This is a genomic window from Methanococcus voltae PS (genome assembly GCF_024807035.1).
Classification (GTDB): Archaea; AGJL01; Methanococci; order Methanococcales; family Methanococcaceae; genus Methanococcus; species Methanococcus voltae.
The window spans coordinates 1-115343 of record NZ_JANUCQ010000002.1 but is presented as its reverse complement, the minus strand read 5'-3'; the positions used below and the strand labels follow the sequence as shown (position 1 = coordinate 115343).

At 27.5% G+C, this 115343-nt stretch carries 131 protein-coding genes and 1 tRNA gene (1 of these 132 running past the window's edge); 56 read left to right on the top strand and 76 right to left on the bottom strand.

The window, feature by feature from the left end; translation table 11 throughout:
• Nucleotides 1-860 carry the 5' portion of an aldo/keto reductase gene (locus tag M2325_RS03755; protein WP_259051292.1) on the bottom strand. 385 nt of this gene lie to the left of the window's left edge, so 860 of the gene's 1245 nt are visible here — the first part of the coding sequence; it begins with the start codon at nt 858-860; the stop codon falls past the left edge of the window.
• A gap of 414 nt (nt 861-1274) precedes the next feature.
• On the opposite strand from M2325_RS03755, the gene M2325_RS03750 reads away from it, so the two are divergent.
• Together M2325_RS03750 and M2325_RS03745 are read left to right on the top strand one after the other, a co-directional pair.
• Nucleotides 1275-1655: a carboxymuconolactone decarboxylase family protein gene (locus M2325_RS03750; RefSeq protein WP_209591436.1), complete on the top strand. Its 381-nt coding sequence runs from the start codon at nt 1275-1277 to the stop codon at nt 1653-1655.
• A gap of 79 nt (nt 1656-1734) precedes the next feature.
• Complete coding sequence (locus tag M2325_RS03745; protein WP_209591435.1) at nt 1735-2073, top strand: branched-chain amino acid transport AzlD family protein; 339 nt, start codon at nt 1735-1737, stop codon at nt 2071-2073.
• Nucleotides 2074-2210: 137 nt separating this feature from the next.
• Here M2325_RS03745 and M2325_RS03740 read toward each other — a convergent pair whose 3' ends face one another.
• Nucleotides 2211-2585 carry a 30S ribosomal protein S6e gene (locus tag M2325_RS03740; protein ID WP_209591434.1) on the bottom strand — a complete coding sequence of 125 codons (375 nt, stop codon included), beginning with the start codon at nt 2583-2585 and terminating at the stop codon, nt 2211-2213.
• Nucleotides 2586-3080: 495 nt separating this feature from the next.
• Here M2325_RS03740 and M2325_RS03735 point away from each other — a divergent pair, with 495 nt between their 5' ends.
• The 4 genes from M2325_RS03735 to M2325_RS03720 all read left to right on the top strand — a co-directional run bounded on the left by M2325_RS03735 (nt 3081) and on the right by M2325_RS03720 (nt 7485).
• Entirely contained in the window at nt 3081-4013 is a 933-nt protein-coding gene (locus tag M2325_RS03735) for an EF-Tu/IF-2/RF-3 family GTPase (RefSeq protein ID WP_209591433.1), read from the top strand.
• A 98-nt stretch (nt 4014-4111) separates the two neighbouring features.
• A complete protein-coding gene (sucD, locus tag M2325_RS03730) occupies nt 4112-4975 on the top strand; it encodes a succinate--CoA ligase subunit alpha (RefSeq protein WP_209591432.1) in 864 nt (287 codons plus the stop codon).
• A 265-nt stretch (nt 4976-5240) separates the two neighbouring features.
• Entirely contained in the window at nt 5241-5846 is a 606-nt protein-coding gene (locus M2325_RS03725) for a hypothetical protein (RefSeq protein WP_209591431.1), read from the top strand.
• A gap of 184 nt (nt 5847-6030) precedes the next feature.
• A complete protein-coding gene (locus M2325_RS03720; protein WP_209631910.1) occupies nt 6031-7485 on the top strand; it encodes an MATE family efflux transporter in 1455 nt (484 codons plus the stop codon).
• A 114-nt stretch (nt 7486-7599) separates the two neighbouring features.
• On the opposite strand, the gene M2325_RS03715 is transcribed toward M2325_RS03720, so the two are convergent.
• The gene (locus M2325_RS03715; RefSeq protein WP_374759668.1) at nt 7600-8475 is read right to left on the bottom strand and encodes an RlmE family RNA methyltransferase; all 876 of its coding nucleotides are present in this window, start codon (nt 8473-8475) and stop codon (nt 7600-7602) included.
• Nucleotides 8476-8863: 388 nt separating this feature from the next.
• Between M2325_RS03715 and M2325_RS03710 the strand changes: the two genes are divergently transcribed.
• The 4 genes from M2325_RS03710 to selD all read left to right on the top strand — a co-directional run bounded on the left by M2325_RS03710 (nt 8864) and on the right by selD (nt 12516).
• On the top strand, nt 8864-9427 hold the full coding sequence (locus M2325_RS03710) for an MBL fold metallo-hydrolase (protein WP_259051290.1): 564 nt from the start codon (nt 8864-8866) through the stop codon (nt 9425-9427).
• 134 nt (nt 9428-9561) lie between these two features.
• Nucleotides 9562-10560: a ribonuclease Z gene (gene rnz / locus M2325_RS03705; protein ID WP_209631911.1), complete on the top strand. Its 999-nt coding sequence runs from the start codon at nt 9562-9564 to the stop codon at nt 10558-10560.
• Nucleotides 10561-10635: 75 nt separating this feature from the next.
• Nucleotides 10636-11220, top strand: a complete 585-nt coding sequence (locus tag M2325_RS03700) for a pyruvate kinase alpha/beta domain-containing protein (protein WP_259051288.1) — start codon at nt 10636-10638, stop codon at nt 11218-11220.
• Nucleotides 11221-11421: 201 nt separating this feature from the next.
• Nucleotides 11422-12516 (top strand): selenide, water dikinase SelD, encoded by a 1095-nt coding sequence (gene selD, locus M2325_RS03695; protein ID WP_209591425.1) that lies wholly within the window; start codon nt 11422-11424, stop codon nt 12514-12516.
• A gap of 321 nt (nt 12517-12837) precedes the next feature.
• Here selD and M2325_RS03690 read toward each other — a convergent pair whose 3' ends face one another.
• The 4 genes from M2325_RS03690 to taw2 form a co-directional block, all read right to left on the bottom strand.
• Nucleotides 12838-13245, bottom strand: coding sequence for a hypothetical protein (locus tag M2325_RS03690; protein WP_209591424.1), 408 nt, complete (start codon nt 13243-13245; stop codon nt 12838-12840).
• 93 nt (nt 13246-13338) lie between these two features.
• The gene (locus M2325_RS03685) at nt 13339-14220 is read right to left on the bottom strand and encodes an AzlC family ABC transporter permease (protein WP_259051286.1); all 882 of its coding nucleotides are present in this window, start codon (nt 14218-14220) and stop codon (nt 13339-13341) included.
• Nucleotides 14221-14384: 164 nt separating this feature from the next.
• Nucleotides 14385-15614 carry a hypothetical protein gene (locus M2325_RS03680; RefSeq protein WP_259051277.1) on the bottom strand — a complete coding sequence of 410 codons (1230 nt, stop codon included), beginning with the start codon at nt 15612-15614 and terminating at the stop codon, nt 14385-14387.
• Nucleotides 15615-15748: 134 nt separating this feature from the next.
• Nucleotides 15749-16543 carry a tRNA(Phe) (4-demethylwyosine(37)-C(7)) aminocarboxypropyltransferase Taw2 gene (gene taw2, locus M2325_RS03675; protein ID WP_209591422.1) on the bottom strand — a complete coding sequence of 265 codons (795 nt, stop codon included), beginning with the start codon at nt 16541-16543 and terminating at the stop codon, nt 15749-15751.
• 215 nt (nt 16544-16758) lie between these two features.
• On the opposite strand from taw2, the gene sepS reads away from it, so the two are divergent.
• The gene (gene sepS, locus M2325_RS03670; protein ID WP_209591421.1) at nt 16759-18480 is read left to right on the top strand and encodes an O-phosphoserine--tRNA ligase; all 1722 of its coding nucleotides are present in this window, start codon (nt 16759-16761) and stop codon (nt 18478-18480) included.
• Nucleotides 18481-18582: 102 nt separating this feature from the next.
• Here sepS and M2325_RS03665 read toward each other — a convergent pair whose 3' ends face one another.
• Nucleotides 18583-19428 carry a MerR family transcriptional regulator gene (locus M2325_RS03665; protein ID WP_259051269.1) on the bottom strand — a complete coding sequence of 282 codons (846 nt, stop codon included), beginning with the start codon at nt 19426-19428 and terminating at the stop codon, nt 18583-18585.
• A gap of 218 nt (nt 19429-19646) precedes the next feature.
• Nucleotides 19647-20657: a glycine betaine ABC transporter substrate-binding protein gene (locus M2325_RS03660; RefSeq protein ID WP_259051254.1), complete on the bottom strand. Its 1011-nt coding sequence runs from the start codon at nt 20655-20657 to the stop codon at nt 19647-19649.
• Between the two features lie 320 nt (nt 20658-20977).
• On the opposite strand from M2325_RS03660, the gene M2325_RS03655 reads away from it, so the two are divergent.
• On the top strand, nt 20978-21271 hold the full coding sequence (locus M2325_RS03655; RefSeq protein ID WP_209591417.1) for a putative quinol monooxygenase: 294 nt from the start codon (nt 20978-20980) through the stop codon (nt 21269-21271).
• 108 nt (nt 21272-21379) lie between these two features.
• On the opposite strand, the gene M2325_RS03650 is transcribed toward M2325_RS03655, so the two are convergent.
• A complete protein-coding gene (locus tag M2325_RS03650) occupies nt 21380-22273 on the bottom strand; it encodes a radical SAM protein (RefSeq protein ID WP_209591416.1) in 894 nt (297 codons plus the stop codon).
• 327 nt (nt 22274-22600) lie between these two features.
• On the opposite strand from M2325_RS03650, the gene M2325_RS03645 reads away from it, so the two are divergent.
• On the top strand, nt 22601-23785 hold the full coding sequence (locus tag M2325_RS03645) for a radical SAM protein (RefSeq protein WP_209631914.1): 1185 nt from the start codon (nt 22601-22603) through the stop codon (nt 23783-23785).
• 221 nt (nt 23786-24006) lie between these two features.
• Nucleotides 24007-26952: a leucine--tRNA ligase gene (leuS, locus tag M2325_RS03640; protein ID WP_209631954.1), complete on the top strand. Its 2946-nt coding sequence runs from the start codon at nt 24007-24009 to the stop codon at nt 26950-26952.
• Nucleotides 26953-27142: 190 nt separating this feature from the next.
• On the opposite strand, the gene M2325_RS03635 is transcribed toward leuS, so the two are convergent.
• Nucleotides 27143-27271, bottom strand: a complete 129-nt coding sequence (locus M2325_RS03635; RefSeq protein WP_259051252.1) for a hypothetical protein — start codon at nt 27269-27271, stop codon at nt 27143-27145.
• 191 nt (nt 27272-27462) lie between these two features.
• Here M2325_RS03635 and M2325_RS03630 point away from each other — a divergent pair, with 191 nt between their 5' ends.
• Nucleotides 27463-28335 carry a DUF2334 domain-containing protein gene (locus tag M2325_RS03630; protein ID WP_259051250.1) on the top strand — a complete coding sequence of 291 codons (873 nt, stop codon included), beginning with the start codon at nt 27463-27465 and terminating at the stop codon, nt 28333-28335.
• Nucleotides 28336-28389: 54 nt separating this feature from the next.
• On the opposite strand, the gene M2325_RS03625 is transcribed toward M2325_RS03630, so the two are convergent.
• Nucleotides 28390-28941, bottom strand: a complete 552-nt coding sequence (locus tag M2325_RS03625; protein ID WP_259051248.1) for an HNH endonuclease — start codon at nt 28939-28941, stop codon at nt 28390-28392.
• Between the two features lie 928 nt (nt 28942-29869).
• Here M2325_RS03625 and M2325_RS03620 point away from each other — a divergent pair.
• Nucleotides 29870-29954: transfer RNA gene (locus tag M2325_RS03620), tRNA-Ser, on the top strand.
• A 70-nt stretch (nt 29955-30024) separates the two neighbouring features.
• The gene (locus M2325_RS03615; RefSeq protein WP_259051240.1) at nt 30025-30255 is read left to right on the top strand and encodes a hypothetical protein; all 231 of its coding nucleotides are present in this window, start codon (nt 30025-30027) and stop codon (nt 30253-30255) included.
• Between the two features lie 491 nt (nt 30256-30746).
• On the opposite strand, the gene M2325_RS03610 is transcribed toward M2325_RS03615, so the two are convergent.
• The 9 genes from M2325_RS03610 to M2325_RS03570 all read right to left on the bottom strand — a co-directional run bounded on the left by M2325_RS03610 (nt 30747) and on the right by M2325_RS03570 (nt 36878).
• On the bottom strand, nt 30747-33746 hold the full coding sequence (locus M2325_RS03610; RefSeq protein WP_259051237.1) for a hypothetical protein: 3000 nt from the start codon (nt 33744-33746) through the stop codon (nt 30747-30749).
• A 7-nt stretch (nt 33747-33753) separates the two neighbouring features.
• On the bottom strand, nt 33754-34707 hold the full coding sequence (locus M2325_RS03605) for a tyrosine-type recombinase/integrase (protein WP_013179859.1): 954 nt from the start codon (nt 34705-34707) through the stop codon (nt 33754-33756).
• Between the two features lie 62 nt (nt 34708-34769).
• Nucleotides 34770-35204, bottom strand: coding sequence for a hypothetical protein (locus M2325_RS03600; protein WP_259051235.1), 435 nt, complete (start codon nt 35202-35204; stop codon nt 34770-34772).
• 20 nt (nt 35205-35224) lie between these two features.
• Complete coding sequence (locus M2325_RS03595) at nt 35225-35563, bottom strand: hypothetical protein (RefSeq protein ID WP_209631918.1); 339 nt, start codon at nt 35561-35563, stop codon at nt 35225-35227.
• Nucleotides 35564-35578: 15 nt separating this feature from the next.
• Nucleotides 35579-35821, bottom strand: a complete 243-nt coding sequence (locus M2325_RS03590; protein WP_259051233.1) for a hypothetical protein — start codon at nt 35819-35821, stop codon at nt 35579-35581.
• A 13-nt stretch (nt 35822-35834) separates the two neighbouring features.
• On the bottom strand, nt 35835-36044 hold the full coding sequence (locus M2325_RS03585; protein WP_259051231.1) for a hypothetical protein: 210 nt from the start codon (nt 36042-36044) through the stop codon (nt 35835-35837).
• A 1-nt stretch (nt 36045) separates the two neighbouring features.
• Complete coding sequence (locus tag M2325_RS03580) at nt 36046-36510, bottom strand: hypothetical protein (protein ID WP_259051230.1); 465 nt, start codon at nt 36508-36510, stop codon at nt 36046-36048.
• 1 nt (nt 36511) lies between these two features.
• A complete protein-coding gene (locus M2325_RS03575) occupies nt 36512-36685 on the bottom strand; it encodes a DUF2080 family transposase-associated protein (protein WP_259051228.1) in 174 nt (57 codons plus the stop codon).
• Between the two features lies 1 nt (nt 36686).
• Nucleotides 36687-36878, bottom strand: coding sequence for a DUF2080 family transposase-associated protein (locus tag M2325_RS03570; protein WP_013179865.1), 192 nt, complete (start codon nt 36876-36878; stop codon nt 36687-36689).
• Nucleotides 36879-37087: 209 nt separating this feature from the next.
• On the opposite strand from M2325_RS03570, the gene M2325_RS03565 reads away from it, so the two are divergent.
• The 5 genes from M2325_RS03565 (at nt 37088) to M2325_RS03545 (ending at nt 39557) form a co-directional block, all read left to right on the top strand.
• Nucleotides 37088-37504 carry a helix-turn-helix domain-containing protein gene (locus M2325_RS03565; RefSeq protein ID WP_259051226.1) on the top strand — a complete coding sequence of 139 codons (417 nt, stop codon included), beginning with the start codon at nt 37088-37090 and terminating at the stop codon, nt 37502-37504.
• Between the two features lie 189 nt (nt 37505-37693).
• Nucleotides 37694-37816 carry a hypothetical protein gene (locus M2325_RS03560; RefSeq protein ID WP_259051225.1) on the top strand — a complete coding sequence of 41 codons (123 nt, stop codon included), beginning with the start codon at nt 37694-37696 and terminating at the stop codon, nt 37814-37816.
• Nucleotides 37817-37996: 180 nt separating this feature from the next.
• Nucleotides 37997-38173: a hypothetical protein gene (locus M2325_RS03555; RefSeq protein WP_259051217.1), complete on the top strand. Its 177-nt coding sequence runs from the start codon at nt 37997-37999 to the stop codon at nt 38171-38173.
• Nucleotides 38174-38181: 8 nt separating this feature from the next.
• A complete protein-coding gene (locus M2325_RS03550; RefSeq protein WP_259051215.1) occupies nt 38182-38697 on the top strand; it encodes a hypothetical protein in 516 nt (171 codons plus the stop codon).
• A gap of 44 nt (nt 38698-38741) precedes the next feature.
• Nucleotides 38742-39557, top strand: coding sequence for a DUF8453 domain-containing protein (locus tag M2325_RS03545; protein ID WP_259051213.1), 816 nt, complete (start codon nt 38742-38744; stop codon nt 39555-39557).
• 98 nt (nt 39558-39655) lie between these two features.
• Here M2325_RS03545 and M2325_RS03540 read toward each other — a convergent pair whose 3' ends face one another.
• On the bottom strand, nt 39656-39907 hold the full coding sequence (locus M2325_RS03540; RefSeq protein WP_259051211.1) for a hypothetical protein: 252 nt from the start codon (nt 39905-39907) through the stop codon (nt 39656-39658).
• Between the two features lie 524 nt (nt 39908-40431).
• Between M2325_RS03540 and M2325_RS03535 the strand changes: the two genes are divergently transcribed.
• Entirely contained in the window at nt 40432-40686 is a 255-nt protein-coding gene (locus M2325_RS03535; protein ID WP_259051185.1) for a hypothetical protein, read from the top strand.
• Between the two features lie 22 nt (nt 40687-40708).
• Here the strand turns inward: M2325_RS03535 and M2325_RS03530 are convergent, their stop codons facing one another.
• The 33 genes from M2325_RS03530 to M2325_RS03370 all read right to left on the bottom strand — a co-directional run bounded on the left by M2325_RS03530 (nt 40709) and on the right by M2325_RS03370 (nt 63308).
• Nucleotides 40709-41257, bottom strand: coding sequence for a recombinase family protein (locus M2325_RS03530; protein ID WP_259051183.1), 549 nt, complete (start codon nt 41255-41257; stop codon nt 40709-40711).
• 234 nt (nt 41258-41491) lie between these two features.
• Entirely contained in the window at nt 41492-41629 is a 138-nt protein-coding gene (locus tag M2325_RS03525; RefSeq protein ID WP_013179870.1) for a hypothetical protein, read from the bottom strand.
• Between the two features lie 36 nt (nt 41630-41665).
• Nucleotides 41666-41968, bottom strand: coding sequence for a hypothetical protein (locus M2325_RS03520; RefSeq protein WP_259051181.1), 303 nt, complete (start codon nt 41966-41968; stop codon nt 41666-41668).
• A gap of 30 nt (nt 41969-41998) precedes the next feature.
• Nucleotides 41999-42442, bottom strand: a complete 444-nt coding sequence (locus tag M2325_RS03515; RefSeq protein WP_259051179.1) for a hypothetical protein — start codon at nt 42440-42442, stop codon at nt 41999-42001.
• Nucleotides 42443-42476: 34 nt separating this feature from the next.
• Nucleotides 42477-42779, bottom strand: coding sequence for a hypothetical protein (locus M2325_RS03510; protein ID WP_209631934.1), 303 nt, complete (start codon nt 42777-42779; stop codon nt 42477-42479).
• Nucleotides 42780-42783: 4 nt separating this feature from the next.
• Nucleotides 42784-43599: a hypothetical protein gene (locus M2325_RS03505; protein WP_259051177.1), complete on the bottom strand. Its 816-nt coding sequence runs from the start codon at nt 43597-43599 to the stop codon at nt 42784-42786.
• Between the two features lie 144 nt (nt 43600-43743).
• Nucleotides 43744-47418: a hypothetical protein gene (locus tag M2325_RS03500; protein WP_259051175.1), complete on the bottom strand. Its 3675-nt coding sequence runs from the start codon at nt 47416-47418 to the stop codon at nt 43744-43746.
• A 13-nt stretch (nt 47419-47431) separates the two neighbouring features.
• On the bottom strand, nt 47432-47755 hold the full coding sequence (locus M2325_RS03495; protein WP_013179873.1) for a hypothetical protein: 324 nt from the start codon (nt 47753-47755) through the stop codon (nt 47432-47434).
• Nucleotides 47755-48129 (bottom strand): hypothetical protein, encoded by a 375-nt coding sequence (locus M2325_RS03490; RefSeq protein WP_013179874.1) that lies wholly within the window; start codon nt 48127-48129, stop codon nt 47755-47757. The genes M2325_RS03495 and M2325_RS03490 overlap by 1 nt, the downstream gene beginning before the upstream one ends.
• The gene (locus tag M2325_RS03485) at nt 48122-50296 is read right to left on the bottom strand and encodes a PKD domain-containing protein (RefSeq protein WP_259051166.1); all 2175 of its coding nucleotides are present in this window, start codon (nt 50294-50296) and stop codon (nt 48122-48124) included. Before M2325_RS03485 ends, M2325_RS03490 begins: the two co-directional genes overlap by 8 nt.
• 1 nt (nt 50297) lies before the next feature.
• Nucleotides 50298-50570, bottom strand: coding sequence for a hypothetical protein (locus tag M2325_RS03480; RefSeq protein WP_013179876.1), 273 nt, complete (start codon nt 50568-50570; stop codon nt 50298-50300).
• 497 nt (nt 50571-51067) lie between these two features.
• Nucleotides 51068-51454 carry a hypothetical protein gene (locus M2325_RS03475; protein ID WP_209631938.1) on the bottom strand — a complete coding sequence of 129 codons (387 nt, stop codon included), beginning with the start codon at nt 51452-51454 and terminating at the stop codon, nt 51068-51070.
• 33 nt (nt 51455-51487) lie between these two features.
• Complete coding sequence (locus tag M2325_RS03470; RefSeq protein WP_259051164.1) at nt 51488-51886, bottom strand: hypothetical protein; 399 nt, start codon at nt 51884-51886, stop codon at nt 51488-51490.
• A 33-nt stretch (nt 51887-51919) separates the two neighbouring features.
• The gene (locus M2325_RS03465; RefSeq protein ID WP_259051158.1) at nt 51920-52291 is read right to left on the bottom strand and encodes a hypothetical protein; all 372 of its coding nucleotides are present in this window, start codon (nt 52289-52291) and stop codon (nt 51920-51922) included.
• A gap of 8 nt (nt 52292-52299) precedes the next feature.
• Nucleotides 52300-53148, bottom strand: coding sequence for a hypothetical protein (locus M2325_RS03460; protein ID WP_259051150.1), 849 nt, complete (start codon nt 53146-53148; stop codon nt 52300-52302).
• A gap of 38 nt (nt 53149-53186) precedes the next feature.
• Nucleotides 53187-54440 (bottom strand): hypothetical protein, encoded by a 1254-nt coding sequence (locus M2325_RS03455; RefSeq protein WP_259051148.1) that lies wholly within the window; start codon nt 54438-54440, stop codon nt 53187-53189.
• 10 nt (nt 54441-54450) lie between these two features.
• Nucleotides 54451-55005, bottom strand: coding sequence for a hypothetical protein (locus M2325_RS03450; RefSeq protein ID WP_259051139.1), 555 nt, complete (start codon nt 55003-55005; stop codon nt 54451-54453).
• Nucleotides 55005-55274 (bottom strand): hypothetical protein, encoded by a 270-nt coding sequence (locus tag M2325_RS03445; protein WP_259051137.1) that lies wholly within the window; start codon nt 55272-55274, stop codon nt 55005-55007. Before M2325_RS03445 ends, M2325_RS03450 begins: the two co-directional genes overlap by 1 nt.
• 88 nt (nt 55275-55362) lie before the next feature.
• Nucleotides 55363-55725, bottom strand: coding sequence for a hypothetical protein (locus M2325_RS03440; protein WP_259051135.1), 363 nt, complete (start codon nt 55723-55725; stop codon nt 55363-55365).
• Nucleotides 55726-55846: 121 nt separating this feature from the next.
• Nucleotides 55847-57070, bottom strand: coding sequence for an ATP-binding protein (locus M2325_RS03435; RefSeq protein ID WP_259051133.1), 1224 nt, complete (start codon nt 57068-57070; stop codon nt 55847-55849).
• 157 nt (nt 57071-57227) lie between these two features.
• Complete coding sequence (locus M2325_RS03430) at nt 57228-57650, bottom strand: hypothetical protein (protein ID WP_209631947.1); 423 nt, start codon at nt 57648-57650, stop codon at nt 57228-57230.
• Complete coding sequence (locus M2325_RS03425; RefSeq protein ID WP_259051131.1) at nt 57650-58159, bottom strand: hypothetical protein; 510 nt, start codon at nt 58157-58159, stop codon at nt 57650-57652. Before M2325_RS03425 ends, M2325_RS03430 begins: the two co-directional genes overlap by 1 nt.
• Nucleotides 58131-58481, bottom strand: coding sequence for a hypothetical protein (locus M2325_RS03420; RefSeq protein WP_259051129.1), 351 nt, complete (start codon nt 58479-58481; stop codon nt 58131-58133). Before M2325_RS03420 ends, M2325_RS03425 begins: the two co-directional genes overlap by 29 nt.
• Before the next feature lie 712 nt (nt 58482-59193).
• Nucleotides 59194-59889 (bottom strand): hypothetical protein, encoded by a 696-nt coding sequence (locus M2325_RS03415; RefSeq protein WP_259051121.1) that lies wholly within the window; start codon nt 59887-59889, stop codon nt 59194-59196.
• Between the two features lie 10 nt (nt 59890-59899).
• Nucleotides 59900-60229 (bottom strand): hypothetical protein, encoded by a 330-nt coding sequence (locus M2325_RS03410; RefSeq protein WP_259051119.1) that lies wholly within the window; start codon nt 60227-60229, stop codon nt 59900-59902.
• Nucleotides 60189-60350: a hypothetical protein gene (locus M2325_RS03405; RefSeq protein WP_259051112.1), complete on the bottom strand. Its 162-nt coding sequence runs from the start codon at nt 60348-60350 to the stop codon at nt 60189-60191. The genes M2325_RS03410 and M2325_RS03405 overlap by 41 nt, the downstream gene beginning before the upstream one ends.
• An 89-nt stretch (nt 60351-60439) precedes the next feature.
• Entirely contained in the window at nt 60440-61423 is a 984-nt protein-coding gene (locus M2325_RS03400; protein ID WP_259051108.1) for a tyrosine-type recombinase/integrase, read from the bottom strand.
• Nucleotides 61404-61655 (bottom strand): DUF2540 domain-containing protein, encoded by a 252-nt coding sequence (locus M2325_RS03395; RefSeq protein WP_209732546.1) that lies wholly within the window; start codon nt 61653-61655, stop codon nt 61404-61406. Before M2325_RS03395 ends, M2325_RS03400 begins: the two co-directional genes overlap by 20 nt.
• Nucleotides 61656-61666: 11 nt before the next feature.
• A complete protein-coding gene (locus M2325_RS03390) occupies nt 61667-62116 on the bottom strand; it encodes a hypothetical protein (protein ID WP_259051107.1) in 450 nt (149 codons plus the stop codon).
• A gap of 21 nt (nt 62117-62137) precedes the next feature.
• Nucleotides 62138-62608 carry a hypothetical protein gene (locus M2325_RS03385; protein WP_259051105.1) on the bottom strand — a complete coding sequence of 157 codons (471 nt, stop codon included), beginning with the start codon at nt 62606-62608 and terminating at the stop codon, nt 62138-62140.
• A 19-nt stretch (nt 62609-62627) separates the two neighbouring features.
• Nucleotides 62628-62849 (bottom strand): hypothetical protein, encoded by a 222-nt coding sequence (locus M2325_RS03380; protein ID WP_259051103.1) that lies wholly within the window; start codon nt 62847-62849, stop codon nt 62628-62630.
• Between the two features lie 21 nt (nt 62850-62870).
• Entirely contained in the window at nt 62871-63074 is a 204-nt protein-coding gene (locus M2325_RS03375; RefSeq protein WP_259051101.1) for a hypothetical protein, read from the bottom strand.
• Nucleotides 63075-63101: 27 nt separating this feature from the next.
• Nucleotides 63102-63308, bottom strand: coding sequence for a DUF2080 family transposase-associated protein (locus M2325_RS03370; protein WP_259051099.1), 207 nt, complete (start codon nt 63306-63308; stop codon nt 63102-63104).
• Between the two features lie 188 nt (nt 63309-63496).
• Between M2325_RS03370 and M2325_RS03365 the strand changes: the two genes are divergently transcribed.
• The 26 genes from M2325_RS03365 (at nt 63497) to M2325_RS03240 (ending at nt 82838) form a co-directional block, all read left to right on the top strand.
• The gene (locus M2325_RS03365; RefSeq protein ID WP_259051090.1) at nt 63497-63955 is read left to right on the top strand and encodes a MarR family transcriptional regulator; all 459 of its coding nucleotides are present in this window, start codon (nt 63497-63499) and stop codon (nt 63953-63955) included.
• 512 nt (nt 63956-64467) lie between these two features.
• Complete coding sequence (locus tag M2325_RS03360; protein ID WP_259051080.1) at nt 64468-65925, top strand: hypothetical protein; 1458 nt, start codon at nt 64468-64470, stop codon at nt 65923-65925.
• A 27-nt stretch (nt 65926-65952) separates the two neighbouring features.
• Nucleotides 65953-66201 (top strand): hypothetical protein, encoded by a 249-nt coding sequence (locus M2325_RS03355; protein ID WP_259051077.1) that lies wholly within the window; start codon nt 65953-65955, stop codon nt 66199-66201.
• Nucleotides 66202-66407: 206 nt separating this feature from the next.
• Nucleotides 66408-66659: a DUF2683 family protein gene (locus M2325_RS03350; RefSeq protein WP_259051075.1), complete on the top strand. Its 252-nt coding sequence runs from the start codon at nt 66408-66410 to the stop codon at nt 66657-66659.
• A 23-nt stretch (nt 66660-66682) separates the two neighbouring features.
• Nucleotides 66683-66943: a type II toxin-antitoxin system RelE family toxin gene (locus M2325_RS03345; RefSeq protein WP_259051067.1), complete on the top strand. Its 261-nt coding sequence runs from the start codon at nt 66683-66685 to the stop codon at nt 66941-66943.
• Between the two features lie 173 nt (nt 66944-67116).
• Nucleotides 67117-67461 carry a hypothetical protein gene (locus tag M2325_RS03340; RefSeq protein WP_259051066.1) on the top strand — a complete coding sequence of 115 codons (345 nt, stop codon included), beginning with the start codon at nt 67117-67119 and terminating at the stop codon, nt 67459-67461.
• Between the two features lie 306 nt (nt 67462-67767).
• Nucleotides 67768-68100: a hypothetical protein gene (locus tag M2325_RS03335; protein ID WP_259051064.1), complete on the top strand. Its 333-nt coding sequence runs from the start codon at nt 67768-67770 to the stop codon at nt 68098-68100.
• Nucleotides 68090-68635 carry a hypothetical protein gene (locus M2325_RS03330; protein ID WP_259051063.1) on the top strand — a complete coding sequence of 182 codons (546 nt, stop codon included), beginning with the start codon at nt 68090-68092 and terminating at the stop codon, nt 68633-68635. Before M2325_RS03335 ends, M2325_RS03330 begins: the two co-directional genes overlap by 11 nt.
• Nucleotides 68636-68692: 57 nt before the next feature.
• Nucleotides 68693-69745 carry a hypothetical protein gene (locus M2325_RS03325; protein WP_259051061.1) on the top strand — a complete coding sequence of 351 codons (1053 nt, stop codon included), beginning with the start codon at nt 68693-68695 and terminating at the stop codon, nt 69743-69745.
• Nucleotides 69746-69864: 119 nt separating this feature from the next.
• The gene (locus M2325_RS03320; protein ID WP_259051059.1) at nt 69865-70179 is read left to right on the top strand and encodes a hypothetical protein; all 315 of its coding nucleotides are present in this window, start codon (nt 69865-69867) and stop codon (nt 70177-70179) included.
• 2 nt (nt 70180-70181) lie between these two features.
• A complete protein-coding gene (locus tag M2325_RS03315; RefSeq protein WP_259051050.1) occupies nt 70182-70445 on the top strand; it encodes a hypothetical protein in 264 nt (87 codons plus the stop codon).
• The gene (locus tag M2325_RS03310; protein WP_259051040.1) at nt 70445-70954 is read left to right on the top strand and encodes a hypothetical protein; all 510 of its coding nucleotides are present in this window, start codon (nt 70445-70447) and stop codon (nt 70952-70954) included. The genes M2325_RS03315 and M2325_RS03310 overlap by 1 nt, the downstream gene beginning before the upstream one ends.
• A 1-nt stretch (nt 70955) precedes the next feature.
• Entirely contained in the window at nt 70956-72011 is a 1056-nt protein-coding gene (locus M2325_RS03305; protein ID WP_259051038.1) for a hypothetical protein, read from the top strand.
• Nucleotides 72012-72030: 19 nt separating this feature from the next.
• Nucleotides 72031-72303, top strand: a complete 273-nt coding sequence (locus M2325_RS03300) for a hypothetical protein (RefSeq protein WP_209732527.1) — start codon at nt 72031-72033, stop codon at nt 72301-72303.
• Between the two features lie 12 nt (nt 72304-72315).
• Nucleotides 72316-75024, top strand: a complete 2709-nt coding sequence (locus M2325_RS03295; RefSeq protein ID WP_259051030.1) for a PKD domain-containing protein — start codon at nt 72316-72318, stop codon at nt 75022-75024.
• Between the two features lie 140 nt (nt 75025-75164).
• Complete coding sequence (locus M2325_RS03290) at nt 75165-75392, top strand: hypothetical protein (RefSeq protein ID WP_259051028.1); 228 nt, start codon at nt 75165-75167, stop codon at nt 75390-75392.
• Nucleotides 75393-75513: 121 nt separating this feature from the next.
• The gene (locus M2325_RS03285) at nt 75514-75846 is read left to right on the top strand and encodes a hypothetical protein (RefSeq protein WP_259051011.1); all 333 of its coding nucleotides are present in this window, start codon (nt 75514-75516) and stop codon (nt 75844-75846) included.
• 9 nt (nt 75847-75855) lie between these two features.
• Entirely contained in the window at nt 75856-76119 is a 264-nt protein-coding gene (locus M2325_RS03280) for a hypothetical protein (RefSeq protein ID WP_259051009.1), read from the top strand.
• A gap of 8 nt (nt 76120-76127) precedes the next feature.
• Nucleotides 76128-76328, top strand: a complete 201-nt coding sequence (locus M2325_RS03275; protein WP_259051007.1) for a hypothetical protein — start codon at nt 76128-76130, stop codon at nt 76326-76328.
• A gap of 8 nt (nt 76329-76336) precedes the next feature.
• Entirely contained in the window at nt 76337-76519 is a 183-nt protein-coding gene (locus M2325_RS03270; protein ID WP_259051005.1) for a hypothetical protein, read from the top strand.
• Nucleotides 76500-76787: a hypothetical protein gene (locus tag M2325_RS03265; protein ID WP_259050994.1), complete on the top strand. Its 288-nt coding sequence runs from the start codon at nt 76500-76502 to the stop codon at nt 76785-76787. The genes M2325_RS03270 and M2325_RS03265 overlap by 20 nt, the downstream gene beginning before the upstream one ends.
• Nucleotides 76768-77178 (top strand): hypothetical protein, encoded by a 411-nt coding sequence (locus M2325_RS03260; RefSeq protein WP_259050992.1) that lies wholly within the window; start codon nt 76768-76770, stop codon nt 77176-77178. The genes M2325_RS03265 and M2325_RS03260 overlap by 20 nt, the downstream gene beginning before the upstream one ends.
• A gap of 4 nt (nt 77179-77182) precedes the next feature.
• The gene (locus tag M2325_RS03255; RefSeq protein ID WP_259050990.1) at nt 77183-80632 is read left to right on the top strand and encodes a hypothetical protein; all 3450 of its coding nucleotides are present in this window, start codon (nt 77183-77185) and stop codon (nt 80630-80632) included.
• A 213-nt stretch (nt 80633-80845) separates the two neighbouring features.
• On the top strand, nt 80846-81820 hold the full coding sequence (locus M2325_RS03250; protein ID WP_259050988.1) for a hypothetical protein: 975 nt from the start codon (nt 80846-80848) through the stop codon (nt 81818-81820).
• The gene (locus tag M2325_RS03245) at nt 81820-82107 is read left to right on the top strand and encodes a hypothetical protein (protein ID WP_259050986.1); all 288 of its coding nucleotides are present in this window, start codon (nt 81820-81822) and stop codon (nt 82105-82107) included. Before M2325_RS03250 ends, M2325_RS03245 begins: the two co-directional genes overlap by 1 nt.
• A 182-nt stretch (nt 82108-82289) precedes the next feature.
• Nucleotides 82290-82838, top strand: a complete 549-nt coding sequence (locus M2325_RS03240) for a recombinase family protein (RefSeq protein WP_259050975.1) — start codon at nt 82290-82292, stop codon at nt 82836-82838.
• On the opposite strand, the gene M2325_RS03235 is transcribed toward M2325_RS03240, so the two are convergent.
• The 3 genes from M2325_RS03235 to M2325_RS03225 form a co-directional block, all read right to left on the bottom strand.
• Nucleotides 82839-84812, bottom strand: a complete 1974-nt coding sequence (locus tag M2325_RS03235; RefSeq protein ID WP_259050973.1) for an ATP-dependent nuclease — start codon at nt 84810-84812, stop codon at nt 82839-82841.
• A 48-nt stretch (nt 84813-84860) separates the two neighbouring features.
• Nucleotides 84861-86744 carry a deoxyguanosinetriphosphate triphosphohydrolase family protein gene (locus M2325_RS03230; RefSeq protein ID WP_259050971.1) on the bottom strand — a complete coding sequence of 628 codons (1884 nt, stop codon included), beginning with the start codon at nt 86742-86744 and terminating at the stop codon, nt 84861-84863.
• A 153-nt stretch (nt 86745-86897) separates the two neighbouring features.
• Nucleotides 86898-87194, bottom strand: a complete 297-nt coding sequence (locus M2325_RS03225) for a hypothetical protein (RefSeq protein WP_259050962.1) — start codon at nt 87192-87194, stop codon at nt 86898-86900.
• A 345-nt stretch (nt 87195-87539) separates the two neighbouring features.
• Here M2325_RS03225 and M2325_RS03220 point away from each other — a divergent pair, with 345 nt between their 5' ends.
• Both M2325_RS03220 and M2325_RS03215 read left to right on the top strand, forming a co-directional pair.
• Complete coding sequence (locus M2325_RS03220) at nt 87540-87707, top strand: hypothetical protein (RefSeq protein WP_259050960.1); 168 nt, start codon at nt 87540-87542, stop codon at nt 87705-87707.
• A 356-nt stretch (nt 87708-88063) separates the two neighbouring features.
• Nucleotides 88064-88252: a hypothetical protein gene (locus M2325_RS03215; protein WP_259050958.1), complete on the top strand. Its 189-nt coding sequence runs from the start codon at nt 88064-88066 to the stop codon at nt 88250-88252.
• Nucleotides 88253-88297: 45 nt separating this feature from the next.
• On the opposite strand, the gene M2325_RS03210 is transcribed toward M2325_RS03215, so the two are convergent.
• From M2325_RS03210 to M2325_RS03135, 16 genes are all read right to left on the bottom strand, one after another.
• Nucleotides 88298-88765, bottom strand: coding sequence for a hypothetical protein (locus M2325_RS03210; RefSeq protein ID WP_259050956.1), 468 nt, complete (start codon nt 88763-88765; stop codon nt 88298-88300).
• Nucleotides 88766-88776: 11 nt separating this feature from the next.
• Nucleotides 88777-90603 carry a hypothetical protein gene (locus tag M2325_RS03205; RefSeq protein WP_259050946.1) on the bottom strand — a complete coding sequence of 609 codons (1827 nt, stop codon included), beginning with the start codon at nt 90601-90603 and terminating at the stop codon, nt 88777-88779.
• Nucleotides 90590-91135, bottom strand: a complete 546-nt coding sequence (locus tag M2325_RS03200; protein WP_259050937.1) for a hypothetical protein — start codon at nt 91133-91135, stop codon at nt 90590-90592. The genes M2325_RS03205 and M2325_RS03200 overlap by 14 nt, the downstream gene beginning before the upstream one ends.
• A gap of 158 nt (nt 91136-91293) precedes the next feature.
• Nucleotides 91294-93609 carry a DEAD/DEAH box helicase gene (locus M2325_RS03195; RefSeq protein ID WP_259050929.1) on the bottom strand — a complete coding sequence of 772 codons (2316 nt, stop codon included), beginning with the start codon at nt 93607-93609 and terminating at the stop codon, nt 91294-91296.
• A gap of 1 nt (nt 93610) precedes the next feature.
• Nucleotides 93611-94675, bottom strand: coding sequence for a ribonuclease H-like domain-containing protein (locus M2325_RS03190; RefSeq protein ID WP_259050914.1), 1065 nt, complete (start codon nt 94673-94675; stop codon nt 93611-93613).
• 80 nt (nt 94676-94755) lie between these two features.
• Nucleotides 94756-96576, bottom strand: coding sequence for an ATP-binding protein (locus M2325_RS03185; RefSeq protein ID WP_259050906.1), 1821 nt, complete (start codon nt 96574-96576; stop codon nt 94756-94758).
• A 10-nt stretch (nt 96577-96586) separates the two neighbouring features.
• Entirely contained in the window at nt 96587-97648 is a 1062-nt protein-coding gene (locus M2325_RS03180; protein ID WP_259050898.1) for a hypothetical protein, read from the bottom strand.
• Between the two features lie 433 nt (nt 97649-98081).
• Nucleotides 98082-102584 (bottom strand): sacsin N-terminal ATP-binding-like domain-containing protein, encoded by a 4503-nt coding sequence (locus M2325_RS03175; protein WP_259050896.1) that lies wholly within the window; start codon nt 102582-102584, stop codon nt 98082-98084.
• A gap of 857 nt (nt 102585-103441) precedes the next feature.
• Nucleotides 103442-106390 carry a Gp37-like protein gene (locus M2325_RS03170; protein ID WP_259050894.1) on the bottom strand — a complete coding sequence of 983 codons (2949 nt, stop codon included), beginning with the start codon at nt 106388-106390 and terminating at the stop codon, nt 103442-103444.
• A gap of 65 nt (nt 106391-106455) precedes the next feature.
• Entirely contained in the window at nt 106456-107400 is a 945-nt protein-coding gene (locus M2325_RS03165; protein WP_259050893.1) for a hypothetical protein, read from the bottom strand.
• 197 nt (nt 107401-107597) lie between these two features.
• On the bottom strand, nt 107598-108431 hold the full coding sequence (locus M2325_RS03160) for a phage distal tail protein (RefSeq protein WP_259050891.1): 834 nt from the start codon (nt 108429-108431) through the stop codon (nt 107598-107600).
• Nucleotides 108428-109996 (bottom strand): phage tail protein, encoded by a 1569-nt coding sequence (locus M2325_RS03155; protein ID WP_259050889.1) that lies wholly within the window; start codon nt 109994-109996, stop codon nt 108428-108430. Before M2325_RS03155 ends, M2325_RS03160 begins: the two co-directional genes overlap by 4 nt.
• 120 nt (nt 109997-110116) lie before the next feature.
• Nucleotides 110117-110353: a hypothetical protein gene (locus M2325_RS03150; RefSeq protein WP_209591766.1), complete on the bottom strand. Its 237-nt coding sequence runs from the start codon at nt 110351-110353 to the stop codon at nt 110117-110119.
• Nucleotides 110343-110717: a hypothetical protein gene (locus M2325_RS03145; RefSeq protein WP_209591765.1), complete on the bottom strand. Its 375-nt coding sequence runs from the start codon at nt 110715-110717 to the stop codon at nt 110343-110345. Before M2325_RS03145 ends, M2325_RS03150 begins: the two co-directional genes overlap by 11 nt.
• Before the next feature lie 130 nt (nt 110718-110847).
• Entirely contained in the window at nt 110848-111690 is an 843-nt protein-coding gene (locus tag M2325_RS03140; protein WP_259050881.1) for a hypothetical protein, read from the bottom strand.
• 389 nt (nt 111691-112079) lie between these two features.
• Nucleotides 112080-112337, bottom strand: coding sequence for a hypothetical protein (locus M2325_RS03135; protein ID WP_209591763.1), 258 nt, complete (start codon nt 112335-112337; stop codon nt 112080-112082).
• A gap of 253 nt (nt 112338-112590) precedes the next feature.
• On the opposite strand from M2325_RS03135, the gene M2325_RS03130 reads away from it, so the two are divergent.
• On the top strand, nt 112591-112929 hold the full coding sequence (locus tag M2325_RS03130; RefSeq protein WP_259050879.1) for a hypothetical protein: 339 nt from the start codon (nt 112591-112593) through the stop codon (nt 112927-112929).
• Between the two features lie 297 nt (nt 112930-113226).
• Nucleotides 113227-113559 (top strand): hypothetical protein, encoded by a 333-nt coding sequence (locus M2325_RS03125; RefSeq protein WP_259050877.1) that lies wholly within the window; start codon nt 113227-113229, stop codon nt 113557-113559.
• 35 nt (nt 113560-113594) lie between these two features.
• Here M2325_RS03125 and M2325_RS03120 read toward each other — a convergent pair whose 3' ends face one another.
• Nucleotides 113595-113948: a hypothetical protein gene (locus M2325_RS03120; protein ID WP_209591760.1), complete on the bottom strand. Its 354-nt coding sequence runs from the start codon at nt 113946-113948 to the stop codon at nt 113595-113597.
• A complete protein-coding gene (locus M2325_RS03115) occupies nt 113920-114069 on the bottom strand; it encodes a hypothetical protein (protein WP_209631962.1) in 150 nt (49 codons plus the stop codon). Before M2325_RS03115 ends, M2325_RS03120 begins: the two co-directional genes overlap by 29 nt.
• Before the next feature lie 235 nt (nt 114070-114304).
• Between M2325_RS03115 and M2325_RS03110 the strand changes: the two genes are divergently transcribed.
• From M2325_RS03110 to M2325_RS03100, 3 genes are all read left to right on the top strand, one after another.
• Entirely contained in the window at nt 114305-114679 is a 375-nt protein-coding gene (locus M2325_RS03110; RefSeq protein WP_209591758.1) for a winged helix-turn-helix domain-containing protein, read from the top strand.
• Nucleotides 114680-114762: 83 nt separating this feature from the next.
• Complete coding sequence (locus tag M2325_RS03105) at nt 114763-114927, top strand: hypothetical protein (protein ID WP_259050875.1); 165 nt, start codon at nt 114763-114765, stop codon at nt 114925-114927.
• 14 nt (nt 114928-114941) lie between these two features.
• Nucleotides 114942-115199 carry a hypothetical protein gene (locus M2325_RS03100; RefSeq protein WP_209591756.1) on the top strand — a complete coding sequence of 86 codons (258 nt, stop codon included), beginning with the start codon at nt 114942-114944 and terminating at the stop codon, nt 115197-115199.
• Nucleotides 115200-115343 lie beyond the last annotated feature (144 nt).

Here is a 115343-nt window from a genome sequence, read left to right as displayed (position 1 = left end):
ATAATTTCTAATTCGTCTATATTCAAAAAATTAGGATTTGAAATGCTATTGGCTAACCTTATATTCTCTTTTAGCTGTTCTAGTGAGCCCATACCTGATAAAACACAAGTAACATTTGGATTATTCCATACCCATTTAAATGCCCAATCTGAAGGTTTTTGGAAATATTTGTGTTTTTTAGTGTATTCTTCAAAAATTTCAGTTATTTCTTTTGGGACATTATTTGCTAAATTTCCGCCTCTTAGGGGTTCCATTATAAATATACCCATTCCTTTGCGGGCTGCATATAATATTCCTTCCTCACCAGCCTGTAATTCATCGTCAAGATAGTTATATTGTACCATACACATATCCCAGTCATAATAATCCACTATTCTTTTGAATTCATTTAAATTATCATGAAATGAGAATCCAACGTATTTTACTTTCTTTGATTTTTTTATGTCGTCTAAAAATTTTAATATTCCTAAATCTAAAAGCTTATCCCAAACATCTTTAGTTAAACTATGTATAAAGTAATAATCAATACAATCGGTCTGCAACTTGTTTAATTGAGTATTCAGTATTTTGTACATGTCTTCTGACTTTTTTACGTCCCAAGGGGGTAATTTAGTAGATATACTTACTTTATCTCGATATTCTGGATTTTTTGATAAAAAATTCCCTAAAAATATCTCACTTTCTCCAAAGTGGTATGGAAAAGCTGTATCAATAAAATTAACCCCGTTATCTATTGCATAAGTTAACATTTCTTCAGATTTTGCCTTATCAATTCTACCGTTTTTTAATGGAAATCGCATGGCTCCAAAGCCTAAAATTGATAATTCTTCTCCCGTCTTGTTTAATGTTCTAAAATTCAATATACCACCCGTAGATAACCATTGTACATTAAGGTTATGACAATAACTCGTAATTTATTGTATTATAGCATTATCGTATTTGCCGTATCCGAATAATAAAGATGATAACGAAGTTAACAATAGCATATATAAATTATTATAAATTTAATATACTTATATATGTTATTATTTAAGGTATCTAATTAACCTATTTAATTAACAATATATGCCGTATATGTGTTATTTTTGAACTCTATTTTGTATTAAAAATAATTTAAAGCGATATTGTTATATAATTTGTTAAACTACTAACATATTTATCCTATTTACGTTTAATAAATCTAAAAATGTAAATTTTAGAATATGATATTAATGTATAACTTTATAAGAAATAGGGTATAGTATAATAATTTATAATATTAAAAAGGTGATTTAATGGAATTATTAACTGAAAAAGACATGGATAAAATCGAAGAAGTCGTTAAAAAGAGATATGGTAGAGTCCCTTACATAATAGAAAGAATGGCTGAAAATCCAAAACTTTTGGTTTCAAAAGTTAATTATGACGAAGCTGTAGTAGACGATTACAAACATCTTGATGCAAAAACCGTTGAATTAATTTCAATAGCCGTAGTATCTGCTTTAGGTTGTGAACATTGCATAGATTTCCACATTGACGCAGGTAAAAAAATGGGAATAACAGATGAGCAAATCATGACAGCAGTTATGGTTGCAGGTTCACTTGCAAATTCTGCGGTTTTATCAAAAGCTACACGCTCCATGCAAAAGATAAATCAATTTTATGGAAAAGAATAATTTCAATGTAATAAAATAATAAAAAAATATAAAATAAGTTATACAAATAGGACAGCTAGATTTTAAGTAAGGGATATTTATGATAAATACATTTGACGAACCGACTTTAATAATGATAATAATATTTATGGGCTTAGTAACTTATATTCCTAGAGTTTTGCCTATTGTTTTATTAAAAGAGGTTAAATTGAGTCCTTTTTGGAATTCATTTTTTCAGTATATGCCCTACTGTGCATTGAGTGCATTAATATTCCCTAATGTATTATACTCCACAGATAGTATGACTTCAGCAATATTTGGTGCCATTATAGCCATCATACTGGCATATAAGCGTGTAAATGTTATAATTGTTATATTTGGGGCAATATTGGGGGTTTATATTTTCCAAAATTTCCTATCTTCGATATTAAGTTTATAAAATAAATTATATACTTCAATTTTAATTTTTAATTTTAAAAATGAATACTTTTTTAAATATGGTTTAAAATAGCTTAAAAAAAATAAAGTTATAATGTTGTAAAGTTATTTAATTCTATAAAATAATTATAGAATTAATTATTCAGCATCTGCACCGAATACTTCAGATAATGGTTTAGGACCTTCAACAACTTTCATGTTGATTTGAACAACTTCTAATGAGATTGTGTTTCCTCTGATGCTTTTTCTTCTTCTGATTCCATCGTCTTTTGGGTGGTAAGCAGGTCCTTGTCTTAATAATACTTTTTGTTTTGCGTTACCGTGTACATCGTGTCTCATTGCGAAACCACATTTGTCACTACCGCCTGTAATTACTAATTTGAATCCTTCTAACTCTACGATTGAACCGTCGATTTCGTCACCGATTTTTTTACCGATTAAAGCTCTGCTTTCTATTTCTTTTTGGAATGTTTTACCTTCTTTAGGGTCTGCGATAACAACTTTAAATGCCATGTTTTCACTCTCTTAGTTTTATAATTTTATAATTTTAGATATTTTATTTTAGATATTTTATATTAGATATTTTATATTAGATATTTTATTTATTTTTACGTTTTTTATTTACATATGATTTCAATCATATAATTTTAATTTAATTAGTTACTCCTTTTCCGCAATATGTAACTAATTCACCTTGGCCGTTATTCTACATATATGTGTTTCCGATTTTCTCTTGATAACCCGTCTTGATAATATATTGTACTATTATTTTTATACTTTTGCATTTTTGAAGTATATTGTAGTATAACTTAGTATGTGAGTTATTATGTAAGTTAAATATATAATGAAAACTTTATTATACTTAAATTCGTTATTTATACTTAGATACATTAAATTTAAATATTCATTTTTCAAATATTAATACAATCACTAATACAATCACTATTGATACAAGTATTACAATATTATGTTATTAAATTTAGTTTAATACTTTATAAGAGGTAAATTATGAAAAACGTTTCAATTGGTTTATACGGCAATTTCAAAGATGCAGGAAAAGAAATTGGAAAAAAGGGAACTTCAACAGATATAACTCTTTATAACTACAAAAAAGACGACGATTCCGTAGTTTATATTGAGCCTACAAGATATCCTGAAAGAATTCATCCTTTAATTTATACAATAAATATGACCGAATATGCACTTTTATTTATCGATGAATTAACCCCCGATATTGCAGAAACCTTATTGGCACTCGATATGTGCGGAGTTAAAAGAGGATTCATTGTAGCTGGTGAATACATCGATTTAGAGCAGTTAAAAGCAATACTTAGTGTTACTTCAATGAAAGACTTTGAAATAATTGAGAAAGATTACATTGTTATCCGTGAAAAAATGGCGGCATTGCCTGAAGTAAAACCTGAAGGCGAAGAAATTCAAAAAATACCGATAGACCATTTCTTCTCTGTTAAAAGTGTCGGTACTGTGATATTAGGTAAAGTGGATAAAGGAGAAGTAGCTGTTCACGATAATTTAACCATGTACCCAACAACAAAGAAAGCAATGGTTAAAAGTATGCAAGTTCACGACAAAGATGTTAAAGATGCTCCTAAAGGTTCAAGAGTAGGGCTTGCATTGAAAGGTGTTTCTGTAGACGATTTAGACCGTGGTATGATATTATCTAAAGATGAATTAAACGTTTCAGATGAATTAAACGTTTCAATGAAGTGGAACCCATATATGAATAAGGAAGTAAACGCAGGCGAAGGTTACCAAGTTGTAATTGGTTTACAATCAGTAAGTTGTACTGTAGAAGAGAAAAACGGCGATGATTTAAAATTAAAATTGTTAAAACCTGTAGTTTATGAAACAGGCGATAATTTGGTACTTTTAGACGGAAGTGCAAAAGTTAGAATTATGGGCGTTTCAAAAATTCAGTAAATCTAAAAGAATAATATAAAAATAATATAATGTAAGATAAAAGTAAATTAATAAAAATTAAAATAATAAATACTAATCAAAATAATAAGGGTGTGTCTATGATACTTTTAAACGAAGATACCAGAGTCATTGTTCAAGGGATTACTGGAAATCAAGGTAGATTCCATACAAAAAACATGTTAGAAGCAAATACAAATGTCGTTGCAGGTGTAACACCGGGTAAAAAAGGTCAAAATGTTCAGGGCGTACCAGTTTTTGATTCGGTTTTGGAAACTGTTGAAGAATATGACGCTAACGCTTCAGTAATATTTATTCCAGCACCTTTTGCAAAAGATGCAGCTTTTGAAGCTATTGACGCAGGTTTAAAGTTAGTTACAATTATAACAGAGCACATACCTGTCCAAGATGCCATCGATATTGTAAATTATGGTAAAAAATGCGGTGTTGATATCATAGGGCCTAATACCCCAGGTTTAGCATCTCCAAAAGTTGGAAAAATGGGTATCATACCAATGAGTGTTTTAAAAGAAGGTAACATAGGGATGGTTTCGAGAAGTGGAACTTTAACCTACGAGGTTGCAAACCAATTAACTCAAAATGGGCACGGACAGTCAACTTGTGTTGGAATAGGTGGCGACCCAATCATTGGTTTAAGATACATAGAAATATTGGAAAGATTTGAAAAAGACAACGAAACAGACGCAATTGTTATGATAGGGGAAATTGGAGGCTCTGCTGAAGAAGAAACAGCTGAAAAATTAATCCATAAGATGAAAAAACCTGTAATTTCATACATTGCTGGACAATCTGCACCTGAAGGAAAAAGAATGGGTCATGCTGGTGCAATAATTGAAAAAGGAGCTGGAACTGCACAAAGTAAAATGAAAGCACTCGAGGAAGCTGGTGCATTAGTTGCTAAGAAAATTTCAGAAATCCCTACTTTAATAAATGAAGTAATTTAATATTTTTATTAAATATTAATTTATTAAATATTAATTTATTAATACTGATACTCATCATATAATATTTTTATAACTTTATAACTTTATAACTTTATAATTTTTATAACTTTGAATTATGATTCTTAATTTTAATTTAGTTTTAATCTAGTTTTAATCTAGTTTTAATCTTATCTGAAACAATGAATCATATGTTATATTTAAATAATTAAAGGAATCATATACATCTAACGTATACATTACTCGCTAAGATTGTGAGGGGTAATAAATGGACATATTGGCTATTGAAATAATTATCTTGTACTTAATATTTTTAGACATGATAAGAGAAACACATCGACGTTATATATACTATCAAGCTAAACAAGTTTGTAAAAAATTAGATGCACACGGGTTGCATTATGTATTACTTGCTTTTTTTTATAAGTACTTAGATTATAAAATATACGATTTTTATTATGTTTTATCGTGGGGGTTATATCGATTACATTTAAACAACTATATCTTTAAATTAACGCCTAAAAAATTTAGTAATGCAAGTTTAAGTGCAATTTTGGAAGATGTTATCAACTATATTCAACAGAATGAATCTATTAAAGAATACGGGGGAACTTTAAATTTTAAAATTAAAAAAGGAATCCGAGAAACCCATGGAAAATGTATTCTTAGTATTAATCTCGAGAATTCAAACGAAACTGAAAATCTAAAAAATAATTCTAAAATTTGGAATAACGTCATTGATTCGGACAACGAAAATTTTAGTTATACAATATACGAAGAAATTTCCGAAGAAATTAAGAGCGAGCTCGAAAGTAAATTTAAGTATTTCCAAGATAATGTATTGGTAATAGTATGTAACAGAGAAATTTACTAACGTCCATTTTGTTTACTATTTTTGGTTATTTATCTTTTATTCTTTTTTAAAATAAGTATATTAAACTAATCAATTTCAATTTTTCGATATTTATGTAGTTATATATATCATAATTTACGTATATATCATAATAAATTAAAAATTTAAGTTACGTTACATTATTAGATTATAAATAGTGATTCATATGGAGCATAATAAACTAGAAAATGAAAGTATAAATCGATTAATCCTAAGATATGCAATTCCCGCCACCGTAGGTATGTTAGTTAATGGAATTTACACTGTAGTAGACGGTATTTTTGTAGGGAATTACGTAGGTTCTTACGGATTAGCTAGCATATCTTTTGCTTGGCCATTTTTGATATCTATATACGGTATTGGGATTATGTTTGGTTTGGGGGGCTCAACATTAATTTCAATCAATTTAGGTATGAAAAAGAAAGATGAAGCCGAAAAAATTCTCTCAACCACATTTTTATACATGATAATTGTTTCAGCAATCATAATGTTAACAGGAATGCCCATAACGGAATTTTTATTAAAACTTATTGGGGCTGAAGGTATATATTTCGTAGAAGCTTTAAATTATTCCAGTGTATTTATATACGGAGCCATAATAACCTTAAGCGCAGTAGCATTCGATAGTTTAATTAGAAATGACGGATTCCCTAAGAAAGCAATGTATGCAATGGCTACAGGCGCCATATTAAATATTATATTGGATGGTTTATTCATAGCAATCTTAAATTATGGAATAATGGGCGCAGCAATTGCCACATTATTATCTCAATGTGTGGTGTTTATTATATACCTTGAGCATTTCCTTTGTGGTAAGTCAAATTTAAGATTAAAATTGCTTGAAAAATTTGATAAATTTGATAAAAAGAAAAATGACACAATTAATTCCGTAAATGATAATTATAAAAATAAAAAAGAAGAATTAATGGGTTATCTAAAAAATACACATGCCGTTAAAAAAATAATATTTGCAGGTTTTTCAGGATTTTTAGGCGAATTTGCGTTTGCATTATTGGTATTTATCCACAATATGCAATTTTTAGCCTACGGAAGTTCTTTGGACGTTTCGGCATTTACCACAGTTTCTTACGTATCCGGTTTAGCATTTTTCGTAATATTTGGTCTTTCTATAGGTGTTCAACCACTTATAAGTTACAACTACGGTGCTGATAAAATCGAGAGGGTAAGAGAAATTTTCAAAAAAGCCTCTTTAATAAATTTAGGGCTAGGTTTTATGATATTTGCAATAGTGTATAGTTTTACAGAGCCATTGGTACGTTTATTCAATAGTTCGGATATTTTATTCATAAATACGTCAATATTTGGATTAAAAATACATTCTCTGTACTTTATAGTAGTGGGGATTACATTGGTATGTATAACTTACTTCCAATCGGTTTATAAGTATAAAACATCTGTATTATTAATGTTATCTCGTTCTACAATATTTTTAATACCTTTAATCTTCATATTACCGCAATACTATGGCATAACAGGAATTTGGTATGCTATGCCTATTGCAGAGTACATTGCTTTGATTGTTTCATTGATACTCGTTAAACATCATCTTTTTGATTGTAAGAAGTTTGATAAATCGGAAATTAAACACGTAGACGAATAATACATAAAATATTATGGAAAGTGGCATATTATAAAATCAAAGAATATATTGAATAAAATTAAAAATAGAAATATTTTTTAATTTATTTTTTTAGTTTATTTTTTCAGTATAATATTATTTATTTTTCCTCATCTCACGGATGTGTTTTATTAATAATTCAGGATTTTTTTCATCTTTTTTAATTATTAAATTTTCTTTTTCGTCATTCTGATTATTTTCGGTAGTTAAGGCTGTTTCCACAGTGGTAGTACCTTTTAAACTAGTTATTTTAATTTTTCTTTCTTTTTTGATTTCTGTAATCTTTTCGCCTGATTCTTGGAGGCTATTTTTTAGTAATTTAGCAAGAGGATGCTCTGATTCTAAATCAAATAATTTTCCGTTAAATCTTCTACCGATAACATAAACTTCAGCACTTTCGCCCCTGGAAGCTTTTGGTTTTGTGGTGATAACTTTATCAAAGTATGTACTAACTAAATCAGTATATTTATTGAATAAATCACCTTGGAATACTTTAACTACAAAGTTTCCACCTTTTTTTAATACCCTAGTGGACGTCATAAGTGCCATTGTGGTTAATATCAATGAGCAGGTGTGGTCAACATCCCAAACCCCACTAACGTTTGGTGAAGCATCGCAAATTATTACGTCAGGATTTCTTGGTAAATGAGATATTGCTTCCTTAAGTATCTCTTCTTTGGTCATATCGCCCCTAATAGCGATTACGTTGTCGTAATTAAGAGGTTTAACTTTTTGAAGGTCGATACCTACGACAAAGCCATCTTCACCTACTATTTCACGAGCTGATTGTAGCCAACCGCCAGGTGCACAACCTAAATCAATCACTACGTTGTCTTCCTTAATAAAATTAAATTTTTCATTCAGTTGGAATAATTTGTAGGTGGCTCTTGACCTATATTGATTTTTTTTAGCCAAATTGTAGTAGAAATCTCTTTTTCTTTGAAGTACCCATCTTTTATCCTTTTTTCCCATAATTACACCTTTATCTTTAATTTTTATAGTTAAATCTTATTTTTAATTTTTATTATTAATTTTTATAGAGTTTGGAGCATATCTTAATACTTCATAGAAATATATCGGGAATACTCTTCACCATCTTTTAAAATATAATTTAAAGTATGTTAATTAAAACAGTAACGCATATTAAATTATAAATAAATATTAAATCAACAAAATTGTATGCTTTAATCGTACATTAACCATTAGCTGTTATTATATATAAATATAAATAAAAAATATATAATAAACTATACTAAACTAGGTTAAATTAAATTAAATTAAATATTAAACTATATTAGGTTAAATATTAAATTATATAAGTTATAGTGTTTAATTAAATTTCATAGTTATTTGGTGAAACATGATTAAATTAATTTATACTGGCGATATAACTTATTCTTCTGGTTTAAAACCACTTTCTGCGTCTTCCTCTGTAACATATATAGAAGAAATGACAACAACTGAAAAAAACATTAGGATAGTTATCGATACATCTACAAAAGATAAAAAAGAGTTTTTAATAAATAAATTTAACAATTTGGGCGTAAAACTTGAAAATATTGATTATATAATCAATACTCATCATCATCATGACCATGTTGAAAATAACGACTTATTTGAAAATGCGAAAATTATAAACTACAGTAATTACAAAGATTTTGAAGAGAAGCTCTTAAAATATGGAATAAAGATTATTGAAGTTTTAGGGCATACAATGGATAGTATCGCAGTGATATATGGTGATTATATAATTTCTGGTGACGCCATACCTGTAAAGAACAATATTTTCAAAAATTTACCTCCCAAGGTACATATCAATAAAGAATTAGCGACAGAATCCTTAAATAAAATTAAAAATTTACGTAAGAATATCATAACTGGACACGATGGTTTATTGAATATTGAAGATTACGTTGATTATTAAATAAAAAAATAATAGCTAATAACTACTAATAAAATAAATAAAATAAATAATATAAATAATATAAATAAAATAAAGAAAATAAACTAAATTAAAACAATATACTACGATATAATCGTATTAATTGATGGGATATAATGATATTGACCTTTTTAGGAACTAGTGCTTCAGTACCGACCAAAGAAAGAGCACATACTGGATTAGCTTTAAGATACAATGGTGAATATTTCTTATTTGATTGTGGAGAAAATATCCAACGTCAAATGATGAATACGAATGTATCGCCTATGAAAATAAATAATATATTCATATCTCACTTACATGGGGACCATGTTTTAGGATTAGGCGGTTTATTGCAATCAATGGCGTTATCGAACAGAAAAAAAACATTGAAAATATATGGACCTCCAAAAACGGCAGAAATGATTGAATACATTTTAAAAATAGGTTATCATTCAATTAGTTATGAAATAGAAGTTATCGAATTGGAATTAAAGCCAAATAAGATAATTTCAACCAGTAAGTCAGGTAATGGCTATGAAATATATTGTTATCCTACTAATCATTCGGTACCTTCACTTGCATATGTATTTAAGGAATTAAAAGCTCCCAAAATGGATATGAATAAAGTTAGAGAACTTGGAATTGAAATAGGTTCTAAATTAAAAGATTTAAAAGATGGAAATAGTGTAGAAATAGAAGTTTTTGAAAACGGACAAATCATTACAAAAACCATAGTGCCTGAAGACGTGCTAGTATCAAATACAGAGGGCGTATCTTTTGCGTATTCTGGAGATACAAGACCAGTTTATAATTTTGCAAAATTTTTAAATGATTTAAATTGTAAAGTTTTAGTCCATGAAGCAACTTTTGATAGTTCACTTTTAGAAAATGCGTTAGAAACCATGCACTCTACTTTTGAGGAGGCTTTGAAGATTTCAGAAATTTCAGGAGTTAAACAGTTGATTATAACCCATATATCGGCTCGTTATAGGTCAGTTAAGGCATATGAAACCGAAATTAATACTTATTTGGAAAAATCTACTTTGCACGGCAAAAGCATTAAAATAGAAATTGCAAGAGATTTTATGGAATATGACTTAAAAAAATTGAAAGTTTTAAATTCTGATAAATAATTATAAATTAATATAAAATAATATAGCATATTATAACTTATTATAACTTATTTAAAAAATAGAGGTGTTTGTTAAATGTATTTTGAACAACCCGGTGTAGAAAACACGGAAGAAACTTTAAAATGTACAATAGATAGATTGAAAGAAGATGAGTCCCTTAATGACGTTGTATTGGCATCTACAACAGGTACGACAGCTTTGAAGTTAATAGATATGATAAATAACTCAGGAATTAATAGAAAAATAAATGTAGTTGCAGTAACATATCACCAGGGATTTTCTGATGAAGATGTTAACCCAATGACTGAAGAAACAGAAAACGAGTTAAAAAGTAATGGTGCAAAAGTAGTAAGGGCTACGCACGCTTTGAGTGGTGTTGAAAGGGGCATTTCCAAAAAATTTGGTGGATATGGCCCTGTGGAGATAATAGCAGAAACTTTAAGGACTTTTGGACAAGGTTTGAAAGTAGCATACGAAGTAACGGTTATGGCTGCTGATTCTGGTTACATATCAACTAAAAAGGATATAATTGCATTGGGTGGCTCAAGCAAGGGTTCAGACTGTGCAATAATTATAAAACCTGCAAATATGAATAACTTTTTTGAAATTTCGTTAAAAGAAATAATTTGTAAGCCCAAAAATAAAAAGAAAACTATATAATTAATTTATAATATATTAGAATACCTAGTAGGTATTAGTATTATAAATATTTCTTTAATTACTAATATTTTGGATAAATACGATTATATAGTAAATTTTACAATATATTAATTAGAATCTTTTATAATTGTATTAGATTATATTTAAACTACATATATTTATTTTAAAATTATATTTATTAATTATCGAGGGTATGATACAATGAGCTTTAAAGACGTTAAGTTAACAGAAATGGTAGAATTACACGGTTGAGCTTGTAAATTACCAAATACTGAGCTTGAAGTACTTGTTAAAGGTATAGTAGATGAAAAAGATATTAAGAATGCTAAAGTAGGTTTAGGTGACGATTCTTCCGTTATAATCAGAAACGGAATGGCAATTGCCAAAACAGTTGACGTATTTACGCCTATTGTAGATGACCCTTATACGCAGGGAAAAATAGCAGCTTGTAACTCCACGAGCGACATTTACGCAATGGGGCTACTAGACGTAATTGGGGTACTAGTAATAATGGGAATACCTATGAATCTCCCGATTGAAGCCGCAAGGGAAATGTTAAGAGGTTTCCAAGACTTTTGCAGAGACAATGAAACATCTATTATAGGCGGTCACACTATATTGAACCCTGTACCCATAATTGGCGGTTCTGTAACTGGCATAGGTAAAGAAGAAGACGTTTTGATGAAATCTGGTGCAAAACCCAATAGTACTCTTATCTTAACAAAACCTCTTGGAAATCAAACTGCTATGGCGTTATCTCGTGTTACTGACGAATATTTGGATATGTTAGACTTGGATAAATCCGAAATTACTAGAATTGTTGATTTTGCGGTTGAATTAATGACTTTATCCAACAGAAAGGCACTTTTAGTCTTAAGAGAACTTGAGGATGAATTGGGTATAAAAATAGCTAATTCAATGACTGATGTAACCGGTTTTGGCATATTAGGACATTCTCAAGAAATGGCGGAGCAAAGTGGCGTAAATATTATAATCGACGCATTACCTATCATTAAAGGTACTGACGAATTGGCATCTATGTTTGGACACGCTTTAATGACTGGTAAGGGTGCTGAAACAGCCGGCGGGTTGTTAATTTCAGTAGATTCAAAATATGCAGACGATTTAATTAAAAAACTCCACGATAACGATTCATACGCTTTTAAAGTAGGTAAAGTTGTCGAAATAGGAATTAGTGACGAAAATAGCAATACTGATAATAAAACAAATCAATCAAATGACATAAAACAAGGAAAAGCTCAACTATCCGATGATTTTAATGTAATCAACGTTTAATCGCACATACAACCATTATTTATCCTAACCTTTTGGAGGATTTTTAACTGGTTGTAATACTGATTTTAAATAATATTTTAAATAATATTTTTAGGAGTCTAACTTTTTTAACAATGTATTAAATCTACTAAATTTATTAACTCCATATTATATGTTAAAATTATTAAAAATTATTAAAAAATAATATTTTGGGGGAATTACAACTATTCTAAGTAATGACTAATTTAATACAAGGGGATTTATTGTCCTTACATAATCTATAGATTATTATAGATTATTATAAATTATTATAGATTATTATAGATTATTATAGATTATTACCTATTTTTTAAAGAAATCACTATAATTTTTTGAGACTATAATTTTTTCATCGTTTTTATTTTTAAGATTAATTTCAAATTTAAGCGTTTTGGGGTATGCAATTCCGTTACTTTCAATGTGATTTCTTACATCTTCAATAACTACATTTAATTCGTCGGTTATTGATTCATTTGTATTTTTATTAGTACTGTATGCAATATATAACTCTTCTTTATCGTTATTATAGCTTACAACAGATACTTGAACGTCTGAATTTATCCTTGCTTCTAAATATTTTAAATTTAACTGTTTACCACTCTTTTGAGGTATATTGACGTCATCGTCACCGCCGATACATCCTGAAAACGATACTGTAACACAAAGATAAAATAATATTATGGGGATAGTAACAAGTTTTTTAAAATTCACATACTCACCTCACTAATATATTGTCATTTGGAGTATATAACCTTTACATATAATCATAATACCATCAATAATACTATCCCATTTTATAAAAGACTATTTATCTTTTTTTGGAAAGGCATATGCGCTAATTAGTGCAGATATCAACGTAGAAAAGATAATTATCCAACCAACCGATAGATAATTCGATAAAATCATCGAATTTACCAAATTAATTGAAGAACCAACTATTAAAGCGACTATAACTATTTTTAATACTTTTCGAGAGTCTTTAATTGCGGGAATTAATAAACCAATGAACATCGCATATAATGCAATACCCAAACAAGATTGGACGGAGGAAGGCAACCCTTCTGCCACGTAAACCCCTAAAAATGTTCCGAAAACCCATGCCATAAATCCAATTAGATTTAAAGATAATACGTATTCAGGACATAGCTTTTTAGGGACTATATTACCCAAATCATCTGTATGGTTATTATTTCTGTTATTTTTAGTGTTTTTTAATGAAGCGACTACGAAAGATTCGTCAGTTATACCAAAAGATAGTGCACTTAAAAACTTTCTAGATTTGTGTCGATAATCCATCTGTTGAGATAATGATGAGGATAGCAATAAATGCCTTAAATTTAATATAAAAGTCGTGATTATTATTTCAAAAGATGAAGAACCCAAAGCAATTAGATTTACCCCTATAAATTGACTTGCACCTGCAAATACAATAACGGACATTAATATACATATATAGTCTGGAATACCTATAGATTTCGCCAATATTCCAAAAGCAACTGCTATGGGTATGTAACCAATGGATATTGGTATTGCATCTTCAAATCCTTCAAAATAGCTATGGTATTTACTATATTTTTCATCATTTTTATATTTTTTAAAATATAAATATTTCTTATATCCTTTATAAGTCTTACTTTTACTTTTGTTTCCATCCATATTTTCATTATTTGTAGTTTTATTTCGCATAGAATCCCTATTATCCCTTAATTACTAATTAGTTAATTAGATTATTTAAAAATAATTTAAATAAATTATTCTAAGTTATTTAATCAATTTATTTTTATTATCTTAGTATGGTAGTATAATATTATAGTATTATCTTATTATTTTAATTTATTTGGTTACTAAATTTATTTCAAATATTTCAATATTTCTTCCGAACCTTCGGTAGGCTCCACAACTCCCCCGTACACTTTTTCAACGATTTCGTCGATTTTTTCAAATTTGTAGGTCTCATTGTTTTTACAGGCTTGAATAACCATCGGACATTCCAGGAAATCTGCACTATTAATTAGTGTATTTTTTTTAATAGGGAACAAACTCAGAAAATTCACTATATTTACGTTGTTTATCTTATCGAAATCCGTCATAAAATGATTAAATATTAAATTTTTGTACCCTTCTCTTTTACAATGGTCTAAAAGTGTAAATAAATATCTATTACATAATTTTATGCAAGGATTATCATTTATAGCGCTAATTATTTCCTCAGATTCTATTTTTTCCATTTGTATGTAATTATGATTTAAATTTTTATTATTTGATAAGTTATAGGTCTCAATATACTCATTAATTTTACTTTTACTCTTATGTGGTAATATTACAGTATTTCCAGTATCTATGGTAGCACAATCGATATTAAAATACTTTGAAACGCTATTTAGACCTGCTAAATCGTATTCGCATTGAATTATGTATAAAGATTTATCCGAAAATTTACTTTCAAATTTTGAAAAATCCAAACCTCTTTTTTCCAAAAATATAATAGATTCTTTAGTTTTTTTATGTAATTTTTCTATATCGGATATATCTTCAACTCTAATTATTAAATTTTTAAATAATTCGTAATTTAAAGTATTTTTAGCCCTATTTTTACTTTTACCCTTACTAATAATTTTAGATTCCATATTTCTAATTTTTATTTCGTCTAATTTCCTTAATTTTCTAGAATTATTTATTTTTTTAATAATAATTTCTTTATTGTAGTTTTTTCTAAATTTATCAATATTTTTATTATCATTTATTGAATAATTGTACGTATCAATTAGATAATTAAGTAATTCATTACTATTAACTATTTTTTCCCTTAACTTGCCGATTACCCAACCACCAGGTCCAATAATCCCCGATTTATCGGTTCTAGTAGATGTGTACAAATATAAAATAATTTTCCCATTATTGTTTACATTATCCACTTTTTTAAATTCGTAGTCCAATATGCTAAAATTTAATATTTCAAGACCAATTTCGTCCCTGATTTGAAATATATTTTTTGTTAAAAATGAGATAAAATTTTCCTTGTAATCTTCTCTTTTAGCACATTTTGAATCGCATTCGTGGTAAGCTCTTTCGTATTCCACAAATTCACCCTTATTGTCTATATATATTGATATTTTAATTAGCTAGTTTATTAATTAGCTAGTTTATTTAATTTTTTGTTGCTTGCTTTTGGTTGTTTTACTTGCAATCAAGTTATTTAATCAATTTATTTAACTTAAACTATATCAATTTTTTTGAATTTTGCATCGACGACAATATGCCAAACTCCAGGCGAGTATTTTTTTATGCGCACAATTTCGTATTTTTGAAGTTCAAACCCGTAAATGCTTCCAATAGATTTCAGCTGTTCAATAGGGCGACTTTCTATAAGTTTTTCTGGTACTGTGTCGTGATAGTGTATAGTTCCATTATTCCCTAATAATTGGAATGCTTTTTCCAAAAATTCATTTGTTTTAACAACATAGCCCATTAAAATCCTGTCTGCTTTTATATTATTGTTATTGTTATTTTTATGAAAATGAAAATTTCGATTATCGAGGTTAATAGGTACGACAATATCTTCAACTTTGTTTAATTTGACATTTTTGCACAAATAATGATATGAATTAGGATTTAACTCCAAAGCATAAATTTTTTTGGGTTTTGAATATTTTGCAAGTGGTATTGTAAAGTAACCAATACCTGCGAACATATCAACGATTATTTCATCGCTATTTGATTTATTTGCAATCCTTTTTCTTTCTTCGAGATTTCCCATACTCCACATAATTTTTGAAGCATCAATACTAAATAAACAGCCGTGTTCTTTGTTTATCGTCTCTGTTTCGGTGCCATATAATATTTTGGTTGTAGGAACTCTCAAATCACCGGTTATATGCGTTTCATATTTTAAAATTGTTTTACAATTAGTTCTTTTTACTAGTTCTTTTATTTCTGATTCGTTTAAATCATTTTTTACAATTAATATGTCTCCTATTTTTTGATATTTTAATTTTTTAATGTCAGTCATAATTTTAGCTTCCGATTAATATATACTAGTTAATATTTACACTATTTTATCTATAAACTTTAATATACATTATTGTATAATAAATTATTTGATTAATTATTTGATTAATTAACTTTAAATACTAATTTTCAGTACTATTTATAATATAATAATGGTATCGTACTATCAATTATGCGGTAATACTAATCAGAATTTAAAGAAAAGGATTGATTATAATGGCTAATGAAAGAAATAATAAAAATAATAAAAATAATAAAAATGCCCCTAGTAATGGGCGATTTGATAAAGCAGAAGTTTTAAAAATGGCAGAGCAAGACTTTGAGAAAGCTTGGAAAGAAACAAAAGACTTGATAAAGCCTAAAAGGATTTCAAATAGATATCCTAGGTTAAAACCAACTTATGGAAAAACTCACCCTATTAACGATACTATAGAGAGTTTAAGACAGGCTTATTTAAGAATGGGTTTTGAAGAGTATATGAACCCAGTAATTGTTGATGAAAAAGATATTTACAAACAGTTCGGACCTGAAGCAATGGCTGTTTTAGATAGATGCTTTTATCTAGCGGGTTTACCACGACCTGACGTAGGTTTAAGTGACGAAAAAATAAAAGCCATCAAAAACTTAGGCATAGACCTTGATAAAGCGGTTAAAACTGCAGATACTAAAAGTACTAAAAATAAAACGTTAACTGGTAAGGAAGCATTACAAAATATATTGCACGGATATAAAAAAGGAACACTTGATGGGGATGATTTAGTTCTCGAAATATCAAGCGCACTCGAAATATCAAGCGAAATGGGTTTAAAAATCTTGGATGACGTTTTCCCAGAGTTTAAAGAACTTAAAGCGGTAGCTTCAAGTTTAACTTTGAGAAGTCACATGACATCAGGATGGTTTTTAACAGTATCTGATTTAGTTAAAAAAAGAAATACACCTTTTAAATTGTTTTCTATCGATAGATGCTTTAGGAGAGAGCAGAAAGAAGATAAAAGTCACCTTATGACTTACCATTCCGCTTCATGTGCAATTGTTGGTGAAGATATAGATATTAATGACGGTAAATTAATTGCAGAAAGTCTTTTATCACAATTTGGATTTACAAACTTCAAATTCATACCCGATGATAAAAAATCAAAATACTATACTCCAGAAACCCAGACAGAGGTTTATGCTTACCACGAAGAGCTAGGAGAATGGATAGAAGTTGCGACATTTGGTATTTATTCACCTATTGCATTAAGTAAATATGGAATAGACGTTCCAGTAATGAACCTTGGTTTAGGTGTCGAAAGGCTCGCAATGATTAAAGGTAAATTTACAGATGTTAGGGAAATGGTTTACCCTCAATTCTACGAGTATAAATTAAGCGATAGAGATATGGCTACAATGGTAAATATCGATAAAATGCCAGTTATTGATGAAATATATAATTTATCTAAAGAATTGGCAAACACTTGCATCGAAAATAAAGACGAAATTTCACCTTGTGAATTTAACATTAAAAAGGAAATTACATTCGGCGAAATATCCAAAAATATAAACATAAAAGTGTTTGAAAAAGAAGAAGGGAAAAAATTATTGGGTCCTTCAATTTTAAACGAAATTTATGTTTACGATGGAAATATTATCGGAATTCCTGAAAGTTTTGAAGGAGTTAAGGAAGAATTTAAGGAATTTTTACAAAATGGTAAAGATAAAGGAATTGCTACAAACATTACATACATTGAAGCAATTAGCTTAAAAATAGCCTCAAAGATTGAAGAAGCGCTTATAAGCAATACAAAAGAGTTTAACGTTAAAATACCAATCGTTAGAAGCTTAAGCGACATCAATTTAAAAGTTGACGACTTAGCAATGAAGCAAATAATGAGTAATTCGAAAGTAGTGGATGTTAGGGGTCCAGTATTTTTAAATGTAAATGTTAAAATCGAGTAATTACATTACTTAAAAAAGAATTATTATTTAAAAATTAAAAATAATTTTTTTATATTTTAGTTTATTTTAAATTATTTTTTATATGCTATTATCTATTTAAATTTAATTTTCTCTAATAAATGGGTATTGAATTTCTGTTTCAAGATTTTCTGGTAATGTATCCATCGGATTATTAAGGTATATTTCCCTATCCGGTATTACAAGTTTCAAATCGTTTTTTTCAGCATATTCAAAAATTTTCGCATAGCTAGAACTAAATGACGAGTTTTCATATGGTCCTTTATGTATAAGTGAAATAACTTCAACTTTAGGGAGTTGTTTTAACTCCATTTCTTCGTCACTTATCTCGATTTTTCCAGATACGGGAATCGCCATTTCAATGTTTGCACCTTCTTCCATATATTCTCCGTCATAACACAACATCATCGGCGGACCCATTATTTTAATATCATTTTTACGGTTTTCGGCGCTATATATTGTGTGCATTAGCTCTGCAATTAATTTTTGGCAAACGGTGCCATAACTACCAATTTCTCTTTTGGAAATTACCCGCATTTGTGGAATGGTTTTAATCACTGGTTCGCTAGTCATTTTAACAACCTCCAATATTGAGTCTGAATTTAAAAGCATACGTTTAATACTTTCTAATTTAGTTATTTCTTCAGTAACTTCGTTACATCTTTCTTTTAATTTTGCTTTCACGTAACCCATATTTCCTTGCGCTTCTGCTTCGAGTATATTTTTAACGTCTTCCACATTAAAGCCAACTTTTACAAGAGAGTTGATTTTAATCCCCTTTTTAAAATCGTCAACTGTATAGTACCGGTAATTAGTAACGATGTTTTTTTCAGGTACTAAAAGACCTTTTTCATCATAATATCGAAGTGCTCGCTTAGTTAAATTTGTCATACGTGAGAATTGCCCTATTGATATTTTGAGTCGACTCATAGTAATACCTACGTTACTGTTTTATATATAAAATTTGAAAGTTACATATGTGAAGGTTTGGGTAAGACCACAATTATTCAGAAAATAAATTAGAAATAATAACAAAATAAAAATGAAAAATAAACTAAAAATAAAATAATACTATAAAAATAATAAAATAAATGTAGGAATAAATAATTTGATATATTTTTAATCAATTATTTTATTTCTAAACTTATTTATTTTAATAATTCTCTCCATTCATCAACCTTATATTGATTAGAATCAATCCATTTTGATGCAATTTCTTTAGCGGACTTACCTTCATAAACATATTGAACAGCCCAGCTGTTGGCATCTTCTTTTGAAACCTGGAACTCTTTTAAGAATCTGTATGCTTCATAATCCCAAACATACATTTCAGGTCTTGAAACAGTTGTTATTTTATCGAATTTACCTGCGTAAACGTGTTTACTATCTGCTAATTTTTCAACAGGGTATTTTTCAAATAAAGCTGAAGGTTCCCAAGCTACGAAAACTAAATCTTTATTTTCTGCGTTAGCTTCGTCCAACATTTTGTATAATTCCTTAGGAGTTACGTATTTTATAGTGTAATTTGATAATCCGTATTCTGATACTGCAGATTTGGTATGTTTTGCTAATCCGGTGCCTTCTTCAAGACATATTATGGTGCTATTGAATAATTCAGAGTGATTTTTCAAAGATTCAATGGATGTTACGCCTTCATCGTATGCAGATTTGGTAACTGCGACACCATTCCAGGAGTCTTCCACATTTTCTTTTAATCTACTTAAATTACTGCTGTATTTACTTACAAATGAACTGTCTGTTGTAGGGAATGACCCTGAAAGCATAATATCTGCTTTTCCGGAGTATACTGCCTTATACATTTCGTCAGTTGATTTTTGGGAAACGGTTACTTTATAGCCTTTACTTTCCAATATTTGCTTTACAACTTCCCTTTTGACTACTTCAACAGGTAAATTGGTTGTTACTATACTCATAGTTCTATTTTTTAATAAATTCGTATTTTCAACATCGGTAATTTTTGTACCGTTTTTACTTTCATTTAAGTTTATATTTAAATTATCCGTATTGTTTAAACCTATACTATCGTTTAACGTCGTATTTGAATCCCCAGTAGTGGTGGAATCTGATTTGGTCGTACAACCTGCAAATACCACAAATAAACTTAGTAAGGTAATTAGTAAAATTTTACCGTATTTCAAACTAATCCCTCGCGTAAATGCTTTTTAGCGTTTATTATGTAAATTTTAATAATAATTTTAATAATAATTTTAATAATAATTTTGTAAATCAATAGTTTAGTCAATTATCTATTAATTTATGGATAATATAATAGTTATTATAATATTTATATATGTATTTAACGATTTTGTATGGTTTTAAATCCGTAATTTAAATTTCAATAAATATACATAAAAAGAATGAATTTTATAAATTAATTTGAAATATGTAATATATTAAATATATGGATATTATAATTTAGCTATTAGAATTTTAAATTTACTAGTTTTTGGGTGAGCAAGTGATAAATCCTGTAAAAATCATAGCAAAACATTATATTAAAAAAGAAAATTTGGACGATTATATTGATGGTTGTGTGGAAGCAAGAAAGAAAGCTGAAAAAGGCGACGGTTATATATCTGTAAGGTATTTTCAAGACGTGATGGATGAACATATAATAGTAATGAGCGCAGAATGGGAAAATATGGATAAATTAGAAAAATATGTAGCTTCAAAAGAGTATAGAGAAATTTCTGATTCATTATCAAAATATTATTCGAAAAAAGCAGAAGTAAATTTCTACAGGGAAATTTAAAATAAAAATTTAAAAAATAAAGTAAACTAAAGTAAAATAAAGTAAAATAAAGTAAAATAAAGTAAAATATAAAACTAATATAAGATTTAAAATTATATAAATCACATATTAATGTGAAAAATGCTTTAAATCATATATATCTAAATTTTTTCCTTTTGTTTGTTCCATATGTTTCTTTTCGCCCAATAATCCTGCAGCATCTGCTCTACACTGTTGGCAAGCTCTGAATTGTGTCATAAATTCTTCAGCACTATCTCTAACTCCGCTAATTTCTCCACAATCTGGTCTTCTTAAGTTTTCCATTTTGTACATTGGTATAAGTGGAATGATGTTCTGAACAAATGCGTAATCAGCGTATGTTTTCGCAATGTCTACAATGTGGTTCATATTTATTTCAGGCACTAAAACAGTATTTATTTTAACTGCTAAATCGTAATCGTACGCCTTTTTAACTCCTTCGAGTTGGTTTTCGATTAAAACTTTTGCTCCTTCTTCTCCTTTTAAAACCTTACCTTCGTAGTATATCCAGTCACACATTTGAGCTTGTATTTTAGGGTCTACGGCATTTACTGTAACTGTAACTGTCTTAACTCCTAGGTCTGCAAGTTTTTTTGCGTATTTTGGAAGTAATAAACCGTTTGTAGATAAACATCTTACCATTTCAGGAAATTTATCTTGTAATATTTCGAGAGTTTCAAAGGTTTCTTTGTTGAATAAACTGTCTCCAGGTCCTGCAATGCCAATAACCTTAATGTTAGGCATTTTTTTGAACAAATCTGATAAGTAGTCTTCCACTTCGGCAGGTTTCATAATGTGGTGAGCCACCCCTGGTCTTTCTTCGCAGAGTGATTCGGCACCTAAGCATCTTTTACAGTATCTACACGCAATATTACATTTTGGGGCCACTGGTAAGTGCACCCTACCAATTTTATCGTGCAATTTTTCGTTATAACAAGGATGTACTTTCGTTATATGAGCAAATTTTGACATTTTTTGATTCATTAAAACACCTAAATACCAATTTATTATTTTGTGAAATTTTTAATTGCAATTAATTCTTACTTTAATTTTAAAGTATATATATCATATGGGTTTAAATTGAATAGGACATTTAGAACAGTTATATTTATTTTATATTTACAATATATTAATTAAAGTTTATTAATTAAAGTTTATTAATTAAAGTTTATTAATTAAAGTTTATTAATTACAGTTTAATGATTATTTGGTGATAATATTAGTAAAATTGAAAACATTAAATTCGAAGATTACGAATTAAAATGCAATGAATTAACCGAAGGTTGCAAATTTTGCATTTTAGGCGAAAAAATGGTACTTTTCATAACTGGACTTTGCAATAGAAAGTGCTATTACTGCCCCCTTTCCGAAAATCGTAAAAATAAGGACGTAATTTATGCAAACGAGAGGAAAATTAGTGGCATAGATGAAGCGATTGATGAAGCCAAAATATGTGGAAGCAAAGGAGTTGGCATAACTGGAGGGAACCCAATTCTAAAGATAGATAGAACTTGCGAATACTTAAAAGCTTTAAAAGACCATTTTGGAAAGGATTTTCACGCACATTTATACACAACATTAGAAATAACGGAAGAACACCTTCAAAAGTTAAAAGAAGCAGGACTAGACGAAATAAGACTACATCCAAGGATGGAAAACTTAAAAAATCAAGATAAAAAAGAAGATAAAAAAGAAGTAGAATTAAATAAACTCGTTGAAAAACTAACGCTATGTAAAAAATACATAAAAAAGGTGGGCGTTGAAATTCCTGCTATCCCTAATATGGACGATGAAATATCACTTATAATCCAAAAAATTAATGAAATACCTGTAGATTTTATTAATTTAAATGAATTGGAGTATTCTGAAACAAATTATACTAATTTATTGGAAAAAGGATTTAATGAAAAGAATGATTATTCTTCACGTATGCAGGGAAGCCAAGAAACGGCTTTAAATGCCATTAATCTAGCAAAAAAACATATTATTGCTAATAATAAAGAGGGTTATAATTTAGCCATTAAAATGCACTACTGCCCATCTACACTTAAAGATAGCGTTCAGATGAAAAATAGATTAATCAATCGGGCGAAAAACGTAGCAAAAGAGTACGAATTAATCACCGATGAAGGACTATTAATTAAGGGTATTGTAAAGTATGATGAATTAATTGTTGCTGAAAAAAGTACGGAAGATAGCAATAATCCGGAAAATAACCCTTTTGTACAGTTTTTAAAATATAACGAGTTAGAATTAGGTATTGATTATGAAATTAATACTTGCAAGTCTGAAATTTACCTAAATCCAATTTTATTGGAAGAAATTATTGAATATATAAAAGAAAATAATATCGAAGCTGAAAAAGAATTTGGCGAGTTTAGGGCGTACATATCCGAATATTATCCAACCGTTGATAAATTAGAGGTGCAAAGAACACCCCTTATAACAAAAAAGCCTAAATTAAATCTTAAACTTAGGAAAAAGAATTTAAAATAATGATATTCTTAATTTAAATATGATTTTATAATTCTTTTATAATTCCGTTCATTGAAATAAATTTAAAGGGTATATTTTTATATTTTAATGAATTATATACTATTTATACGATTAACCGAATATACTCAAAAATTTATACCATTAACAGTATTATCGGAATTATTCATATCATTATACTAAAATATCATTTATTATTTTTATCAAATGTTTATTATGGTGAAATTTTGAATACGGAAAAAACCAATACAAAAGACAGAAAAGAGTTAAATTTTACAGAAATTGCTGACAAATGGCAAAAAATCTGGGAAGATAATAAAATATTTGAAACAGAATACAATAAATACGCAGACACAGATGGGAATCCTTCAAAAGAAAAATTCTTTATAACCGCCGCATTTCCATACTTAAATGGGGTATTACACGCAGGACACTTAAGAACATTTACTATTCCGGAAACACTCGCAAGATACAACAGAATGAAGGGTAAAAACGTACTTTGGACATTCGGATATCACGTTACGGGAACCCCAATATTAGGACTTGCAGAATTAATCAAAAACAGAAACGAGCACACCGTTTGGGCATACAACAATCTCCACAAAATACCTATGGACGAGCTTTTAGAATTAAATACGCCTCAAAATATCGTAAATTGTTTTTCAGAAAAAGCAACCGAAGCTTTTAAGAAAATGGGTTTCTCTTTAGATTGGAGAAGAAATTTCAAGACTGATGACAAAGTATTTTCTAAATTCATCGAATGGCAATTTTATACCTTAAAAGAAAAAGGATACATCTCAAAAGGTTCTCACCCTGTTAGATACTGCCCTAACTGTGATAACCCGGTTGAAGACCATGATTTATTACACGGCGAGGAAGCTACAACCGTAGAATACACGCTCATCAAATTTACAACCAAATACGATGACAAAGAATGTATCGTACCAATGGCTACCCTTAGGCCTGAAACCGTATTCGGAGTTACTAACGCGTGGGTAAACCCTAATGAAACATACGTACTCGCTGAAGTTTACGACGAAATCCAAAAAATGGATAGCGAAGAAATAAACACACAATTCAATGGCTACTGGATAATGGGCAAAGAATGTGCTTATAAATTATCAGAACAAGATAAAAAAATTGATATAATTAAAGAAATGAAAGGTAATGAGCTTATAGATAATAAAGTAATGCTTAAAAACCCAGTTTCTCAAAAAATGGTTCCTTTATTCCCTGCGGATTTTGTAGAAATGGGTATCGGTACCGGTTGCGTTATGAGCGTACCTGCTCACGCTCCTTACGATTACATCGCATTAAAAGACTTAGACGCAATTGCCGAAGTTCCGGGTGATGAAGAAAACGGAAAAGTAAGTTTAATTGGTCTTGTTAGTGTCGATGGTTATGGAAAATTCCCTGCAAAAGAAATCGTTGAAAAATTAGGAATTAAAAACCAAGAAGACGATGAATTATTAGAGCAAGCTACGAGTAAAATTTATAAAGATGAATTCCACAAAGGAAAATTAAACGAAAACTGTGGAATCTACGAAGGAATTCCTGTAAAAGACATTAAGGAAAAATTAACAAAAGACCATATCGCAAATGGACTCGCCGAAGTGATGTACGAGTTTTCAGAACAAAATGTTGTATGTAGATGTGGTCAAAAATGTATCATAAAAACCGTTAAAGGTCAATGGTTCATTACTTACTCAGACGATGAATGGAAGAGACTAGCTCACGAATGTATTGACGATATGAACTTTAAACCTGAAAGTTTTAGGCAAGAATTCCACAATAAAGTTGACTGGATGAAAGATAAGGCTTGTGCAAGAAGAAAAGGTTTAGGTACAAGATTACCATTTGATAAAGAATGGATGATTGAAAGTTTATCCGATAGTACTATTTACATGGCTTACTATACGATTGCAAGATTTATAAACGTTCAAAATATCTCAACAGAGCAATTAAAGCCTGAATTATTCGATTACGTATTTTTAGGAAAAGGTGACATTGAAAGTGTTTCAGAACTTACAAACATATCAAAAGAAACAATAATTGATATGAGAAGAGAATTCCTTTATTTCTACCCGTTAGATTGGAGATGTTCCGCAAAAGACCTTGTCCCTAACCATTTGACCTTTATGATATTCAACCACGCTGCAATATTCGGAGAACAGAATAAAGGTTTATGGCCAAGAGGAATTGAGGTAAACGGTTACGTTACAATTGAGGGTAAGAAACTATCCAAGTCAAAAGGGCCAGTTTTACCAGTCATGGAAGTTGCTGAGAAATATGGTGCTGACGTTGGTAGATTCTACATAACGACTTGCGCAGAATTGCCACAAGACGCAGATATTAAATTTAAAGAAATGGAAAAAGCAAGAGATAATTTAACAAAATTCTACGAAATGGCTTTAGATTTAAAAGAAGTAAATACTAGAGTTGAAGAAACCAAATTATCAAGGATTGATATGTGGTTATTGCATAAACTTTACAATGCAGTTAGTATTGCAGATGAAGCCTACACCGATTTCCAACTTAGAAAAATTAGCATTTTATTCTATGAATTGATGAACGACTTAAGATGGTACAAGAGAAGAGGTGGGGAAAATAAAAGCGTACTTAGAGAAGTAATCGTAGTATGGAATAAACTTTTAATGCCTGTAACCCCTCACTTATGCGAAGAAATTTGGCAAGAATTAGGCTACGAAGGATTTGTATCTCTCGAAAAATTCCCAATCATTAAACAAGAATTCCTTAATAATGATTTAGAACGTGGAGAAGAATTTATTAAGTCTACAATGGAAGATACAAGAAGTATATTATCAGTTGCAAAAATTCAGCCATCTAAAATATATGTATATACCGCGGATGACTGGAAATATAATTTAATGGAATTTATGCACGATAACCAGGATAAAAACGTTAAACAGATTATTCCACTTGTAATGCAAAATGTAGAGTTTAAACAACAAGGAAAAGCAGTTGTAAAACTCATTAATGAATTTATGAAAATCGGTGTTAAAAATACAATTAATGAAGAAGAAATACTTGAAAATGCAAAAGAATTCTTATCTTCAGAATTTGACGCTGAAATTATCGTAAATGGTGAAGATGTTATGAATAAAAAGAAATTTGCAATTCCTTACAAAATAGCAATTTATATGGAATAATTTTCCATCATATATTTATTATATTTTATTATATTTTATTTTATTTTATTTTATATTTTATTTTTAGATTTATTATCGTTTTAGTTTTTATATATCCATATATTTAATAATTTAACTATATATATGATAATAAATATAATTTAATTACAGGAAATAAAGGGGGTATTATGAACAAAATAGATAAATCACACTACGCAAGAGTAATTGGGCTTCTTTCTGTGCTTTTAATAGCTTGGTTGGTTGCCAAATACCTTGAAACAGAAATATCTGCGCTATTGTTTGCCATTTTGTTATTAATTGTATTTACTGTTGATATCATATTCCGCTTAGTATGCTGTGTTAAGCATCCAAAAAACGAAAGTAAACATTAAATAATCATTAAATAATCATTAAATAACATTTATAACACATTTACATCTTTTTTATCTTTTTATTAATTCAATGCGTATATATTTTTATACTAATTTTAACATAATAGTCCTTTATATTATATTAAAATAATGGTGTACTATGAAAGAAATAAAAAACTCTAAAAAATCGAAAGAATCCACTGAATCTAACGAATCTAACGAATCCAAATTTAAATTATCGTCTAAATATTGTATAATATTGTTATTTTTGGTATTAATTACCACCTTAATGTTTTTTAATACATTTCATACAAAATATGACCCTTTAAAATATGTATCCAATGATAAGCAAATCTATAGCGCTTCAACACCCATAGTTTTGGTACATGATGTAAGTCCAGTCTATTTCGAAGAAATGGAAGAAATAATAGAAGTTTTAGATAATAATCATTATTCTACTAGAACTTATTTATTTGTTATAACTAACCACGCAGGCGATAATAATCTGTCGGATTATCCCAAATTCGTAGAATATCTACACGAATTAAATGATAGGGGATATCACATCCAATATCACGGTTATGACCATATTGGTGGCGAATACAATTGTAGTGAGGCTATAGCGAATGAAAAGACTGATAAATCCCTTAAAATCTTAGAAAACTGTGGTTTTAATACAAAAAAGATAAATTACGTTATTACTCCGAGATATATATTATCCAAGGATTCGGAAAATAACTTTTTAAAAAGAAACTTTACAATAATTGTGAATTCTTATATATTAAAACCTAAAATAAATAAAGACATTGAAAAAGTTATAATTACTAATAAAGAATATACTTGGTATACTCCGGAAAATTGTACTGAAAAGGTAAAGAATATTTCATTGATTGATTATAAAACTAGTTTGAAGGAAAATAAACAATTTACTTTATCAATTCACCCAAAAGCAGTGAATTACGGTAATGGTTTAGAAATTTTAGATTATTTCCTTTTCGAATCAAATAAAGAAATTTTAGATTATTATCAATAATTGTAACATTATTTTGTATTAATGTATATTAATAACTATAATTTTTACCCTATTTTATTTAAATTCTTTTAAACAGCAATCTATATCTAATACTGAACCCTCTTTTGGGTCAATTTCGCAATCTAACTTGTTAGCACAACTACAACATCTATATACTAGTTTTAAATATTTTTTTTCTACCAAAGAAGGAATTTTATCGAAAAATTTATCATCTTCGGGATAAATTCGATTATATACCTCATAAAGTCCTCGTTTACCTTTTTTACTATTGCAAGATTTACAAGCCCAAATTATGTTATGAATACCTTGGATATTATCGCAATCTTTACATCTCTCATTTACCTTAAGCGATTTAGGAATAATATGGTCTTTAGTTAGATTTTCGGTGCAACCGCAATAAATACACTTCTTTTCAGATTCTACAAATTGTAAGTCCTCCCTCATAATACTAGACCATGAAATTTTACCACTCTTCAAATTCCTAAATTTAGTCTTTATAAAACCATAACCCATTTTTTTACCATTTCTAGAGGCACTTTTGGCCATTATTTTGGCGTATTGGTAATATATCATATCTTCAACGGTTTTTACTTCTTTATCAGGCATCTAATCACTTATTGTTTTTGATTTCCATGAATTATTACTTTATAAATTAAAGGTATTTTCATTATTTCAATATTATTTTACATATTATTTTACATATTATTTTACATATTATTTTACATATTATATAAATTATTCTATATTACACTCCACCAATAGGGCAATATGATACTAATAAAAAATAAGAAAAATATATTAGTAATTAATAATCTTTTTGATAAAAATTTTTTGAGGGGAATTATGGAATATATTTCAAGTTTTATGATTATTGGACTTTTGCTTTTTGCAATTGTAGATTTTTATTTTACAATATCTGGAAATTATATTAAGCGCAATATAAAGCCATTATATACCTATAAAAGCTATATATTATTACCACTAGGGTTTTTATTGGGTTTAATAGCGTATTATGATTTTTATTCATATTTATCAATATATGAAATTTTGGGGCTAGATTTAAGATTTTTTGTAGCACTACTTGGTCAATTTATATTTTTATTCAGTATTTTATGTATTTTACATGAAAATTATAAATATAATATTAGTGATGATAAAAAAAGTAATAAAAATGACTACAATGATGTAAAAAATGTCAAAAATAACAACATGTACAAATTATCGAAATATTTGATATATTTTTTGCTTATAGTCACAGGATTTCCTAAATTATTAATAAATATGTATAATTTCCAAGATTACCAATCTTATATAATTATAATAGGCGTAATTTTATTTTTAATACTATATTCTGTATCCAGATTTAAAAATAAATAATAAATAATTTTAAATTTAACTTTTTCTTTTAAATTTTTATTCTATCGTGTATTGAATCTTTAAAAATCTAAATTTATAAATTTAACCGAAATGTTTATATAGTAGAATCACCATCCTATATTTGTGACTAATTGGAGTCAACTATTAATTATACTGTGCGGAGATGGCCCAGCCTGGTACGGCGCGGGACTGCTAATCCCGTTGAGCTCTGCTCAACCCGCGTTCAAATCGCGGTCTCCGCGTATATTCTGTTTTAAAGGATTTTTTGAAGTTTAAATTTTTACGATTTTTAAGAAATTAACGGGATAATTTTTGCAACTATTCCGTTTTTCTTATAAGAATCAAGCATTTATTAAGGTTATTATTGGATTTAAAAGGCATTTTATAATTTTCGTTTTCGGAAAAGTTCACGACAGTGCAACGGGATTAAGACGAAGTTCTCACTTTTATGTCTTAAAAGAAAAAATAATATATTGTAATATTGGCTGGAGAATTTACTTCAAAAGTGTAATTTTTGCATCTGCAAAATGTTTGTGTGTATAAAATCTCAGGTTACCAAGTTACCAAAAAAGTAATACTCAAAAAGGAAGGCATATAGAAGAGTAATCATAAAAATAAGCGTAAAATAAAAAATAAAATGGTAACCTGAAAGGTAACTTGGCGAAGTTACCACTTTTCTTGCATACTCCTATAATAATATTATTAACAGAAATAATAATAAATGTTAATAATTAACGATTAGTATGACGAAAAGTAAAAAGGTAACTTGGTAAGTTACCTTTCAGGTTACCTTTCAGGTTACCAAAATAAGGACATATAATAGAGATATAATTAATATATTAATAATATAATAATATAGTATAAATGGTAACCTGGTAACCTGGAATTTTTGACTTTTTGAAAAAAATATTTTTTTAGCTATTTTATGGTAACTTGAGGTAACTTGGAACTTCAGTATATTCTCTAAAAGTACTCTATTATATCGAACACATTCAGATGTATGGATATATTATTTTTTTAAAAAAAATAAATAATTATTTGATGCACACGTGAACTTCTCCAACTCTTGGTTGTGAGATATAACTTTTATAGTTCAGGTTCTTTATTGCAAGTAATACTTCATTATCTTCAATCTGAATATATTCTTTTACTTTTTCTATAATAATATCTATTTTCACATTGTCATTTTCATCTACATTTTCTAAAATTGTTTCATATACTACTGCAGTATTGTCATTGTAATTTATTTTAATATCTTCAGTATATTCATTTTTCTTCTCTATTTTCTGTAGGGGCATCCATATTGCTTTTACTTTTCCCCGTCCTCTTATTGCAGTAGTTTTATACTCCCAATAGGCTTTTAGTTTACCAACTTCAGCAACGTTGTATTTATCGATATCTAAAATATCATAAGCATCTTTTGTCACGATTAGATAAGCCATATCATCTTGAATTTTCACATCTAACCCATGTGACCTTAGCATTTTATATAAACTTTCTTCAATTCCAGGATTTGCTTCATATATTAAATCATAAATATCATAAGTTCTTCCTTCTAAAGTTATTCTTACAGTTCTTCTTACACTTTCTATAATACATTTTCTAATAGTTTTATCGGGGGTGTTAACTGCTGAATAGTCTTCAACCGGATAGTCTGAACTTGGTACGTAGGATTCTTCAAAGTATGCAAATATTGCTCCTAAAATTGCCCTACCTATTTTAATTACATTTTCTTTAGCTTTTTCCCTATCTCCGCTAAATTCTAAATTCTCGATTTGCTCGCCAATCATTCCTAAATTATCATAAATCCATCTACCTAAAATATGTATTTTGTCATCAAGATATCTATATTCATCAACTGTATTCACTGTTTTTATGTTATCTATATCGATTATGATACATCTTGATATCAATGCTATATCTTTTATTGACAAGTCATTTGTCGTTATCATAATTGGTCTAATTATCGATGTCCCGTTCCAACTCCCATCTCTTTTATATCGATGACCAATGTCTGATACACCCGTCCCTATTCTCTTCAGTATTCCTTCCAATCTCTTAGGAATTTCTTTTAATTCGTCGTATAGCATTGGTACATTTATCCACTGTTCACCTTCTAATCTTATCGGTGACCCTTGCACAACTGTTTCCCCATATTGATTTTCTGAATTTAATAATAATTTACTAAATAATAATCTAACTCTTGCAGATTTACCTTGTGCGTGTAGACCTGTCACAATTAGATTGGGGAACATATCTAACCTTTTGTTGGATATGAAATAATATCTAAATACTGAAGCCATAGTGTATTCTAAAATCCATTTTGAAACATCATCTTGTAGATAACATTTCAAATGTTTTATTATGTCTTTAACGTCATCATCTGTGTATTTAATTTTAAATAACTCTTTGAAGTCTTTTTTATAATATACTTGTGGTGTATCTCTTGGTAGTTCCCATTCTGGTGGCAGTATTATTGTATCTTTATTATAATATCCCCATGCTTTAGTTACTTTCTTACATTCGTCAACTTCAAACTTTTTAAGAATCCACTTATATATTAAATCGTACTCATAAAGATATTTTTGATGTCCACCATTTCCACTTTTTGCAACTTCAACAAAATCATAAAATGCGTAATCGTCAAAAATGTCTATAAATTCCTTATTTATTTCCAACTCTTTTCCCTTCAGTACATCATGTAAATCAAAGAATTGTTTATTTACTAACTTCGGTGTTGTAAAGTAAGCTAATGACCTTGTTCTTACTATTTCTTCACCATCACTATTGGTTCTTCTCTCAGTTTCTTTGTTAATATTGTAAATTCCTCTGAAGCATTCCATTTCTAACTTACCAACGTTTCCCAACATTAAAGCTTCTAATTCATCGACGCTCTTTTCTTCAGTATTTATTTTTTTAATATAATATGCTTTAAGAGGATTACCTTTTTTCTTATTTGCTAACCAGCAAGAACTACATTCTTGTATTGGACAATTCATACAATTTGTTGGAGCTCGTCTACTATTGAACCACTCTTCTAAGCTTCTTAAGGTCAATTCTTCATTAAAGTTATTTGAGTACTCTTTAAATATGCTTAAAGTCTTTGAAACGTCTTCTCCTTCATCTTGATTGAAGACCTTCATAAAGAAAGCTCTTAAAAATAATTGTATATCTCGGTTAGCTTCTCCTTTTTTTCTAAGCTCCAAAGCTTTTTTAACACAAGGTGGTACATAATCCCAGTTTATTTCCTCGATAGATTTAAAATCCTTTTCTTCGTAGTCTTCCTTTAAAATCTTATCTTTATAATTTACATAATTCTTAAACTGATTAATAACAGCATTATAATCATATTTAACATCGTTTATTTCTAAAACTCGTCCTTTTTTAGTGATAAATTTCTTATTATCGCTAAATGGGATTCTTAAAACTCTTGCTAAATCATAAATGTTAGAATCTCCATTTACAACTTTATTATTTTTATTGTCAAATTCAATGAGTTTTTTAAACTCTAATAATCCTTTTTCTCCTATTGGATAATCTAATAAATAATATAATTGTATTCCGTGACCTGTAAAGAATGAGAAAGTTGGCTTCAGGGGTAAATTTAAATTTTTATAATAATCTTCAACTAACTTGTGAGCTTCTAAATCTGTTATTTTAGTTATATCTTTTTCTAAAAACTTTTCATCTTTTGAAGGGTCTCCGTAGCCTAAAACATCCTTTAAAACATCTATATCAATAGGTATTATGGATATATTATCAAATGTAGCGTCCTTAGTACCTTTATGTTCTTTTCTCAATCCAATACCATAATATACACTCATTAAATTATTAAGTGTAACACTTTCCGCTAAAAACTTTGGTAATTCATTAGGATATTTAAAATATTTTTGAACTGGTTTACCATTGCTATTAAACGCTCTAAGTTCTATAAACTTATCTTCATCTATATTTTTAGATGCTACATCAAACACAGACCTGAAGAATACATTAACTGTACTGCTTAATTCTATTTTTCTTTCTTTTTTACCCATATTACCCCTATAGAATATTTTTTATATTATTTAAGCTTTCATTTGTCCTTTCTCGATTGTGTGCGTAAATCATAGTCGTTTCTACCCTATTATGACCCATATACCTACTTACTTCATCTAAATTAACCCCTTTCGTTAGTAGATTTACACAACAACCATGTCTTATGGAATGTAAAACAATTCTTCTATTTTTAGCAAGTTTACCTTCTGCTTTTAATTCTTTAACACAAGCGTTAAAAACTCGATATATTGCATTTCTATTTATTTGCTCACCGTTAAGCTTCTGAAATAAGTAATCATTATCATTTTTATTTCTATTCTTTGTAATAATATAGTTTAAAGCTTCTTTGGTATCATTTGCTAATATTACCCTTCTTTCGGTGTAGTTCTTGGATTTAGTTATTACAATTACTCCATTTTTACTATCGTAATCTTTCAGTCTACTATTGAGAATTTCTGAAACTCTGCATCCAGTATCCCATAAAGTTCTTAGAAGAACTGCATCCCTATCCTGGGTGTAATTATTTTTATTATAGAGTTTTTGGAATATTAAGTCCATATCTTGAGTAGTTACATAATCGTAATGCTTCTTATCGAACTTTTTAAACCGTTTACGTTCTTTACACTCTGTTTCAAATTCTTCAAAGTTATCAAACTTCATAACTTTGTAAAACATCACTAAAAGGTTATAATACCTTATTTCTGTATTTTTAGCAATCTTTCGTTCATTTGATAAATACATAAAGAACTTTCCAAAATCTAATTTTGTTAGATTTTCAGGTTTTCGTTTTAATGTTAAGTTACAATACCTAAGGAATACTTTTAGTTTAGTTACATCGATTTGAAGTGTGCTTTTAGCAATTCCATCAAGTTCACGTTCATATTTGTATCTTTCCACGTATTCCTCGATATTATACTGTTCGTTTCTATTGAATGCAATTAATCGTTTTACCTCTTTCATACTATCTCCCAAGATTAAAAAAATATATTAATAAATTGTTAATTTTTGTAAATTTTAATTAATTATTCAGTTATATTCTCGTATCCATCTTTTGATGCCAAATACTGAGGGTCTATTTTAATGTAAATTTCATCTTCCTTTTGCTTAAATCCTGGTTTATAAACAACATGTTTAGAGATATTTAAACCGTCTTGTATTTCATGCATTTTTTCTATAGATATAGATGGTATTTCTTCAAATTCGTTGTAGCAATCTGTACCTTCTACTGGTCTATATTCACCGTCAACAAGGATGTGATTAGCAGGTGTTTCCTCAGCACAAACTCCAGTAATCCACAATGCTAATCCCCAAGTTTTATAATACCAAGCTCCATCAGTTTCAATATATTTTTCAGTATATTCACACGCTTTTTCTTCAATGTTTCCTTTAATCTGTAAATATTCCTTTGCTGTAGCGTATTGTGTACTACCTTTTTCTAATTTAAACCAATTACTCATTTTTCTCACCTTTTTATAATTCAATTATTTATCTCTGCCATTGCTAAGCTTCTCATCCCATTTATCACGACATATGATTGATTAGTGGGTTTATAATGTAAAACGTAGTATTGACAACCGTCTCTTGTCCGATATTGTGATTTTTCATAATAATCTTCGAAATCATATTGCTTTTCATATTCTAATTGTTGTGCTTCTAAATTTTTAGATATATTTTCTCTTACTTCAGGATTTGACATCTCAGTTGACATCTCTAATAAGCATCCTCCAACTTTTATAATAGCTGCTCCAAAAGCTCCTCCTATTATTATGATTATTATTGCATAGATAATCTTATAATACATCCCGTTTTCGTCCATATTATATTCCCTCGATTATTTCGTTACTCTATTAGCTAATTGTAACTTTTTATCTGCTTTAATGAGTATATCACGTTTTGAAACAATAATATCAAATATTTTAAGTTCTTCTTTTGAATATTGGGTAAATATTTCCCTTTTTATCGTTTCTTTAACGCTTTCTTGAAATTCTTTGTAATCTTCATCATCTTCTAAATCTAAATAATCTATAAAATCCTGTTCCGATTCTGTATACTCTATTTCAGTATCTATAATCATTTTCCCACCCTTTTTATAATTCAAGAAGGTCATACCCTTCTAAATCAATAGCTCTTATATTTCTTGGTTCGTCCCACTCGTCCCAACCAATAATGTCTAAAACGTCCATTTTGGTAATTTCTTCATCTTCAATTGTAGCTTCAACATCTGCAACGATTCCACAATCAAACATAAATCCTTCAATTCGATAAGTTCCATCAGGTAATTTAGTTGTGTAAATCATATTAAGCCTCTAAAATAAAATCGCTATTATTTACATCGTTTGTTGATACAATAATCTCAACGACTTCATTTTTTGAGTTAGATTTATAACCAAAGTTACTGGTCATCTCTAAATGAATTCCTAATTTTTCGGTTAATTCATTAATATCTTTCTGAGTAATTCTCGGTATTTTGCACCATTCGTCATACATTTTAGTGTTGAATTTTGAAGGTCTTATGCAGTAAGTATTTTCATATCTTGCCCAACCGTCTGGTTTTGCACCGTGAGGATTGATATATAATGCATATACTGAAAAAGTATTCGTAAAATCATTTACCATCATATCGACATTTTTTAAATCAATATTGGGCAAATATTTCCGTATAAAATCTTCAACTTCTTGCCTAATTTGTAACTTTTTAGCTATATACTCAGTTAGCAATTTTTGAGATTCCGAACCTTCTATTACTTTATATCGTTTTATCATTTTAAACCTCCAATTCATAACCTAAGTTTATTAAGTCATTTTTTAACTTTTTAAGTTCGTTTTCATCTTCTAATATGATTCCGATACCTAATTTACCCAAATGCTTACGAGATACTGCAATTTCTGCCCCGTTGCCCCTTGGTTTTATAAGTCTCTCTTTTGTTATTATTACCATTTTAAGCCTCTTCGGGTTCTTTTTCAACTAAAGACTCGATAATTCTATCTTTAAGGTATTGATTATCAGGTAATACGATTAAAATCGCTTCTTTATCAATTTCAGATTTTGGCATTGAAAATCTTGCAGAATTACCGTGTTGAGCAATTACTCCCCAGTAAACGTTAGCATCAATTTTTGATGTACTTGCCATTTTTTCACCTTTTATATATTTGTTATTTTTAACAAATTAATGGTTATATTTTACCACTAATTATATGTTTAATTATACGTCCTATATATAACTTTCTAAAAAATACCATTAATTGTTAAATAATCAAATGAATTGATTAAAATAACAATAATTTGTTAAATATTATTAGTACGAAAAATATAGTATTAAGGATTATTTGAGGGATTGATTTGTTATTAAAAATATTGACTAAAAAAAGTGTCAAAGAAATTTTATATTTAATAAATGATAATGAAGAAATGTATTGGGGGCAAATTCAGGAATTATTGGGGGTAGATGGAAGTAATCTAAGTAAAGTACTTTCATTATTGGTTAAAGATGGCATACTATCTAAAAGAAGAATATTAAAAGGCGATAGTATGCCCTATTCATATTTTAAATTAACTAAAAAAGGTAAAACTGCACTTAAACTTTATGAAATTGGCGAGCTATTGGATGATAATCAAGATATAAAAATAGCCGTTTCAAACGCTGATGATGACGATTTATCAGATAATAAAAATAGTTCTATTTCAAATTCATATAATAACGTAGGAACTGAAAGTATAATTGTTACAAACTCTAAAAACATAAATGTAAAAAAATAATTTCATCTTTTTTATAAATCTTAATTTAAATTTTAAATATTTTTTATTGCTAATTGTTGGGTTCCTATCCTCATTATATTTTTAATTCTAACTTATTATATAAAACTCTTTCTATTGGGATTATTTCGAAATTAATTAATATATGTTACAACACTTTTTTATTATTTATGGATTAAAAGAGGGGATAAAATGAAAGAACCTAAAAGACCTACTATAAAAAAACCTAAAAGTCCATTAGATGGGCCTAAAACAGCGAAAGGATATAGAAACAAATTATTAACTGGTGACGGAAGAAAAAAACCTAAATTATAGTTATTTTTTATTAAAAATATTTTTTTATTATTGGGGGATAATATGCAAAATAAAATTAATAATATCATAGTAACTACAATATCCATATTAGTTGGAGTATATGTGGTATATCACGTAGCAACTACCTTATTTTTCCATTAATATATCTTAAAAATAATTAAAATTAAAAGAGGGGATAAAATGGCAAAAGCTAAGAAAACTACGGCTAAAAAGACTACAAAGAAAACCACTAAAAGACCTGAAACTCTATCGGAGTTTATAACAGGTAAACCTTCTAAAGGTCCTAAAACGATTAATGGGATGATGAATAAAATGATAACTGGTGATGGACGGAAAAAACCAAAAGGATTTTTATAAGTGGTAATATGTTTAGTTTTGGCAGTAATAACGGATATTATAATGACGTTTTCAATGAAATAAAACGATGGACCCCCGCTAAGAAATACAGGTCTGAAAAGGGATATCAAGAAGATTTATATAAATATCTAAAAAGAAATTTAAATTCATCCAGGGGTGGAATGTTTTACTCTGAAACTCGCAACATGTCAGTAAGAATGGAAGCAGGTAGGAACTTATGTGACATTGCAGTTGAGCAACACGTCGGTATCGAATTAAAAAAGGATTTAAACACGAAGGCTAAAAACGATAGGTTAATCGGTCAAGTTAGTAGATACTTAGGGGATTATCGAGAAGGCGTTATTATCGTACTTGTAGGCGAAACAAACGAATCAAAAGTAGATGATTTAAAATATGCTTTAAGACCTTTAAAAAATGGTTCTAAATATGTAGATATTATCACTGTTATAAATAATCCAAAAAAACAGAATTCTCAACCTAAACAAAGTAATGGTTTTGGTTCATCATTTACCGGTTGGATTTAATATTTTAATTTTTTATTTTTTCAAATATCAATGGTGAGTAATATATGATAGTAGAAATAATTATTTTAACCGTTTTTTTGGGCTTATATATGTATGCACGCCGTTTTAATTTCAAAGAACTATATAAAAACGACCTTATTATATTTGTAAATGTTATGATAGTTCTTGCAGTTTTATATGCGTATTATAGCGTATTTTTTACTAAATCATATAGTGAATCAATATATTATTCAAACCTTACAACAACAATTGCTGCATTTGGAACTTTCGGCGCAATGTTTTTTGCAGGGGCTGTAATTAACGAAATGTCAAAACAACAACAAATAGAAATAGATATGCTTAATGAGGCTAAAAAACAGCGTGAAGAATTAGAATTGCAAAGAAAAGAACTACAAAAACCAGAATTAATAATATATTTAGCACATGGTGAAACGTTTAATTTTGTAAGTTTTTACCTTGAAAATATTGGTCAGGGTATTGCAAAAGATGTTGAAATTACATTTGCAGACGATGAAAATAATACCCTGGAAGATAGTATTGGAAATATTATTTCTGAACTCCCCATATTTTCTAAAAAAATTAATTTTTTAGCACCTAATCAACGGAAATTATTATTTATCATAAATACAAAGGATTATCAGGATATTATTTATGATATACTTTTTAAATTTAATATAAATTATAAAAATAGTTTTGGGGAGGAAATTCTTAAATATATGGAATTAGATTTATGTGAATTAAAGTCTTATATTGATATTTCTAGTTCCAAATCTACGAAAAATCAAATGGGTAAAATTAACGACAACTTGAAAATAACAAATCAACATTTGGACAACATATCTAAGAATATTAAAAAATAAATAACTAAATTATATGATTAATTATTTATAAAAAAAGGAATATAGAATATACTACCTCACTGCAAGAGATTTTTATCTCTTAAATATATTTTTTATTTTTATTCTTTTACAATGAAATAGTAACTTTTCTTTTCAATAGTTAATTTATTTTCCTGAACCAGTTCCCTAAGATAACTTTTTACAGTATTAAAAGGGATTTCAGTGATTAATGTAATTTGATAAATTGTTAATGGAATTTTATGTTTTGTATTATATAGTTTAATAAGGTTATATATTGCCTCTTTTTTCTCTTCTTTCATTCTAATTTTATCTAAATTAGTTATCCCTTTCATACTCTTCTTTTTTTCCATTTTATCCCTAAAAAGTTAAAGAATTATTTTTTATAAAGCACCTGGGTCGCTATTGCGAATAAAGTTAATGTAGCATAGCTATAAAACGCAGGGCTGTTATTTATATGGGTTTCATATAATACATAAAGCCCATATAATCCGATTAATACTAACAGTACTTTATTAGTAAGTGGTGTACTGTTACTTTTTTTATTTTCCATAGTATACCTCATTTATAGATAAATTACTCAAAAAATAAAAGAAAAGATTTATTTTAAAATATTTAAAATCTTTTCAATTATTTCAACCATTATAAAAATGATTGTTAGTTTTTTTAATAATTCATCTTCATTCATTTTATTGCCTCACTGCAAGAGCATTCTATCTCTTGCAATATATACTATGTAACTTATAGTATATATAGTTATCTATTAATACGGTATATGACTATATATAATTACATCTTTTTAACACAATTATATACAAAATATTATATATTTAGGATATTAAAATTAATTATTATAAGTTTAAAAAGAGGTTTTAATATGACTGAAGAACCTAATAAATTTGATAAAGGGTTTACTTATGGCGTTATTAAGCGTTATACATCTAACATAGAAGGTCTTTACAATTTTGCATCAAAAAGACATACAATTGTTAAATATTTGATTTATATATTTTTAATACTATTTTCTATTGAAGGTATTATTATATTTGCAATTTCATTGGTAGTTTATATTTTTTGGTTATTGGCTATAATTGTCATCATTTTAAGGTCTATTGTAGGACCCTTTATATAACTAAAATGTATCTTTCTTTTTATTATTTTTCCAAATATCTATACAAAGTAGTCTTACTAATTCCAGTAATCTCTTTTATTTCTTTTAATGTACATTCACCAGAATTATATAATTTAATAGCCATTTCTAACTTATTATTATCAACTTTGGGACGACCACCAACTCGACCCCGTGAACGTGCAATATCTAAACCGTTTTTAGTTCTTTCTTTTATTAATTTACGTTCAAATTCTGCCAAAGCGGAAAAAATATTAAACATTAACTCACCCTGTGCAGTTGTTGTATTAATCCAGCTTTCTTTTATACTTTTTAATTGAACGCCCTTAGATTTAAATAATTCCATAGTATTTATTAAATCTTTCATACTGCGAGATAAACGAGTTAAATCTGAAACTACAACAATATCATTCTTCCGAATAGTTTCCATCATCTTTTGAAACTCTGGACGTTGTGATTTAGCCCCTGAAATCTTTTCAAAGTAGATTTTTTCACAACCTGCTTTTTTAAGTTCCTCAATATACTTTTCAATATTCTGTTCCTTGGTTGATACTCTTGCATAACCAATAATCATAATATCACCAATAATATTATAATAAAAATAATAAAATAAAAAAGATTCCCAAAACTCATAAAATTATTTACTAAAAATACTTTGATTTTGGTACGAGTTTTGGAACCAATATTTTAACAAAAAATAACAATAATTTATAAAATAAAAATATTCCCAATAACGGTCGTTATTGGTACTAAAAAAATTATAATAAATTTTAATATAATTGAAAAATAAATGTATAAAATATTTTATTCAATAACGTATTTCAGTACTTTCCAACTTTTCAAACTCATCACGAGTCATCCCATATTTTTTTTTAAATTCTGCATCTGATTCTTCAATAAATAAATCTTTAAGTTTTTTTATACATTTTCTTTTTTCCTCATCCATAAAATCCCTCATTTTTTCTTAGTAGTATTTCTCCCATTACATTATTGGTCGATTTTCCCAGTATTCTATTAATCTATCCATCTGTTCAACTACTTCTTTGTATTCGGTATTATATAATTCATATTTTCCAGTTTCTTTATTGTATGATAATATCAAAGGTTCTGCTTCTAATTTAAAACCTTTTTTAAGTACCTTCTCTATTTTACTCACCCTGGAATATACTCGGTACTTTTTTCCATCAGATATTTCAATCCTGTCTTCTTTTACGTTAGTTTGTATTTTATAATCAATACTAAATTCGTGCCTATAATTGGAGCTACTAAATGGTTTTTTCTTCATAAAATCCCTTATTTTCCAGTATATCTATTTTTAATCCAAATGCCAAATTTTATAAATACTGTCTTGTCTCATATATATCTCATCTTTACTATTTCCTACCTCATATTCTTCACTATTTGAGTTATATTTTATTTTTCCCACGGGCATCTTTAATATAAAACCCTTTTTCAATACTCGTCTTATCTTTGGCAATGAACTATATACTTTATACTTTTTTCCGCTTTCTATCATAGTATAATTTTCTTTTACGCCAGTTTTTACTTCATATTCAATATAACATTTTGGAGGATAGGGTATATCTTTATAGTGGTCCAGAGGGTCTTTGTAACTTATTTCAACATACTTTTGTCCAAATTTCCATGTGACTTCGCAACTTTCTTTTTCTTTTACGTCTTTCACTACATCTTCACCAGGATCCTTTTTAAGTTCTTCTAAAAACTTTCTCGTGTCATATTCTACTTTTTCCTCATCCATAAAATATCCCTCATTTTTTATATTTCCCCTATTATTACATTATTTGGAACATTCTCCAATACTCTTCGATATCATCTAATTCCTTGTATATATTTTTCTCTTCCGTATCGTATAATTCGTATTTTCCACTTTCTTTATTATAAGATACTCTAAATACTCCAATATATAATTTAAAACCTTTTTTAAGTACCTTCTCTATTTTACTCACCCTGGAATATACCCTGTACTTTTTTCCATTAGATATTTTAATCCTATCTTCTTTTACGTTAGTTTGTATTTTATAATCAATACTAAATTCGTGTCTATAATTAGAGCTACTAACTGGTTTTTTCTTCATAATATCACTTTTTCTTTTTTGATTTAGTTTTTCTCTTCTTTTTGAGTGGCTCCTTAGTATATTTCTTTAAAACTTCTTTATCCACACCTTTTAAACCATTCATAAAATCTTTATTTTCATTTTTAAATATATTGTAAAAAGACTTTCCTTTCTTTATAGTATTTTTATTTGTTAGTAACCCTCTAAAAAAGTTTGCAAATAATTCTTTATCTTGGTTACGATATTGTGTAAAATCTTTATCTTTTTTCTTATTATATGGTACTATTCTATTATCTATTGCTAATATTTCATTATATAATTGTTTTTTATTATGCGGGTTGGGTTGCATCTTTTTAAAATTATAGTAATCTTCATCTAAATTACCTTTAACGTTTCTATGGAACGCATGACCCAATTCATGGCTAAGCAGTATGTCAACTTCTTTTTCACTCCTTCCTTTATTATTTATTCTAATTATACCTTGTTTTGGTACTTTTTTACTTTTACCACCGCCGGGGTAATATTCATATTCACCTTCTATCCCTTTATGTTCCTGTATATCTATTTTTGGATTACCTGCATAGTTTGTAACATAATCTAATCTTCTTTTTAATAACTCCTCAGGTTGTGTATCTATTCCCCTAATATCATATGCTTTCGGATTATTTTTCCATTCATCAAGCTGTTTTTTATTTCCTTTTTTAATAACTCTTTTAGTGGTTAGTAAATCTTTATGTTGTACATCTCGGGGCATACTGTGAAATATCCTTAATAATTTCTTTTTATCTTCTTTATTCGGAGTATATTCTTCATTAGATTTAGTTTTTTTAGTTCGTGCCAAGTAATCACCGTTTGATAATAAATTAATAAAATAAAAATAAAGTGCTTGTAATGCTTCCAATTACAATAAAAGTTATAATCTGAACTATTTCCATAGTTTCACCTTAAACTGTTTTAAAATAAGATATTAAAAAAAGTTAATTAATTATAATATGTCTTTTAAATCAAACTCCCATTTTTTAGAGTTTTTCTTTGTATTTCCCCAAAATAAATTATTTCCCATTGGTGAATCGCTTCCTTTTCTTTTCTTCCCTTTTTTAACTTTTTTTGGCTTAGGTCTTGGGGGGATTGGTTTAGGTGGTTCAGGTTCTGGGATTGTGGGGTAAGGTGCTGTCAACTCAGTAGCTCCAAAACCTGAAAATAATAAACTCTTTTGTTTACTTTTTGTTTTTTGCAATGATATGGTTTTTGTACCTAGAATTTCCCCTACTTTTAAATTATTTGTAATATCTTGCTTAAATGGATTATTTGTGAGAGTGCCAGTTTCTGAATTAGTTTTTAAATTATTTTCTGTAAATATTCCAACTTTATTCTGATTCTTATTATTATTCTGATTCTTATTATTATTCTGATTCTTATTATTATTCTGATTCTTATTATTATTCTGATTCTTATTATTATTATTATTCTGATTTTTAGTTCCTGCTTTATTCGTAGTTACATCTTGCTTTGAAGTTTTTGTACTTGATTTTTTCTTATTATTTCCTTTTTTAGTCGTTTTTCTACTATTTTTACTAACTACTTTACTATTTCCTTTTTTAGAAGCTTCTATATCATCAAAGATAGAAAAATCTGTTTTATCTCTCAAATTTTTTCTTTTGCTTTTGGAGGGATTTGTTTTATATTTACTCGGTACTTTTGGACCTTTTCCTTTTAAACCAAATCTTTCCTGAAATTCCATAATATTGATGGCTTCACCACCGACATAATCTATCATATAATTATCATTTACTTTTATTTCATGTGTCGACCTGCTAAATTTACCATTTTCTTTTAAGTTTTTAGTCTTTTGTAATGATATAGAACGATGACCAGTACCAGTTTCTCTTTCAGTAAGAGTATTACTCTTAAAAAATGTATTGTCGGACATTTCATTTATTTTGATTTCAGAAAGCGGTTTATCACTAACTATAAAATTATCTTTATAGCTTTTAATTTCAGAAAGCGGTTCAATATTCTTTATTTCATTTAAACCCATTAAATTTTGAGATTCTGCAGTATAGATGTTAGAATATTCTCGATTGTTTAAATCTTTAGCAGTAACTCCTTTTTTATATTTCGTTCCTTTACTCCCTATACCATATTCTCCAAAAAAGTTAGTTCTTCCATAGTCTGTGCTACCATCGATTTTTTTAACATCGTGCCATTTTTTAGTATATTTATTATAATATGAATTCCTTGTAGCACTAAAACTATTTTCGTTATCAAATATGTTGAAATATTCATTGTGTACTGTATTCATATCATTATCTAATTTATATTTTCCATATTTGCTATTTTTAGTATTTTTTTCCAATATATCAAGTGTTCCACCGTCAACCATATTGTGTGTTGAAGTTCTTTTTGAATTGCTACCCTTTTTAGTAGTAGTTTCTGAAACTTTACCGTATCTTGGATTATTTAAATATCTGTTAGATATGGACTTATCTCCATAAGATAATTTTGTATTAATGTTTTTAGCAATATCTGTTTTAGTGAAATCAAAAAAAGCATCTGCTTTTCCAATATTTACGTTAACTTCCCAGTTTTGTATCTTTGGATAAGTAGTTTTAGTTATCTCAAAATTATTAGTTTTTATATTAAACGAGTCACTTTTTATAGTATTTTTAAAATCAATAATACCATTATATTCATTTTTAATATAATTTTTACCCGTTTTTAAAGTAGCTTTTGGATTCTTCAATGCTTTGCTTCCCTTTTTAGCCACTGTTTTACCTAAGGATGCACCCGATTTTATACCACCTCTTGCACCAACAACCATTAAAGGTAAATTCATCATATCTGCAACATTTTTGGTTGAAAAGTCCCCTTGCATAGCATTACCATAGGGCGTAACCGTGCCGTGATATAACCCATCAACGGTATATGTTGCAAATTCATTTGATACTTTTCCAAAAGTTTTATCGCCAACTAAACCCTTTGTAGCTTCTACCCCTACTACAGTACATCCTGACCCGAAGAAATCAGAAATACCACCCATTACATTACTTGTTACTTTTCTTCCAAATATTATAGGTTCAGTTTCATATAATGGATTTTTTGTAATATCGTTGTCAAAATGTCCCATAGCTGTGGTGGCCTGAGTAATTACTGGGTTATCCCCTATAATCATTGGTAATGTTGTATATATTGTTGCTTTAGCTCCTGCTTTATCGCCCAACTTAGATATTTCATTTACGGCCCAATTGACACCAATATTCTCTTTATAATAATCTAAAGTATCAACTTCAGGTTTATATTCTTCAGTTTGTAAAAACTTAGGTGGATTAGCATACTTTGCAACGTCACAAGATATTTGAAAAGTGTCGGGTGTATCGCTACCTTGTATATTATACGTTATCCCTTTATTTTTTAAAATAACTTTTTCATTTGAAGTTAAATCTTTTAAATCATTAATATTTATATTTCCATTTTTTATTTTAGTTGTATCAACAGTTTTTAAAAAATCAATTTCTCCGTCGTTATTAATACTGTATAAAACAGTTTTACCATTATCTAATTTCTTTTTAGATACTCCTAACTCAGTTATTGAAATTACATTCTTTTGAACTTGATTAATATTAAATGAATTATCTGTATTTTTAGTAATATTAACAACTTGTTGATTTCCATTTTTATCAATGAAATTAATTTTATTTTCTTTTAAATAAACTTCATTTTTATCTAAAATTATCCGAGTAGTTCCCCCATTAGTTTTATATCTTTTAATACTATCTTTATTGTAAACTCCTATCAAATTCCCTTTTTTATCATAAACTACTTCATAATCAGAACCAGAATGAATTTCAACTTTATTAATATCATATGTATTTCTTTCAGCTTGTTTATTGGTTTTCTTTGGAGGTTTTGCGTTATAACTACCATGTCCATCGTTATAATACACTCGCCCATAATGAATTTCATCAGGATCTTTTTGTTGAACTGCACTTTTTCTAACTAATATATTTCCATCTTTAACAACTATATCGTTTTTATTATATGTTATTCTTGAATTTGTGTTTCTATCGATAATGGTTACTTTCCCGTCATTTAATTCACTTCTTGAATAATTATTTACATTTCCTACTTTATTATATACTGAACTATCGCTTTTAGTTGCAATACTTCGTTTACTTAATTGATTGCCTGAATGGTCGTATATTGCAGTTACTCGACCCGATTCGTCATACTTATAACCACAATGATTTTTAATGTAGGGGCTTAATTTACTCTTATCTTTACCAATGTACTTATCATAACCTTTTGAATAATAATTATCAGGTTTAGCTATCTCTTGTTTATTTTGTGTATTGAGTTTATTATTGCTATTTGTGTTAGTCTTTTTATCATTTGCGGAATTTGGCACGTTATGGTACCTATTTCCTGAACTATCCCCTTCTTTTTTAAACCCTCCACCTTTTTCTTTACGATAAGCGTTTCCCTTATCATCGTAATGAGTTTCCCCACTTTTTATTGCACTTGGGGAACTTGATTTACTTTTATTATTTGAAGATTTTGAACTTGAACTCTTTTTACTACTTCCACCGCTTGATTTACTGCTTGATTTACTGCTTGTTACTCTTCTTACTTTAGGACGATTTGAACGTGAAGATATTGCCATAATTTCACCTCATTTATGGTTTTTGCATCTCTTTTATTGTTTCAGTTAACATCATCAGTGTAAAAACACCATTAACGATGAAAACCGTTGTAGAAATTGATTTTGAGAATATGACATCAAGACCTATAAAAAAACTTATAAAAGTTATCATAATTAATTCGGAGACAAATACAATCATCGTATTTTTATTTGAAGATAAATAAATCGCAATATTTGCACCCAATAAAATAATAGAAACCGTTTCAGGATAAAGAGCTAATAAATATTTTAAAGTTTCAAAAATATTTGGATTTGATAATATTTCAAAATCCAATGATACTACACTTGTATTTACCATTATCTCCCTCCAAAAATATCTTTACCAGTGATTACATAGAACATCGTACTCCACGTTACAGTTCCACAAACTAATGAAAATAATTCTGAAAATGGATATGGTATTCCGAAAGATTTCCAAACCATATAATTTCCAGATATTATATTGAATAAAGATGACAAGATGGTTGCACCAAAGAACCAATTACCAAAACCCATATCTCCAATAGTGGAAGGCGTTGAAAGAGCTCCTAAGCTCATTACACCCGTTCCAGTTGGAATATTTGAAGAAATTATGGGAATTTCGAAGTAATCACATACTGAAGGGAGTAATGCAATAGCAATATTCAAAGATAAAATAAAAACCATAATGTTCCAAACTTGTGTTTTAGCCATTTTCTGCACCCCTTTTAAAAACTGTCCATACCCACGCTAATATAGCAATAGATAAGAATAAACCGCTCGATATTTTACCAATAGCTCCAATATGAAATATATCCTGAACTACTGCAAATATAACCGATGATACCAATAAAGATAAATGCAAATTACCACTTGAAGCTGATAAAATTACAAATAATATTGCAGATATCAAAAAGCATAGAACTAAATAAAAAGTAAATGTAAAATAAGGCGGTTCATAAGATTCAAAATAGATTTTTTTAGTTAATATTTGAAATTTAGTATAGTTTGTTACATCATAATTTTGATAATTTTGATTTACAAATATATCATATAAAATTTCAGAATTTTCTTCACAACGATATATTGAAGCATCTAATTCGTTATATCCCCGAGTTAATGCGAAAGTGCTGTTTATTTCATTATATGTAATGTATGTATCAGTATTTTTTTCAGTAACTACAATAACTTTACCTATTGCTTTATCTTTATTTGATAAAACAACTAAATACTGCCCGTACTGCCCGTTTGGTTGAATATTGTACTCAATTCTTTCAGATAATTTATTATCAAAAATACTTCCAATTTCTTGGTTTGCATTTTGATTAATATATATTGTATCAGGGTCTTTTGCAATTATTTGTTTATAAAAATTACCATTTACAAAAATATTATATGTCTTACCTTTTATTAAGTGAGCTACAACATCTTTATTACCTACATTTATTGTTTTTAAATCAGTTGTTTTAACTTCTATTTTATCATCAGAATATGATATAATATTATATTGTACAACATAAGTATTTGCAGGCGGTAATAATATTTCATAACTTGATAAATTGGTTGTTTCAACTTGCCGTATTAATCCATCTGAAGATGTAAAAGTTATTGTTGAATATTCTGGGTAAGTTACATTATAATTTGTATTGTTTGATATATTTACTAAATAATTATTGTTAGTAAATAAAACACCGTTTATCGATAAATTACTTGGAGTTCCCCCTGTTAATTCATCTAAAAATTTAATTTCGGCATTTGATATTTTTGTACCTACTATAAAATCTATTTTATTATATTTTACATCACCGTTGGTTAAAATAGCTTTACATACTACGGTATAATCACCCGATTTAGCATACGTATGTGCTATAATGTTAGTAGTGGTTGATTCGGTCGTTCCATCTCCAAAATCCCAAGTATAACTATCTATATCATAATTGGAAATTACCGAAAATTGTACTGAATCCCCTAAATTAATAACTTCTTTATCTTTTTGAATTTGTAATCCTTCATCCGTTTCAATATACTGATTAGGTATATTAAAACTATTTATTGTTGGATTTAATTCTGTAATTTTACAATCTATTTGATAGTTTGCAACGTTGTAATTGTTATTATTTTTAATAGTAACTTTTAATTTTCCATTTTCTAAACTTTTTGAGATTACAATATTTTCATTGTATTTTTGTAAGCCCATCCATTTGAACGATTGAGTTCCAGTTCGGAAATTACGATAGAATAATTTTTCATCAGTCATTGTAGATGTTTTTTCTCTTGTTTTCTTTTCAGAATCTAATGTATATATACTATAGCTAGGAGTCATCGTAATTTCATGGTAATGGTCATTATCATCTGCTATTATATTATATGCGTCTGGTGCATCATTATAAGTGTAAAAATACGTAGCTACACCCGATTGGAAACGTGAATTAGAAGCAACGTCAGTACCTCCCATAAGATAGTTTCCTAATGCAAATTGACCCCCATTTCTAAGTTGTCCGTACATTTTCACGGTGCTAAGACTGTTAATATCCCTGTTATAATACATATATCCGTCATCGTATGTATCTGCCGAATCGGTCACCGCTAATTGTACCCTATCGTTCACAACAGAAACAGTAGCTCCTACAATTGTCCAATCGTTTGGGTTATAAGTAGAAGCATCGCAGTAGAAGTCATAAACCTCATTTGGATTACTATAGTTAGCCGAATTTACATCTTCATTAACATAATAAGTAACTTCACCATTTGCAGGAATTTCTGGAACTTTAAAAGTTAAAAGTTGATTATCTGAATCATAATGATAATAACACTGTTCTGCATTACAGAACGAAATTGAAAATAAAATTATCGTTAAAAATAGTAAAATTTTTAGTTTCATATTACCATCCTCTTGGATAATTATTCTCATATTCGTTTGAATTTCCTTTTTTATACATATAAATTAAAATAATTACTGCTAATTCGATAGGGAAAGCGTTCCACATCATAATATACGTTCCGTGCCAGGTCATCATCTGCGGAACGTTTGCAGTCATAGGAGTTATGATATTATCGACCATTCCAACGATATAAGTCATATAACCCCACGCTATAAGCATTACTGCATAGGTTATCAAACCCTTTGCAATAACTATATATTTTCCGTCACTCATTTTTTCACCATTTTAAAACATTGTGGCTACAGGTAATAGCATTATCGTGTAAATACATACAATAGGGATAAAAGGGAAGCCTTTACGCTCTTCAATTAGAAATACAAATAAAGTAGAAACCAAGGAAGTAATTAATATTATATAAAACGCTAATGGATTAAATATAAAAGAAATAGATATAAAATAAAAATAGTCGCCTTTTCCCATGAATTGAGATAAAACAAAGCATAATATCAATGAATGTAAAAAAGTAATCAAACCCAATTCTATAAAATTAGAATTCCAAGATATTGCAATAGATAATATAAAATTAATTAATAATTGAATAAGATATACATAATTATTTTTTAAATCACAATAAGACATTAAAATAATATTAAAAAATAATAAAATGTATAAAATGAAATTAATCATATTTACACCTAAAAAGATAATAAATGTATTTAAAATAAAATAGTAAATTATTTAAAAATAATATTAACGACCAGTTTATAATACTAATAAGGTACTAATAAATCAGATATACGGTCATATTCTATGCACTCATTATCTTCCTTATAACAAACAATGTATTTTTTTGTATTTTGGTCGTAGGATATTTCACTCCCGTATTCATTTAATTTAAAGCCTTTTTTAAGTACTTTATCTATTTTACCCAACGCATAATAAACTTTGTATATTTTTCCATCTTCTTCAAGAATATCATCTTCTTTAACTCCCGTATCTATATCATATTCGATAGTACAGGTTGGGTCTTTAGAAGTACGAGTACCTTCCAAACTTTCAAGTTCTTCCAGGGTCATACCAATCTCTTTTTCAAGTTCTTCCTTGGTTACCATACGTTTCCTAAGTTCTTCTCTAAATATTTTTTCTTCCTCATTCATAAAATATCCCTCATTTTTGAGACTAAAATAATATTAACGACCAGTTCTTAGTATTCCGGATGGACAGGGTCTTAATAGTCCAGATATACGGTCACATTCTATCCATTCATTATCTTCTTCCCAATAAACAATGTATTTTTTTGTATTTTGGTCGTAGGATATTTCTCCCCCATACCCATTTAATTTAAAACCTTTTTTAAGTACTTTATCTACTTTACCCAATGCACGGTAAACTTTGTATTTCTTTCCATCTTCTTCAAGAATATTATCTTCTTTAACTCCCGTATCTACATCATATTCGATAGTACAGATTGGATCATCCGTGGTACGAAGATTTTCATCTTGAAAAATTTCTTCATAGTCTTCAATAGATATTTTCTCCCCCATATGTTTCCTAAGTTCTTCTCTAAATATTTTTTCTTCCTCATTCATAAAATATCCCTCATTTTTGATACTAAAATAATATTAACGACCAGGTCTTAGTAATCCAGATATACGATCGTACTCTATGCACTCATTATCTTCCTTACAACAAACAATGTATTTTTTAGTAATTGGGTTATACGATATTTCACTCCCGTATTCATTTAATTTAAAGCCTTTTTTAAGTACTTTATCTATTTTACCCAACGCATAATAAACTTTGTATATCTTTCCATCTTCTTCAAGAATATCATCTTCTTTAACTCCCGTATCTATATCATATTCAATAGTACAGGTTGGGTCTAGGGAAGTGCGTACATTTTCATCTTGGAAAGCTTTTTCAAACTCTTCAATAGATTCTTCAACAAATAAGTCTTTAAGTTTTTTTAGATACTTTCCTTTTTCCTCATCCATAATATCCCTCATTTTTTCTTAGTTTTATTTCTCTTATTTTTACTATTTTTACCTTTTGATTTAACTTTTGAGGGGGTTTTAATATATTTACTCGTAACTTCTTTATCCACTTCCTTTAATCCTTTAATAAAATCTTTTTCTTGATTTTTAAACATATTATAAAAAGATTTACCTTTTTTAACTTTATTTTTATCAATTAATAATGCACTGAACCAATCTGCAAACATTTCTTTATTTTTAGTTCTATACAGTTTTTCTTTTACCCTAATTTCCGCTTTCGGATTATTTTGTTGAGTATATGGAGATATTTTTTTAGTTATATTAATTACTTCGTTTCTTAACTTTTTTCTTTTTTTTAGGTGTTTATACCCTATTTCTCCAAACTTGTAATTCCCGTCTTCTTCATAATCTGATTTTACATTCCTATCATACGCATGCCCTAATTCATGAGCAAAAGTTTTTTCAAATTCTACCTTATTATTAATATCTTTGTTAATATATACAATACCAGGATTACGAATTCCTCGTTTGGCCCTAAACGCTCCAAGTTTATCTTTTTCAGGCTCAGGCATTGCTTTAAGTTTTGGTTTACCAACATATTCATGCGTATAAAATAATCTTTTATTCATTAGTTCGGGCGGTTGTGTATCGACCCCCCTAATATCATACGCTTTCGGATTATTTTTCCATTCATCAAGCTGTTTTCTATTTCCTTTTTTAATAACCCTTTTAGTGGTTAGCAAATCCTTGTGTTGATTATCTACAGACATACTGTGAAATATCCTTAATAGTTTCTTTTTATCTTCTTTATCTGGAATATATTCTTCATTAGATTTACCTTTTTTAGTTCGTGCCAAGTAATCACCGTTTGATAATAAATTAAAAAGAAAAAAGATTATGGTTTTAAAATTGTAGTATTTTGTACAACTGTTTGAGTTGCATTAGCTACATTTTGAGTATTTACACCGTTCATCTGTTGCATTACTTGTGATGCAATCGCAGTCGGGTCAGAACCTGAACTTAAAACAGATATTGCAATAATTCCGATAATCGCAAGTATTAAAATAAGCTGTAATGTAGTCCCATTTATCAACTGGTTACTATTGCAGTTTTTTAAGCTTACAATGTGGTCAACATTTGCATCTATGGCTTGGGAGCTTACGCCCATTGCATATTGTTCAACAGCTCCATAATCTACAGGAGTCCAGAATGAAACAGTATCGCCCGCAACTTGATTTTCTAAAATAGCAAAGTTAATTGTTGGAAATCTTGATTTAAAAGAAAGTAATTGTTTTTTTAAGTCATTTAGTCTTAATTCTCTAATTTCATTGTAATCTAAATTACTTTTAATTTTATTTAATTTATTAAAAAGAAGTTCATTATTATTGGCTCTATCTATTAGCTGATTATAAGCCTTAGAGTTTACAAATTCCTTTAATTTTAATTTGATTTTATCTTTTTGAGTATTTGGTTGATTTAATATTATCGCATATTCTGAAAATATACTAATATAATAATTAAATTCTGATTCATTACATAGTTTTTTAAGCTTTTCAAATTCTAAAATCGGTGATTGAGCTACAAAAGGTTCTAAGGCATTCTGTGAACTATTTTCAACTATTCCAAAATCTACATAATGACTATAACGATTTTTAACTTCGTTTATTTTTTGATATAAATAATCCATTCTTTTTTGTTCCGGGTCTGTTTTGTATTCCCTTGAAGATAATTCAAAGTATTCTTTTAACATGCCCATGAATGTGTTAAATTTAGCTCTTCCAAGCATATCATCTAATATTTTCAACTGTCTTGAGGTTTCGGAGTCATTTGCAATACCTGAATTTAGTGTTATTTTTACACAGGGCATCCCAAATCGTCTGTACCATTTTAAATTTGAGTTTAAAATATGTGTTCTTTTTCCTGCAATCATTACTTCAACGCCTGCAGTATCTCTATTACCCAAACATATCATATCTTCACTAATATGTTCTACAATAACTATATTTGGGTTTCTCATACGCTTTGTAAAAGCTGAAACGATTGTTTTTAGTTGAGCAGGCACAAAAGACCTATATTTTAACCAAAACCAAGCAAAATATAATGTTATACAAGTTATCCCACCATACAATCCCAATGATACTAAATCCATTTAATCACCTTTATTTTTTGAATATTCTATTAATAAATGACCTGTTTGGTGTAGGTTCTTCATCATCTACTTCATATTTAGCAATGTTATAATTCCTAAATACGTTATTTTGTAATTTTGCACCGATTGAATCGCTTAAATGTATTCTTAAGTAATTTTCTCGTTCAGATTCATATAATACAGATTTTGAACTAATTGCACAAGATGGTAAACCTACATTTTTATGAATATACCGTTTTAATTTAGTTTCAGCAATGATAATCTCTTTTTCCCATTCTGAAATATTACCTAATGTTGCACCTACACTCAAAAGCAAATCCTCTTCCGACGTGCTTCGTGAAATAATATCTAAAACATCATTTTTTACATTTTGAGAAATTGGTGTTTGTTGAATTGGTTGTTCATTGCCTTCAAAAAAGTCATCATAGTATTCATGTCGATTTTCATCTTCGGTAGGTTCTTCTTCATAATATTCTTCAGGTTCGTCATTTTCTTCTTGATTTTGATATTTCATAATTATTAGCCTATGTAATTCTTCAGGCGATAATTCTTCCTTGTATTGCATTATACTCGCCTCTTTTTAAGTCGGTCCATTTTAATATCTTCTAAAAGCATTAAGAAATTACATATTACAGCAATTAATGATAAAAAGCCCAAAATTATAGCAATGGTATCAACATACCACAAATTAGAAGACATTAACATATAACTTAGTATTAAACTACTGCAAGATGTAAACAAAGCTAATATCTGATACTTTGCACAATCTAAGTTAAAATAAGATATGATTAATAATATAATAATTGTCAAAAATTCAGCAGTTATAAAATCCATCAAACCACCTATAAGATTAATTGATTAATTTTGTGAAAAATAGTTAAAAAAAAAGAATTGAGATGGTATATTTTTAAAATATGATTTTTTACATCCCACCGCCTTGTTGTCTTCCACCGCCGAAGAAACCAAGAGATTGAAGCAAAATACCTGCACCTAATACCATTGGAATAATTACAAGTAAGTTAAATGTACTTCCTGTTAAATTGGTTAACATTGTTGCTGCACCATACAATGGTGAAGTACTGTTTATCATTTGCATCATAATTGGTGAGATTTGTCCCAAAATACCAATCACGATGAAAAGCATTATAATAACGCCTGCAATTGCATTGACTTGAGATTGAACCCAACCGTCACACTTAGCAGTTGCGATAAGTTTTGCATATTCTGCAATTTGTTTATAACTTAAATTTCCTTCTTCTTCTAATTTTTGAAGCTTACCTAACATTTTTTTACCCCTTTATTTTTTTTTGATAATTATTAATTATTTTATATTATTATATAATAAGAAGTATTCTTGTTGTAATATAAAATACTGTTTAATGCGTACTTTTTTGAACATTTGTGAACTAATTTACAAGTATTTTAGTTTTTAAATTTAACATATATTTTGTAGTAATTAATTTATTTTCATAACAAGTGTGAAGTTCTTTTAATGAAGTATCTATATCATACTCCTTTTTTAAAAATTCAAAGAATTCCCGTATTAATTTATAGTAATAACGTTTTGTTATTTCGTTATTGGCATATATTTGCTGTAAATAGGCTAAACATTGAGTACTATCTTTATCTTGATAGTATTTTGCAATAACTTTGTCTTTAAAGCCATGATTTGAAGAAATGGGTATTTTAGATTCTTCTTGTTCTTCTTCAGGATGTTTAATAGTTTTTATACTTGCACGTATCAAATAATCCCTTACTTTTAATTTTTTAAAGCTTTGAAATCCAAAATTACCATTTTCAATAAGATACTCTCCTTTTTTCAATCTTTTAATAACTGATTTATCTATATCACGGGAATTCGGAACAGAAGCAGCTTTTAAATATATATAATATTGAAATTTACCTACAATGTGATAATCTAAGTCAAAAGAGTTGTGGACTCCGCAATAAAGAGATATCCAAGATTTTCTATAGTCTTTAAAATTGGTGGTAAATCGCTCTAATATCCTATATGCAATACCTTTAAATGTAGCAGGGAATAAATCGTCCGCTTCATCTATAAATATGCTCGTCCATTTTGCATAATCCAAAGTAAGATAATAATCAAAGAATTCAAACCAAAATAAGTTATTATTTTTAGTATTTTTTTCTTTATCGGAAAATATAAGAGTATTGGTTGATTCGATAGTTTCAATTAATTTTGGAGACACCTTATAAGTTGTAGGTGTGTATACGACATTTAAAACGCCTTTTTCAAAATTAGATACTAAATGTTTAATATCTTTGTAAGATTTTTTTCTTAAATCGGATTTAACCCGTGAATCTTCGGTAATTTTAAAAATATCCACTTCATCATTGATATGATGATGAATTAAAACCTTTTCTTCCCAATTTTCTATATAATGATATGATTCTGTGTCTCTACCTCTCCATATTACATATTCATTATTCATTAGTTGCATAGCAAATCTTAACATTAATGTTGATTTACCAGTCCCAGGCGGTCCAGTGATTAAACACTCTTTACCACCATCTGCATAGCTACGTTCTAATGATTTTTCAGTTAATTCCCAACCATTTTTTCGAGCTACGTCTCGACCATTTCCAAAGAATGCTCTTTTTAGATTCATAAGAAATACCTCCAAGAATTTCAAAAAGTGAACAAAAGTGAAATACCCCGAGGGGGAAGGGGTATACATATATATAATGGGTTTATGAAAATGCGAAAAAAATTATTGCAAAAAGTTGCTTGGATGATTTGTTTTTTTTAAAAAAGAAAAAATAAATTTAATGTTCATCCAAAAATGATTGTTTTTCAAAAGCAACTTCATCAGCAATATTTAGTAATAAAAAATATAATCGATTATTAATTTTATTTAATTTATTAATTTTTATTTTATAAAGTTTATAATCTTCAGTTCCAAGAACTTCCTGACCTGAACGATAGCGATGATATAAATCAAAATTGGTAGATAAATTTATTTTATCAATTTTATTGTGTAATTGGTAAAGTTCATCAGACGTATTCATTAATCGCATATAATATTCAGAGTATTCTGTTTTTAATCGCTTCTTTTTTTCTTGAACAATGTACAATAAACTTGTAATTGCCAATTCGAGAGCTTTAATATTTAGTTCGATATCATTACCCCTAGAATATTGAAGTATTAAAAAAACAGTGTTGTTTGCAACCATATCTAAATCGGCCATTATTCCACCTCAAAGTGAGCTGGTACTACTAACTTACGGGAAATCTTTATAAGTCCGATTTCTTTAGCGGTATCATATAATAGCTCTGAAAACATAATTAATAATTTAGGATTTGGTACAGTATATTCGCAAGATATGTGAATTTTCTTTTGTGACCTTGTTTGTAATTCCGTGATTCTTTTACTTTTTTCAATATATGGTACAATTTCAACAAACGAAGATGCACCAATTTGATATTCAATTAAAATAAAGTAATCATTCATATTTTTAGACCATGAAGAATAATATTTTTCAAAATAAGACATTAATTTTATATTATTATTAGTTTTAGGAATATCTTCCTTCAGTTCAAAAAATATATTTGCAATAATTGCAATAACTTCAGAATAAGATTTTAATTTTAAGTTATTGGATAATTTTGTAGAAATAATAAATTCTTTTAAAAATAGTACTTTGGTTGCTAATTCTTCATTTAACTCCCTATTCTTTGATACTTGTTCCGTAATCATAACAACCCTCTGCAACTTTATTGATGGCAATTTCTATGACTTTATAATCAAGATATTGAGGATGTTTTTGTTTAACTTTCTTTATTTCGTTAAAAAATAGTTTTTTCTTACTTTCGGATAATTTATATTTCTTAGCAAGCGTACCTGCTTTACTTTTAACAGTATTTAAAGAACTACATTGAGCATTGTTCATAATTGCATCATTTAGCAAAGTTCCACATCCTGAATCATATATCACGGGAAATTTGCCTGCTGCATAATAATCCCTTTGACCATAATCTATAAAAACTTCATCACATAATGGACATATTTTTAATTTCATCTAATCACCAGATATTATTTAAAATATCGTATATGAAAGGACAATATAAAATAGTAAAATAGACATAATTACGTATGTGTAATCACTAGGTAAGTCCTTCATACAATAATAAATTCTTCTTTGGGAGAAGTAATAATAACTATGAATATGATTATATATTACGATTTCCCCATTTTTTAATATTCTGCTAATCCCGTTGAGCTCTGCTCAACCCGCGTTCAAATCGCGGTCTCCGCGTATTCTTTTATTGAAGTTTTATTTAAGCTTAGTTTTAAAATCTGTTTTATTTAATTTATCTATTATAAAAAAGTAGTTATTTTATAGTTTTATAGCTTTATTAAAGTACGTTATACGCTTATTTTTTTAAAATCCATCTACGGGCTTATTGAACTTATTTTTTAATTTAAAGAGTTTTTAAAGAAAATCTCAAAAAGGCACCAAGTAAACTATCCGCCGTTAGGGCTATAATGGGCATAGCTTAGTAAGGACCTGTAAAGTTGATTGACAGGTTGCAGGACTAGGGTCCTATTTCGGGAATTTTCAATATATCGAAGTCCTTCGATATATGTGGTCCTACGTTTTCGGGCGCAGGACCTCGTAAAATAGGGTGGTCCTACGTATAAAAAAAATAGATTAATATCGCACATGGGACAATATATCTATAAAATAAAAATACATTTTAGTCTTATGGATAAAAGTTAAAAAAGTAAAGTTAGCAAACATATTTCTTAATTTGCTCAGAAGTTCCATATGTTGCTATTATATCAACCTGTATCTTTTTAAGAATATTTTCTTGTTCGGATAACCCTTCAGTTTTTTCTTTTTCATTTAATTCTTCTAACTGAACTATTGATTCATTTACCCATTTTGAATAGATTACTATCCATTTATTATGTTCTTCTTGAGCTTCTTTTATCTTATTATTTTCAAGATTTACAAGCATACTATGTTCTTTACTTGATAATACATCTAAATTAACAAGTAATTCTTTATTGTTATTTATGAAGTTATTGAATTCTTCGGATGTAGAATACCGTTGAAGTTTGATATACCTCTGTAAGACGATTACCTTTTCAACATTTAAATCATTCTCATCACTTAACGTGTTTAATTCTTGTTCTTTTTCTTCCAACCGTTGCTTTATATCATTCAATTTATCAACCATTGATATCACTGCTCGCTTTAAATATTTTATTATTTTTTGATTTTTTTCATTATCAAAGTATTGATTAGCTACTTTGGATTTAATAGATCTAACTACGAATTCAGACATTGAAACTTTATAAATTGATGAATATTTTTCTAAGAGTTTTCTATCTTTTAAGTCACATCGAACTTCAAAACGTGTCGCATGTTTATGTTTTGGTGGTCTTCCAGGTTTTATTTGTCCGTTCCAAGTATTAACCATTGGAACCACCTTATAAAACTGATTTTATTTTCTTTACAGCTTTACTATCTGCTTTTAATTCAAAGAACTTTAAAAGTTTTTTATAGTTGCTTAAATCTTCATTTAGGTTTAAAACTATAAAGTTAGCTTCTTTTGTTTCTTTATTAATATATTCCAAGTCTATTAAAAAGTAAATCATTGATTTATTGGGTCCTTTTACTTTAGATATTATTTTTTTCTTAATCAATTGTTGTAAACGTTGATTATTGCTTTTATAACCCTCTAGTTTGTTTAGCTCTGCAGTACTGATAACTCCACCATTATCTATAATTAACTGCAATATTTCTTCCTGAGTTGCCAAACTCCTCACCCCCTTTATTCTTTTTACAGATTATTAATTCATCCCCATTATCGTGAACAGTAACTTCTTCGTAGTAAGATGCTACCTTTTTAATTATTTTTAAAACAACATATGGATTCATGATTATCCCCCCATAACAAATCTTTTAAATCTTTCAGCGAAACCATTTTATTCACTTCGTTCATAAAATCCTTTCATGGATATGGTTAGTTATAACAAATCTTTTAAATCTTTCAGCATACCCTCTGTTCTCTCTTTAGAATGACTATAAAACAAAGTAGTTTCAATTGATCTATGGCCAAGATACTCTTTTACAATGTCTATACCAACACCTTTATTCAACATATCAACTGCCCTACCGTGTCGAATAGAATGAATTACAATTCTTTTATTTTGAGGAATTTCCCCATCTTTCTTTAATTCCTCAACAGCTTCCCTAAAAGCTTTTCCAAGCCATGTATTATTTACCCTTTCACTTTTATCATTCTGAAATAAAGGACTATTGGGGGTATTGTAAAGATTATGTTTCACATAATAATTCAACAGCTTTAAAGTTTCATAACTACAAACTACCTTTCTTTCTTTACCCCCTTTAGTATTTCTAAGTAGAAATTCACCTTTTTTAAGATCGCAATCTCCATAGGTTAAATTTAATATTTCTGAATGTCTACAACCCGTATCCCAAAGCAACCTTAACATTGTAATATCCCTTATTTTAGTTCTAGAGTTTTGCTGAATAATCTTTTCAATTATCGAATTTAAAATATCAAGAGTCATTGCATCATAATGTTTTACTTCAATCTTACCAAATCTCTTTCGATCCTGTGAATCTATTTCAAACTCTTTAAAGTTTTTAAGTTTAAAAACTCTGTGAAAAACTTTTAAAAAGTTAAAATACCTGTTTTGCGTATTTCTTGAAGTTTCACGTTCTTTTTCAAGATAGTTGAAGAATTTAACAAAATCTTCAGTGATCATGTCTTCAGGTTTTGTGTGATGTGTTTCAAAGCAAAATCTCAAATAAACTCTCAATCGTGTAATGTCATTTTTAATAGTATTTTGTTTAATTCCGTCGAATTCCCGTTCTTCAATGTATCTATCCACCCAGTCTTCCATTTGTGTACTTCTTCCAACTTTTTCCTTTTTCTTCCGCTTCTCTTTAATCATTAGTAAATCATTAATATTGGTATCCTTCATGTAGCTCTGCCTCTTGCAAATAATTAATCAATATGTCGGTGGCTTTTCCATATTTTTCAACGATTTTAGCTTCTCTTTCAGATAACGTTATAGAAACTTTGTGCTTTTTTTCATATTTAACTGCTTGAACTAAATATTCGGGATTTATTTCTTTTAATTCCTCTATTTTATGTAAGAAATACCTTACATCCCTTGAATCGATTTTATTTCTTGTGTAAAAATATTTACGCATTAAAACCCCCTCTAATCTTTAAACATTATTTCAGCATCAAACTCTTCATTTAATCGTTTACAACAAAAGTGGAAACCTTTTAAGGTTTCAAAAGGAATCGTTTGACAGAATTGAACCTCTGGACAAGACATATAGACTTTAGCTTCATCTGTAAAAACGTCTACAAATAAAACTGAGTCATTTACTCGCCCGATTAAAGTTTTTATATCTTCAATCGCATTATCGATAACAAACTTATCTTTTCTAAAGCTAAAAGCGTTATACTCCTCTTTTTTAACTTTTTTCAATAAAACTTTCTTCCCATACTGTGTTTTATAGAACTGTTCAAGTGCTTCCTTATGCTCAGTAAATAATTTGTTAAACTCTTTATTTTCATGATTAACCGATTCCCAATGTGCTCTATGTGAATCGTATTCTTCTCCATTTTCTCCTTGCATTATGTAGTATTCAACAGCTTCCATAGTTCCCCCCACCTTAAAAAGTTATTTCAATAATTGAACGTCTTTAAACCATTTTATACAGTATTCTAATGTCATATTTGATACGATGATTAAAAAACTATTATTTTGTATCATTAGTGGTGTATCCTTGGATTGGATAAAAATTATAGAATTATGTTTATTATTTGTAGCCCTGACTAGATTTAAAACTGCATTTACTTGGTCTAATGGAGCATTACAAATTTGATATTTTGTTCTAGTATTTTCTTCATAGTTTTTAGAAGATTGATACATCTCTTCAAGTTCATCTTCATACTCATTTTTTAAAACATACATCGAAGTTAAAAAGTTTTTAAACTCTCTACCTTCCACGGTATTCATATCAAACCTCAAAGCCATGTAATTATTTAATTTAACCCATTTAAAGTTTGAAAGTTGTGGATTATCTGTTTTATCCAGTCCTAAAAGTTTTAAAGCATTTTGCACTTTAATGTAATCAATATTAGTTTTCATTTTCTCACTCTTTTAATTTTTAATTTTCTTTCAAAACATATTTTTCATATAAATTTAGTTCCTTTAACCAGTTCATGGTAACTTTGTACATATCCACTTCTACCCAACCCATAAGCTCGTTTAAACCTGCTACTTGTCTTTTATATTCTTGCATCACCATCTGTTTGCAATCTTTTTCCGAAGTTTTACCGTACTCAGTACTATAGATTTCTGCAATAATTACCCAGTTTGGTCTTTTCATTGAACCACCTAAGCATTATTTTTAATTTTCAAATTTTTCAAGTGTCTTTTGCTTTTCTTCTTTCGAATAAGCATAAATTCCTTTTGCATTTTTACCTCGTTTTAAAGGTTTATTTCTTTTACTCCAGCAAGTTTTACCGTAATAATTACCCTCCGAATCGCATAAAGCATTTTTCTTTAAAACAGTTTGATTGCATCGTTTACAGATTACTGTTTCATTTTCCATTTTACTCCCTCAATTTTCACGATTTTTTTATTTTTTATCCCCTATTTTTTTACGCTCTGTTTTATATTTTTTATTTTTAGATTCATCGTTCTCTTCCGTATCTTTCATTGTTTCTTCATCTAAAACCTTTACAATAACCCGTTTACCAATTAATTTTCCAGGTATTGCAGGTTGAACTCGACCTGAGTTTCCTAATGGTTTTACAACCCCCTCGTATTCGTGAACTACTTTCACAAATTTCACCTTTTATTTTTATATTTATGTTAGTTTATTTATTTACACTATCATATTTAATTAATCTATTATATATAATTTTCTAAAAATTACACTATCATATATAATTACAATATCATAAAATAATATAATAATGTTTAAAATAACAGGACATCTAAACTTTAAGTAGTAAAAACAAGGGTTGTATTATGGATATGTTAAAAATAATCTCAAAAAAACATGTTAAGGAAATAATTTATTGTTTGGATGAAAATGGGGAATTGTATGTCGGTCAAATCGGAGAAATTTTAAATGTAGACCGCAGAAATTTGAGTAGATTATTAGCTGAATTAGCAAAATCTGAGATTGTAATAAATAGAAAAGAAGAAGTTGAAGATAATTCATTGCCTAAATCGTATTACAAATTATCTATAAAGGGCGAAAATTTAAAATTAATATTGGATATAATGAATATATTGAATAAAGATATTGAAAGAGATATACAATTTAAATTAAAAGAATTAAAAAGAATTCTTGAAGATAAAAATGAAGATTTAGAAGATTCGGGAAATAATAAAAACAATATGCAAAGTAACAATACAATTAATGATAATTCTGGATTTGTAAATACTGGAAATATTGGTGGCAATGTTAAATTTCAAAAATAATTTTTACTATTTTTTATATATTATACTTTATATGTATTACTTTTTTATTATTGGATATTATAAAATAATACTTTTTGCTTTTTGTATTAATGGTTTTACATTGCATTTATGCCGGTAAAAACTATAATAAAACATAGTTAAAATATAATATTTAATACACCATTATCTAATAAAATATAATATTGTTATGGATTGTTTAACCATTTAAGTAAAATAGATTAATTTATTGAATAAAAGTTAATCTACATGATTGGCTTTTCTACCGGTAGTAATTATTAGTATAGATTATATGATATAGATAAGAATTAATAACGGCCGGCCGGTATTAATTATACTATTATTAATTAATACCTCATTTCTAATTTTTACCGGCAATAATTATCATACAAACTAACAAATATGTAATATTATTTTTTTAACTTTTTTCATAAAATATATAAACATTTAATTAAAGATTTTTTAATATTATTATACCATAGGGTAGGAATATCGAAAAAATAGATATATTAAATTTGGAGAAATACGATGAATTATTAAAACTTCAGCCCTCTAATGAATCTGCAGTAACTGGAAAAGTTCGTATTATGATGAAATACGGAAAATATGAAGAAGCAAGAAACTTAATAAATAATCATAACTATTTTAACACATTTAATTTATCGATACAATTTTATAACGCAATTTTATATTTTTTAGATAATAATACCCAAAAATCCAAGGAAATAATTCAAAAAATGTTTTTGAGAGACATGACCATATACAAGCCTGACGATTATTTTAAAGACGTTTTATCAAATATAAATTATAATGTGCCTGAATTTGAAGATTTATATATTGAAACAAAACTTGAAAGGGAACTCTCTAAAGATAGCCATACTCAAGATCATTGTAAAATAAAAGAATATTGCAAGATTTTGTACGAGCATACGAACAAAATAGAATATAAAAATATGTATGAAAATCTTTTGGAAAAAGAAAATGCAATTAAAAACGAATATTATCAAAAATTAGAACAAGAAAGATTACGATTAGAACAGGCGCGATTTGAAAAAGAAGCAATGGCTCGAAAAGTTATCCTCGAAGAAATTGAATCTTTAAAAAAACGATTAGAATACTATTATGAGGATAAAGATTATGAAAATTTTGAATATGTATATAGTATTCTAAAGGATAATGAAAAATATCAAAATTTTGTAGATTTTAATTATTTGCAAAATTTAAAAAATAATCTAATTAATAGATTAACGGAAGATAAAGTTAACATTTTACGTGAAAATATTCAGTTATATTATTTAAAAAAAGATTATGAAAATTCTACAAAGTATATCGATTTATTATTGAACAATAATGATTATTTAAACTACATTTCAGAAGAGTACTATCTAAATCTTAAAAATAAAATATATGAAGAAGAAACTAAACTTTTTGAAAATAATTTAAAAGATGCACTTTTAGATGGTAATTATATCATTGCTTTAAATAATGCTAATATATTATACCAAAGAACGGGAATTAACAAATATTCTGAGATGGTGCCAGAACTAAAGCTAAAAAAAGAAGAACAATTATTAAACTTAAAAAAACAAAAAATAACGGATGAAATTAATTATTTAAATGAAGACATAAGGAAATATCTATCTAATAAAAAATATGTTAAAGCCATTAAATGTGTAAATAAACTAATTATGAATGAAAACTACGTTCCACATATTGATTTAGAACGTTATAAAAAATTAAAAGATGAAATTACGAATTTAAGAATTAATCAAGAAATAGATATTTTAAAAGAAGAAATAACATTATTGGAATCTAAGAAAAATTATAAAAAAGCAGTAATTAAAATTGATGAACTCCTAAAAAATAAAAAATATGGTAAATTTATCGATAAAAATTATTATTCTAACTTAAAAGACGAATATTTAAAAAATATAAGCCAAAAGAAGCAAAAAAAGAAATTTAGAAAGAAATGATTACTCTGTAATTTTTGAGGTGGAAATATGGAAAAAATATTATATAAATTTAAAAACGATTATACAGATTTTGAAATTACACCATTTGAAAATGGTAAGGAAAAAGAAACTATGATTTTACACATTGATATTGGTGAATCCACCACTAAAGAGGATATTTTAGAAATGTTTGAATCGTATATATTGGATTTTATTGACGAAAAAATCGATTTAGATAAGTGTGAGTTCATTAAAAAAGAAGATGGTTATACGTATATTATTTTGGCTGAAGAATAACTATTAATTCTATTTTTTTAATTTTTAATTTTATTTAGTAAGTAATTATATATACTAAAATAAGAATACATTATATCAAGTTATACGAAGTTAGTTCGACTAACTTGAAATAACTTATTTTACCATTATAAATTTTATAAATAATATTCGAAATATGGCGACGATCAACAAACAATAATAAAACACGGAAAAAGTGGGTGAAACTAATGGTAAAAGCAAACATTACTTTAGATGAAAGTACCAATAAAATAATTAACTTGGTAAAAACGACTGAAGAATTCAAAGATAAAAGTGAAGCTATAAACTATATCGTTTTAGAATACGCTGAAAAAATATTAAATAAAGAAACGTTCAAAGAAGAATTTATTCAGTCAGTGCTTGCAAACAAAAAAAGTTTGCCTTCGGAAAATGTGGATATAACTAGTGAAGCTTATAGGCGTGAATTACTCGGTTTATAATTACCATTATAAGAGATGGTAAAATGCAATTAAAAATTGCAAATGAAAAATTATCTAATAAAATTAAAAGAATAGCTAGAAAAGATAAAAAGCATGCAGAAGCTTTATATAAAGCATTTGATAAATTAATTGAAAATCCATATTGTGGAAAACCTTTAAAGCATGAATTAAAAGGTAATTACCTAATTCACGTTTATTCTTCTTTTGTTTTAATATATGAACTTAAAGAAGACGTTAATACTATTGTTATTTTAGAATATGCGCATCATGATGATGCATATTAATTATTAAATATTATTTTCTTACTTTTTACAAGTTATAAATTTAAACTTTTTAACCCATTAAAACCTTAAATTATATATGTAATCTTTTAGAAAATATTATTATTTAAATTAACGATTTAACTAATTAAGTACTAATTCTTAATATATCCAATTAAAAATCTCGAGGGTTTATTATGATGGATAAATTGATTTCAAAAGAACATGTTAAAGAAATAATTAATTGTTTGCATGTAAATAAAGAATTACAATTTGAAGAATTAAAAAGTGTTTTAAGAATAGATTATAATGAATTAGATATGATAATGTTAGAACTGTTAAACTTAGAAATTGTATTGAATAATAAAGATATTTACAAATTATCCAATAAAGGAATTTATTTTAAAGATATACTGGATAATTTAGATAATTTGGAAAATAATGATTATAATTCTAAATTTGGAGCTAATAGCTCATCAAATAATGAAGGTTTTATAAATATGGGCGTTATAAAAGGAAATGTTAATTTATACAAGTTTTAAGATTAAATAACGAATAATTATATAATAAGTATAATAAGTATAATATTACATTTAAAAATACTTTTTTTAACTTTTTTAATAACATCTATTTTAAATGATAAAGTTTTAAATCATATTATCATTTGTGAAGGTGTCGACCTAATGAACAAATGAATAGATTACCTACTATTTTCCCACCCCTCATTATATCCTTAAATAAAGGACTATTAACTATGAATTATTTAATTAATTACTTTATTTCAAAACTATTTTTAAATTACTCATCACCCTCATTTTAGTATATATGGGATGTAGAATGGTGGAACTATGAAGTTAAAAGTATGTCCCCGATGTGAAGAAGTTTTTCTTGACCAGGGGCAAAGAGATTATTACGCATCGGGTAAATTTGCAGTTATTTATGATACAGGCTGTGGAACACTACTAAATAGTGCAGTTATTAATGCTGGAACTTGTAGTTCAATGAACACGGTTAAAAGTAAAGCTGGCGAACTTGCTAAGAAATATAAATTATCCGAAAATAAGAAAAAACTATTTTTTAATGAAATAAAGAACGTTAAACAAAATCATCCTAATTATCTTGACTATCAAGTCATAGAAATTGCATTAAATATGATTGCAGAGGGTTGTTATGAAATATAATAATTCAGAAAAATATAACGTAGATATCCAAAATCAAAATGGCGGTCAGGGTAAAGTAATCGCAGATTTAGATTTAAGGAAATATATTGCAGAACATTATATTAATGCAATCGAATTAGAGAGTCTCGCAAAAAACAGTTCAAATTTAAAATATGTAAAATCTCTTGTCGATGAGCTTAATGTATTGCAAAGATACCTTAAACCGCACGTAAAAGAATATATAAAGAAAGAAGAAAGAAACATGGCACCTTATATAAACGAATTAAAATTAAAAACAAATAATATAAATGGAAAAGTTATCATTGTTAATATAAATGAAATTAAATACTATTTTGATAAATTACAAAACTTAGCTTACCAGGTTGGTTTTATAAAAGTCAATAACTTGTATAATAAAAAATCAAAAACCGTTATAGATTTTTTAGAAGATTGTTTCACTTCTTCATACCCTAAAGCTTTTGATGAAGCGTTTGAAACTTTTGATAATAATATGGAAGTTTTAAAATCAAAAAATAAAGAAAATAAAAAATTTTAATCGTTTTTTTTTGCTCGACTTATATTATTATATAATATATATAGAGGGGGTGTGAATATGCTGAAAACACGGAAAACACGGAAAACGAATCAAAACTATATCTTCAAAAACATGTTAAAAAACTACATTCCTCAAAATAATAGTAATATACCGATTTGTCTTTTTTTTCAACTATTATCTTATTCAAGAATTGCATCTGAGTCCGATTTACAGGTTTTAATCATGGGTAAGGAAGGTTCTGGTAAATCAGGGTTATCTATGATATTGGGTGCTACAATAGATGAACATTTTCTTGATAATCTTAAATCTAAATTCTACCTTTCAGGTGGTTCTGAAGTTATAAGATTTTTTGAATATATTCAAACTCAAAATAAATTAGGTAATAAAAAAATAGTTTATTTAATCGATGAAGCACACACGTGGATGCACTCTCAAGATGCCTCAACAAAAGAATCCATCAGATTAAAACAATATTATCGTAATGCAAGAATCTCGGGAGCTATTGGTTTACATTGCACACCAAATATGACTGAAATACAACCTTTGATTATTCAACGCTCCGATATTATAATCCTGTTGGGTAAATTGGATGTTAATAAAAATTTAGGTACTGGATATATTTTTTTAGGCGAAGATAAATTTAATCTTGCAACTAAGCTTAAATCATTACGTTCAACAGGTCAGTATATTTCAAATGACCCCGAGGAACTCATGAAACAATGTAATGGCAACGCTACTTTTACTTTTAAATGGAGTCAAGAACCTAAACTTTATAATTTGTATCGTCCTCTAAAAAATGCAGGTTATTCAAACTTTTTAGACGATGCAATTGCTGAATTATCAAATAAACACAATTTAACACAAATATCAAATGATTATTACGGTTTAGAAATTAATCCTGGCGGTTATAAAACTACATACGATGAAAAACCGCCCGTACTTTTTGAAAATGATTATATGTCTTACAATGTAATCGTAGAACTAACAGATATTAATTATAAGGCATTAAGTCAAAAAGTAGCTCGATTAAGAAAGCAAAACAAAATATCGACGGTAAAAATAGGACTTAAACAATACGTACGTATTGGAGATATTAACAAATTATTATAAGTTTTTTTATTATTTTCCATTTTGGAGGTGATATTATGTAAAAATTAATAGAAATTAGGCTATTTTCAGTTATTTATTTAATTATTTATTATTTTAAAAAAATTAAAAAGGTGTAGCATATGCAACAAATCTTATTAACAAATATGAAAAACGTTAAAGCAAACTTAAAAATGTTTGCAAACGTAATAACAGGAGTTTCAAGGGGTGAAATAAGTATTAGGAGCTTAGCAAGTATTGTTGGAGGTATATTTATCTCAATAATCATGACTTTGGTTGTATTGGGTTATTTATTAGAACCTTTGACTGATGCACTAAATGGAACTGCGTTAGCCCCACACGCCGATAAAATTATTGCTATGATTGGTATTGTATTTGGTCTTTTGGTACTCATGCCATTATTACTCTTAATCGATCAGATGAGAGCGTACTTCTAAATATGTATACGGAGCTAATAACTGTAACATTGATAATATCAACTACTATTTTAACTGCAATGTTACAACTTCCTAAATTCCGAAGATTTTTTTTCGGAATTATCACATTTATTTTCTCAATCAATACTACCATAGCAACGGCAAATACTGTTTTTAACGATATTAAATTAGATTTAACTTATTTAACGATTACTTTTGCAATTATAACATTATGGAATTTGATAATCACAATGTATACAATAATGGATGGGCAACCGGTGGAATAATGAATGAAGAGTACGAAAGATATGGCGATGAAGAAGAATATATCGAAGATGAAGAAGAATATGGGAATGAACCAGAAGATTATGGTTCGCAATATGCTTCAAGTTCAAGAGTAACCGAAGCAATTGATTTACAGGATATAAGCAACAAAGATAGCTTAAAAATAATAATGCACGAAGGTAATAATTATAAAAATAATCCTGATTTGTATTTATTGGGTGCATCGACTGCTTTATCGGTTACTGATGAATTTAGTAGAAAAGAAATGATGATGGATTTAAAAATAAACGAATTTTCTAATAAAGATTGGGGGAAACCGAATATTTTAAAATCCCGTAAAAATTCATATAATCGAGAACATTTAAGGGCAGTTACTAATTTAAACCTTACAAAATCCGATAAGGGTAGATTTGCAGACTTAACACATATTGTTCAAACGATGCACCACAACAACGTCAATCAAGTTCCAAAACCAAGAGGATTTTTTAGCGGGTTAATGAGGAGGGGTTAATATGATTGAAATAATATTAATGATTTTATTAGTCATTGCACTATTTATCGCTTTTATATGTGGTTTTGGCTTTTTCTGTACGTTAACGGCAATACCGAAGGATGCAAAATCTATTGTTTGGGCTAATTTCAAGTACAATGTGCTAAATAAAAAGTATACTTTTTTAGCAAGAGATGTCAATACGGGTAAAATACACGTAGGGGAACACGACGGTAATATTTCCAAGATAAAAATAGGTAAAAGAGTTGTAGAACAGCCAAGAATTAGGTTAAAAGATAAATTATGGGACATACCATTTGGAGAGTTTAGGCAAGGTATGGGTATACCAATCAGGGGGGATGCACCCGTAATCTTAAAGAAAATAACACAAACGTATGGAGCTCATGCAATAGGTGAGTATTTTAATACTTATTTAGAATATCAATCACTTATCGAAGATTATTCGGAAGACCCAAAGGTTGAAAAACAAATTACAAAACTTGAAGATAGATTATCTGAAATGAGGGATAAATTTGCAGTAGTTGCAGGCTCAGGAGTTAGCTATTTTGATGAAAGAGATTTAGAAATTTATGAAGATATTGAAAATGATTTAAAAGAATATGAAAAACATAATGATTCTGAAAATTATTCAAATCTAAAAAAGAAATATTTAGAATTTATCACTTATATTGTAGATAAATATAAAGATAAAAATTTAGGAGAATCGCTATTTATCCTTAAAAAACATAAAAAAACAGGTAATAAAATTCATAATACTAAATTTATCGAATTTGTAAATTTAGCTGATTTTGATGACTACATACTTGATGGAGACCCTATGAGAGTTCAAGGTTTCATTGAGGAAAGAACTGCAAACCATATTTTAAAACATCTCAAAGACTTTAACAAAACTCAATTTTATATAATAGCTTTAATTGCAGGTGGAGTAATGCTTTTATTAGGTGGTTATGGGTTAAGTATGTTATTTGGACAGCAAGACGTCCATGTGGTTGTGCAAGCAGTAAATGAAACAGCAAGAACAGTAGTATCAAACGCTACGACGATTCCTATAAGTTAAATGGTTAAATGGTGGAATTATGTTAACATCTCAAAAAATAAGAACACTAATATTATCCATTGTAGGAATCGGAATGACCATATTTGTATGGTATGTTGTAACTATTGCGGTTTCTTCAATAGACCAAGCTTTATATCCTATTGCAATGGAAATGGCTCCCGATATGATGGGTTGGCACGACCAAATCGTCTTAGTTTTAAATTTATCTGTGACATTAATAATAGTTGCCATATTAGTTAGCGCTTATGCAAGTAGAAACGGATACGAGTCAGAAGACGGATATTATAGGTAATTGGGTGATATTATGAAAAATATGAAGAAATACATTTTTCTTTTTTTGATTTTATTAGCTTTTTTATCGATAAATTCCGTTTCTGCTGATTTTAATTATTATACTAATATTGAAGTTACAGAATTCGAAGGAACTTCTGCAACTTTTCCAATTTATTTAGTCGATAGAATCCCTGATTTTAACAACAATGGATTTATAGATAATGAAGATAAATTGTACTTTAAACAGCACCAATATGCTTTAATAAACTACGATTGTGTAAAAGAAGACGGTTCAGACATAGTAGCTTATATGAATGGAAATATCGTTCCTCAAAAATTAGATAGTTTTAAAATTAATCAATTATCCGAAAATAAAATAATCGTTAAGGGAACTACAAACGAACCAACGATAACGCTTAATATTCAATATATCGATTTAAACAGCACTTCGCATATGATTTCTGAAACCGTAAACGTTGAAAATACCAACTACTACTATGAAATGAGTACTGAAAATATAAAAGATAATTCAGAAATTAATATTGAAATTCCTCAAAAAAATACAAATATTCAAGGAATAATCAATAAAAAACCAATTATTTTAAGTAAATTATATGTGAAAATTACAGAAACTGGAACGTTAGCTGTAAAATTTGACAATGATAATCCACCAACACCTGAAACGATAACTGTTCAAAAAAATTATTGTAATTATTTTATCGATAACGACGTTTTAACTGCCAAGATTATAGATATTCCGGCAAGTAGTACGACTAATGTGTACATTGAAGAAACATCTAACCCCGTAATTGTAAGTAGTCCTACTCAAGTGTTTGATTTTTATTGTGACGCTTCCACTTATGATGCAAACGATTGGACATGGGGGTATGGTGCAACAACAACCATTGCAAATAATAGAGTATATTTAAATTCAAACCAGGATAAAGGCAATATGCATACAAAAACAATGTATACACATAATACTCGTTTAAAAATGAATGGACAAATTATTAAAGGAACATATTTTGGTTTTATAAATGATTATAGGTTAGAAGCTGGTACTTTATCCCCAAAGTACCAATATATCTATACAGACTATTATTACTCAAGATATAGACAGTTTTACTACGAATCAGGCGTATCTATACAATATATTACAGATGATATATCCGAAACTAATAACGACCGATTATTCACAATAGATTGGTATTCTGATAAAATTGTATCTTCGGCGGATGGATACAGTGTATATAAAGATAAAACGATGGGAAACACACAATATGTAATATATAGATTAGATACATCGCTTTCTTCTTCGTCTTCGATGTCTTTTAAATATTTGTCAGTTCAAAAAATTGATAAAAATGTTGAAATCACTAAAATTTTTGAAGATAATAAATTAAAGGCATTTGTAAAAAATAATAACAATTATGCACTAAATAATTATCAAATTGATATTAATATAAGTGATTTAAATTCTCCAAATTATGTTAATGTGTATACTACAACACTAAATGAAGACCCCATAACTTCAAATTCAAATATCGATTATTATTCGACAGGTTATCAAAATGAAGTAGACTATCCAAGCATTGTAAAAGTAGGGCAATCTTTTGAGTTAATAATTAATGGGGAGTTACCTACTACAACGATAGTAAATTGGGGTGACGGTTCATCAAATACAATGAATTCAAACACAATTACACACAGTTATTCACAAACGGGAAATTATATTATCACCATAACTTATAACAACGAAATAACTAAAAATTACGATATTACAGTTCAAGAAATAGAATATATTAACTATTTAGTTAATTTTTACTATGAAGATAACAGTACAAAATTTAACGATAGTTTAGTAATAAATACTGAAAATTTAAACAAAAATACAAACGATTCAATAAATGTTTCATTACCTGAAAATTCATTAATCGTAGTTTCTTACAATAACGTAGTTAGAAGCGTTTATACTTCTGAAAATAGTATAATTAATATTTATATGCCCTCAAAGACTTCCTACTTATCTCAAGTGCGATTATCCTCCTATTATGATGACAAGATAACTGTAAAATCAACCGATAACAAAATAATCTGTGAAAATACGAAAGAATTAAATACGTATTTAATGACCGGAAAAGTTTATAAAATATACATAAATGACGTTTTTTACAAAGATTTAACCGTAGATGGTGCAAAAGATATATCACTACCTTATTCTAATAGCAATACTGGTTTAGAAATACACGCTACACAAAACGATAAGTGTGTCATAATTTATGGCAAATCGAGTTCTGAGGAAACGTTAAAAGTTGAATTTAAATCAAATTATGGAAATTATACAAATAATTACAAAATAACAAGTGATATGACAATTATACAAATTGACAAATCTACAATAATTGATAATATAAATAATACCCCCAATCAGTTTAAAGTTGATTTAAAAATCTATGATTCATCTAATAAATTAATTCAATCGGAAACTATGGTTTTAATAAATAATAAAATAACTGAAAATACAAACGATTCAAAACTATTTTCTTTAGTAATTGCCTTGGTAATTTTGATAACTCTTTTAATCGTACCTAAATCATATTTTCACATGTCATTATTAATGGCAGGCGGTGTATTTGCAATATTATCGGTTTATTTAGAAAATAATTTATCTATTATAACGGTTGGCTTTTTTACAGGTCTTGCAATCGTTTATTTCATAAAATCTAAAATGGGTAAATAGGAGTAGATAAAATGAAAGGTTTAAAAATCTTTTCTGTAATTTTTATTTTTTCACTTTGTATAACAACGGCATCTTCAATTGCAGGTCTGTACCATATACCTTATGTAAATACCGATATTGTACCCGATGGAGATTCAAAATTGACAGGTCAAGTGAAAGAACAAACAGGAAGCACGCCGACAAATCTCGGAGAAGCCATATTTAATAACTATATTTGGGTTTCTAAAATAGCAGGCTTTTTATTTAATCTACTAACCGGTAATTATGGTTTATGGCTTGCTTTAGGTATTCCAGTACCTTATGCAATACTTTTAAGCTCTGCCACTTGGTTATCTTATTTAATAACGCTAATTGAGATATTTAAATAGATAATAAAAATATAATAAAAATATAATAAAAATATAATAAAAATATAATAAAAATATAATAAATAATAATAATAATAATAATAATAATAATAATAATAAAATACGATAATTGAGGGAAATTATGGAAGTTATTCAAATTCCCATATCTTTTTTGCATAATCACGATATATTTGGGCTTTTAAATTACGTTTTTCAGAATACTATCGGTCTTGCATTGATTATCCCATTAGGTTTGGGAATTACTGCTTATGTTCATTCTGACGGTAATGAAATCTTACCTTTGGTAATTGAATCAGGCTATTTTGTTCTTTTAGGTACTTTAGGGGTAGACATATTAAATATAGCTACTGCATCACCGATTAACATTACCCTAACAGCCATTAATACAATATTCGTAGCTATGATGACTTATAATTTAATTTACCCGATTGTAATGCCTAAAGAAGATTATTAAGGTGGAATTATGTACGAAAAAGAAAAACGTAAAAGTTCTAATGGTTGGATTATGTCAATAGGAATAGGAGTCATTTCAACGGTAGCATTTTGCTATTTGTTGTCAATAATTGTAGGGGCACTCTATCCAGTAGCAGAATCTGCTACTATTGGTCACCCAGTACTTTTTCAAACATTAACTAATCTAAAAAGTATGGTTACTTTAATTCTTGGAGTTCTTATTGGAGTTCCAGTAGTTTGGATATTTGGAAAAATTGTAAAGATATTCTTTTAGGTGATAAAGTGAATCCTATTTTTGATTCTGAATTCGTATTAAAAAAAGGAATTAATTCAGATATTCATTATAAAATGACTATATTTACCACAGGTGATTTTAGATTATATATTACTAACAAATCGCATGATTCAAATGAATATCCAATTCATAACGTAGAAAATTATTCTGAAATTTCTGAATCAATATATAATTCAATATGTATTTAGGTGATAATATGAAAAAAGAATATAAATTAATTGGTATTCTTGCTTTTCTTTTTATACTTATTTTTACTTTTCAAAATACTGCTATTTTTCAAATTGCACAAATTGGGGTAATTGGCGTTTTATTTTATTTTTTAATATTAAATAATGAATCATACGATACAGAGGTAGATTATGATGAAATCGAAAATTAAAAGAAGTGAATTTATTAATCAACTAAAAGAAGTGAAAATGTTGGATATATTAGATACTATACAAGAAGAAATGCGAAGAATAGTTATTACAATGGCTTTAATAGTTTTTTCTTTTGCAATATTCATAGAGGGTAGTTTCTCGACTTCTGTAATGTATAATATGTATTTAAAACGATTAGAACCTTTATTAAGTCTTTTTATGGATTTTTTTGTGCTATATACTATAATAATAGTTCTTAGATGGGGCTATGGAAAATATAAAGAGTAATACTATGATATTTTTGATTAATTGTTTTTATTTGATATTATTATCATTAACAGATATTGCAGATAGAAAAGTAATTAATTTAATACCTATTATTTTTTTAATTGCAAATAGCTATTTATTAGGCTTTAATACAGTTGAAATGCTATTTGCAATTATATTGCTTGTTTTATTCAGTAGATTTACTAAATTAGGTTTTGGTGACATTTTAATTTTTATTTCCTTAATTCCGATTTCTGGAATTTGGGGTTTTATTGTAATTTTAGGAATTTCTAATTATATTAGCTTATTTTATGTTTATTTCAAAAAACAAAAAGATATTCCTTTTGTTCCATTTATAACAATTGGATATTTGATATTTTTAATTATTTTAAGAATTAATTCGATTGGGTGAAATCATGGGAAGCTTTCCTTATTCTGATTCAAAAGGTTCAAAATCTACGAATAGTAAGATAAGTTCAGGCGGTTCTAAAAATAGTTCTTCTTCGTCTTCGAGTAGTGGTAAATCAAGTGGCGGAAGCAGTAAAAAAAGTTCAAGTTCAAACAATGGTGGTAATTCAAGTTCTCCAAGTGCAATAAGAAGTGGTGAAACTCATTATGATGATAAGGGAAACGCTTATCGAAAAACAAAAGACGGATTTAAAAAAGAAGGGGATTCTTCGGGAAATAGATATCATAATGTGCCAAATTCTGCAAATAATAAAAAATCCAATTTAAACAATAATAACAATAAAAATAAAGTTAATATTCAAAATAACCAGGAAGAAGCTCAAACACAACAAACTAAACGAAATGATTTACACTTTAAGAATTTTGAAGATAGAAAAAAATATTTCACAGATAAAGGTTTAGATTACGACCCTCGCCAAGCTCCAAACTCAGGAACTGGTTGGAAAAATGAAGCTTATGTAACGTCAAGATATTATAAAGATAGCTCAAAAAATACTAAAAAAGAAGTTGAAACACATACTAATACTTACGATGCTTCAAAAGTGGTTCTACATGAAAAAAACAAAGATTTTACAGTCGTTTACGATAAAAAAACTAATGAAGTAATAGGTGTTTTTAATAAAGGTTCAATTCAATATTATACGTCAGGAGGGGGTAAAAGAAGAATAATCATAGATGATTCAGAACGATATTCTGAAAGTTTTGATTATGAATTTATAACGAATAAAGGAAATAAAAAAACAATTAAACAAGAAGAAGCGGATAGGTCTTTTAAATCGTTTAATGATAAAAAAAGATGGGAAAATGAGGAAGATTTAGGGTATAATATCTATGCAAAAAAAGAAGAATCTTCAAATTGGAGAACTAGTGCATCTGGGAATTATAATAAAAATAATACCCCAATTAGACACAATACAAATATAAAAACTACTTCAAAATCAGAATTAGAAAGACAAGAATGGGAGAAGAAATATAATTCTACAAAAGGGTTATTTGATAGTGTAAAACCTAAAAAGAATACTTTTTCAGGTAATTCTACACCTATTGATAGTCAATATCTTGATTCAATGACATTAGCTAACGATAAAAAATTAAATTACGATTGGGAAAGAAATAAACTTACAATTGAAGAAACTAAACCTAAATACTGGAAAGAAGAGAAAATAGAAGATGAAAAGAATTTAGACTGGTATAAAGAGCAAATCGGTGTTAATTGGGCAGTCGATAAAATATCTAAATTAGGGGATGATGCAGGGGCTAAAACAGCCATATATACAGCTTTGCCACTATTGGCTTCAAATAATCTGGTATTGACTCAAGCTACTACTGCCATGGGACATTTTGATAAAGATATTGAAAAAAATCCGTTATATAACACTGCACCCGTAGTATTTGGGCGAAAAGTATCGAGTAATGTAGCAGGCGGTATGGCTGATTTTATAGGGAGTATTGGAACTACTGCAGGAGTAGAATCTGCTAAATTAATATCTAATGATAAAACGTTTGGTAGATTGTCTAATGAATTTGTGGATACAACTGTAAAAGGCACGTATCACGGAACTGTAACACCTTATGGAAAAGCACTTAAGGGAGACTTTTCAGCGGAAAACGTGGCAGGTATGGTAAATTTACCTTTAATGGTATTAGGAGCAAGAAGTGTTGCAAAATCAGGTTATAAAAGTTTGTTCAAAACTGAAAAAATAGTATTGGATAAAGGTATCGCCAATTATGCAAAAAATTTAAAACAAACTCGTAAAGGTACTTCACTATTGGAAAAACCTAAGAAAAATAGTATGTTAGAAAGGGAGCTTAAAAACGTCAATAAAAATAAAAACATTATTTTTGAGGACTCTAAACCTAAAATAAATTTGGAAAAAGAGCTTACTAACAAAGTTAACAAGAAATATAATAAAGAATTTAAAAATAATTTAAAAACAGATTCTAAGCTTAAAGAGCTTTCAAGCTCTGAGATAAATGTAAAAAGTAAAATGAATAATATTAAAGCTTATATGAAAAATAAAGAGTATAATTATGCACTTAAAGAAATAAATAATTTATTGGAGTCCGATATCAAATCTATTAATCGAAAAGAATTGATAAAATTAAGAAACAGAGCAGAAAATAAACTTATAGATGGTTTTGACATATCAATTGAAGAGATAAATGTTAAAAACCCTAAAAAAATAAAACTTACTGAAAAAAAGATAAAAAATAAAGACAGAGAATTTATAAGATTTGAAGAAGAACTTAAAAATTCTAAAAAAATTAAAAAGAAAGGTAATGATAATTTAATAAAAGACCCTGAAATTGAATTTTATAAACAGAATAAAAAATATTTAAAGGAATTTAAAAATCCAAAGCGACAGCAATTAAAATTAAATGATAATTCTGGAAAACCTAAAAAAATAGCTAAATCTGAAATAAAAAAGTTAAAATTAACTAAATCACAAATAAAAGAGCTTTCTACTTACAAATATGCAAATGATGTTATTAAAAAGCACAATAAACCGATAGATTACTACAAGTTGTTAGATGAAGTTAAGAAAAATGAGGTAAAAAATCTGGAAATAGTGGCGGAATTCCAAAATGCACAGTTAGCAAATGCAGATATGATATTAGGGGTTGGTACTAGAAGTGTATATAAATCAGGTTTTAAATCAAATTTTAGAACAGGCCGAGTTAACAACAACCTATTAGGGGGTAAAAATCCTACTAATTATCAAAAAGCGAGAAATTATAGAAATAATAATTATTCTCAAAAAAATAAGGCTTTGTATGATGCAACGCGGAATTCAAAAAAGATACAAAAACAATCTGAAAGAACAGCTTATAAACAGGAATCTAAGGGAAATATTTCAGAAAGAACAACAAAAGCTTTGGAAGATGCAAGGACAAAATATCAATCTAAAACAAATAATTTGTTAGAAAAAGAACTTAAAAGTCACTCTAAAACAAATACGGGGTTAAAAACAAATAATTTATTAGGTATTGGTGTAGCATCAAGCAATATGTCAAAGGAATTAACTGGAATTGGTGAAAAAACAAATAATTTAATGGCAAATCTAACATCAACAGAAACTAAAACTGCAAACTTGGAAAAACAGTTAACTTCTACGATTTCAAAACAAAAAAGCTTATTGGAAAAAGAAGTTTCTAAAAAATCTAAGCTTAAAAATAACAAATATAATCCAAAATCTAAAAAATTACAGAATATAAAACCAAAAACTGCGGATATAATTTGTAAAAAAGAAGTAATACCTGAAGAATATCCACCGCTTGAATTTCCAAAACCAAGATTTAAAACAGATAATAATAAATCCAAAACAAAGAAGAAATCTAAGTCTAAAAAATATAATAAATCTGGTCATTACGATATAAAATCTATTTTTGAACTTTAATAATTATCTATTTTCATTTATTTTAATTTTATTTTTCATTTATTTTTATTGTTTATTATTTTTATTTTTATTTAGTATTTAAGAGGTGAAACCATAGCTAAATTTGTAGATACTAGGTCTAAAAGAGCCATTGCAATAGATAGAGCTAAGAGAGCACAAACTGTATATAAAGAAGCAGTAGGTGGTTATACAAACGCACCAAATAAAGGAGATTTGGAAGGATACGATACGCCTTGTAGACTTCCAAAACCTAAAAAGGGTAAAAAAGGTAAAAAGGTAGAAAAACCTAAGAAAGAACCGAAAACTAAAGATTATGTTCCAGATGAAAAAGAGATGAAAAAGTTAAGAAAACATTTTCATAAGATGCCTGTGGATGCACAGCATAAAGACCTATTAAAATCAAAAAGAGTTATTAAGCAAGGTAAAAAACAGAAAAAACAGATTGAAGAGTGGAAAAAGAATCCAAAAGCTTATGATATTAGGGGAATTGACACACAACCAAAAGAACTTATCGATAAAAGATTAGAATTTGTTCATAAGCATGTTGGAGCTCCAAAAGTTCAAAAAAGGAAATTTAGATGGAAAACTAAAGATGGAGTATTTGAATATTATCCTAAGGGAATACAAACGTCTAAAATACCTTCACAGGGTAGGATTAGGGTAGATATATCGTATCAAGATAAAAACGATGTTGACAGAATCTATGCTCATGAATTGGGGCACGCATACGATAGAAATATTAAAAATAAAAAGGACCGTTCAGGATTTTATGATTTTCATAAATTAGGCCGTAATCCTAAAAAACTAAGAAATGAAGTAATTAAAATAACTAAGAAAATAAATCCGTACGATGAAGAACAGCTGTTAAATCCACTTTTATATCGTGATGGAGAAGAACATATTAAATATCGAAAATCTAATAAAGAAATGTTTGCAGATTGGCACAGTGCCTTTATAATGGATAAGAATATTGTTAAAAAAGGTAAATCATTCTATAATATCTTTAAAAACCAAGAAAAAGAATATGTTAAAGCTTTGAAGGATATTGATAAAGAAGTAACGAGTAAATATGTTAAAGCTCCTAAAAAGAAAAAGAAAAAATTAAAAACTACAAAAAATAAATCTAAAAATACTAATAAAAATACTAATAAAAAGAAAAAAAGTAACGATTTACTAGGGTGGTTTTAATGGAATTAATTACAGAACCGAGTTATGAGCATAAGTTTTTTATCGATTCAAGTTTTAAAACTGGTGTAAAAGAAGATGGGGTTGAATTTAAAGATGGTAAAAAGTATTTAGTTTATAAAAAAGTTTATAAAATCGATAGAGTACTTAAAAAAGGCTTTAATTTAGAGATGCTTATAGGAATCCTAAGTTATAATGAAGAAACTGGAAAATATGAAGTTGATAATAAAAAAGAACTTTTAGAGATGGAAGACTTAGGAGAGATTTGGGAACTTTACCCTATAATTTAGATTTATTACTTACTTTTTTTACTTTTTTTAACCTATTATCAAAAACGACCGTTTTTAAGACTTTTCACTTTTTTTAAGAAATTAACATCTTTTATATAGGGATAATTCTCAAAACTTAGTATCAATATCAAGGTATCAAAACCTTACAAAATAGATAAGTAATGAGACTTTACGTGATAATTATGATTATAGGTTATGCAAGAGTATCGACAAAAGACCAAAACTTAGAACGACAAGTTCAAGATTTAAAAAAAGTAGGTTGTGAAAAAATCTATTTGGAAAAGATTTCAGGAACTATAAGAAATAGACCTGAATTTACTAAAATGTTTGATAGTTTATCTAATGAAGATATAATAATCGTTACAGAACTTACACGTATTTCAAGAAGTACAAAAGATTTAGTTGAAATTGTTGAAAACTGTAAATCTTTAAACGTTGAGATTAAAAGTTTAAAGGAATCCTGGCTCGATACGAGTTCAGCACATGGTAAGCTTCTTTTCACTATCTTTGCAGGGTTAGCCCAGTTTGAAAGGGACTTAACCTCTGAAAGAACTAAGAACGGTTTAGCAGTTGCACGAGCTCGTGGTCGAGTTGGTGGACGTCCTAAGGTAGATTCTAATAAATTATCTATGGCTATAAAGCTTTATAACTCTGGAGAGTATTCCGTATCTCAAATTAGTAATATTACTAATGTGAGTAAAGCTACGCTTTATAGATATTTAGGTAAATAGTTATTTATTTTTATTATTTAATCCCTGAGATTTTAGAATATTATGGATATTTTTTACATATTTTACATATAAAGGATAATTTTTATCTAAATATTCCATATCATTATCTTTAATATCTTTACATACGTTTCTACAAATCATAATTTTTAAATTAGTCTTATTATTATCATAAACATTATTCGATACACATAAATGTTTTATTTGATCTAATAGGGTATTTGTAGAATTTTTATTATATTTTTCTTTAAAGTCCTGTTCAAAAATTTTTGAAGCTATTTCTAAAACTTTTTCTACAGGTAACATATCTTCTAATTCTCGATTTTTATTAGGTATTTTTTTCACTTCTTCTTTTGATTCGCCAAAACTATAATTTAACACATCAGTTATTGAAAAACAACGACTTGAATATTCTAATGTATCTTCTTTTATCTTTTTCATTGCACTTTTACCTGCTTTATCTGAGTCTAAAAATACATAGCTTTGTATTATTTTATTGTTTTTCAAATGTTTTATATATTGGTGGACGTTTGTAGCACCTTCTGCATTTATTGCAGTTATGTCTGCAATATCAAAATCATTTTCTTTGAGTTTTGTAGTCATACAGTTAAAAACTTCTGCATCCGTTAAACCTTCAAAAACTATAACATTTTCAGAAACTATATTTAGAATGGACGTTCCTAAAGCTTGATAAATAACTTCGTCACATAATGGATCGTCTTTAGATATATATTCAATTCGGGTTTTTCCAGATTCTTTATGGACTTTGATATGACGGTTTAATTTATTTTTATCTGCTATGTAAGGAGAATGTGTAGATATTATAACATTGTTATTTTTGGAAATTCTAATGAGTTCGTTCCTTAAATATTCGATTGCACTTATATGTAACCCCTTTTCAGGTTCGTCAATTACCAATATCGAGTTCTTAAACTTATCACATAAATTTCCCGTAGATATAGATAATAGTATGGACATAAATTGTTTATAACCATCGCTACGTTCGTTCATTTTATAATAATTGTTATCAAGACCTTTATCTTTAACGGTAAATTTAAATACTGCATTTTCCCCAATACCTTCAATATCTATATCTAAATAAGTAGTATGATTTGGCCAGACCTCTGCAAGATGTTCATTTATTAATTTTGTTAAACATACTTTACAGGTTTTTTTCTCGGTTTCATCATTCATTATTAAATTTAATGCATTTTTTAACTTTTCTAAATTCTCAGTTTCATCATTATTAAATCCTAATTCTTTTTTTCCGTATATGTATAATATATTTCTTAAAGGCATATTATGTTCAATATTATTTCGCATGTCAACTACTTTTACGTCACCTATTAGTAAATATTGGGGTTCTCTGGTCCAATAATTAACATTTAAAGGACCTAATCCTTTTATTGTATCTTTAAATTCACTTACGATACCTTCAAGTTCTTCGTCGATCATTTCCGTTTTAATATATTCCGTATTAGATTGGCCATTCATAAACATTTTAACGGTATTTTTGGATGGATCGAAAACTGTAACGGGGTTAAAAATTTTATTTGCTGGATCATAAGTATTATTAATGGCAATTTTTTCAATAAATTCTTGATTAAATTTATAAGTGTAATCATAAGTTTTACCATTTTCAATAGTTAGTTTATTAGTGCAATAAACTTTATCCAAAAAAGGATCCACACCTACAATATTTTTAGAAACTAAGTAGTCATAAAAAGAACTTTCTTTAGTTAATTTATAATAATAAGTAATCTCAATTGGTTTCATTTTTCTTCTTGCATTTTTATTGCAATCCCTATCATAATTTACAATACGAGCATAGCGAGATGATGCGCAGCATATTGCATCTAAAATGTTACTTTTACCACTTCCATTAATTCCTAATAAAATAGTACAATTATTTTTAAAATTTAATTCCAAATCTTCAATACTTTTATAATTTTTAATATGTACACTATCTAATAACATAAAAAACCTCATTGATAATAATTTTAAAAAAATAAATTATGGAATAAGTTATTCCATATATAACGCTTTATATTCTTTTTTAGCATAGCTATCGGTCATTAATGCGATATGATCACAAATTGATGACATGTATATGTAATTACATGCTAAAATAAATCTAAGATATCTCTCTTTTGAATCAATATTTTTAAATGGTTTTTTCAATAATTCAGTATAGTAATCTTTTAACCTTTCTTCTTCATTTTTATTATATAATGTACTGATTTCTTTTTCTCCACTATATTCTTCCAAAAATTTGATAATTTCTAAGGAATCTAATTTTAAGAGTTTAACAATTGAAATTTTTTCTCCACTCGGTAATTCTAACGGTTTACTAATTCCATCTTCAAAATTAAAGGTTAAAAATCTAATATTATTTTCCTTACTACAATATTGAGGATTAGGTTTCAAGGAATCTTCATCTAACATACAAAAATATTTTTTTACTGCATTGTTTAATCGATATTCAATTATTTTTATAACGGCATTGGATAATTGTTCTGGTTTATTATAATATGCTTTATAAAGTTGTTTTATAATATACTCGGATTTTGCATCAAATCTACGAACGTCATTAGATAAACAAATTTTATTGATTATTGATTCCAATTTTTTATTTAACTCCTCACCCAATTCTGAAAAGGTTATTACCTCATAAGGATAATATTTAAAATCTTTATATTTTTCCATTTCATTTTTGATTTGTTCCATTTCACAAGGGTTTGTGGAATCCTTGGTTGAATGTTCATTTTTATAAATATTCTCAAAAGACGTGTAAGATACATCTTTTATAAAGTAGTCAATAATGTCTCTAATAAATAATTCTTTAATATAAAATTCATTATTTTCTGTGGATTCTTGCAACTCTTGGTATTTTTGTTTATGGCATTCTAAAGAGTTTAAAAGTTCACTTAATAAAGAATATGCTTTTTCGTCACTTTCCTGTGAATTTTTATGTAGTATATCAGTTATGGCCTCAGTAATAGTTTTTAATAATTTGCCATATTCCATACCTAACTTTTCGTCACGTAAACCATCGTCTAAATCATGTTGTCTTTGTGCAATTTCATCAGCAATTGCTACAATTTGACCTTCTAACGTTACAGAATTCTCATAGCATGCCATATCCTTTAAAAAATTATTAAAATTCTTATTATAGTGCTTTCCTGCATTAATAATTTTTTTATTAATTAACTCTTCGTCAATTAAAAATTTTTCCAAGTCATAACATATTGAATTACAATTTTTACAATCCCCATATTTTCTTAATTTTTTATCATTTTCATCTATGTTAGCACATTTTTTTAATTTGGTACGAGTATGTTTTAATACTCCTTCTAAAACCTGCCATGTTAAATTTAGCCCAAAAGATTTTTCGTGCCTGCACTCTAAAATATCCAATACTTTTAAACCCTGATAGTTATGTTTAAAACCACCATGCGGTAAATTGTATTCTATTTTACCACCTAAACTATTATTGCCAGACATAATTTCATGTAATACTCTTTCCCCCTCATGTCCAAAAGGTGTATGTCCAATATCGTGACCTACTGCAATTGCTTCTGCTAAATCCACATTTAATCCTAAATTCTTTGCCAAACTTCTTGAAAGTTGAGATACTTCAATAGTATGCGTTAATCTATTTCTGTAATGGTCTCCTTTTTCATGAGTATAAATTTGAGCTTTATGTTCTAATCTCCTAAACGACTTGGAGAACATTATTCTCCCCCTGTCTCTTTCAAACTCCTTTCTGACTGCATAGGGATGTTCTGCACTGTTTAAGGGCATTTTTTCTTTTTCCAATCCATAAAACCGTCTATCAGTTTCTTTTGACTTTTGTGCTAACTTTTCAGAAATTATTGTTCTGAAATGGTCGTAATTCTTGATATTCATCACACCACCCATTAGTTGATATCTAATTATTATATATTATTTCAATTAAATTGTATAATTAGATTACGTATATATAGATGATAGATTTAAAACAGTGATTAAATGGAATATAAAAAATTTAGAAAATAAAAATTATAATTAAAATATTTAAGATTATATTTTACGTATTATATTAGGGATATGTTTATCCCCACTAAAATTGTAGCCTGATCTAACATTAAAATTTTCATCTAATGGTCGAACACTATTCAAATTTCTCACAATAAAAAGTTTCCATCCGTAAGGTTCTCCACTTTCACTATATCCTCCATTTTGGTAAGCCCTTAATTTTTTAACGCCATTAAGATCTGTGCCATAAGCATGTGGTTCAATTACTCTAATACCACCGTTGTTATATGTTATATTTAGTCTTTTTTTATACCCTATTGCCCTAATTATTTTATTTTCCATATTACCCCCTCATATATTATATACTTATATATTTACATATTATAATATATTAAAAGATATATAAATATGAAGTTATACCCATTGAATAATTAAAATAAATATGTAATATTCTATTCAAATTTACCCCGTTCTTTAACTTCAATTTTTTTGCCAAATTCTGAGAAACATACGTATTTTTTAGGAGGGGCTTTATCTCAAGACAAGCATATAATATAATATAATATAATTAAGTAATCCAACAAATTTATGTACCTTGTTAACCCCGTTAACAATATATACTAATAAAAACAAATAATAACACAGATAATATGTAGGAAACAAACTGCAAAAAATGCGGGTGATACTATGGCTACTTCATCATTTTCAAGAGAATTTGTACTAAGTAAAGAAGCCGCAGAGATTTTAAGCGAAGAATTGGAAAAACAGACAGAACATTACGTTCCTAAAAAAGATATGCAAAAAGAACTTAAGAAAGGTGAATCAGTATTCAAACAAATATTATCTCACTTGTAACTATTTTAGAAAATCTTAATAATGATACTGATTCATGTAAATCAAAAATTTTTTCTCTTTTTAAATGTAATCAAGAACCAGAACTTGTAACCTTTTTAAACGATTCTGCAATTAATTTTGAAAATAATAATAGGGGCAGAACTTACATAAAATACGGTTCAGAAAACAACCAATTTCAATTTTTAGGTTATATTACCATCGCTTTAAAGGTTATTGAGTTTGGCGATGAAGTTTCTAAAAATACTATTAAAAAAATAACTGGCGATAAAACCTTAAAAAATACGCCTGGTTATCTTATAGGTCAACTCGCAATAAATGATGATTTTAGAACTTCAAAAGATATTATAACAGGAAGTATGCTTTTAGAGGACGCTCTTGATTTATTATACCGTTCTAAGGAAGTAGTTGGTGGAAAAGTTGTTCTTATAGAATGTAAAGAATATGAAAAGTTGATGAATTTTTATAAAAATAATGGATTTAAATATCTTCAAAAAGTTCAAACGGAAAATAATGGGGAACTTATTCAAATGTTTAAGTTATTTTAAATATATCGAATTTTTTGAAAATTTAGGTTGTTTAACTGATTAATATTATCTAATTATTTTATCATCTCCCCAAAAAGTTTCCTTTTTATATTTTTGTACGTTTTCACCTTTTTCTAATTCATATCCTGATTTATTTTTAGTATTTAAAACAACTTTTTCCATATTTTCAATGATTAGTTCTCCATTATCATTAGTTTTCTTAAAAAAAGAAATCCTACTTTTTAAAAAGCTAATGCCTCCACTAGTAATTTCCCAGCTTTTTATACCATTTATTTCTTTTAAAATCACTTTTTTTAATATCGAATATGCAGTTAATTTATCAAGTATTCCACCATTGTTCGGACCAAACTGATTTCTTTTAAAATCATTATGAATAATATCTTGATACCCTTCGTCATATAAATTACATTCCATCTCATAGCAAATTTTCATATATTTTTTATTACCTTCTATTTCATTACTATGATATAAAGGATATAACTCAAATAGGTCTTTATCAATTTTTTTAGACATACCATAACCCCCTATAATAACCCAGTCGGACTATTTACATCTATTTGAGTTTGTTTAAATTGTTTTTTTTCCTTTTCTATATTCAATATATTACTGCACTCCAAATCTGAACTTAAAATTATCATTTGAGTTCCAGCTTCAATTTCTTTTTTTAACCTATTCAATATATTGTTCTTCGTTTCTTCATTGACTTCTTTATCATTAAAAATACCTTCTGTTGGATCATCCAATATTATATATCCTAATTTTGTAAGATTATATTTTTTATCGAGGTCTAAAAGTGTTAGTACTAATGCAAGATTTAAGCATCTTCTTTCAGAATCGCCTAATATATTTCCGTCATAAAGATGATAAGTTATTGTTTTTTCATGTAGTTTTTGAACTAATTCGATTTTGTAATCCTTTATTCTAACACGTTTAGCTTTAATCCCCAAAAGTTCCTTATAATTATTATTAAGTAAATTTTCGAATTCTAAAACTGAATTAGTTACCAATTCAGAATTTTTGTCTTCCAAAGATTTTTTTAAGACCTTTAATTCTTTATTATACTTTTTTAAACTACTTTCATTTTTTTTAAATTCTTTTTTAGCATTTAAAATTTCTTCTTCAATTTCTTTTATTCTTTCACTTATTTTTTTAAATTCTTCACCATATGCTCCAATACTTTTTAAAAATTCCAAATCTGATCCATTATCATATTTTTCAAGTAAATTATCTATTATAGAATTTGTTTCTGCAGGCATTTTCATAGATTTTGAGAGTTTTTCCTTTTCTATTTCTATATTTTTATTTTCATTATATAATTTTTTAAGTTCTTTATTTATTAATTCTAATTTTTTTTGAGATTCTTCAGATTGTTGTTTAACGAACCTATAAAGCTCACCATTATAATCTTCAGAACCACAATATGGACATTTCTGTGGACTAAAATTTTTATTAACTGTCTTGGAATCCATATGTTCTCCGCAAACTGGACATTCTAAGATATATAATAATTTACTAACTATCTCTTTTTCAGAACCATCAAAATAGGAAGTCTGCCTTTTTTCGTTATTTAATTTGCGTAATTTCATATAGTTTGAACGATATTTTTGTGATAATTCATAATATTTTTTAGAATATTCCTTATTTTTTTTATAATTTTTAAATAATTCTTTAAATAATCCTTTTTCATGATATTCTAAAACTTTTTCAATTTTATTTTTCCTATCTATATGGTCACTTAAATTTTCAGACAAAGAATTCATATCTTCGGATTTTTTCGTTAATTCGTTATTTAATTTGTGTATGTTTTTATTGGTCGTGGATATGGAATCTTCCAATATTTTTATTTTTTCATAATTTTCAAAGGAATCTGTATAGTAAGGTATTATTCTTTTTAAGTTACTAGCATCCCAATTTCGCATTGTATAAGCACTATCCTGTAATAAAATTTTAGTTTTTGCCTCCAGTAAATCAAAATTGGGTATTTGAAGAATTTCGAATAATTTATTATTTACGTTGTTTTTATGGTCTATTTTTTCCTCAGTTTTAAAATTATTATTTTCGTCTAAGGACTTAATTTTTAAAGTATGTGCTTTTTTTGAATTTCGGTATATTTCAAGAATATAATTTTCATCATTTACTAAACTAATTTTAGTTTTTGCATATTCACAAGATCGAGTACTACATGATTCTCCAAATATAGCATAGTATATAGCATCAACAGTTGTTGATTTACCACTACTATGACCTCCTTCAATAAATAATCCATTTTCACCCATATTTCGATTCATACGGGTATATTCCAATGGTCCAAAATCTGCTATTTCTAAATCTTTTATTTTAAATCTTCCCATAATAAGCCCCCTTTAAAATACTTATCGTATTGTTATACGAATGTTTTATATCCAAATATGCAAGTATCCATAAAATAATAATTAAAAATCCCATTATTTTTAATTGCCAATTTAATATATTATGAAAATATTGAAACAATATGAAAATTATTATTGATGTTGTTAAATCACAAAATTTAGGATAACTACAGTTTCTTAAAGAATCATCTATTTCATTAACCTGAGTTAAGCAGTATTGTGAAAGATATGCATATATCCATTTTTCATCGTACTGTGATTTATTAAGGCCATATTTTTCAACTAATAACTTTTGATAATTATATAACGCATCTGAAGATTTCATATACAAAAAATATAATATTGGAGACCTATTGTCCATTAAAATTTTATAAGTTAGCAAAACCATTATAAAATATATCAAAAAATTATTATTTAATAATATATCTTTAGGAAGTTCCCCATATGTAGTCATATAACAAATTATGTAAGAAATTGAGGAATAAATGCCTAAATATTTTGTGAAACTATTCAATAATAATCACCAAAATTAAAAGTAATAGTTGTTTTATATTAATAATAAAATAATAAAATTGTATACTTATAATTATTAAACAATTTCTAATTAAGTCATATAAAAAGAGTTAAATATAATAAATTGGAATCAAAAATAAAAATTTATTGAAAATAAACTTATTCATTCATTTTATTAAATATTCCATTTATTTTTTCAAGAATTTCCTTTGAATATTTTTTATTTAAATTATTATTGCCTGAACCACAACTTGGGGAGTAAATACAAGATGGACAACCTGAAACATTATCACATTTACAATCCCTAACTAATTCATATGCTGTTTTAGCTATTTTTTCAGGTATTTTAAATGCTTTTTCAGCTAACCCAATACCGCCCTCAAAACCATCATATATAAAGAATTGGCATTCCTCAAGACTTTCATTAGCTATTGAGCATCCTCCAATATCTTTGGTGTCACATAAGATATGTATTGGAAATATATTAATCATGGCATGTTCCACCCCATGAAGTCCTTCAATTATTTCTACTAATGGGAAACTACTCAACTCTCTAAAAAATTCTGGTTTAAAACTATACCATATTGCAGTAGTTTGGAAACTCAAAGGGGGAAGATCTAATGGTTTCATATTTATTTTTGTACCGTATTTTAATGTTTCATACATATAATAACTTTTTATTACATTTACTTCCCCGTAATGTACTGAAAAACAACCATAATCTTTTTTAGCCAATTCTTCAACAATATCCACGGATATGCTCGCACTTGCTTTTGTATAATAATCTACGTTTGTTTTAATAGCATTTGCTTCTTTGGTATTTAAATTCAATTTTCTTATATAATACTGTTCTGAATTACTTATATATATTGCACCAGTATGTGCTTCTCCAAAAGCACGCTCTTTATCCAAAGATTCAATATATTTTCCATTTTCATCTATTATCATAAAATCATTTGAAAAGATAGAATTTAAACTAACTATTTCTGAAGCACTTACTGTATTTTTATAAACCCAGCCCTTAGCTGTTTTTTGCAAAAGCTCTGCTTCAGATAAATATTCGATAAATTCATCCAAACCTTCCATGAAATATTTGTTTATTTCTTCAGTTTTTAAAGGTATTTCTGATGCCGCACATAAAATATGACCCATAATAATATAAGGATTTTCTAAATTAATTACTGCATTCTCTGTGGATTTATTAAATAAAATTTCTGGATGGGTAACCACATATTGGTCTAATGGATATTCATTTGCAATTAATGTTATTGAAGAGTCATTCCCCGCTCTCCCCGCTCTTCCTGCTTGTTGCCAAAATGACATTAAAGTTCCTGGATATCCGCACATTATTACTGAATCTAAAGAACCGACATCTATTCCAACTTCCAATGCATTTGTAGAAATTACAGCTTTTAAATCACCTGTTTTAAACGCATTTTCTATTTCCTTACGTTTTTGAACGGCTATACCGGCTCGATAAACAGATATTTTATTTTTATCTTCAATAGTTTTCAAAGATTCTTTTACCCAGAGAGTATAAAGTTCTGCCATTTTTCGAGATTTTACAAAACCAATGGTTTTTAAATCGTTGTAGAAGTGTTTTTTAAATAAACTTATTATTGCAGAGCTATAAGAATCATCTTGAATATCTTCATTAAGGATATTGTATAGTATAAAGAATCGTCTATTTTTTCGAGAGCCATCGCTATCTATAATCGTAAATTCTTCACCGATTAAATTTTTAGAAAATTCTTTTGAATTTGCCAAAGTAGCTGAAGCTAATATATACAATGGGTTAGAATTGTAATATTCGTAAATTCTTTTCATTCTTCTTATCAAATAGGCTACATTAGATCCAAAAATACCCCTATAACTGTGGGCTTCATCAATTACAATATATTTTAAATTTTTCCAAAAGTTTTTCCATTTAGAATGATATTGGAGTATTTGATGTAATTCGTAGGGGTTTGTTAATACGATTCGGCTATTTTCTCGAATATTTTTCCTAGCCCATTGTGGCGTATCTCCATCATATACTCCCGGATTAATACCTAAGTTTAAATCTCTATCCATTTTTTTTAGATTATGAATTTGGTCATTGGTTAAAGCTTTTGTGGGGTAAATATATAATGCAGTCGCATCTTTATCATTTATTAAAGTTTCAAATACTGGCAAATTAAATGCTAAAGTTTTACCTGAGGCCGTACTTGTGGTTAGCAATACATTATTAGAATTTCGTATGTTTTCCAATACCTGACTTTGGTGAGTGTATAATTTAAGTTTATTATCTTCAAGATATTCATGAAGAGTTTCGGGTAGATTTAAATCTTTTTCATAATATTCAGGCATTTCTGAAGGAATTTTTTTTATAGTAGATATATTATTAGAATGATTGATTGATTTTGACTCTTTTACATCGGATTGATTTTGACTGTTTAAACTCATTATAAACTCTGTAATTTTACTAATTTCCACATTACCACTCGTTCCAAAGTAAATTAAGTATTTTAGCAGATGTTACTACATCTATTTTATTGTGGGTTATAACTGGTACAATTGGACCAATATTCTTTGATTCATCATATGTTTTGTAAAAATCGGGTACCAAATAACTTGGTACGTCATCTTTTCTATACTCGTTTAACAGTTCTTTTTCAACCGTTTGTAACTTACAATTTTCAAGTTTATTACCCCATGCTCTTTTTGAAAAATAGCGCAAGTCATAATGCATTTGTATAGGTTCGGGTCTTTTTAATTCATAATAATTTAATCTATCCCTAGTTCGGGGTACATCAAAAGTTTTTCCATTAAAGGTAACTAAAATGTTTTTTTGGTTAATTTCTTGTACTGTTCGGTACAGAGAAGCAGCTTCTTCCGAAATGTTCCGTGCAAAAAATTGTTTTGTATGTATTTCGTCTTCTGTAATATATGACATTCCAAAAAGAAATATTGGGACGTTACTTAATCCCATGGTTTCAATATCATATACAATAAAATCATCTAATTCATGAAATTTTGAAGCTCTTAGTATATTGGGGCTTGATTTAGAATAATTATTGGGCAGATTGTTTAAAAATCCAAATATTCCTTCTTTTTCGATACAAGTTACTAGCTTTTTTGCGCCATGACCAAATTTTTCATGATTTTGTAAATCATATAGTGTATCATAACCTTGATTTTTTAATTTAAATTCCGTAGCTTCAGCAATTCCTTTAATTACAGTAAAATCAGATAATATTGTCCTTTTTGCATTTTCAACATCTTGTTTTTTTATTTTGCATTTAAAACTATCTTCAATACAGTACGTAGTACCTTCTTTTGACTTAACTTCTTGACCATCAAAAACCTCGCCTAATTCCTTTCCCCCATATTTTTTAAGTAAATCTGATTTTAATTTCATTGCTTGCGTATATTCCGCATCTCCTGAAAATTCATAATCAGAAAAATTATCTTTTGAATTTAAAGAACTTTCTTCGGATTTTTTCTTTATATTTTCTGCAAATCCCGAAATATTTTTTTTGACGTTTGGATTTAACTTCATAATCCCCCTCAATAAGATAAAATACATTAAGATACTAAATAATTTTAAATAAATCGTATAAAAAAAATTATTAAATTAAGTTATTTTTTTATATTTTGAATAATGTTTTCAAATAATACGTCAACCCAATCTTTTTTCCACTCTTGGATATATTTTATATCCATCGATTGAGGGGCTTCACTACACGGTTCGATCATAACAATAGATGGGAGTACAGCAGCATCACCAATTAGCAAAGCTTCGCCTGATTTAAGTATTGGTAAAGTTGAAGTTATTGAAGTTAGGATATCAGGTAATAAATTTTTAACATAACTTTGATCGCTGGGATTAGTTAATCGCATACAGATATAATTATTACATTGCGAAAATACTGTTTCATCAATTTCTGAAGGTCTTTGGCTAACTAATGCCAAGGTCACTCCATACTTCCGCCCTTCTTTTGCAATTCTTTCTATTGCATTTTTGCAAGAATTATATAATGCACTAGAATTTTTCGGGATATATTTATGCGCTTCTTCGTAAACTAATAATAATGGAGTATTATAATGTTCAATTTCGTTGGCATCAGCATCTGATAATTTTTTACAGTGGTATCTATAATCAAAAGCTAACCGGGATATTATTGAAACTGTTATGGATAATACCTCAAAAGGAACTCCACTTAAGTCGATTACTGTAATATTTGATTTATTATCTGGATTATATCCTAAAAAATCTTTAAATAATTCAACCAAGTTTTCAGTTTGTAATACTTTTCCATTTTTTGTTGAGGATAATATAAAATCTAATCTTTTATCCTTTACTTTAATATCTAACCTAGATAAAAATTTTTCAAAATTCCTAAAATAAGGCCCTGTAACTGCTTTACTACCTTTGCTAGTGCTAGTTTCTACGAACTCAAATTCTTTTTCAAAATATCTCGAGTCATCCTCAATAAGGATATCCGAAGGATCGCATTGACCATTATCTTTTAATTTTGGCTTAAATTCACCATTTGCATGACTAATAACTTCACGATTTTTATTATATATATAATTTTTAACTTCAGACATACTAAAATAAACTGGTGTATCGTATGTGATAATATCTTTGAGTTCAGGATTATATTTTTTCTTGTTTTTTAATATTGCTCGCCTAAATTGTGCAATTTGATTATATGCATTTTCACTATTGTCTATAAATATCGATTCTAATTCATCAGAATTCATAAGCCAGTAAGGTAATGATATTTTGGAAATATCTAAATAATTACACTTTGGAAATGCAGAACGATATTCTGAATGTATATCAAATAATAAAATATGAGAATTGTTTAATTTTTTATTGCCTTTTTCTTTTAATTCAATGGCTTTTTGAAGTATTTTTGCAACAGTGTGGGACTTACCAGAACCTGTTGAGCCAACTACTGCAAAATGTTTATTAAAAAAGTCATTACCATTTACCGGTACGGTTATATCTTTACTTCTAGATAATTTCGAAAATGTAAATCTTTCATTTTCATCTATCGTATTATAAATATTTTGAACATCTTTATTATTCGCAGTGCTCACTTTTTTAGGCGGTATTGCAATATCACTTGTACCCCTACTAAAGATCCCTTCAGAATCTAGACAACCCAGTGGAAATGCTTCTATAATATATTCTTGACTTCCGAAAGGAACGGAACCTTCATTTTCGTTACCATATACTTCATCTAAACACTGGCTATTATCCAGATTATTTTTTATAACATAATTCTCAATTATTGCAATTATACAATAGTCATTATGGTCGTAGATTTTCAAATAAGAGCCTATTTTTAAAGATTTATTTGCTTCATTGGGACTTTTTAAATTTTTTATTTCAATTAATATTTTATTTGGATAAACTGCAATAACTTCTGCTTCTAATTCCCCATACACTTGTATCCCCTCATAATTTTAATATATTTAATATATCATTGTCAATTTCATCTACCAAAATGGGTATATTAATTATATGACAATTTGTTTTTACATCTAGTTGCTCATTTTTATAAAAATTATATATAGTATACTCTTTTGAATTATCTAATGAATATATAAAGTTTTCAATATTTTTCTCATCTATAATAATTATTTGATTTTCCAATAGTTTGTTACTATAATCCGTATTTTTTCTAGGGTTATATCGTTGGTAATACGTTATTTTATCAGTGATATTTTTAATACAAAATTCATCATTGTGGTATAAGTATCCATCATTTATCATATATTCAGTAATTAGTTCTTTTTTTACGGGTGAACATTCGCCCCCGTATAAACAAAATACAGGATATATATAAGTTATAGCGTTTGCTCGGTTAGTGTAATATTTCCTATGTATTTTGTTTATGGTATTTGCGATACTTGAAAAATTACGATTTTTTAGTTCTATTGCAAATATTCTACGAATAAGTGAACTTTCCATCCCTTTTTCCTTAAAATACTTATTATAAATTAATTTTTTATATTTTTCATTATCCGTATATTTTTTATATTCGTTGGTAAATATATATTTAAAAGAATCTTCTGTTAACGATATAATATCATTGTATGATAAATATCTATTTTCTTTGGAATTTTTAACAATAGTATCCATAATTTTATTAACTATCATACTATGTTTTAAAACTGCTTCTTCATGATTTCGTAGACTAAATGTTATTTTTAACTTATTAATTAAATTCATAAGTTCCGTTTCATAATCTTTGGTAAAAACTATTTCAAAATTTTCTAAGAAACTAGTCTTTAGGTCTTTTGGATAATCAGTCGATTCTTCACCTAAATATTTATTCAACTGCTCTAAAGATAATTTACCTCCCCGATATTTTTTTTCGTTTACTTCCCCAAAGTAACAGTAAATTTTATAGGTTCCTTTTTTCTTAGTATATTGAATAAACTGTTTTACAATAGGTTCTTTCAAGGTACTTGGTGTGTAATTTGTCTTTTCTTTATGTTTTACTTGTATGTACATATCTCCATATTCTAGATCTTCACCATATTCAAAATATATTTTTTCAGTGGGATTTTGCTGGTTATCTAAAATTTTGGAAATTGTTGTGTTATATTGATATATAAAACCTTTTATTGCATAATATCCGCCATCTTCAGTAATATTATCACGCCCTTAAATACTAAATAAATTAATATATTATAGTTGAGTTAAAATATATAAATTTAGTTAATAAATTATCGTTTAAAAATAATAAAATAGAAATAAAATATTGATAAAAAAATTAAAAAAAACATTCTACATTTTCTTCAATATAAATATTTAAGTTTTTACATATATTATCCGTCGTAGGAACTTAGCTTAGGTTTTGTTTATATTAGCATATAACGTTTCTTTAATTCTATAATCTATTAAAAAATAAAAAAAGAATGGTTAATTATAAGATATATATTTATTAAAATTTAATATTCACAGGATTTGCTATTAATTTTCCTTCTCGCCATAATTTATAAGGATTTTGAACCCATTTTGCTACTGCATTATTTTTTGTAGCGTTTAAAACTAATCCTATAATATAATCATCACCATATATTTTTGCATAATCCCACTGTTTTTTTGAGATATCAAACCAATCATTGGTGGTTGTAGTAGATTTTATTTCGAAATAATATGTTTTTCCATTAACAATTACATCAAAATCTCGACCTTCACCCACATCTGAACCGCTATTTAACCACCTTACTTTAGCATACTCTTGGTCATTTTTATATATAATATATTCTCCATCCGATTTTTTATCGATAGTTCCATCGGTATTTTTCAAAGTATCCAATAATATCCTTAAATAATAATGTTCGCTCCAATAACCTATTGCATCTAAATACTTTTTATCGACTTTTATATTTTTTTCTCCAGTTTCAATTATATTTTCTTTTGTATTTTTAATGGAACTAGGTTTTTTAGATTTAGTTTTAGATGAAATTTCGTCAACGTGCGCAGGGATGTATTCTTCATACCTTAAGGGTACTGAATATACGTCTTCAAATTCTTCAATATTTAAATTATTTTTTTTAGAAGATTTGTTATTTGACGTGGTGGAGTTTAGACGAATTGATTCTTTTGTAGATTTTGAGTTTTCTTCACACGTGTCGGTATCAATATTTTTAGTTTTTGAAGTATGAGTTTTAGTAATTTTTGGTTTGTCTGAAGCTTTAAATTGTGTGCTATTTATAATTTTTTCAGGATTCTGACTATTTTCAACTTTATTTATGGATGAGATTGGTTCGATGACTGAATTAGGTAATACTTCTGAAATATTTGATTCAGGAGTAGTCATATTTGATATAATATGGTCTAATTCGTATAATTTATCCGCAGGTAGTTTTTTCACACCACTTTTTAATGCATAATTTTCCGTTTCCGTTTCTGATTTTAAAAACATATAATTAACAAAACTTTCTAGTCCAATCTTTTCTTGAATTTTTTTACATAGTAAATTGTTTATTTCTTCATAATTTTGTGATAGAATGGTATTTTTATCCAATATTATTTCAAAATTATTCGAAACATATATATTGGGATAATCGATGTAATTTTCATTTTCTAAAGCGTAGTTTACTTTTAGATTTTCAGATGTATTTACTGAGATATTTAAAATTTTCTGCAAAATATTATCTGCAAGTAGTTTATCGTAGTATTCCGTTTTTTTCCAATAACAATATCTACAAACGTATTCTGATAATATTTGATATTTTTTAGAATATTCATCATGAATATCATACTTACAACAAATTTGTTCCAGAACATTTTCAGATAATTTATTGAAAGATACATTTTCTAAAAATTTTGATATATTTTTATCTTTTGGATATTTTAAAAAATTAAATTTTTCACTGTCAAATTTTTTTTGTAGGTTGAAATTATCGCCATAATATATTTCAGAAATCTTTTTAAATTTTCCGTTTTCACATAGTAATTTAATATTTTCAAGATATTTATTTAAATCCGTCTCATTTATCAATTTATTTGTTATTTGAGTATTTAATTCTTCATAACATTTGAATATCATATTTTCATTTTCTGAAGTGGGTTTTAATTTAGATACTTCTTTTAATTTATTGATAATTATAGTAGCTTCGACTCTTTGATTTATTTTTAATATATTAACAAATAAATTTTTCAACTTAGGATATTCTTTAGAAATTCCGATGCAATCTTCAAATAAATAACTACAATCTTCCCAGTACAATTCATTCATTGAATAAAATTTATTTTTAGAATGTAAATATACTTTAAAATTTTCTTTTAGTTCTTTAATTAATTCGTCATCCGCTTTTATTTCAAAAAGTTTTTGTAGTGAACTTAGATACTTACGATATTTATCAGTATTTGTATCTTTTCTGTCATTTAATGAATATAGTATATTAAGCAGTGATTTACTGGTTATTTCACTATTAATCCCAAGGAATTCTGCAAAGTCTTTTGATATATCTTTGATATATTTAACGTCATTACCTAGTGTTTTTTTTAGCCCCTCATCCTTATCCGTATAAATATTCTGGGCATATTCTAATTCACTGTTAATATTTATCCATTTTGAATTCAATAATTTAGAATACCAATCTGAAATACATTTCTTTTCATTCCATTTTCTATAAAAAAATTTATGAGTGTATTTACTACGATCCATATAATAATCTTGATTTTCTTCCAATATTTTGAATAAAATTTTTGATTTTTCTATATTTATATTATCCAATATTGCAATAATGTCTGGGGAAGATAATTTCGTATATTTTCTAAAATTATTTTTATCACGTGTTTTATGGGCTATTTCCTCTTCTTTTTTAACTAAAGGTATGGAATTTGAGAACGCTTGAAAGAAATCTAGTAACTCTACATCTTTTAATGTATTTTTATTTATGATTTTACTAATTTGATTTTTATATTTTGCTTTTTGACGATTTTTTTTAGTATTTCCTTCTACATCTTTTAATTTTTTATGCAAATCCTTAAATTTTAATACATTATTTATATTATTTTTTTTCATATATTTTTTAGATAAGAATGGTACTTTTATACCTTCAAATAATTTTTCTAAATCATAATATTGGCCATAATCTGGATTATTATAATAATTTGATAAATAAGTATTTCCTATTACACAATATTGATTATCTTCGGTTATTACAAGTAAATTCCATTTAATTTCCTCAAACAATTCTTCATCCATATTATTAAGGTTATCTGTAATGTAAGCTATGTAAGATTTAGATAAAGATTCATTTATAACTGGGTTTTCACCCAAGTTTTCATAATACTTTAAGATATGAGATTTAACAATGTTTTCAGGTTTTGGCTCGATTAAGCCATAATTTTTTAAAAATGTGGTTACTTCTTTATTATTTCCAATATCTTTTTTAATAATTCTTAATTTATTTTCAAAACTATAACCTTTAGATTCAGATAATGGAAAGTATATATTATCTTTATTACAGTTAGATAACGTGTTATTTTCTAATGGTATTAATGGTAATTTTTTAATTAAATCAAGAGGTAACTTAGAATCTTCTAAATATTTATATAAATTTACAAACCATTCATTTCCTTTTCTAAGAATATTGTCTTTTTTTTCATTATTAAGATAATCAAATAATTTATAATCATCAAATAAATCTAATCCAAGTTCTGAACTCACTTCTTTTAGTAATTTTGGTTGAACTGAGGAATTTAAATATTCTAACTTAAAATGATGCATCAACTCTTCGTTGGTTAATATTTCCCTTATTTCATCTTTATTTTTTGTACGTTTAACCTCCGAAGGTTTTTTCCAGTTTTCATCCTCCGTATATATACAATTTATTTTTTGCATTTGTTTATATATTGCCGTTACAACGGGCTTAAAAAAATTATCTGTGATTTCTTGTTTTATTGGCAAATATTTATAAAATAATTTTAAATCAGGATCCTCTTTAAAATTTTCAATATTTTTTACAAAAATTTCTGATAAATTATCTCTTAAATGTATATTCCATTTTACTGTTTTTGGGATGTCATCCCTACTTGCGTTTAATATAAAATCCGCATTTATTATAAATTTAAACCCATAGTCTTTGATAGGTAAATAGTTATAAAATTTCTGAGTTTCTAATTTATTTATTAATGGTAGGGCCATAGATATTTTAGTTTGATGATTATCCCTTCCATCGTTAATATCTTCAGGAACGTTGATTATTTCTTCAAATAATTTCCATTTGGTTTCTTTTTCATTTTCATATATTTTAAGAGTGTTATTAACTCCTTTAATTTTTTTATATACTTTTTTATGCCCATATATTTCATTGTAAATTTCTATACTTTCTAGTTTTTTTAAATATATTAATATGGATGATTCAATCATATCCATATATTTTTTAATTTCATTATACCTATTCACGGAAAATGGTAATACCATAGTTGTTATGGATGTGTCCTGAACATAATCTGGTATTTTATTAATTTTATGAGGATATAATAAAGATTTTGGCTCTTCTTTATTATAATCAAATTTAAATGCTTTATTATTCGAATAGATTTCGGGTGAGTTAGATATTGCAAATACTGATTTAAAACCCACTCCTTTTTCACCAATATAATCTCCAGATTTTTTTGTACTACCCCCAATATTACATAATGCTTTTACATTTTCGTCTAAAAATCCTACTTCGTTATTTTCAATTATTAGTTTATCATTATATAACTTAAAACGTAAAAATGGTTTTGAATCCGTTGGGTAAGTATTATCATCAGCATTTTGAATCAATTCATATATAAATTGAGTTTCTTCAGAAAATATAGTTTTTACTATTTTACTAACATTATCCATAAAATTAGCATATGTATTTTCTTCATGAGAATTAATGTTTTTAAAATCTTCCCGTATTTTGTCTATAATTTCATTATTAATCTTGAACTCCATAATTTCCCTCGTATTATATACTAATATGTAATAACATATCTACGATACCTAATAACTTAATAAAATTGACATATAATAGTTATAATATATATTTACTATGATATAAAAATAGTCCTACGTACTCACAATATTAAGGACTAACAAAATATCGTTTTAAAAAAAGTTTCCTCACAGGTTGCAGGACCACGATATAAGCAACGGTTTTAGTCCTGCGGATTAAATTAAGACGTATCTCGATGGATTATTGAGTTAGGATATTGAAATTTGGTAAAAATACCCCATTTAGCAATCTAACTAAAAATAAGTTGCTTGACAGCTTTCCGGACTGCTAATCCCGTTGAGCTCTGCTCAACCCGCGTTCAAATCGCGGTCTCCGCGTATTCTTTTATTGAAGTTTTATTTAAGCTTAGTTTTAAAATCTGTTTTATTTAAGTTTCTTATTATAAAAAAGTAGTTATTTTATAGTTTTATAGCTTTATTTACGTACTTTATATGCTTATTTTTTTAAAATCCATCTACGGGCTTATTGAACTTATTTTTTAATTTAAAGAGTTTTTAAAGAAAATCTCAAAAAGGCACCAAGTAAACTATTCTCCGTTGGGGCTATAAAGAGCATAGCTTAGTAAGGACCTGTAAAGTTTACTCACACTACACGGGATTAAAAACATTTCACCCCATATCGTTAATATATCGAAGTCCCTCGATATATGTAGTCCCGTAATTTAGTGTGCGGGACTATATAAAATAGGGTAATCCCGCAAACGAAATGAATAAAAATGAATAATTATTAAACATTTAAGTTAATAGTTAAGCGGGTTTTTTTAGTCCCACTTATAAAAAAAGTAAATAATAAATAATTAGATATGCTTCACAGCATCTAACTCGGAGAACTTACCTTTAATTAATCTAAAGATATTAATAGGTTCATCTCCAAAAGTTACTTCGATGCAGGTTTTATCTATTTCAAAGACCTCTCGAACTTTTACAATTTTTAAATCAAATAATAAATCTCTTTTATCGTAATAAACTGATACTACATCGCCTAAGTCCCAATCTGAACCATATTCAAATGGTTGATTTAAAACTTTACCTTTTAAAACTATTTTTTCTTTGTATTGATTTAACTGTTGAATTCCTCGATTAATCAACTCTTCTTCTTTTAAGTCTTTAGCATCTAAAAAGACTTCTTTTAATTCTTCAGATGAAGAATTATTGTAGGTTTTTATAATTCTATTAAGACCTTCACCACTTCCACCTATGTAGATAAAGTTTTTAGACTCTGAGAGCTCTTCTTGATATTCTACATCGGTAATATTACCAAAACGATTGGAGAATTCAACAATTTGATTAATATCTTGATTGTACGTCCGATTTTTACTTTCTACAATATCATAGATTAAAGAACCATCTTTATAATATACTCGCTGACCTAAACCCGATAATTGAGCAATTTTAATTAAAGTATCATAAAGATTTTCATATCTTGCTTGATATTCAATTGCTTTACCTCTTGAATTATCGGAAGATACAACTAACTTTTCATAAACTCCAGAACCTCTTAAACAGTTCGTAACATAATGTTTTAAAACTGTTTCAGCACTTGAATTTATTGAATCATGAGTTTGTCCCGATAATGGAACAATTATCCTATCTTTAAAGATTGCTAAACCTGTTTCTCCTTTAATATCGCAGAAAGTTTCTTTATCATTTATCGAAGTAATCCTACCAATTTTATCATTCATTAAAATGTATTTGCCCATTTTTAAAGATAAAGCTTTATTATTTAATGGTAAACGAAGTTCAAAAGTCCCTGCTTCGTAGAAACTTCTATCCCAAATGATAGAAATTGGTTCAAGGATTTCTTCAACTTCAAAATCACCATTTAATACTTTAATTATTGGGATTCTGTAATCCTTGGCAGGTACGGTATGGTGGACTATAAACGGTTTTGAAAAGCCCAAGTTTCCATTAACGTCTTCAACTTGAATATATATTTCATAATCTTGATATTCATCCATTTTTAATTCAAATTGGTAGGTATTATTACTAATATAATCTAAATCTTTGTAATATTTATTATTTATAAAAGCTTTAACTGATTTAATAGTATAATGACTTTTAACAGTACTTGGTAGTCTAATACTGTTTTCAGTTGTGTATTTTTCTTTTAACGTACTAATGTTAAACAATTCTACAATATTTACAAATATTTCATCAGAATAACTTACATTATTTTGTAAATCTGTAGCTTTAAGCTTTAATGAATATGTTCCTTTATTCTTAAGGTTTAATATTGTTGAATATATTTCTGAACCATTAAGTGAAGTTACTTCTTTACCATTAATAAGTAATTTTACATCTTTAACTCCTGAATATCTATCGATTACTCTTGCAGCCATTGGAATATTGTAAGTTTCACCAGTATATATTAAATCTAACTTAGAATCAACTATAAAATTTGTAATTATTGGTGGTTCTTTATCCATTACAACTAAAGTTATTGGAACACTCGTTCCAAGGTTATTTGAACTATCTTTAGCTTTAATTAAAACTGAATAAGTGCCTGGTTCCAATCCATTTAAATTGAAATTATAAATATTTCCTTCCTTACTTTGATAATCATCGTAATATGTTCCATCTAAATATATTTCTGCTTCTAAAACTTGTATGTTATCGGTAATTGTAGCAATTATTGATATTGGAGTTAATGGTTCAACATTTAATAAAGTATCTGGATTTACCACTATTATGGGTTCTTCAGTATCTTTAATGGTTATTTGTTTTGGACTTGATTCAATTGTATTTTCATAAAAATCTTCTGCAAATATCTTGCAATTATAATTGTTTATATTCGCAGGTAATGATAAACTAACCTCATACTGAGTAGTTGATGGATTATAACCCATTATATATTCATTTATACCATTATTATCTAGATTAGTAATTTTAAGTTTAACATCTTTAACTCCCGAATCATCAGTAACACTTGCACTAATTTTAAACTCTTGGTCTTGATTTATTGATATTGGAGTTGTATCGAAAGTAATTAGGGGTGGTTTTTTATCTGAGCGTATGCTATTATATAACTCAGTTATTTGATTTGGAGTTAAAGCACAATTCCATATGGCGGCTTCGTCTATTATTACATCATAATACATTGTAGAAGAGTTAGAACCCCATGTAATACCAAAACCCGCAATATTATCTTTTTGGGGTTTTAAATCACAAGTTTCTTGATTTAATTCAAGGTGAACTCCTCTTGTCGTAGTCTGTTCAATACCATTAATATATATTTTCATAATTTCATTATCCCTAATACAAACAATATGGTTCCAACCCTCAGAAATTGTATTATTTGTAATGTACCAAACATCATTATAATCATTATCATAACTAGCGTTAATAGTTCTAATTTTAAATTGTATTTTATTATCATCAAGAACCGAAACACGAACTCTATCTCTCCAAGTATCTGATATTGTACTATTCCACCAGGTTTTTTCACCATATAATGACTTATATGAATTTGTAACATGATGATTATACCATAAAGAAATCGTAAAATATCGATTTATATCTTTTGGAGTTGTTTTAACATACCCTCCTGAAGAACTTGTTTTAACTGCACCGTTTTTTATTCCATTTACAAACGTTGTATTTATATAAGTACCATTATCTAAACCAGTTTCATCTTTAGCAATGGTACCTGAAGTCTCATCAAATTTATAATATGATAATAAATTAGTTGTAGGAAATGAATTATCAGATGTTTCATTATTTGAATTTCCTGGGTCATATACTACCATTTTAACACCTTAATTAAATTATTATTAAAATATTTAAAAAATAAAAAATAAAATATTTTTTTAAATTATATTAGTGTTTCAAAAGATACTGAAATTCCGGCGCTACCATGACTATCATCATCATTTACACCACAATGCATACCTACTTTATAATTTGGCTTAATACCCCTAATCACTTCTAATTTTTGAGAGTTCTCGGCACCCAATGATGCAGAATACGATACTGCACCATTATCATCATAGAGAGCAAAATGGGCATAACCAGTATATCCTGTAGTCATGCTAATGGATATTTTCACTAAGTTCGTATTGCTAAAAGTATGGGATACAGAAGGTCCATTTTTGCCCGAGCCATATATGCTATTTGAATAAATCACCTCACCAGGCGTTATATTTTCCAATAATACTTCTCGAATATTTTCTCTTAATACTAAATTATCCATGTTTAACTGAGATAAATGAATTTCAGTTCTATTTTGAAAGTCTTCAAACCAATTTTCAATAGCTTCTTCCTGATTTGACGAATGCATAACTCCACAAACTGCTTCATCTGTTCTTTCATCGATTATATCTTCAGTGGTTAAATAATTTCTACCCCCTGTAAGTTTAACTTGAGCAAGTGAAAGTTCATAAATATTGTCATTTCTTGTTAATATAGGTGGTTGGGGATTGTCAGAAAGTTCACCTGTTAGGAGCATTATTTTAATGTTTCTATTCGATTCAGAGTTATCGAGTCTTAAAACTATTCTATCGATTCTATTTTGCCCGGGGGATAAAGCCATGTGTGAAAATTCTATGGCTTCAGTATTTTTATAATACTTACCGTTAATCATTGCAGTTCCTGCACTAACTGAAGTTTTCATATTTTGCCCATTTGCAGAAACTTTCAAATTATCATAAAGACCACTTACTCCATTAGAGACGAACATTTTGAAAAAATCTGCAAAATCTTCCGCATTATAAAGCCTTTCGTCAGCACCTACGCTGTCAAATGGCATTGAAAATTCCATTTTATCACCTAAATGAAATATTTTATAAATTTAATTGTTAAATTGTTAATTAGTCGTTAAATAACGAATTAATGAATTAATGAATTATAATAAAGATTTAATAATTTTAAATACGTCGAGTGTTTTATTAAAATATTATTTTGTAAAAAAATAAAAGATATTTATTTTAAAACAAAATCTTTCTTATTTTTAATCAACTACCAAATATAATTTTCTTTATATGAAATAGATAGATTACCGACTTCTGATTCGTTTGCAGTTGTGTATTCTATTTCATTTCCACCCACTCGAAGTTTAAAGAGTCTTGAATCTGGATTTAAGTAGTTAAAAGCTCTTAACTTTGAAGTTTCAGTTAAGAGCTCAATATTTTTATTTTTTGTATCGATTATTAGTTTTTCGTGAACCGTTAAAGATTTTCTTAATTTTATAATTTCATTCGTTGTATTGTTTTTAATCTCAATCGGTGCAGTCATCGGTCCTGAAATCACAAGTATATAGTCAACGTCTAAATCTCCATTATTTTCAACGATTGTAGAACTTAAACGGGTTCCCATTGGTACACCATCGCTGGTTGTAGAAAAAGGAAATTTAAACAAACCCGTTGAAGAAGTTACTTCTTTTTTAATTAGTTTTGACTTTAATATTGGAGCGGGGCAATAGATTTCAACTAAAAACTTTTGATAATCGTAAGTTGAGTATTCAAACTTTGGAACTGCATTTGCTATAAATTCGATTGATTTTTCAATTTCATTTTCAATATATGTTAAAGTTCCTTTTTTCTTTGGATTGAATACCTTTCTAAGCAAATTGATGTTTTCTTTAATATTTTCTGTAATGATACCTTTCAATTTAAATTTTAAAGGTTTTAATTGATTATCCACATAAATTTCTCCATCAACAAATGGGGATTTTAAAGTATGAACCTTTGATTTAATTTCTGAAGTACCAGGCAATCCTAAAAATATGACTTCAAAATCTTTTTCACCCATTAATAACTCATGGTTATCTGTTTTGACCTTTATTTTCATCATAATAAATCACCTGAGTTTAAAGCCGCAGTGTATTCTTCGACCTGCTCCAGCATTTCAGATAATGATTTTATTTGAGGATTATTAATCGTAAGATTTATATTATTTTTTTCTTTATCCTTATCTTTGTCTTCACCTTCATGTGCAGGCTTGAAAAATTCAGTTTTAAGCTTTTCTATCTCGGCTATTGCATTTTTAAGTTCATCTGCACCTGATAATTCTATTTGATATGCGGAAAAATCAACTTCTTCTAACAATTTTATAGGTTCTACTCCAGGAAGTGCTGCTGCATTGATACGTCGTATTAAGGAATTTGCCATATTTACGATATTATTTAAGCTGGATTCGACAAACTCTAAAATACCATTCCAAGCATCTTTTATAATTGAAGAAACATTAATCCATAAATTTATAACGAATTTTGCAAAGTTTATCAGATTATCTACCATTGGCTCGATGGATTTTAACATATCTGCCCATATTGTATCCCAATTATTATAAAGCCATGTTATACCCTTAAATACCCATTCAAATGCCTTAAATGCTTGGGCTACAAACCATGCTAAGGATTTAGCCAAGTTTGTGATAGTAGTCCTAATACCGCCAAAGTCTTCTTCCCATGCTTTAAAAAGCCAATTTATGACTTCTTTAATTTTTTCAAGCCATATTTTACTATTTTCAGATAACCATTGTAATACTGGAGGTATTCCAGTTAGTACATTTGTTAAAAAGTTTGAAATTTGACTAATTAATGAATCTATCCACGAAAAATCCATAGAATCTATTTTTTCACATATGAAATCGAAAAATTCAGTAAAATTGTCCGCACCTGTTTGGAGGCAATCAATGACTGCTATAATAGTATCTTGTACTGCGGTAGAATTTATTATTTGGTCATATAATGAAGTTAAATATTCTACAACCCTGTTAAAAACTCCGGATATTCTTTCTGCTATTCCCCCAAAACTTTCTTTAAGTTTTTCAACTTTTTCTCGAATTCCGCCATAATTTTTTTCCCATGCTTTTTTAAAAGCATCTATTGCGATAGTTATCGTACCAACTACTGCAGCAACTGCCAATAATGGAGGTAACCAAGCTTGTATTGAGACCCCTGCAATTGTGGTAAAAATCCCTGCTAAAACTGGTTGTAATATAGTGCATAATTCTATAACCGATGTAATTGCAATAAGAATATTTGAAATATCGCCCATATTAGCCCCAATAGCTTCAAACATGCCACCTATCCCTGAAGAGTTAGAAGAATTTGAACCCTGACCTGAGCTTTGATTTGAACCCTGAGATTGTGTACTATTATTGGAACCACCAATTAGATTTTCCGCACTGTTGAAACCTTCACCAATAGTCCCCATATGTGAACCTACTTCCGCTGTTTTTTCACCAAATTCTTTAATCTTGTCTTTATTGGAAACTATTTTTTCTCCAGCTTCTTCAAAAGAATCGCCTGTTTTATTCCCAAATTTAACTAAGCTTTCTCCTGTAGATTCAATTTTATTTTTCATTTTATTATTTGAGAAAAATGACATAATTGCACGTATGATTGACATCATAGTATTCACCCGTAGGTTATATTTATTTCTTAAATTATAGAATTTAAGAAAATTATGGGGATTCTTAATAAATTAAAACAGAATTTAATTTATAATAGAATATGAATTAATCTAAATGGATTAAAAGTAATTTGAAATTTCTTTTTGATATTGAATAAGTTCATCGTTGGAAATCTTTTGAACACTACTACCTTTAGATTTACTTTTTTCAGAATATTCTTCGTTTAATGAATTAACCAGTACTGCATAATTAATTGAATAACACAGCGTAGAATTCCTTGAAATACCGAGAATATCCGAAGGAAGAACCCCATAACGTTTTGCTATATAATCTATGTTTCTACTGTTATTCCGCACGAAAGTTACTGATACCGTCTGGAACATTTAATTGTTTTAAAACAATCTCATTTGCCAAAAATTCTTTGTCTTCACCAGTTAATTGGTGCCATTTGATACCCGCAGGTTCTACAATGTTATTTTCCACTAATTGGGGGATTTTAGAGAATAAAAGACTACCTTTTTCAGCATTAGTCATTCCAACATCTTTATTTTTTCCGCTTTTTGCATTTTCAGATTCATTGAACATTTTTGCAAATATTACGGGGTCTTCAAAAGCCTCAATTACATCTATTGTGCTAATCGTTTTAATTCTAAAAACTACTCCCGAAGGTAATTTTACTTCCTTTGAACTATTTTTTAAATATTCTTCTACTGTAACCATTTTATCCCATAATTTTCATTTATTTTATGAATATATTCAATATTAAATCATTAAATTTTAAAATATTAATTTTCATTTATTTTAGCTTAATTTTCACTAATTTTTATTACCAATTATGCAATTATTTAAATTATTCCTCTAACAATGGGGGTAATTTTTCAATCAACACAATGTCGTGGTTTGCATTTCCAATAATAAACTTAATTTGCTCTTGAAGTGCTTCTTCCTTACCGCTGGCTTTGAAGTTAGGCTTTTCAAGTATCATAATGTTATTAACCTGGACTGATTGTAAGTATTCATAATTATTTGATGTATCAAATAATGCCAATTGCAATGAGAATTTAGGTACTTTAGTCATTTTCCCATATCTAACACTCGGAAGTGTCTTTATTGACGCAGTTACATTTTTCAAAGTGGCAGGGAATGTTATCTCCGTTATTTTTGAGAATAAAGTAATACCCTTAACTACTTCTATGGCTTCATAGTGCAATTCTTCTTCAACGGGGTTTCCAAAGTAGTCTAACCCTTTAATTAATATTTTATCAGGGGTTATTGGTTGAGAACCAATAAGTTCTAACCTTAATATCGAAGGGCTAGTCAATTGTTTTCCAGATATTTCAGAAATAGTTTCTCCAAACGTGGCGTAAGTTTTAGCCACTCCTGTAGCTGAGTATGATACTACATCTTGTTCAGCACTTGTTTGAGGTACTACACCGTTAAGTGCCATAAAACACCTATGGGTACCTTTAATGGTGGTAATACTACCCTCTGCGTCTATATTTTCACTCACTGACTTTAAGATACCTTCATTAGTTTCAGTAGATATTACACTTTGTTTCATAGATAAATCTACTTCCACATAAGCTATTCTTTCAGATTTAACCTTATCATTAATAGTTAAAAATCCTTTACCCATCAATTTGTAATTGTTTAACTGATTAATGTCTAATCCTGGTGGTTGTGCATATCCCATTTTACTCACCTTTTGTAATTATGCCTATTTATCCTTATTTGGTATTTTTAATCTTATTTTATAATTTTTATATAATATTAGTTTATTTAACTAGATAATTTTGGAATTTATATATTATTAAATTTTTAATTTTATATTTATCAATAATTTAAAGTATGTAATATCTAATTTATCGAAATTACATACATTAAGACATTTAGAGGTTATTTATCTATTATTTATCTATTATTTTAAAATAAATAGTAATTTTGTAGGTTTATTATTTACAAATTTAATGATATTATTCTAATTATTAATTAAGAGTATTAAATCATGTAAAATAACAATATTTTAGCGGATAATTGATTTTAAACTTAAAAATGTTAAACAACTAAAAACTTAGTTACATTTTACATTGTTTTAGGTGCTTTTCTTTTAAGTTCTGAAATTTCTTCATAGAAATTATCTTTTTCGACAGTTTCTTTTGCTATTTTATTCATTCTGAACTCTAAAAGTTCTCTTTCTAAGTATTTAATGTCTTTTTTTACAGATTCTAATTCTATATCTTTTTTAATAGATTCTACTTCATCTCTTGCAATGAATCTTACCAAATCTCTTTGTGTATGTATTAATTGTTCGCTATCGTCTTTTTTGCTAAATAGTCCCATTATTTCACCTTTAGTGTGTAGCTATTTACGTCAGCAACTATGTTGCTAAATTAAAAGCACAATGGGACTTTATAAAGTCCAAGATTAGATTCAAAAATTAGACTTTATAAAGTCTGACTACAAAACACATGATAAAACAAAGTATCAAGAATTTGTGAATAATATCTTCATTTGGTAGGGATTAAAAATTAAATTTATAATGTAATATTAAAATAAGGACAAAAAAATTGTAAAATTTTAAAAAGGTGTTATTTTGACCATAAAAGTAGATAAAAACTTTAAACAGTATCTAATAGCTTTATTCCTATTAGAAATATCTTTAATAGGTTTTCAACAGTATAAAGCTTGTTTAATAACTTTGGGAGTTTACTTGTGTATTTTAGCAGTATTCCATAATTATTATTTTCCAGATTTTGAAAAAGTATTCAATTATAATCTTAAAAAATGTAAATTGGATAATTACAAACGAGTCAAAAAGATTACGCCTCTTGTTAATAATGATAAGAAAGTATCAACAGAACCAAGGGAATCAGAAAATAAAGAAAATTCTGTTTATGAATCTGTTGGAGATGGGTTTAAAAATAGTATTTAGTTATTTTGGCCTTAATCTTACATTAATTCCATTTATAAAGTTCTTGTTTGATTTTATACTTGGATAATAAAATATATATACACACTATGTCCATGATCTTAAAAATCAAAGATTTTTAAAATATCTAAAATCATAGATTTTAGTATAAAGGATTTTTATGAACGGAGTGAATAAAAAGGGTTTCTTATGAAGTTCTTGTTTGATTTCATACTAAGTTAATAATTAATATATGCAAAATAAATCCATCAAAGGATTTTTACGAGTAAAAAGGGTTTGAATAAAATAAGGTGTTTTAAAATGATATTTCCAGAAGTGAAAGAAGAAAAAGAGAAAGAAAATAAATTAAACGATAAAATATTTGATAAATTACTTCCATTTGTAGACTATCCAAATGAAGTTATTTCTAAAAGTCGTAAAAAGGAATTAATAGATTCTTTAGATGAGTTAATCGGTGAATGTTCAATTAATGAAGAGTTAAACTATAAAAAAGTATTAAATCAATTATATGAAAGTTGCTTTTCTTTAAAAGTAATAAATGAAGTTGAATATACATATTTAATCCAACTTATGACGTTTTATGTTTTATGTTTAAGTTCTGAAATTCCGTTTAAATTTGAAAAAGTTTGTTAATTATTTATTATTTATTTAGTTTTTATTTATTATTTTCATTTAATTTTTTTAACCAATTCCATAATAAATTCTTTATCATTTTTAATATTGTATAATTCCATTAAATTTTTATATTCCCCATATTCTTCAGTTGTTAGTGAAAATTCAACGTACTTTTTAGTTTTTTCATCTTTAATAATATTTAAATAAGACAAATCTTTTAAAAAGTACAATACTAGTCTATTGGGTCCTTCGATTTTTTCAATTATTTCTTTTTTTCGAAGTTGTTTAAGTCGCGAAGATAAATGACTCGAACCTTCATTTAAATTATATGCTTTTTTTAGTTCCTTTGAAGAAATAACGCCCCCATTTTCAACTATTTTATCCAATATCTCGCTTTGTGTTACCACTAACTTCACCCATATCTTTTGTTTTGATTTTAAGCTCCCCATTTCTTTCAGAAATTTCTAAAAAGTCTTTATAGTAATTAGCCACATTTTTTATTATTTTAAATGCCGTTAAATTATTCATTACACGTCCCCTTTAAACTATATTGTTTCCTAACTTATCATCTATATCTCTATAATCTTCTATTATATAATAGTTATCATTTATGATAACAGTTAACATTATAACAAACTGTATATACGTGTAAATCCATAGTATATTACGAATAATATTATTTAATTTATTTATTGCTAAATTAATACAATGATAATAAAATATGTATTAATATGAAAATAATAAAAATTTAAAAAGGTATAGTATGATATTAAAATCCCTATCCAAATCAAATATGCGCAAGATTTTGGAAATAATAAAAGAACATGAACAGATATACTTTGGGGAATTAATGGATATTTCTGAAATATCAAAAGGAGCTTTGGGGCGGGCTATTCGAGAATTATATGAATTAAAGATTATAGGTAAAAAAGAAGTAACTGGGACTTATAAATTTCCTAGGACATATTACTACTTAACCCCGATAGGTAAAAAAGCTTTTGAGATATTTAATTTGGGGGATGAATTAGATAACGAAATTATGAATTTTAATGTCCAAGTATTGGAAAATAATGGGGTAATTGCAAATAAAATAGAAAATCTAGAATTTTCAATAAATAATTGTGAAAAAAAGAATTAAATCCTAAACCTATATATTTTATTAAATACATCTAAATTATATAGTAAATTTAATAAACTAATTAATTTATAGGTCATGATATTATGAAAAATCTAAAAAAATTAGAGAATGATAAATTCGCAGTGAAAGATGTTGCAGAATTAATAGATTTTGAAGATTTTGAAGAATCTAAAAAAAGTAAGTTAAATGTTAAAATAAATAATGGAGTAATTGCAAATAAAATAGAAAATTTAACTTTTAAAAAATAATTCTTTGTCCTCAGTTGAGCAACTTTGAGGATTTTAAGCAGGATTATGAATTTGAAAAATTTAAAAAGAACTACAACGATGAATTAATGGAAGAACGTCACGAAACTTTTGAAAAAACGTATTTAAACATATGTTCTATAATGGGCAAGTTTATAAGTCAATTAACTATTTTGGATTTTAAAAATGAACCTAAAAAAAAAGAAATTTTAGAAATTATCGATATTTTAGAAATTGAATTAATAATTTTAAAAAATTATTTTAAAAAATTATAATGAAACTTTTGAAACTTTTTTCAAAAGTTTCATCAAAAAGGATTAAACCAATACTGATTTACCGTCAACCCATTCTACAGTTATAGGTTCGTCAGGTAACTCAGTAAGAGTTTCAAAATATTTTAAAGCAGCTTCAGTTCCTAA

Coding starts and splice junctions, on each gene's coding strand:
- M2325_RS03750 (WP_209591436.1), top strand. CDS start 1,275: ATGGAATTATTAACTGAAAAAGACATGGATAAAATCGAAGAAGTCGTT.
- M2325_RS03745 (WP_209591435.1), top strand. CDS start 1,735: ATGATAAATACATTTGACGAACCGACTTTAATAATGATAATAATATTT.
- M2325_RS03740 (WP_209591434.1), bottom strand. CDS start 2,585: ATGGCATTTAAAGTTGTTATCGCAGACCCTAAAGAAGGTAAAACATTC.
- M2325_RS03735 (WP_209591433.1), top strand. CDS start 3,081: ATGAAAAACGTTTCAATTGGTTTATACGGCAATTTCAAAGATGCAGGA.
- sucD (WP_209591432.1), top strand. CDS start 4,112: ATGATACTTTTAAACGAAGATACCAGAGTCATTGTTCAAGGGATTACT.
- M2325_RS03725 (WP_209591431.1), top strand. CDS start 5,241: ATGGACATATTGGCTATTGAAATAATTATCTTGTACTTAATATTTTTA.
- M2325_RS03720 (WP_209631910.1), top strand. CDS start 6,031: ATGGAGCATAATAAACTAGAAAATGAAAGTATAAATCGATTAATCCTA.
- M2325_RS03715 (WP_374759668.1), bottom strand. CDS start 8,475: ATGGGAAAAAAGGATAAAAGATGGGTACTTCAAAGAAAAAGAGATTTC.
- M2325_RS03710 (WP_259051290.1), top strand. CDS start 8,864: ATGATTAAATTAATTTATACTGGCGATATAACTTATTCTTCTGGTTTA.
- rnz (WP_209631911.1), top strand. CDS start 9,562: ATGATATTGACCTTTTTAGGAACTAGTGCTTCAGTACCGACCAAAGAA.
- M2325_RS03700 (WP_259051288.1), top strand. CDS start 10,636: ATGTATTTTGAACAACCCGGTGTAGAAAACACGGAAGAAACTTTAAAA.
- M2325_RS03685 (WP_259051286.1), bottom strand. CDS start 14,220: ATGCGAAATAAAACTACAAATAATGAAAATATGGATGGAAACAAAAGT.
- taw2 (WP_209591422.1), bottom strand. CDS start 16,543: ATGACTGACATTAAAAAATTAAAATATCAAAAAATAGGAGACATATTA.
- sepS (WP_209591421.1), top strand. CDS start 16,759: ATGGCTAATGAAAGAAATAATAAAAATAATAAAAATAATAAAAATGCC.
- M2325_RS03665 (WP_259051269.1), bottom strand. CDS start 19,428: ATGAGTCGACTCAAAATATCAATAGGGCAATTCTCACGTATGACAAAT.
- M2325_RS03650 (WP_209591416.1), bottom strand. CDS start 22,273: ATGAATCAAAAAATGTCAAAATTTGCTCATATAACGAAAGTACATCCT.
- M2325_RS03645 (WP_209631914.1), top strand. CDS start 22,601: ATGGTACTTTTCATAACTGGACTTTGCAATAGAAAGTGCTATTACTGC.
- M2325_RS03635 (WP_259051252.1), bottom strand. CDS start 27,271: ATGATATCAACAGTAAATACAATTAATAACAAAATGGCAAACAATAGC.
- M2325_RS03630 (WP_259051250.1), top strand. CDS start 27,463: ATGAAAGAAATAAAAAACTCTAAAAAATCGAAAGAATCCACTGAATCT.
- M2325_RS03625 (WP_259051248.1), bottom strand. CDS start 28,941: ATGCCTGATAAAGAAGTAAAAACCGTTGAAGATATGATATATTACCAA.
- M2325_RS03610 (WP_259051237.1), bottom strand. CDS start 33,746: ATGGGTAAAAAAGAAAGAAAAATAGAATTAAGCAGTACAGTTAATGTA.
- M2325_RS03605 (WP_013179859.1), bottom strand. CDS start 34,707: ATGAAAGAGGTAAAACGATTAATTGCATTCAATAGAAACGAACAGTAT.
- M2325_RS03600 (WP_259051235.1), bottom strand. CDS start 35,204: ATGAGTAATTGGTTTAAATTAGAAAAAGGTAGTACACAATACGCTACA.
- M2325_RS03595 (WP_209631918.1), bottom strand. CDS start 35,563: ATGGACGAAAACGGGATGTATTATAAGATTATCTATGCAATAATAATC.
- M2325_RS03590 (WP_259051233.1), bottom strand. CDS start 35,821: ATGATTATAGATACTGAAATAGAGTATACAGAATCGGAACAGGATTTT.
- M2325_RS03585 (WP_259051231.1), bottom strand. CDS start 36,044: ATGATTTACACAACTAAATTACCTGATGGAACTTATCGAATTGAAGGA.
- M2325_RS03580 (WP_259051230.1), bottom strand. CDS start 36,510: ATGATAAAACGATATAAAGTAATAGAAGGTTCGGAATCTCAAAAATTG.
- M2325_RS03575 (WP_259051228.1), bottom strand. CDS start 36,685: ATGGTAATAATAACAAAAGAGAGACTTATAAAACCAAGGGGCAACGGG.
- M2325_RS03570 (WP_013179865.1), bottom strand. CDS start 36,878: ATGGCAAGTACATCAAAAATTGATGCTAACGTTTACTGGGGAGTAATT.
- M2325_RS03560 (WP_259051225.1), top strand. CDS start 37,694: ATGAAAGAACCTAAAAGACCTACTATAAAAAAACCTAAAAGTCCATTA.
- M2325_RS03555 (WP_259051217.1), top strand. CDS start 37,997: ATGGCAAAAGCTAAGAAAACTACGGCTAAAAAGACTACAAAGAAAACC.
- M2325_RS03550 (WP_259051215.1), top strand. CDS start 38,182: ATGTTTAGTTTTGGCAGTAATAACGGATATTATAATGACGTTTTCAAT.
- M2325_RS03545 (WP_259051213.1), top strand. CDS start 38,742: ATGATAGTAGAAATAATTATTTTAACCGTTTTTTTGGGCTTATATATG.
- M2325_RS03540 (WP_259051211.1), bottom strand. CDS start 39,907: ATGGAAAAAAAGAAGAGTATGAAAGGGATAACTAATTTAGATAAAATT.
- M2325_RS03535 (WP_259051185.1), top strand. CDS start 40,432: ATGACTGAAGAACCTAATAAATTTGATAAAGGGTTTACTTATGGCGTT.
- M2325_RS03530 (WP_259051183.1), bottom strand. CDS start 41,257: ATGATTATTGGTTATGCAAGAGTATCAACCAAGGAACAGAATATTGAA.
- M2325_RS03525 (WP_013179870.1), bottom strand. CDS start 41,629: ATGGATGAGGAAAAAAGAAAATGTATAAAAAAACTTAAAGATTTATTT.
- M2325_RS03520 (WP_259051181.1), bottom strand. CDS start 41,968: ATGAAGAAAAAACCATTTAGTAGCTCCAATTATAGGCACGAATTTAGT.
- M2325_RS03515 (WP_259051179.1), bottom strand. CDS start 42,442: ATGGATGAGGAAAAAGTAGAATATGACACGAGAAAGTTTTTAGAAGAA.
- M2325_RS03510 (WP_209631934.1), bottom strand. CDS start 42,779: ATGAAGAAAAAACCAGTTAGTAGCTCTAATTATAGACACGAATTTAGT.
- M2325_RS03500 (WP_259051175.1), bottom strand. CDS start 47,418: ATGGCAATATCTTCACGTTCAAATCGTCCTAAAGTAAGAAGAGTAACA.
- M2325_RS03495 (WP_013179873.1), bottom strand. CDS start 47,755: ATGGTAAATACAAGTGTAGTATCATTGGATTTTGAAATATTATCAAAT.
- M2325_RS03490 (WP_013179874.1), bottom strand. CDS start 48,129: ATGGCTAAAACACAAGTTTGGAACATTATGGTTTTTATTTTATCTTTG.
- M2325_RS03485 (WP_259051166.1), bottom strand. CDS start 50,296: ATGAAACTAAAAATTTTACTATTTTTAACGATAATTTTATTTTCAATT.
- M2325_RS03480 (WP_013179876.1), bottom strand. CDS start 50,570: ATGAGTGACGGAAAATATATAGTTATTGCAAAGGGTTTGATAACCTAT.
- M2325_RS03475 (WP_209631938.1), bottom strand. CDS start 51,454: ATGAATGAGGAAGAAAAAATATTTAGAGAAGAACTTAGGAAACGTATG.
- M2325_RS03470 (WP_259051164.1), bottom strand. CDS start 51,886: ATGAATGAGGAAGAAAAAATATTTAGAGAAGAACTTAGGAAACATATG.
- M2325_RS03465 (WP_259051158.1), bottom strand. CDS start 52,291: ATGGATGAGGAAAAAGGAAAGTATCTAAAAAAACTTAAAGACTTATTT.
- M2325_RS03455 (WP_259051148.1), bottom strand. CDS start 54,440: ATGGATTTAGTATCATTGGGATTGTATGGTGGGATAACTTGTATAACA.
- M2325_RS03450 (WP_259051139.1), bottom strand. CDS start 55,005: ATGCAATACAAGGAAGAATTATCGCCTGAAGAATTACATAGGCTAATA.
- M2325_RS03445 (WP_259051137.1), bottom strand. CDS start 55,274: ATGGATTTTATAACTGCTGAATTTTTGACAATTATTATATTATTAATC.
- M2325_RS03440 (WP_259051135.1), bottom strand. CDS start 55,725: ATGTTAGGTAAGCTTCAAAAATTAGAAGAAGAAGGAAATTTAAGTTAT.
- M2325_RS03435 (WP_259051133.1), bottom strand. CDS start 57,070: ATGAATCTAAAAAGAGCATTCTTTGGAAATGGTCGAGACGTAGCTCGA.
- M2325_RS03430 (WP_209631947.1), bottom strand. CDS start 57,650: ATGGCCGATTTAGATATGGTTGCAAACAACACTGTTTTTTTAATACTT.
- M2325_RS03425 (WP_259051131.1), bottom strand. CDS start 58,159: ATGATTACGGAACAAGTATCAAAGAATAGGGAGTTAAATGAAGAATTA.
- M2325_RS03420 (WP_259051129.1), bottom strand. CDS start 58,481: ATGAAATTAAAAATATGTCCATTATGTGATGAAGTTTTTATAGATTAT.
- M2325_RS03415 (WP_259051121.1), bottom strand. CDS start 59,889: ATGGTTAATACTTGGAACGGACAAATAAAACCTGGAAGACCACCAAAA.
- M2325_RS03405 (WP_259051112.1), bottom strand. CDS start 60,350: ATGAATCCATATGTTGTTTTAAAAATAATTAAAAAGGTAGCATCTTAC.
- M2325_RS03400 (WP_259051108.1), bottom strand. CDS start 61,423: ATGAAGGATACCAATATTAATGATTTACTAATGATTAAAGAGAAGCGG.
- M2325_RS03395 (WP_209732546.1), bottom strand. CDS start 61,655: ATGCGTAAATATTTTTACACAAGAAATAAAATCGATTCAAGGGATGTA.
- M2325_RS03390 (WP_259051107.1), bottom strand. CDS start 62,116: ATGGAAGCTGTTGAATACTACATAATGCAAGGAGAAAATGGAGAAGAA.
- M2325_RS03385 (WP_259051105.1), bottom strand. CDS start 62,608: ATGAAAACTAATATTGATTACATTAAAGTGCAAAATGCTTTAAAACTT.
- M2325_RS03380 (WP_259051103.1), bottom strand. CDS start 62,849: ATGAAAAGACCAAACTGGGTAATTATTGCAGAAATCTATAGTACTGAG.
- M2325_RS03375 (WP_259051101.1), bottom strand. CDS start 63,074: ATGGAAAATGAAACAGTAATCTGTAAACGATGCAATCAAACTGTTTTA.
- M2325_RS03365 (WP_259051090.1), top strand. CDS start 63,497: ATGGATATGTTAAAAATAATCTCAAAAAAACATGTTAAGGAAATAATT.
- M2325_RS03355 (WP_259051077.1), top strand. CDS start 65,953: ATGGAAAAAATATTATATAAATTTAAAAACGATTATACAGATTTTGAA.
- M2325_RS03350 (WP_259051075.1), top strand. CDS start 66,408: ATGGTAAAAGCAAACATTACTTTAGATGAAAGTACCAATAAAATAATT.
- M2325_RS03345 (WP_259051067.1), top strand. CDS start 66,683: ATGCAATTAAAAATTGCAAATGAAAAATTATCTAATAAAATTAAAAGA.
- M2325_RS03340 (WP_259051066.1), top strand. CDS start 67,117: ATGATGGATAAATTGATTTCAAAAGAACATGTTAAAGAAATAATTAAT.
- M2325_RS03335 (WP_259051064.1), top strand. CDS start 67,768: ATGAAGTTAAAAGTATGTCCCCGATGTGAAGAAGTTTTTCTTGACCAG.
- M2325_RS03330 (WP_259051063.1), top strand. CDS start 68,090: ATGAAATATAATAATTCAGAAAAATATAACGTAGATATCCAAAATCAA.
- M2325_RS03325 (WP_259051061.1), top strand. CDS start 68,693: ATGCTGAAAACACGGAAAACACGGAAAACGAATCAAAACTATATCTTC.
- M2325_RS03320 (WP_259051059.1), top strand. CDS start 69,865: ATGCAACAAATCTTATTAACAAATATGAAAAACGTTAAAGCAAACTTA.
- M2325_RS03315 (WP_259051050.1), top strand. CDS start 70,182: ATGTATACGGAGCTAATAACTGTAACATTGATAATATCAACTACTATT.
- M2325_RS03310 (WP_259051040.1), top strand. CDS start 70,445: ATGAATGAAGAGTACGAAAGATATGGCGATGAAGAAGAATATATCGAA.
- M2325_RS03305 (WP_259051038.1), top strand. CDS start 70,956: ATGATTGAAATAATATTAATGATTTTATTAGTCATTGCACTATTTATC.
- M2325_RS03300 (WP_209732527.1), top strand. CDS start 72,031: ATGTTAACATCTCAAAAAATAAGAACACTAATATTATCCATTGTAGGA.
- M2325_RS03295 (WP_259051030.1), top strand. CDS start 72,316: ATGAAAAATATGAAGAAATACATTTTTCTTTTTTTGATTTTATTAGCT.
- M2325_RS03285 (WP_259051011.1), top strand. CDS start 75,514: ATGGAAGTTATTCAAATTCCCATATCTTTTTTGCATAATCACGATATA.
- M2325_RS03280 (WP_259051009.1), top strand. CDS start 75,856: ATGTACGAAAAAGAAAAACGTAAAAGTTCTAATGGTTGGATTATGTCA.
- M2325_RS03270 (WP_259051005.1), top strand. CDS start 76,337: ATGAAAAAAGAATATAAATTAATTGGTATTCTTGCTTTTCTTTTTATA.
- M2325_RS03265 (WP_259050994.1), top strand. CDS start 76,500: ATGATGAAATCGAAAATTAAAAGAAGTGAATTTATTAATCAACTAAAA.
- M2325_RS03260 (WP_259050992.1), top strand. CDS start 76,768: ATGGAAAATATAAAGAGTAATACTATGATATTTTTGATTAATTGTTTT.
- M2325_RS03255 (WP_259050990.1), top strand. CDS start 77,183: ATGGGAAGCTTTCCTTATTCTGATTCAAAAGGTTCAAAATCTACGAAT.
- M2325_RS03245 (WP_259050986.1), top strand. CDS start 81,820: ATGGAATTAATTACAGAACCGAGTTATGAGCATAAGTTTTTTATCGAT.
- M2325_RS03240 (WP_259050975.1), top strand. CDS start 82,290: ATGATTATAGGTTATGCAAGAGTATCGACAAAAGACCAAAACTTAGAA.
- M2325_RS03235 (WP_259050973.1), bottom strand. CDS start 84,812: ATGTTATTAGATAGTGTACATATTAAAAATTATAAAAGTATTGAAGAT.
- M2325_RS03230 (WP_259050971.1), bottom strand. CDS start 86,744: ATGAATATCAAGAATTACGACCATTTCAGAACAATAATTTCTGAAAAG.
- M2325_RS03225 (WP_259050962.1), bottom strand. CDS start 87,194: ATGGAAAATAAAATAATTAGGGCAATAGGGTATAAAAAAAGACTAAAT.
- M2325_RS03220 (WP_259050960.1), top strand. CDS start 87,540: ATGGCTACTTCATCATTTTCAAGAGAATTTGTACTAAGTAAAGAAGCC.
- M2325_RS03215 (WP_259050958.1), top strand. CDS start 88,064: ATGCTTTTAGAGGACGCTCTTGATTTATTATACCGTTCTAAGGAAGTA.
- M2325_RS03210 (WP_259050956.1), bottom strand. CDS start 88,765: ATGTCTAAAAAAATTGATAAAGACCTATTTGAGTTATATCCTTTATAT.
- M2325_RS03205 (WP_259050946.1), bottom strand. CDS start 90,603: ATGGGAAGATTTAAAATAAAAGATTTAGAAATAGCAGATTTTGGACCA.
- M2325_RS03190 (WP_259050914.1), bottom strand. CDS start 94,675: ATGAAGTTAAATCCAAACGTCAAAAAAAATATTTCGGGATTTGCAGAA.
- M2325_RS03180 (WP_259050898.1), bottom strand. CDS start 97,648: ATGTACATACAAGTAAAACATAAAGAAAAGACAAATTACACACCAAGT.
- M2325_RS03175 (WP_259050896.1), bottom strand. CDS start 102,584: ATGGAGTTCAAGATTAATAATGAAATTATAGACAAAATACGGGAAGAT.
- M2325_RS03170 (WP_259050894.1), bottom strand. CDS start 106,390: ATGGTAGTATATGACCCAGGAAATTCAAATAATGAAACATCTGATAAT.
- M2325_RS03165 (WP_259050893.1), bottom strand. CDS start 107,400: ATGGAATTTTCAATGCCATTTGACAGCGTAGGTGCTGACGAAAGGCTT.
- M2325_RS03160 (WP_259050891.1), bottom strand. CDS start 108,431: ATGATGAAAATAAAGGTCAAAACAGATAACCATGAGTTATTAATGGGT.
- M2325_RS03155 (WP_259050889.1), bottom strand. CDS start 109,996: ATGATGTCAATCATACGTGCAATTATGTCATTTTTCTCAAATAATAAA.
- M2325_RS03145 (WP_209591765.1), bottom strand. CDS start 110,717: ATGGTTACAGTAGAAGAATATTTAAAAAATAGTTCAAAGGAAGTAAAA.
- M2325_RS03140 (WP_259050881.1), bottom strand. CDS start 111,690: ATGGGATATGCACAACCACCAGGATTAGACATTAATCAGTTAAACAAT.
- M2325_RS03135 (WP_209591763.1), bottom strand. CDS start 112,337: ATGGGACTATTTAGCAAAAAAGACGATAGCGAACAATTAATACATACA.
- M2325_RS03125 (WP_259050877.1), top strand. CDS start 113,227: ATGATATTTCCAGAAGTGAAAGAAGAAAAAGAGAAAGAAAATAAATTA.
- M2325_RS03115 (WP_209631962.1), bottom strand. CDS start 114,069: ATGAATAATTTAACGGCATTTAAAATAATAAAAAATGTGGCTAATTAC.
- M2325_RS03110 (WP_209591758.1), top strand. CDS start 114,305: ATGATATTAAAATCCCTATCCAAATCAAATATGCGCAAGATTTTGGAA.
- M2325_RS03105 (WP_259050875.1), top strand. CDS start 114,763: ATGAAAAATCTAAAAAAATTAGAGAATGATAAATTCGCAGTGAAAGAT.